We start from the raw sequence: 90820 nt of genomic DNA on the forward strand, positions 1-90820 counted from the left end.
CCAGCTCGCGCATCAGCGGGCCGCCGGCGCAGGCGGCGACCGGTATGTCCTCGCGCCGCATCAGGGTCAACAGGCCCAGCGCGTTATGCAGGGTTTTCTCCGGCGTCTGGTTGCCGGCGGAGGTGGTGATGGCTTTGACGTCCAGCTCCGGCGAACGCAGCGCCATGGCCAGCGCGATGGCGTCGTCGAGGCCGGGATCGCAATCGATGATAATAGGGCGGGGCATGTTCTTTCTCCTCTGTTTGTTATCCAGCGAGCATCGGATCAAAACCGGGGAGAAACAAGCGCTTTTAGTGCCGGGCGTTAGCGCGACGGGATAAGGCGTTCAGACACCGCAGAGTTCATGAGCGCTGCGTTTCCATTCTTCCACCTCGGTTGGGTGCAAGAAGGAGTAATAGACGGTAGTGCCGTCGGGCAAGATATTTTGCAGTGCCTGCATGCAGTTGGCCTCGCAGGGGCGCAGCTCGATATACACGTTGGTGATCGGCACCTGCTCCTTATCGGCGTCAAAGCGTTCGATGCGCCTTATCGCCGCAACCAGCGCGGCCATTTCGGCATGAAGCTTGACCCAGTTATGGGTGTAGATATCCGGCGGCATCTCCATTTTCATCTGGCTATTGCCAAAGGCATAGCGAGTGCTGCCGCGCAGCTGGTATTCGATGGTGGCGCAACAGGACTCCGGCCCGAAACCCGGTTTTTCAATCAGTTTCTTCTTGTCTTCCAACGTGCGTCGAACAATCGGATAACCGGATTTGATGTTGTACTCCGCTTGTACCAGTTGAATCATGCCAGCCTCTCTGGTGGGTGAGTTAATCATCAAAGGTAGGACAGCCTGCAGGATCGCGCGTTGTTTACGGTCATCGCGACGGGGGGTTTAAGATAAATCCTAACTTTGTTGAGGCGGCAATGAGGGGCATTCAGGCGCATGGGCGCCGAAAAACTAGCGCCCCTTGGGGCGCTTGGGTTTAGGAGACTGCGCGATCAGTGCAGGATCTTGGCCAGGAAGTCCTTGGCGCGATCGGATTCAGGGTTGTTGAAGAAATCGTCTTTGTTGCGGTCTTCGACGATTTTGCCTTCGTCCATAAAGATCACGCGATTCGCCACCTTGCGGGCGAAGCCCATTTCGTGGGTCACCACCATCATGGTCATGCCTTCGTTCGCCAGTTCGACCATCACGTCCAGCACTTCGTTGATCATTTCCGGATCGAGCGCCGAGGTCGGCTCATCGAACAGCATGGCGATCGGATCCATGCACAGCGCGCGGGCGATGGCGACGCGCTGCTGCTGGCCGCCGGACAACTGACCGGGGAATTTGTTGGCATGGGCGGTGAGGCCGACGCGCTCCAGCAGCTTCAGGCCCTTCTCGCGCGAGGCGGTCTTATCGCGCTTGAGCACTTTTACCTGCGCCAGCGTCAGGTTGTCGATGATGGACAGGTGCGGGAACAGTTCAAAGTGTTGGAACACCATGCCGACCTTGGCGCGCAGCTGCGCCAGGTTGGTTTTCTTGTCGTTAACCGGCGTGCCGTTCACCAGGATGCTTCCCTGCTGGATCGGCTCCAGGCCGTTGACGGTTTTGATCAGGGTTGACTTGCCGGAACCTGAAGGACCGCAGACGACGACCACTTCGCCTTTTTTCACTTCGGTGGTGCAATCGGTCAACACTTGAAAGTGACCGTACCACTTGGAAACATTTTTCAGGGATATCATCAAACAGTCCTTTTCTTCAAATAGCTTACCAGCGCCGAGGCGGCGAGGCTGATAACAAAATAGACAAAGCCGGCGAACAGGATCATTTCAACCTGGGTGCCGTCGCGTTCGCCGATGGTCGACGCGGTGCGGAAGAAGTCGGCCAGGCTCAGTACGTAAACCAGCGAGGTATCCTGGAACAGCACGATGCCCTGGGTCAGCAGCAGCGGCACCATGGCGCGGAACGCCTGCGGCAGGATCACCAGCCGCATGGATTGCCAGTGGGTCATGCCCAGCGCCAGCGCGGCGGAAGATTGGCCGCGCGAGATGCTGATAATGCCGGCGCGGATGATTTCCGAATAATAAGCCGCTTCAAACAGGGAAAAGGCTACCATAGCCGAGATCAGGCGAATATCGGTTTTCGGCGACAGCCCTAGAACCTGTTGTAATAAGCTTGGAACCACCAGATAGAACCACAGCAGCACCATCACCAGCGGCACCGAACGGAACAGGTTGACGTACAGGGTGGCGAACCAGCTGATCGGTTTGAACGGCGACAGGCGCATCACCGCCAGCACGGTGCCCCACAGGATGCCGACCACGACGGCGGTCACGGTGATCTTCAGCGTGATCACCATGCCCTGCAGCAGATAAGGGAAGCTTGGGACGATCGACGCCCAGTCAAATTCGTACATTATTTACTCCCCAGGTTGCCAGGCAACTGCACTTTCTTTTCGACCAGACGCATAAACAGCATGATAACGGCGTTGATGCCGATATAAGCCAGCGTGATGGCGGTAAAGGATTCATAGGCGTGTGCGGAGTAATCCAACAGCTTGCCGGCCTGCGCGGCCATGTCCACCAGCCCGATGGTGGAGGCGATGGCGGAGTTTTTGACCAGGTTGAGCATCTCCGAGGTCATCGGCGGCACGATCACCCGGTAGGCGTTCGGCAACAGCACGTAGCGGTAGGTTTGCGGCAGCGTCAGGCCCATCGCCAGCCCGGCGGCTTTCTGGCCGCGCGGCAGGGATTGAATGGCGGCGCGCACCTGCTCGCAAACGCGGGCGGCGGTAAACAGCCCCAGACAAAGCATGGAAGAGACGAAGAACTGCACGTTGGGATCCAGCTCGGTCTTGAACCAGGTGCCGATATTGACCGGCAGCAGCTCGGGGATCACCAGATACCAGGTAAAGAATTGCACGATCAGCGGCACGTTGCGGAACAGCTCGACGTAACAGGTGCCGAGAGTGGAAAGAAAGCGGTTGGGCACGGTACGCAAGATACCGAACAGCGAACCGACGAAGAAAGCGATAATCCATGCACAGACGGAGAGGGCCACCGTGACCTGAAAGCCGGACCAGATCCAGCCGAGGTAAGTGGTGTTCCCAAACGGGGCCTGCTGCAGGAAGATACCCCAGTTCCAATCTATTGACATAACAAACTCCGATAAACGGGCGCAGGGCGCCGAAGATTGATGACTTGATGAGCGCCGATCGCCGCGCGGCCAGTCTGGCTGGCTTGTTGTGTACGGATGTCGGTGGCGCGCCTTGGGGAAAATGAGGGAGGGGAACGGCCCCCCTCATTCCTGTCTGTCCCAGTCATCAACTGGGCCGGTTTGGCCTGGCGGCCACCCCGGCTTTTGTTCTATTTAGTTCAACGCTTTGTCGTTAGGCTCTTTGAACAGTTGCTTCATGTCGTCCGACAGTTCGAAGTTCATGTTGAGCTGTTTTGGTGGGATAGGCTGTTTGAACCATTTGTCAAACCACTTGGCCGCCTCACCGGAAGTTTGCGCCTGGGCGATGGTGTCATCGACCAGTTTTTTGAACTCAGGGTCGTCTTTACGCAGCATGCAGCCGTAGGCCTCTTTCGACTGCGGCGTGCCGATGATTTCCCACTGATCCGGTTTCTTGGCCTTGGCGCGCTCGCCCGCCAGCAGGGCGTCATCCATCATGAAGGCCACGGCGCGGCCGCTTTCCAGAGTGCGGAAGGAATCGCCGTGATCTTTGGCGCTGATGATGCGCATGTTCATCTTGCCGCTGTCGTTCAGCTTGTTCAGCAGCACTTCGGAGGTGGTGCCGGAGGTGACCACCACCGGTTTACCGGCCAGGTCTTTAAAGTCTTTGATGTCGGAGCCTTTTTTCACCAGCAAGCGGGTGCCGACCACGAAAATGGTGTCGGAGAAGGCGGCCTGTTTCTGGCGCTCGAGGTTATTGGTGGTGGAGCCGCACTCGAAATCATAGGTGCCGTTTTGCAACAGCGGGATGCGGTTCTGCGAGGTAATCGGCAGCATTTTCACCTGCAGATTCGGTGCATTCAGCTTTTTCTTAACGGCTTCAACGATTTGGTTGGAGTAGTCCTGAGAGTAGCCCACAACTTTTTGTTGGTTGTCGTAGTAGGAGAACGGCACTGACGATTCGCGGTGGCCGACAACGATCACGCCATTGTCTTTGATTTTCTTCAGCGTACCGGTCAGGTCTTCCGCATGCGCCACGCTACCTGCCATACCGAGCAGCAGTAACGATAACGCCAATTTACGCATTTGCATGGTCCAACTCCTTTGCTGTTGTGGTGGCTCTGACTAAAGAGCGTCAGGTTAAACCGACTATTTATTGCTCAAGTTATAAAGATAGTCTTAGAACGGATAGCCGTTAAAAAATAACCGATTGTGAATATCTTGAAACTAAAATGTTTCATTTTTTGAGACGCCGCGCGCACCAAATCAATGCAACAAAACGCTGACGCACTCGTGCGGTGCGCTCGACGCACCCAAAATGTGCGCAGGTGCGACAAAGCGTCAGCAAAAGTAAACCGGCGCGCGAGGTCGCCATAGATAAAAGCAAGGAGTGTGCCAGCCGCGTTGATTTAACGGCATTTTCTGACTGAAGTGGGGATATTGACGGGAAAGTGGGGCGCGGCGGGCGCGCCCCGACGGAGAGGATTATTTGCGGCGCAGGCCCAACATCAGCGCCCAGCCGCCCAGCAGCAGGGTAATCACCCACAGCGGCGTGGCGCCGAAGCGCGCATAAGGCGTGACGCCGGTGGTCGGCGTGACCTTCACTTCGAGCACCTGACGGGTGAACTGCGGGATCTCGGCGATCACCTCGCCGTTCGCGTCCACCGCGGCGGTGACGCCGTTATTGGTGCTGCGCAGCAGCGGCCGGCCGAGCTCCAGCGCCCGCATGCGCGCCATCTGGAAGTGTTGCCACGGGCCGATGGAGTGGCCGAACCAGGCATCGTTGGAGATGGTCAGCAGGAAGTTGGTGTCCGGGCGGAAGTTATCGCGCACCTGCTGGCCCAGCACGATTTCGTAGCAGATGGCCGCCGTCAGGTTGTACCCGCGCACGCTGAGCTGCGGCTGCACATAGTCGCCGCGGCTGAAGGAAGACATCGGCAGATCGAAGAACGGCGCCAGCGGCCGCAGCAGCGTCTCCAGCGGCACGAATTCGCCGAACGGCACCAGGTGGTGCTTGTTGTAGCGATTCTTGTCCGGGTAGCTGTACGGCGTCGGTTCGCCGAGCACGATGGCGCTGTTGTAGATCTGCTGGCCCTGTGGCGTGGCGCGCACGTCGACGATGCCGGTGATCAGGCTGCTGTTCTTCGCCCGCATCAGGTCGTCCATCATGGTCAGGAAGCCGTTCTGGTTGGCTTCATAATCCGGGATGGCGGACTCCGGCCAGATGACGATCGGCGCCTTGCCCACGTACGGACGGGTTTCATCCAGATAGGTTTGCAGCGTGCTGACCAGCGCTTTCGGATCCCATTTCATCGACTGGGCGATGTTGCCTTGCACCATGGCGACGTTCACCGCTTTCTCCGGCTGCGGGGTAAACCACTGCAGCTGGCGCAGCGGCCACGGTAACAGCAGCAGTGCGGCGGCGATGACCGCAGCCGACAGGCGGCGCTGATTGACGGCGTACACCAGCAGACCGGCGATGGCCATCAGCACAAAGGTGATGGCGTCGACGCCCAGCAGCGGCGCGATGCCCTTCAGCGGGCCGTTGATCTGGCTGTAGCCGAACTGCAGCCAGGGGAAGCCGGTCAACACCCAGCCGCGCAGGAATTCGGTCACCTGCCACAGCGCCGGCGCGGCGATGGCCAGCCGCCACCAGCGGGTGGCCGGGCACAGGCGCGTCAACAGCCCGGCGAACAGCCCGGTATACAGCGACAGGTAAGCGGCGAGCAGCACCACCAGGAAGACGTTGACGGCGAAAGGCATGCCGCCGAAATCGGCGATGCTGACATACACCCAGTTGATGCCGCTGCCGAACAGCCCGAAGCCCCAGACAAAGCCGAGCAGGGCGGACTGTTTGGCGGTGCGATTGAGGGTGACGGCCAGCAGGCCGAACAGGGAGACGATGGCCGCGGGCCAGAAGTCGTAGGGTGAGAACGCCAGCGTCCCGCCGGCACCTGACAACAGCGCCAGCAGGGCGCGAACCCGCTGGCGTTCAAGTAATGAGGCTTTAGCCATGTTGGATTTAATCTTCCAGTTTCGGTGGTGGAGAATCGTCCGGAATTTTTACATGAACCTGGATAATACGTCGACTGTCGGCCATGGCAACTTTAAATAGGTAACCTTCGATTTCAATGGTTTCCCCACGCGCCGGCAGGTGGCCGAAGGCCTGCATCACCAGACCGCCGATGGTATCGACCTCGTCGTCGCTGAAATGGGTGCCGAAGGCTTCGTTGAAGTCTTCGATTGGGGCCAGCGCGCGCACGGTGTACATGTGGCGGCTGAGCTGGCGGATATCCAGATCGTCTTCGTCGTCGTATTCGTCTTCGATCTCGCCGACGATCAGTTCCAGAATGTCTTCGATGGTGACCAGGCCGGACACGCCGCCGAATTCGTCAATGACAATCGCCATGTGATAGCGCTGGGAGCGGAACTCTTTCAGCATCCGGTCGACGCGCTTGCTTTCCGGCACCACCACCGCGGTGCGCAGCACCTTGTCGATGCTGAACGGCTCGGAGTCTGCGCGCATGAACGGCAGCAGATCCTTAGCCATCAGGATACCTTCGATGTGATCTTTGTCTTCGCTGATCACCGGGAAGCGCGAGTGGGCGGAGTCGATAATCACGTCCAGGCACTCTTCCAGCGTCTGGTTGCGCTTGAGCGTCACCATCTGGGAGCGGGGGATCATGATGTCGCGCACGCGCTGCTCGGCGATATCCATCACGCCTTCCAGCATGTCGCGGGTATCGGGATCGATCAGGTCGTTTTGTTCGGAATCACGGATCAGCTCGACCAGATCGCCACGGTTTTTGGGCTCGCCGTGGAACAGCTGGTTAAGGATAAGAGTAAAGAACCCCTTCTTGGGACTGGGGCTGTCATTGCTTTGTGAATGGTCGTCGCTCATGGCGTTTTCGTTACTGTCACTCATGTCAGAGTTAAGGGGCGTCAGCGACAGCCCCGCAGGGGGCTGTAGGGTAAACGGCTGACGTCAGACGGGGTCTTTTTCCGCCAGGTACGGATCAGGATAGCCCAGTCCGTGCATGATTTCGGTTTCCAAAGACTCCATTTCTTCGGCTTCATCGTCTTCGATGTGGTCATACCCTAGCAGATGAAGACTGCCGTGGACAACCATATGCGCCCAGTGGGCCTCCAGCGCCTTGCCTTGCTCAATCGCTTCCTGTTCAACCACCTGGCGGCAGATGATCAGATCGCCGAGCAGCGGCAGCTCGATGCCCGGCGGGGCCTCGAACGGGAAAGAGAGCACGTTGGTCGGCTTGTCTTTGCCGCGGTAGGTCAGGTTCAGCTCGTGGCTTTCCGCTTCGTCAACCAGACGCACGGTCACCTCGGCCTCTTCCTGAAATTGCGGCAGCACGCCTTCCAGCCAGCGCTGGAAGGTGGCCTCATCCGGCAGGCCGTCGCCGCTTTCACAGGCAATCTGCAGATCCAAAATCACCTGGCTCATGGTGTCTCCTGCTCGGAGGCGGCGAGCGCCTCGCGCTTACGTTGTTCGGCAATCGCGTCTTTGCGTTTCTGTTCAGCCGCTTCCCAGGCCTCATAGGCGATGACCACGCGGGCCACCACCGGGTGGCGCACCACGTCTTCGCTGTGGAAGAAGTTGAAGCTCAGTTCTTCCACGTCCGACAGCACTTCCACCGCGTGGCGCAGGCCGGATTTCTGGTTGCGCGGCAGGTCGATCTGGGTGACGTCGCCGGTGATGACCGCCTTCGAGTTGAAGCCGATGCGCGTCAGGAACATCTTCATCTGTTCGATGGTGGTGTTCTGGCTCTCATCCAGAATGATAAAGGCGTCGTTCAGCGTGCGGCCGCGCATATAGGCCAGCGGCGCGACTTCGATCACGTTGCGCTCGATGAGCTTCTCCACGCGCTCGAAGCCCAGCATTTCGAACAGAGCGTCGTACAGCGGGCGCAGATAGGGATCGACCTTCTGGCTCAGATCGCCCGGCAGGAAGCCCAGCTTTTCGCCGGCTTCGACCGCGGGGCGGGTCAACAGAATGCGGCGAATTTCCTGGCGCTCCAGCGCATCTACCGCGGCGGCGACCGCCAGGTAGGTCTTGCCGGTGCCCGCCGGGCCGATGCCGAAGGTGATGTCGTGATCGAGAATGTTGGCGATGTACTGCGCCTGGTTGGGCGTGCGCGGTTTCACCATGCCGCGCTTGGTTTTGATGGTGACCGCCTTGCCGTAATCCGGCACGCTGTCGGCTACCTGTTCCAGCACCCGGCTCTCTTTGATGGCCAGGTGGATTTGCTCCGGATCGATATCCGGGATCACGCCGCGAATCGGCGCGGTATCCACGTACAGATGGCGCAGGATATCGGCGGCGGCGGCCACGCACAGGTTTTTGCCGACCAGCTTGAAACGGTTGTCGCGGCGATTGATTTCGATGCCCAATCGGCGCTCGAGTTGTTTGATGTTGTCATCAAACGGGCCGCACAGGCTGAGCAAACGCTTGTTGTCTGCGGGCTCTAACAAAATTTCTTGTGTTGCGACGTTCAAACTATTCCTCTAGGTCACATCGGGCCTGGTTGATGTCACATAGCGCGTCCGGGACGCGCGCGTTCAGGGCGAGCCTGAATACTCTCTTTCTTGAATTATTCATGGTGCGCCGCAACGGCGCAAGTTTACCGCTGATCTATCTGTGCGCCGTCGGCGAAATTCAAGGGAAGATAAGGAAAAAACGCGGCGGGGCGCAAAGCCCGCCGCGTCATCACAGAACAAGGCCGCTGGGAATCAGTTCTTTTTCACGAACTCGGATTTCAGCTTCATCGGGCCGAAGCCATCGATTTTGCAGTCGATGTTGTGATCGCCTTCGACCAGGCGAATGTTTTTCACCTTGGTGCCGATCTTGAGCATCGAGGAGCTGCCTTTGACCTTCAGGTCTTTGATCACGGTGACCGCGTCGCCGTCCGCCAGCAGGTTGCCGTTGGCGTCTTTGACGATCAGCGCGTCCTGATCTTCCGCCGGGGCGCTGTCGCTCCACTCGTGGGCGCACTCAGGGCAGATGAACAGGGCATTGTCCTGGTAGGTGTATTCGGAGTTGCACTTCGGGCAGTGTGGGAGTTGCATGTTATGTCGCCTCTTCAACAATAAAAAAATAAAAAAGCAAATCACCGGGCGCGGACGCCCGGCGGAGAAACGGTAAGGAGTAGCGCGAATGGGCGGCGATAAGGCGGCCGCCGCGGCGTCAGGGCTGGTAAATGCCGACGCCCAGCGCGTTTTCTTTGCGGGTACGGGCGATCACCGACTGCGGGGATTCATGTACGCGCAGATCCATCTGCTGTTCGGTGCGCACCACTGCGCCACGCAGGGTGTTGGTCAGCACCTCGGTAATTTCCACGTCGACGAACTGGCCGATCATGTCGGGGGTGCCCTCGAAGTTTACCACACGGTTGCACTCCGTGCGCCCGGCCAGCTCCATCACGCTTTTGCGCGAGGTGCCCTCCACCAGAATGCGCTGGACGGTGCCGAGCATGCGGCGGCTGAACTGCAGCGCCTGCTGGTTGATGCGGTCCTGCAGAATATACAGCCGCTGTTTTTTCTCTTCTTCGCTGACGTCGTCGACCATGTCCGCCGCCGGGGTGCCCGGGCGCGACGAATAGATGAAGCTGAAGCTGACGTCGAAATTGACGTCGGCGATCAGGTTCATGGTCTGTTCGAAGTCGGCCTGGCTTTCGCCCGGGAAACCGACGATGAAATCGGAGCTGAGCTGGATGGCCGGCCGCGCCTTGCGCAGCTTGCGGATAATCGCCTTGTACTCCAGCGCGGTGTGCGCGCGTTTCATCATGGTCAGGATGCGATCCGAACCGCTCTGCACCGGCAGATGCAGGAAGCTGACCAGCTCCGGCGTGTCTTCGTACACCGCGATGATGTCATCGGTGAACTCGATAGGGTGGCTGGTGGTGAAGCGAATGCGATCGATGCCGTCGATGGCCGCCACCAGGCGCAGCAGTTCGGCGAACGAACAGATCTCGCCGTCATGCGTGGCGCCGCGGTAAGCATTGACGTTTTGGCCGAGCAGGTTGACCTCGCGCACGCCCTGCGCCGCCAGTTGGGCGATTTCGAACAGCACGTCGTCGCTCGGGCGGCTCACTTCCTCGCCGCGGGTGTAAGGCACCACGCAGAAGGTACAGTATTTGTTGCAGCCTTCCATGATCGACACGAATGCGGTCGGGCCTTCGGCGCGCGGTTCCGGCAGACGGTCGAATTTTTCGATCTCCGGGAAGCTGATGTCGACCACCGGGCTGCGGGTGCCCTGAACGTGATTGATCATTTCCGGCAGGCGGTGCAGGGTCTGCGGGCCGAATACCACGTCAACGCAGGGCGCGCGGCTGCGGATCAGTTCACCTTCTTGCGAGGCCACGCAACCGCCGACGCCGATGATCACCGACGGGTTCTTTTCTTTCAGCAAGCGCCAGCGCCCCAGCATGGCGAAAACTTTCTCCTGCGCCTTTTCACGGATCGAGCAGGTGTTCAGCAGCAGCACGTCCGCCTCTTCGGCGTTTTCGGTCCACTCGAAGCCGTGCGTGCTGTTCAACAGGTCGGCCATTTTCGATGAATCGTACTCATTCATCTGGCAGCCCCAGGTTTTGATATGTAGTTTTTTCGTCATTGACTTGCCATTACTCAGTGCGGAGCGAAAGTTGCGTTACGCGACATGCAGGGCGCGTATTGTAATCATTTGCCGCCGTTGTGACCAGCGCGGGGGAAAATGGCACGCAACCTGAAGCCGGAGCGAAAATCCGGTACACTGCGCAAAACGCCATACCGGGTGGGATGGCGAGCATTCACACAGAAAACATAGCCAATATGAAGACATCTCAAAATCGGTATGACGCGGTGGTGGTCGGCGGCGGCATGGTCGGCGCGGCGGCGGCCCTGGGGCTGGCGCAGGCGGGCTGGTCGGTGGCGTTGCTGGAACATCAGGCGCCGCAGGCGTTCGAGGCGCAAAGCCCGCCGGATCTGCGCATTTCCGCTATCGGCTGTACCTCGGTGGGGCTGCTGAAACAGCTCGGCGCCTGGCAGGCCGTGACGGCGATGCGCACGGCGCCGTATCGCCGGCTGGAAACCTGGGAATGGGCGTCGTCGCGCGTGGCGTTCGACGCGGTGTCCCTGGGGCTGCCGGAGCTGGGCTTTATGGTGGAAAACCGCATTCTGCAGCTGGCGCTGTGGCAGCAGTTCGCGCAGTGCGCCAATTTGACGCTGCTGTGCCCCGCCAGGCTGCAATCGCTGCAGCGGGCGGACAATGCCTGGCAGCTGACGCTGGACGGCGGTGAGACGCTGCAGACGCGTTTGGTTGTCGGCGCCGACGGCGCCAACTCGCAGGTGCGCAAGCTGGCGGCGATCGGCACCAACGGCTGGCAGTATCGTCAGGCGTGCATGTTGATCACCGTCGATACCGGCGCGCCGCAGCAGGATGTGACCTGGCAGCGCTTCTTCCCATCCGGGCCGCGTGCCTTCCTGCCGCTGTACGACAGCTGGGCGTCGCTGGTGTGGTATGACAGCCCGCAGCGCATTCGCCAGCTGCAGGCGATGCCGCCGGCGCAACTGGAGCGCGAGATCGCCGCCGCTTTCCCGGCGCGCCTGGGCCCGGTCAAGGTGCACGCCGCCGGTTCGTTCCCGCTGACGCGGCGTCATGCGCAGCGCTACGTGTTGCCGGGGCTGGCGCTGTTGGGCGATGCGGCGCATACCATCAACCCGCTGGCCGGGCAGGGCGTCAATCTGGGGTATCGCGACGTGGATGCCTTGCTGAACGTATTAAGCGATGCGCGGGAGCAGGGAGAGGACTGGAGCAGCGAGGCGGTACTGCTGCGCTATCAGCGCCGCCGCCGTACCGACAATCTGCTGATGCAGAGCGGCATGGATCTGTTCTATACCGCTTTCAGCAATAACCTGGTGCCGCTGAACGTGGCGCGCAATCTGGCGCTGATGGCCGCGCAGCGGGCGGGCAAGCTGAAAGAGCATGCGTTGAAATACGCGTTGGGATTGTAACCGACAGGGCTCGGCTGCGGCTGGGCTCGTTAGGATTGGCCGAGCGCCGAAAAGCAAAAAGCCCGCCGAAGCGGGCTTTTCTAAATATGGCTGGGGTGCCAGGATTCGAACCTGGGTATGCTGGTATCAGAAACCAGAGCCTTACCGCTTGGCGACACCCCAATTATGGTGGCTACGACGGGATTTGAACCTGTGACCCCATCATTATGAGTGATGTGCTCTAACCAGCTGAGCTACGTAGCCGATGGTGCTTTTTACTTCTTTGATTTGCAAGCAGTTTGTTATGGCTGGGGTACCTGGATTCGAACCAGGGAATGCCGGTATCAAAAACCGGTGCCTTACCGCTTGGCGATACCCCACCTGCAAACAAATCTTATGTTGAAACCCCATTCCCGAAAGAATATGGCTGGGGTACCTGGATTCGAACCAGGGAATGCCGGTATCAAAAACCGGTGCCTTACCGCTTGGCGATACCCCATCAACATACTGCGCCGACGATGAAGAGAAATGGTGCGGGAGGCGAGACTTGAACTCGCACACCTTGCGGCGCCAGAACCTAAATCTGGTGCGTCTACCAATTTCGCCACTCCCGCAAATGCAAAAAAGAGATGGTGGCTACGACGGGATTCGAACCTGTGACCCCATCATTATGAGTGATGTGCTCTAACCAGCTGAGCTACGTAGCCCTCTTTTTTTGCTTTGCCTTCATCGGCGTTGCGGGGCGCATTATGCGTATATGACCGATTTGCGTCAACAAGTTTTTTCCCGAAAAAGTGCTCGGAAGCGCCGTTTGTCTGGGTTGTGAACATTATGGCGATAAAATCGGCAATTCAGGCAGTTGGCGGGGGGAAAAGGCAACAAAAAGGCGGGCCAAAAGGCCCGCCCCGAGGGAAAGCGCCGCGCGATTATTTATAGGCGGCCTGGTGTACGCCGACGGCGCGGCCGGAAGGATCGTCCATCTTCTTGAACGATTCGTCCCATTCGATGGCCTTGGCGGACGAGCAGGCGACAGACGGGCCGCCCGGCACGCATTCGGCGGCGCTCGGCAGCGGGAACAGCTCCTCGAAGATTTCGCGGTACAGGTAGCCTTCTTTCGAAGTCGGCGTGTTGTACGGGAAGCGGAAACGCGCAGTTTCGAGCTGTTGATCGCTGATTTGCTGCGCAGCGACCTCTTTTAGCGTGTCGATCCAGCTGTAGCCGACGCCGTCGGAGAACTGCTCTTTCTGGCGCCAGGCCACGCTGGCCGGCAAATAGGACTCGAAACATTCGCGGACGATGTGTTTTTCCATTTTGCCGTTGCCGCACATTTTATCTTTCGGGTTGATGCGCATCGCCACGTCGAGGAATTTCTTGTCCAGGAACGGTACGCGGGCCTCAACGCCCCAGGCGGACATCGCCTTGTTGGCGCGCGCGCAGTCGAACATATGCAGCGCCAGCAGCTTGCGCACGGTCTCTTCGTGGAATTCGCGGGCGTCCGGCGCCTTATGGAAGTAGAGGTAGCCGCCGAACACTTCGTCCGCGCCTTCACCGGAGAGCACCATCTTGATGCCCATCGCCTTGATTTTACGCGACATCAGGTACATCGGCGTCGAGGCGCGGATGGTGGTGACGTCGTAGGTTTCGATGTGGTAAATCACGTCGCGGATGGCGTCCAGGCCTTCCTGCACGGTGAAGTGGATTTCATGGTGCACGGTGCCCAGATGGTTGGCCACCTCCTGCGCGGCGCGCAGATCCGGCGAGCCTTCCAGGCCGACGGCGAAGGAGTGCAGCTGTGGCCACCAGGCCTCGCTGCGTTCCTGATCTTCCACGCGGCGCGCGGCGTACTTCTTGGTGATCGCCGAGATGACCGAGGAATCCAGCCCGCCCGACAGCAGCACGCCGTAAGGCACGTCGGACATCAGGTGGCTTTTCACCGATTCTTCCAGCGCGGTGCGCAGGGCAGTGGCGTCGGTCACGTTGTCTTTGACGCTGTCGTAATCGAACCAGTCGCGGCGATAGTATTCGCGGATCTCACCGTCCTGGCTCCACAGGTAGCTGCCGGCCGGAAATTCCTTGATGGTGCGGCACACCGGCACCAGCGCTTTCATTTCCGAGGCGACGTACAGGTTGCCGTGCTCGTCGTGGCCCATGTACAGCGGGATGATGCCCAGATGATCGCGGCCGATCAGGTAGGCGTCTTTTTCGGTGTCGTACAGGGCGAAGGCGAACATGCCTTGCAGATCGTCAAGGAAGTCCGGGCCTTTCTCCTGATACAGCGCCAGAATCACTTCACAGTCGGAACCGGTCTGGAACGCGTAGCGGTCGCTCAGCTGTTGGCGCAGCGCCTGGTGGTTGTAAATTTCGCCGTTGACCGCCAAAACGTGGGTGTGCGCAGCGTTGTACAGCGGTTGAGCGCCGTTGTTGACGTCGACGATCGACAGGCGTTCGTGGGCCAAAATGGCTTTGTCGCTGGCGTAAACGCCGGACCAATCCGGGCCGCGGTGGCGCATCAGGCGCGACAGCTCCAGCGCTTTCTTACGCAGTTCAACGGGATCGGACTTCAGATCGAGCACACCGAAAATAGAACACATACAACTCTCCTAACGGGCTTTTATGACTGTGATGTTGTTTTTACTGTTATGGGCAGCATTGCCGATTCATCAGCGATAACGCGGTTTTGCTGCGCTGTGGTTATGAAAATGCGCCTAAAGCTGCATGAGATGCAAGCGTTTTAGCCATACGCTGAGAAATAGTTGTTTGCGTGGGCGCGGTTTTTGACGGATTTTCAGTTATCGGCGGGGAAAATTAGCGATTATGCAATTTTTAGCGTAATGACGGGATTGCCGGCCGGTTTGACCGGCAATCGATTAGCGATTAGGCGATGAGCTGCCACAGGGTGAAGGCGGCGTCCGGCGTCCAGCCGGCGTTGGAGGTGTGCGCCTGAATACAGGTGTATTTCTTGCCTTTATAACTCACCACGTCGCCGGCTTGGTAGCTGTGGTTGTTCTGCCACTCGGGCGCGCTCGGATCGGGCGGCGTGCCGTCGTTGGCGGTTTTGACCGCCAGCGCGCTGCTCGGCAGCGAGGTATTGCCCTGGCTGTCGGTTGCGGTAACGAAGTAGCTGTACTGGGTGGCCGGAGCCAGGCCGCTGTCGGCCAACGACAGGCCGGCAGTCTGGCCGATCGGGTTGCCGTTGCGGTAAACGGTGTAACTGGCGATCGGTAAGGCACCGGTGGCGGCGGCCCAGCTCAGCTTCAGCGAGGTGGCGCCCAACTCGGAGACCGTCAGCGCCGTCGGCGCATTAGGCTTTCCCGGCGGCGGGGTGACTCCGCCCTGAATCAGCGGCGCGTAGCGGGTTTTGAACTCCCAGCTGTAGGCCACGCCGGCTTTGCTCTTGCCGTTGTCCCAGTTGATTGACCAGGTCATCAGGCCCTTGATCGACAGGTTTTTGGCGTCGAGACGCGAGAAGGCGTTATACACCGCCTGTTTGTCGATCACGTAGCCGGTGGCGGCGGCATCGTTGTTGCTCGGCAGACCGATGACGAATTTTGCTGCAGGGATCTTTGCATAGCCGCGGGTGCCGGTGACCAGGCTTTCCGTCAGGTAGTAGAGGAAGTCCTCTTTCATGGCGTCGTTATTTTGCGTGATCCAGGCGTTGAGCTCGTCCACCCAAATACCGTCGCCACCCTGGTTATAATATTGCGGCGCGATAAAGTCATAATAGCCTTCGAGGGCGTTGATATAATCCAGGTAGGTGCCGTTGGTGCGTAAATATGGGAATTCCGGCGCCATGCTGATAATAAAGTTTTTCCCCTGCGCGGCGTAATGGTCTTTTACTTTTTTCAGCGCCGCAGGCAAGACGGTTTTATTATTGGCGGCGCCGATCGCCGCCTGTTCCAGATCGATATCCAGGCCGTCGAAGCCGTAGACTTCCACCAGGCGAATAATCTCGTCTTTCAGCCGGTCTTCGTCGCCGGTTTTCAGTTCGATGTGCGCGTCTGCGCCGCCGAGGGAGATCAGCACCGCGCGGCCCTGGCTGTTCAGCACGCCCACCTGGCGGCGGAACTCGGCGTCGGACAGGTTGTAAGGCTTGAAGGTCGGGATTCCCTGGCCTTTCATAAAGGCGACGGCCACCACGTTATATTCGGCGGGAATGTCGGTCAGGTTCATATTGGCGAACTGGCCTTGTTGATAACCGTCACTGGCGCCGGCGGCCCAGTTGTGCCAGAAACCCATCAGGATTTTTTTATTGGCGATAGTCGGCATAATGGCTGCGTCATCGGCGGCATTAATAATGTTATTTGTGCTCATGGTAGCCTCATTAATTAGGGTAAGGGATTTTCGCCTGCCGGCAATATCAGCTATTGGCGGGGCGTAAGGTTATAATGAGGGTTTTTAGCGCGGGCAGGCTGAAACCTTTTGCGGCCATGAACGAATTAAATTCAAACTGCGGCCAGGAAGAGGGAAATAATGGCGGCCGGGCAGCCGCCATAAATGCATCAGAAAATAGTGATATCGGCAACGGAAGGGTAGACGTAGCTCGGGCGGAAAGGCATGGTTTCGATGTCGCTCAGCGTGGAGACGCCGGACAGCACCAGCACGGTTTCCAGGCCGGCCTGGAAGCCCGCCAGAATGTCGGTGCGCAGGTTGTCGCCGACGATCACCGTCTCTTCCGAGTGCGCCTGCATTTTGTTCAATGCGGCGCGAATGATCCACGGGCTGGGCTTGCCGACGTAAAACGGCTTGCGGCCGGTGATCTTCTCGATGGGGGCGCACAGCGCGCCGCAGGCCGGCGAGAAGCCGTGGCCGTGGCTATCCGGGTTGGTGGCGATAAAGCGCGCGCCGTTACTGACGAAGTAGGCGGCCTTGTGCATCATGTCCCAGTTGTAAGAGCGGGTTTCCCCGACGATCACGAAATCCGGGTTGATGTCGGTGATGGTGAAACCGGCTTTGTACAGCTCATGGATCAGCGCGCCTTCGCCGACCACGTAGGCTTTTTTGCCTTCCTGGCGGCGCAGGAAATCGGCGGTGGCCATCGCCGAGGTATAGAACGCGCTCTCCGGCACTTCCAGCCCGGCGGCGGCGAAGCGGTTCGCCAGATCCTGCGCGGTCTGTGACGGGTAGTTGGTCAGCACCACCAGCGGCATGCCTTGTTCCTGGATGCGCGCCAGGAACAGATCGGCGCCGGGCACCGGCGTATTGTCATGCAGCAGCACGCCGTCGATATCGCATATAACGTTTTTGATTTTCATTTGTCGCTGTTTCTCATGATTACGGCAGGCAAGGGGTGACGATAACACACCTGCCAGAAGCGGCGGATCAGCTTTCCAGCAATCGCTGCAAGAGCACGCCGTTGAGCATCGCGCGTTTGGCCAGGGCGAAAGCGCCGATCGCCGAGCGATGATTGAGTTCGGAGGTCACCACCGGCAGATTCTTGCGGAAGTCCTTCAGCACCTGGGTATTGATGCAGCTCTGGATCGCCGGCAGTAGCACTTTGTCCGCTTCGGTGATCTCACCGGCGATCACCACCTTCTGCGGATTGAACAGGTTGATGGCGATGGCTACCGCCTTGCCCAGATAGCGGCCGACGTGTTCGATCACTTCGCTGGCCAGCAGATCGCCGCGGTTGGCGGCCTTGCAGATGGCGTTGATGCCGCAGTCTTCCAGCGTCAGTTTGCTCGGGTAGCCCTGGCTCAGCAGCTGGCGCACGCGCTGTTCGATCGCCGCGTTGGCGGCCACCGTTTCCAGGCAGCCGAAGTTGCCGCAGTGGCAGCGTTCGCCGAGCGGATCGATCTGGATATGGCCGATCTCGCCGACGTTGCCGTTGTTGCCGAGAAAAATCTGCCCGTTGACGATGATGCCGGCGCCGGTGCCGCGGTGCAGGCGCACCAGAATCGAGTCTTCGCAGTCGCGGGTGGCACCGAAGTAGTGCTCCGCCAGCGCCAGGCTGCGGATGTCGTGGCCGACGAAGCTGGTGACGTTGAAGCGCTGCTGCAGGTTGTCCACCAGCGCCCAGTTGCTGACGCTGATGTGCGGCATGTAGCGCACCACGCCCAGCGCCGGATCCACCAGGCCGGGCAAGATCACCGCGATGGCGATCAGCTCGCGCAGGCGGCGCTGATTCGCTTCGATGAATTGGGCGATGGCGGCGAACAGCGCATTCTCCAGCGTTTCCTGGGTGCGTTCCGGCAGCGGATAGTGTTCTTCGCCGAGCGATTTGCCGCTCATGTCATACAGGGTGATGGTGGCGTCGTGGCGGCCGAGACGCACCGCGACGGTATGGAAATGACGGGTTTCCGACACGATGGAGATCGCGCGGCGGCCGCCGGTGGAGGCTTGCTGATCGACTTCTTTGATCAGCCCGCGCTCCAGCAGCTGGCGAGTAATTTTGGTGACGCTGGCGGGGGCAAGCTGGCTGAGTTCGGCAATTTGAATGCGCGAGATCGGGCCCTGCTGGTCGATCAGGCGGTAAACTGCCGCGCCGTTAAGTTGTTTGACTAAGTCAACGTTCCCTATTTGTGCTTGTCCGCCGGTGCTCATCAATAATGTTACTCGCTGTTCATTGAATTAAACCTCGTTACCGTTAACGAGCGTTTTGGTGATTTTAAAATCACGGGTGAAGGCGGTCAGGTTAGCCACCTTGCCGGCTTCGATGGTGCCCAGACGGTGCTCGACGCCGATGGCGCGCGCCGGGTACAGCGTCGCCATGCGCAGCGCTTCGTCTAGCGCGATGCCGATATGTTCGACGCTGTTTTGCACCGCTTCGATCATGGTCAGCGCGGAACCGCTCAGGGTGCCGTTCTCATCCACGCACAGCCCATCCCGATAGTATATTGTTTTACCGGCGAAAATAAATTGGTCAATATCTGCACCTGCCGGTGCGGTCGCGTCGGTGACCAATACCAATTTATCACCTTTCAGGCGTTTGGCGTTACGGATACTCGCCCAGGCCACGTGATGGCCGTCGGCGATGATGCCGGTATAGACCTCCGGCGTGTCGAAGATCGCCCCCATCAGCCCCGGTTCGCGGCCGGTGATATACGGCATGGCGTTGTACAGGTGGGTGGCGAAGCTGATGCCGGCGGCGAAGCCGGTGCGCGCCTGATCGTAGGTGGCGTTCGAGTGGCCGGCGGAGACCACGATGCCGGCCTCGGTCAGCTGCTTGATAACGTGCGGCTCAACCATCTCCGGCGCCAGCGTCACCTTGGTGATCACGTCGGCGTTGGCGCACAGGTAATCGATCATGTCCTGCGTTGGCTTGCGAATGAACGCCGGGTTATGGGTGCCTTTTTTCACCGGGCTGAGGTACGGCCCTTCCAGGTGCAGGCCGAGCGCCTGGTTTTGGTGCTTTTTCAGATAGGCGCGCATCACCTCGACGCTGTGCTTCATGAATTCGTCGCTGCTGGTGATCAGCGTCGGCAGATAGCTGGTGCAGCCGGATTTCTCGTTGGCGCGCTGCATGATCTCCAGCGTTTCTTCCGAAATCGCTTCCAGCGAATCGTTGAACTGTACGCCGCCGCAGCCGTTCAGCTGCACGTCGATAAGCCCGGGGGCCAGGATGGCGCCACCCAGGTCGCGCGTTTCGATGCCGGCGGGCAATTCAGCCGCCGGGCAGACTCTCTCGATCAGCCCATCAGCGATAATGACTGCATGGTCATCAAGTACGTCGTGGCCGGTATAGATTCGGCCGTGGGTTAAAGCGAACATCGTAGCCCCCTGCAAAGATTAAAGACTTTTCACGCTTTCCGCTTCTAACTCGCGGAAATATTTGACGGTTTTGACTTTCAGTTCCATGGTGGCCGGTTCGTCGCACACCACCACCGCTTTGGCGTGCAACTGCAGGCAGCTGATGGTCCACATGTGGTTGATGTTGCCTTCCACCGCGGCCTCCAGCGCCTGCGCCTTGGCGTGGCCGGTCACCAGGATCATTACTTCTTCCGCGTCCAGCAGCGTACCCACGCCGACGGTCAGCGCATATTTCGGCACCAGGCTGACGTCGCCGCCGAAGAAGCGCGAGTTAGCGATGCGGGTGTCTTCGGTCAGCGTTTTGATGCGGGTGCGCGAAGCCAGGGACGAAGCCGGTTCGTTGAACGCGATATGGCCGTCGATGCCCACGCCGCCCATGAACAGGTTAATTTTGCCGTAAGACTTGATCTTCTCTTCGTACTGGCGGCACTCGGCGTCGACATCCGCGGCGTTGCCGTTCAGCAGGTTGATATTTTCACGAGGGATATCAACGTGGTCAAAGAAGTTGCGGTACATGAAGGTGTGGTAGCTTTCCGGGTGTTCCTGCGGCAGGCCAACGTACTCGTCCATGTTGAAAGTCACAACATGCTTAAAGCTTACTTCACCTGCTTTGTGCATCGCAATCAGATGTTTGTAGGCTTCCAGTGGCGTGCCGCCGGTAGGCAGGCCGAGGACAAACGGGCGCTCTGCGGTTGGCTTGAATGCGTTGATGCGTTGAACGATATGACGCGCGGCCCATTTGCCGACTTGTGCGGTATCTTTCAGTGGGATAAGTCTCATCTAACACCTCTTGGGATAAGTAAACTAAAGCTATACTGTACGGGCCTGCGGGAGTCCTAAGCGTAACCCAGCTTTATGATTCTCGCGTGAATCGTCCGTTCGGTTGATTTTTTGAATGATAAAATAAGTTTTGTGTGATGGCCAGCAATCCGGGAGGGAAAGACTACTTTTTGGTGATATTTATCACAAAAAGGGAGGTTTTAATTTGCGATACAAAATAAATTTTTTACACTCGGCATGAGTGATACGTGCCATGCGTTGTTTCTAAAAAGGTAGTGAGAGCTCCAAATAAACTACTAATAGGGTCCGTCCGCGGACAACATAGGGGGAAAAGGTGAACATTCTTAGTTATTTGCAAAAGGTGGGACGGGCGCTGATGGTGCCGGTCGCCACGCTGCCCGCCGCCGCCATCTTGATGGGCGTCGGGTACTGGATTGACCCTGTTGGTTGGGGCGGCGACAACGCGCTCGCCGCTTTCTTCATTAAATCCGGCTCCGCTATCATCGACAACATGTCGGTGTTGTTCGCTATCGGCGTGGCCTACGGCATGTCCAAAGACAAGGACGGCGCCGCCGCGTTAACCGGCTTCGTCGGCTTCCTGGTGCTGACCACCCTCTGTTCACCGGCCGCCGTGTCGATGATTCAGAAGATCCCGCTCGATCAGGTGCCTGCCGCGTTCGGCAAGATCCAGAACCAGTTCGTCGGTATTCTGGTGGGTATCATCTCCGCCGAAGTGTACAACCGCTTCAGCGGCGTCGAGCTGCCTAAGGCGCTGTCGTTCTTCAGCGGCCGCCGCCTGGTGCCGATCCTCATTTCCTTCCTGATGATCCTGGTCGCTTTCATTCTGATGTACATCTGGCCGGTGATCTTCAACGGTCTGGTGAACTTCGGTGAACACATTCAGAAAATGGGTTCGGTCGGCGCCGGCATTTACGCCTTCTTCAACCGTCTGCTGATCCCGGTCGGCCTGCACCACGCGCTGAACTCGGTATTCTGGTTCGACGTGGCCGGCATCAACGATATTCCTAACTTCCTCGGCGGCCAGCAGTCAATCGAAGCCGGTAAAGCGGTTGTTGGCATCACCGGCCGTTATCAGGCGGGCTTCTTCCCGATCATGATGTTCGGTCTGCCGGGGGCAGCGCTGGCCATCTATCACTGCGCGCGTCCTGAAAACAAAGCCAAAGTGGCGGGCATCATGCTGGCGGCCGCGTTCGCCGCCTTCTTTACCGGCATCACCGAACCGCTGGAGTTCTCCTTCATGTTCGTGGCGCCGGTGCTGTACGTGATCCACGCCGTGCTGACCGGTATCTCGGTGTTCATCGCCGCCAGCATGCACTGGATCGCCGGTTTCGGCTTCAGCGCCGGGCTGGTGGATATGGTGCTGTCGTCCCGCAACCCGCTGGCGACCCACTGGTACATGCTGATCCCGCAGGGCTTGGTGTTCTTCGTCATCTACTACGTGGTGTTCCGCTTCACCATCAAGAAATTCAGCCTGATGACCCCGGGCCGCGAACTGGCGGTTGCGGGTGACGAAACCGACGGTTATGACGTCAACGTCGACAGCAACGCCGGTAAAGACGAAAACGAAACCACCACGCTGGCCCGTCGCTACGTCGGCGCGATCGGCGGTTCCGACAACCTGACCGGCATCGATGCCTGCATCACCCGCCTGCGTCTGAACGTGAAAGACTCCGCGCTGGTGAACGACGCCTTGGCGAAACGCCTCGGCGCATCCGGCGTTATCCGCCTGAACAAGCAGAGCGTGCAAGTGATCGTCGGCACCCGTGCTGAACTTATCGCCAGCGCAATGCGCAACGTGATTGCAGCTGGCCCGGTAGCGGCTGCGGCGGCCCCGGCGGCGGCCCCTGCCGCGGAAGCCAAACCGCAGGCGGTGCCGAACGCGCCGAAAGCCGCGTTTGAAACGCTGGTGGCGCCGGTGACCGGTGAAGTCGTGGCGCTCGATCAGGTGCCGGACGAAGCTTTCGCCAGCAAGGCGGTAGGCGACGGCCTGGCGATTCGCCCGACCGACAACATCGTCGTGGCGCCGGCGGACGGCACCGTGGTGAAAATCTTCAATACCAACCACGCGTTCTGCCTGGAAACCGACAAGGGTGCCGAGATCGTGGTGCACATGGGGATCGACACCGTCGCGCTGGAAGGCCAGGGCTTCAAACGCCTGGTGGAAGAGGGCGCGGAAGTGAAAGCCGGTCAACCGATTCTGGAACTGGATCTGGATTATCTCAACGCCAACGCGCGTTCGATGATAAGCCCGGTGGTGGTCAGCAACTCTGACGACTACGCCGGCCTGGCGGCGCTGGCCAACGGCTCGGTGGTCGCCGGTCAGACCAAGCTATACGAGATCCAAAAGTAAGGCCGTTTTTACCTGAGTAGTACCGGGGGCCGGCCACGCATCATGGCGGAGTTTGCCCCGATTTGGCGGGAAGAGAGCGATCTCTTCCCGCTTTTTTTATCCCGTTTCGCCCCACGGCGGTGCGCTGCGCGCCGAGGGGGCAATGCGCCGCATTTTTCGTGCAACAAACGGTTGTTTCCAGACGTGGCTTGTTGGATCATAGGCGGTTATGTGTAGCGCTTTGCATTGAGGAACAGTGAAATGAGTGAGGCTGAAGCCCGCCCAACCAATTTTATCCGTCAGATCGTCGATGAAGATCTGGCGTCGGGGAAACACACGTCGGTACATACCCGCTTCCCGCCGGAGCCTAACGGCTATCTGCATATCGGCCACGCCAAGTCCATCTGCCTGAACTTCGGCATCGCCAAGGACTATCAGGGCCAGTGCAACCTGCGTTTCGATGACACCAACCCGGTGAAAGAAGACATCGAGTTCGTGGAGTCAATCAAGCACGACGTGGAGTGGCTGGGCTTTGAGTGGAGCGGCAACGTTCGTTACTCCTCAGACTATTTCGATCAGCTGCACCAGTATGCGGTCGAGCTGATCACCAAGGGGCTGGCCTACGTCGATGAGCTGTCGCCGGAGCAGATCCGTGAATATCGCGGCACCCTGACCGCGCCGGGCAAAGACAGCCCGTACCGCGATCGCAGCGTGGAAGAGAACCTGGCGCTGTTCGAGAAGATGCGCAACGGCGAGTTCGCCGAAGGCGCCGCCTGCCTGCGCGCCAAGATCGATATGGCTTCGCCGTTTATCGTGATGCGCGATCCGGTGCTGTACCGCATCAAGTTCGCCGAACACCACCAGACCGGCAATAAATGGTGCATCTACCCGATGTACGATTTCACCCACTGCATTTCCGATGCGCTGGAAGGGATCACCCATTCGCTGTGTACCCTGGAATTCCAGGATAACCGCCGTCTGTATGACTGGGTGTTGGATAACATCACCATTCCTTGCCACCCGCGTCAGTACGAGTTTTCGCGCCTCAACCTCGAATACGCCATCATGTCGAAGCGCAAGCTGCACCAGCTGGTGGCCGAGAAGATCGTCGAAGGCTGGGACGACCCGCGGATGCCAACCGTCTCCGGTCTGCGCCGCCGTGGTTATACCGCCGCCTCGATTCGCGAGTTCTGCCTGCGCATCGGCGTGACCAAGCAAGACAACAACGTCGAGATGGTGGCGCTGGAATCCTGCATCCGCGACGATCTGAACGAGAACGCCCCGCGCGCCATGGCGGTGCTGGATCCGGTGAAAATCGTCATCGAGAACATGGGCGATGCGGTGGAAATGGTCACCATGCCTAACCATCCGAACAAGCCGGAAATGGGCAGCCGCGACGTGCCGTTCAGCCGCGAGATCTATATCGATCGTGCCGACTTCCGCGAAGAAGCCAACAAGCAGTACAAGCGCTTGGTGCTGGGCAAGGAAGTGCGTCTGCGCAATGCGTACGTGATCAAGGCCGAGCGCGTCGAGAAGGACGAGGCGGGCGAGATCGTCACCATCTTCTGCAGCTACGATGCGGAAACGTTGAGCAAAGATCCTGCCGACGGCCGCAAGGTGAAGGGCGTGATCCACTGGGTGTCCGCGGCGCACGCGCTGCCAGCGGAAATTCGCCTGTACGATCGCCTGTTCAGCGTGCCTAACCCGGGCGCGGCGGAAGATTTCCTCTCCACCATCAACCCGGAATCGCTGGTGATCAAGCACGGCTTCGTCGAGCCGAGCCTGGCGGCCGCACAGCCGGAGAAAGCCTATCAGTTCGAGCGTGAAGGTTACTTCTGCGCCGACAGTCGCTATTCGTCGGCCGAGCATCTGGTGTTTAACCGCACCGTCGGCCTGCGCGACACCTGGGCGAAAATCGAGGGCTAATCTTATTAGCCTCGAAAATTAATGAATCAGCGCGGCTTAGGCCGCGCTTTTTTTTGCCTGTGGTTTCACCTGCGATCTATTCCTCTCTGATTTTAACCGGAGCGCGTTTAATTAATCACGGCGCATTAACCCATAAGCTTTCTGATATGGGCCTTGTTAGTCTTAATGTTTACTTATATATTCGTGATGCGAATTAATTTCATTTAGAGAGCGCTTTCAATTTTTATCGCCTGACTGACGGATTTAGTCAGGCTGAAACCATTAATCGTCTCTGGTTGACCTTGTATCTCAATTTATTCTGATTTAATTGAATTTTTTATTCGACACCTTCCATGATAACCGGCGTAACAAAATCTCACTGATATGTGCTCCTTGTCATACTTTGACAAATCTCCCGCATTTTTCATTTGATAATTCGCGTCGCGAAAAATAGTCTGTCTGTAGCAATTAGTGCTGTGGGAATAACATCTCGTCGGCAATATTTTTTACCCGTTCGGGTTTTTTATTGGCAGTCGTGCAGGGCAGTGGTGAACACAGGCGGCTGCAACTTTTAAGTTAAGTCAAAGAGGAATTTCAATATGGGTACGCACGGTGCTCAGCGTAAAACGCTGGCGCTCGCAGTCGCGGGCGCGCTGTTGGGAACAGGGTTTGCCATGGCGCCTGAGGCGAAAGCCGCAGGGTTTATCGATGATTCCACGCTGACCGGCGGCATCTATTACTGGCAACGTGAGCGCGACCGTAAAGATCTCAATCCGGACAGCAAGGATTACAACCAATATACCACCAACCTGTCGCACTCCACCGCCAACCTGAGCCTGGATTTCGCTTCGGGCTACGCCTGGGATATGTTCGGTCTGGACGTCGGTGCCTTCACCGCCATCGAGCTGGCGGAATCCAGCGCCAGCGGCCACCCGAACGAGATCGCGTTTTCCTCGAAAAACCGGACCTACGACGAAGACTATTCCGGTGACAAGGGCGGCATCAGCCTGTACAAAGCCGCCGCCAAATTCAAATACGGCCCGGTCTGGGCGCGCGCCGGCTATATTCAGCCGAGCGGCCAAACCCTGCTGGCGCCACACTGGAGCTTTATGCCGGGCACCTATCAGGGGGCCGAAGCCGGCGCCAAGTTCGACTACGGCGATGCCGGCGCGTTGAGCTTCTCCTACATGTGGGCCGACAAATACAAGGCACCGTGGCATATCGAGGTGGACGACTTCCGCCAGAACGACAGGAAAACCCGCGTCTCCTACCTGCACTCGCTGGGCGCCAAATACGATTTCAAAAACGATCTGGTGCTGGAAGCCGCCTTCGGCCAGGCGCAGGGATACGTGAATCAATACTTCACTAAAGCGTCTTACAAATTCGATCTGCTGGGCAACCCGCTGACCACCAGTTACCAGTTCTACGGTGCGGAAGACCGCATCAGCGACAAGAACGATCCAAACAGCATCTACGACGGCCTGGCCTGGCTGCAGGCGCTGACCTTCGGTTACACCACCGGGCAGTTCAACTGGCGTCTGGAAGGCACCATGGTCAAGGCGGAAGGCAACCAGGGCTTCTTCCTGCAGCGCATGACCCCAACCTACGCCTCATCCAACGGCCGCCTGGACGTGTGGTGGGACAACCGCTCCGACTTTAACGCCAACGGCGAGAAAGCGGTGTACGCCGGCGTGATGTATGACCTCAGCAACTGGAACCTGCCGGGCATGGCGGTCGGCGGCTCCTACGTTTACGCCTGGGACGCCAAGCCGAGCACCAACCCGATCTACGATCAGAGCCAGCGCCTGAAAGAGAGCGCCTGGAGCCTGGACGCGATGTACACCATCCAGGAAGGGCGCGCCAAGGGCACGCTGATCAAGCTGCACTACACCCAGTATGACAACCACACCAACATCCCGAGCTGGGGCGGCGGTTACGGCAACATCTTCCAGGACGAGAAAGACGTCAAGTTCATGGTCATCGCGCCATTCACCATCTTCTGATGCGTTCCCCGGCCTCACCGCCGGGGGCAAGTTAAGGGAATTCAACGATGAAAAAAATCATGCTGATGTTGGCGGCCGCCGCGGCCTTGAGCGCCTGCGCGCAACCCGCCGCGCCGCCGGAAGACGCCAAATTGAAGCAGGCTTACAGCGCCTGCATCAACACCGCCGAAGGTTCGCCGGAGCGTCTGCAGCCCTGCAAGGCGGTGCTGAACGTGCTGAAGCAAGAGAAGCAGCACCAGCAGTTCGCCGCGCAGGAAACGGTGCGGGTGATGGATTATCAGAACTGCATTATGGCGGTTCACAGCGGCAACGGTCAGGCTTACGACGCCAAGTGCGGCAAGCTGTGGCAAGAAATTCGCGATAACAATAATTAAGAAGGACAAGAACATGAACGCATTCAAACTGAGCGCATTAGCCGCTTTGACGGCAACGATGGGATTCCTGGGCGGCATGGGACACGCCATGGCCGATCAACAGCTGGTGGATCAACTGAGTCAGCTGAAGCTGAACGTGAAAATGCTGGATAACCGCGCCGGCGAAAACGGCGTGGATTGCGCGGCGCTGGGCGCCGACTGGGCCTCTTGCAACCGGGTGTTGTTCACCCTCAGCAACGACGGCCAGGCGATCGACGGCAAAGACTGGGTCATCTATTTCCACAGCCCGCGCCAGACCCTGCGGGTGGACAACGACCAGTTCAAGATAGCTCACCTCACCGGCGATCTGTACAAGCTGGAGCCGACCGCCAAATTCAGCGGGTTCCCGGCCGGTAAGGCGGTGGAAATTCCAGTGGTGGCCGAATACTGGCAGCTGTTCAGAAACGACTTCCTGCCGCGCTGGTATGCCACGTCCGGCGACGCCAAGCCGAAAATGCTGGCGAATACCGATACCGAAAATCTGGATCAGTTCGTGGCGCCGTTCACCGGCGACCAGTGGAAGCGCACCAAGGACGACAAAAACATTCTGATGACGCCGGCTTCGCGCTTTGTCAGCAATGCCGATCTGCAGACGCTGCCTGCCGGCGCGCTGCGCGGCCAGATCGTGCCGACGCCGATGCAGGTGAAAGTGCACGCGCAGGACGCCGATCTGCGTAACGGCGTGGCACCGGATCTGAGCACGCTGGTCAAGCCGGCGGCGGACGCCGTCAACCAGCGCTTTGCGCTGCTGGGCGTGCCGGTTCAGGCCAACGGCTATCCTATCAAGACCGACATTCAGCCGGGCAAGTTTAAAGGCGCGATGGCGGTGTCAGGCGCCTATGAGTTGAAAATCGGCAAGAAAGAGGCGCGAGTGATCGGTTTCGATCAGGCCGGGGTGTTCTACGGGCTGCAGTCGATCCTGTCGTTAGTGCCGAGCGACGGCAGCGGCAAGATCGCCACGCTGGACGCCAGCGATGCGCCGCGCTTCGAGTATCGCGGCATTTTCCTCGACGTGGCGCGCAACTTCCATAAGAAGGACGCGGTGCTGCGCCTGCTGGATCAGATGGCGGCCTACAAGCTCAACAAATTCCACTTCCACCTGAGCGATGACGAAGGCTGGCGCATCGAGATCCCCGGTTTGCCTGAGCTGACGGAAGTCGGCGGCCAGCGCTGCCACGATCTGAGCGAAACCACCTGCCTGCTGCCGCAGTACGGCCAGGGGCCGGACGTCTACGGCGGCTTCTTCAGCCGTCAGGACTATATCGACATCATCAAATACGCCCAGGCGCGCCAGATTGAAGTGATCCCGGAGATCGACATGCCGGCGCACGCCCGCGCCGCGGTGGTCTCGATGGAAGCGCGCTATAAAAAGCTGCATGCCGCCGGGAAAGAGCAGGAGGCCAACGAATTCCGCCTGGTGGATCCGACCGATACCTCCAACACCACCTCCGTGCAGTTCTTTAACCGCCAGAGCTACCTGAACCCGTGCCTGGACTCTTCCCAGCGCTTTGTCGACAAGGTGATCGGCGAAATTGCCCAGATGCATAAAGAAGCCGGCCAGCCGATCAAGACCTGGCACTTCGGCGGCGACGAAGCGAAAAATATTCGCCTGGGCGCCGGCTATACCGACAAGGCGAAACCGGAGCCGGGCAAAGGCATCATCGATCAGAGCAACGAAGACAAGCCGTGGGCCAAGTCGCAGGTGTGCCAGACGATGATCAAAGAAGGCAAGGTGGCCGACATGGAGCACCTGCCGAGCTACTTCGGCCAAGAGGTCAGCAAGCTGGTGAAGGCGCACGGCATCGACAGAATGCAGGCCTGGCAGGACGGCCTGAAAGACGCCGAGAGCGCGAAGGCGTTCGCCACCTCGCGCGTGGGCGTCAACTTCTGGGATACCCTGTACTGGGGCGGTTTCGATAGCGTCAACGACTGGGCCAACAAAGGGTATGAAGTGGTGGTTTCCAACCCGGACTATGTCTATATGGACTTCCCTTACGAGGTGAACCCGGACGAGCGCGGTTACTACTGGGGCACCCGCTTCAGCGACGAGCGCAAGGTGTTCAGCTTTGCGCCGGACAACATGCCGCAGAACGCGGAAACCTCGGTCGACCGCGACGGCAACCCCTTCAGCGCCAAGAGCGACAAGCCGTGGCCGGGCGCCTACGGGCTGTCCGCTCAGCTGTGGAGCGAAACCCAGCGCACCGATCCGCAGATGGAATACATGATCTTCCCACGCGCGCTGTCGGTGGCGGAACGCGCCTGGCACCGCGCCGGTTGGGAGCAGGACTATCGCGCCGGCCGCGAATACAAAGGCGGGGAAACCCACTTTGTCGATACCAAGGCGCTGGAGAAAGACTGGCTGCGCTTCGCCAATATTCTGGGCCAGCGTGAACTGGCCAAGCTGGACAAAGGCGGCGTCGCTTACCGTCTGCCGGTGCCGGGCGCGCGCGTAGCGGGCGGCAAGCTGGAGGCGAATATCGCGCTGCCGGGATTGGGCATCGAGTATTCCACCGACGGCGGCAAGCAGTGGCAGCGCTATGACGCCAAGGCCAAACCGGCGGTTTCCGGTGACGTTCAGGTGCGTTCGGTCAGCCCGGACGGTAAACGCTACAGCCGCGCCGAGAAGGTTTAAGCCCGGTGCAACGGTCTGCTGCCCTGGCGGCGGCCGTATAACAAAGGGGGAATGCGTTCGCCCGCGCGTGTCGGCGTAGGGCGGACGTTGTAGTGAGAGTAGTACGTGGAGTCGCTGTGCCGCTGCAATTGTGATATTTCATGACATGATTTTCCCCCGGCTTGTCCGGGGGTTTTTTTGCCCGTTGCACGGCGGGCATAAAAAAACCGCCTCGGCGTGAGGCGGTTTTTCATAGCCGGTCAGGCTTATTTCTTGTCGTGCAGCGTTTCGTCTTCGCGGCAGTCACCGGTTTCACAGTGGCCGTACAGGTACAGGCTGTGGTTGGTGAGCTTGATGCCGTGCTGCTTGGCGATATCACGCTGGCGCACTTCGATGGATTCGTCGCTGAATTCGATCACTTTGCCGCAGTCCAGGCAAATCAGGTGATCGTGGTGATGCTGTTGGGTCAGCTCGAACACGGACTTGCCGCCTTCGAAATTGTGACGTGTCACAATGCCCGCATCGTCAAACTGGTTCAGTACGCGATAAACCGTTGCCAGCCCGATCTCTTCGCCCATATCAATCAGTTTTTTGTACAAATCTTCCGCACTGACGTGATGGCATTCCGGATTTTGCAGTACTTCCAGGATTTTGAGTCGCGGAAGCGTGACTTTTAAGCCGGCCTTCTTCAATGCGATGTTGTTGTCGGTCATGCGAATTCAGTCCTGTTACTATGCTAATCAAGTTGAGGCGTACTCGCCTGTGGCATCGGTCGGCACAAAGAGTTAATGCGTCTCATTATAGAACCGGTTGTACTAAATAGAAACCGCCGGTTGTTAACAAAGATATAATTGCACTATTGCATGTTTTGCATGCAACGCCTTGATGGATGGGATAAACCGATATCTCAGTCTACCGTGACGGGGTGGGAAGTTACAAATCTGTAGCTTCTATCGCAGCAATCCCTGCTGCCGATGACGGCCCTGTGGGCACACTATGCACTTTACAGGGCCTTTGTTCAACCTTTCGCCAGTGCCGGGGCTTAGCCGACGATATCGGCCAGGCTCAGCTCTTCGACGATCTGTTTGACCCAGGCGTCCACGCGCTCGTTGGTCAGCTCCGGCTGGCGGTCTTCGTCGATCGCCAAACCGATGAAGTGATCGTCGTCCGCCAGGCCTTTGGAGGCCTCGAAGTGGTAGCCCTTGGTCGGCCAGTGGCCCACGATGGCCGCGCCGCGCGGTTCGATGATGTCGCGGATGGTGCCCATCGCGTCACAGAAGTATTCCGCGTAGTCTTCCTGGTCGCCGCAGCCGAACAGCGCCACCAGTTTGCCGTTGAAGTCGACTTCTTCCAGCGTCGGGAAGAAATCATCCCAGTCACACTGTGCTTCACCGTAGTACCAGGTCGGGATACCCAGCAGCAGGATATCGAACCCTTCCAGGTCTTCTTTGCTGCTTTTAGCGATGTCATGCACTTCAGAGACGTCGTCGCCAAACTGTTTCTGGAGAATTTTCTGGATCATTTTGGCAATGTTTTCGGTATTGCCAGTGTCGCTGCCAAAGAAAATGCCTACAGTAGCCATATCGCGTATAACCTTTAAATTCAAGTAATTGCATTACTCGACGCCGGCACTGCCGCCGCTGACGCCGATTAAAATGATGCCATGGCAAGAGCCTTTCGCCTCCGGGGCGGGCGCCGACAGGCGCAGTCTCTAGCCGGTAAATGCGTATCATGCCAGAAAGTGGCGCCGGGGTTTTATCGCATTTATGCGATGCCGGAGAATGAAGAAAAGCGTGGTCGATCCGGCGTTGTCCTTAACGCCGCGCCGCGCGTGCGGCCGAAGAGATCAATGTTCCGGCTGTTCTTCCGCCAGTTGCGCCAACAGCATCTGCTCGATGAGTTCGCTGCGGCTGATGTTGCGCTGTTCCGCCAGTTTGTTCAGGGCGTCCACCGCATCCGCGTTGATTTTCAGCTCTACGCGCCGCAATCCACGCACTTTATCGCGCCGTAACTGATTGCGCTTATTGATTCTAAGCTGTTCATCGCGGGAGAGCGGGTTGGTTTTCGGGCGCCCCGGACGGCGTTCATCTGCGAACAGATCCAGCGTCGTGCGATCCGTTTGTTCTTTTGCCATAGGTAGCGGTACTGCAAGGGAGTTTGCATCAAAAAGCGCTCGCACGCTTCCGGAGGCATCGGTTAACACACTTCGGGCCAATAAACCCTAACCCAAATTCACCCCCGAACCGGCGTTCGTGAACGCGCTGGCGCGGCGGCAAAATTATAGCGCGCCATATTACCCCAGCAGATGGAGCGGCGACAATGCCTAACTGCGGGCTAAACGCGCTAAGCCGTTATCTTTAGCGCGTTTTTTCGCCAGGAAAGCGTGTTTTTCAGGCTTCGTCGAGGAAACGGTGGATGGCGCGCAGCACCGCTTCCGGTTTTTCGGCGTGCACCCAATGGCCGGTGCCGGCGACGACGTGCGCGCGAGCCTGCGGGAACTGGCGGGCGATGTCCGCACGATAGCTGTCCTGCACATACGGCGACAGGCCGCCGCGAATGAACAGGGTCGGGTGCGGCCAGGCCGGGACTTCCTGCCAGCCGGTGATGTCTTCGTAGCGTGCGATCAGCACCGGCAGGTTGAAGCGCCATTCGCCGTTGTGGAAGGACTTCAGCAGGAACTGGATCACGCCTTCTTCCTGCAGGTAGTCGCGCATCAGCTCGGCGGCCGCCTGGCGCTGGGTGATGCCGGCGGCGCTGACGGCCTTCAGCGCGGCGAAGATCTCGTCGTGGCGGCGGGTCTGGTAATTCACCGGCGCGACGTCGATAACGATCAGCCTGGCGACGCGCTCGGGCGCGATGGCGGTCAGCGCCATCGCCGCTTTGCCGCCCATCGAATGGCCGATGACGATCGCTTTCTCCAGCTGCAGTTCGTCGAGCAGCGCCAGCAGATCCTGCGCCATGGCGGGGTAGTTCATGTCGTCGGCGCGCGGGGAGAGGCCGTGATTGCGCAGATCTACCTTGATCACCGTGTGCTGTTTATGCAGATCGCGTGCCAGCACGCCCAGGTTGTCCAGATTGCCGAACAGCCCGTGGATCAGCAGCACCGGCAGCGCGTCTGACTCGGCGGCCAGCAGTTGATAATGTAATTTCATGGCGAAGTTCATACTGAGAGAGATTCAGATTAGGGTATCATGATTGAATCGCACGATGAATCATGCGGAATTTTCGCGGCGCGGGCTTGGCAGTGCCGGCTATAGGTATTAGTCTGCATTTGCCGTCCGGAGGCACATTGTTGTGTTCGCCCCAGCGCTTTTAACCTTATAATCCCATGGCTTGAATGCAGGATCTGGCTTCAGGTTCTAAGTAGAAAAAACAGTATTGGATAAAGATGAAAACTATTGAAGTCGACGAAGAGCTTTACCGTTATATTGCCAGCCACACGCAACACATCGGTGAAAGCGCGTCCGATATTTTACGCCGCATGTTGAAATTCACCGCCGGGCAGCCGGTGCGCGCGTTGCCTGCCGCCAGTGCCCCGCAGTCCGTCGAGCTGGAAAAAGCGGCGCCGGCGCAGCGTCCGCGCGATCGCGTGCGCGCCATGCGTGAGCTGCTGTTATCGGATGAATACGCCGAGCAGAACAAAGCGGTCAACCGTTTCATGCTGGTGCTGTCCACGCTGTACACCCTCGATGCCGCCGGTTTCGCCGCCGCCACCGAGGCGTTGACCGGCCGTACCCGCACCTATTTCGCCGGCGATCAGCAGACCCTGCTGGCCAACGGCACGCATACCAAGCCGAAGCATGTACCGGGCACCCCTTACTGGGTGATCACCAATACCAATACCGGCCGCAAACGCAGCATGATCGAACACATCATGCAGGCGATGCAGTTCCCAGCGGAACTGATCGAGAAAGTTTGCGGTACCGTCTAATTTAGCGAACAGCCCGTCATGCTGGCCGTGCGCGACGTATTGCCCGGTCACCGACAGGGATGAGGGAGATATGTCGATGGCGAATAATCCACGTGCCGGGCAGCCCGCCCGCCAAAGCGATCTGATCAACGTAGCCCAGCTGACGTCGCAGTACTATGTGCTGCAACCTGAAGCCGGCAATGCCGCACACGCGGTGAAGTTTGGCACCTCCGGCCACCGCGGCAGCGCGCAGCGCCACAGCTTCAACGAAGCGCACATCCTCGCCATCGCTCAGGCGATCGCCGAAGTTCGTCATCAGCAGGGCACCACCGGCCCGTGCTACGTGGGCAAAGATACCCATGCGCTGTCTGAGCCGGCCTTCATTTCCGTGCTGGAAGTGCTGACCGCCAACGGCGTCGATGTGATCGTGCAGGAAAATAACGGTTTCACGCCAACGCCGGCGGTATCGCACGCCATTCTGTGCCACAACCGCCGCGGCGGCGCGCAGGCCGACGGCATCGTCATTACGCCGTCCCACAACCCGCCGGAAGACGGCGGCATCAAATACAATCCGCCGAACGGCGGCCCGGCTGACACCAACCTGACGTCGGTGATCGAGAAGCGCGCCAACGAACTGCTGGCGCAGCAGCTGAAAGGCGTTCAGCGCCAGTCGCTGGACAAGGCCTGGAACAGTGGCCACCTGCACGCCAAAGACCTGGTGCAGCCTTATGTCGAAGGCCTGGTTGAGGTGGTCGACATGCCGGCCATTCAACGCGCCGGCCTGAAGCTGGGCGTGGATCCGCTCGGCGGCTCCGGCATCGCCTATTGGCAGCGCGTGGCGGAACACTACAAGCTGGATCTGACGCTGGTGAACGATTCCATCGATCAGACCTTCCGCTTTATGCACCTGGATCACGACGGCATCATCCGCATGGACTGCTCGTCCGAGTCGGCGATGGCCGGCCTGCTGGCGCTGCGCGACAAATTCGATCTGGCGTTCGCCAACGATCCGGATTACGACCGCCACGGCATTGTCACGCCGAAAGGCCTGATGAACCCGAACCACTATCTGGCGGTAGCCATCAACTACCTGTTCCAACATCGCCCGCAGTGGGGCGCCGATGTCGCAGTCGGTAAAACGCTGGTGTCCAGCGCGATGATCGACCGCGTGGTGGCCGACCTGGGCCGCAAGCTGGTGGAAGTGCCGGTCGGTTTCAAATGGTTTGTGGACGGCCTGTTCGACGGCAGCCTGGGCTTCGGCGGCGAAGAGAGCGCCGGGGCTTCGTTCCTGCGCTTCAACGGCCAGCCGTGGTCGACGGACAAAGACGGCATCATCATGTGCCTGCTGGCGGCTGAAATCACCGCGGTAACCGGTGAGAACCCGCAGCATCACTATGACGATCTGGCCAAGCGTTTCGGTGCGCCGAGCTATAACCGCATCCAGGCGCCGGCAACCCATGCGCAGAAAGCGGCGCTGTCCAAGCTGTCGCCGGAGATGGTCAAGGCCAGTACGCTGGGCGGGGATCCGATCACCGCACGTTTGACCGCGGCGCCGGGTAACGGCGCCTCGATCGGCGGGCTGAAAGTGATGACCGACAACGGCTGGTTCGCGGCCCGTCCTTCCGGTACCGAAGAGGCTTACAAGATCTATTGCGAGAGCTTCCTCGGCGCGGAACACCGCGAGAAGATTGAGCATGAAGCGGTCGAAATCGTCAGCGAAGTGCTGGCTTCCGCCAAGTAATCACTTTCCCTGATTGATAAAAAGCGCTGTTTTTACAGCGCTTTTTTTATGCCTTCAATTTAGATATATCTTTTTATCGGTGCGCGCTTGCGCATTTAGATATATCGATCTAGATTAGCGTTATCGACGCTGTTTAGATATATCTAAACAACCTCGTATTGATGTTCACTGTTAAAGCGAGGTATCACCCTATGTTTCATCGATTAGGTTTACACCGGCATCACCATCATGAATGTGAAGAGGGCCGCCGTCATCGCGGCGGGCGCCATCATTTCGGCGGCGACGGCGAAGAGCACGGCCGGGGTGGGCGCGGCGGCCGGGGCGGGCGTCATCGTCTGTTCGAACACGGCGATCTGCGCCTGGTGCTGCTGGCGCTGGTGGCGCGCAAGCCCAGCCACGGCTATGAGCTGATCAAGGCGATCGAGGAAGCCTCTTCCGGCCTGTACGTGCCGAGCCCGGGGGTGATTTACCCCACGCTGACGCTGCTGGAAGAGCAGGATTTCCTTGAGCCGCTCACCACCGGCAACGGCCGCAAAAGCTACCGCATCACCGCGGCGGGCGAGGGCGAGCTGCAAAAGCATCAACAGGTGGTTGACGTCATTCTGGCGCGCCTGGCGGGCGCCGGCCGCGAGCATCATCGGCACGGCAACCTGGCGGAAGGCATCTACGACGCCATGAACCGCCTGCGCAGCCTGCTGCGCGGCAACGTGATGCGCGCCGATCTTACGCCGCAGCAGGTGGAGCGCATCAACGCCGCGTTGCTGACCGCCGTGGCGGCGATCGAAAGTGAAATGCATATTCAACCCACGCAGCAGGAGAAGAACTGATGCCCGGCCACCGTTTTACTATTACCGTTGAAGCCCTGAGCGATCGCCAGGGCAATCCCGTCGCGAAAGCGCCGCTGAGTTTTGAAGTGACCAACCACGACGATATTCTCGAGATCGTCGAGCGCATCCGGGCGCGTGACGATCTGAACTTCGGCCCCGAGCAGAGCGCGGCCTTCGCCGTAGGCTTGAAGCTGTTCTCCGAAGTGATGATCGAAAACCGCAAACACCCGGTGTTCGCTCCGCTGCGCGATGCGTTTAAGGAATTTATGGTCGGATTGAAGAAAGGCCCGGCGGCGTAAAGGCGCGGCACACCGCGCCCGCCGGGGTTAAGGCATGAAGCGGTAGCCGACGCCGGTTTCGGTCAGCAGGTGTTTGGGCCGGGCCGGATCGGCTTCCAGCTTCTGCCGCAGATGGCCCATGTAGATGCGCAGGTAGTGGCTGTGCTCCACGTAGTTCGGCCCCCAGACGTGGCTCAACAGCTGACGTTGGGTGATCACCTTGCCGGCGTTGGCCAGCAGTTCCGCCAGCAGGCGAAACTCGATCGGCGTCAGGTGCAAATCTTCGTCGTTGCGCAGCACCCGGCGATTCACCAGATCGACGGTGATCGCTGAAAAACTCACCAGCGGGCTTTCCTGCTGGCTGGCGGAGTGGCGGCGCAGCGCGACCCGCACCCGCGCCAGCAGCTCGCCGATGCCGAACGGCTTGCTGAGGTAGTCGTCGGCGCCGGCGTCCAGTGCGGCGATCTTGTCCTCCTCGGCGTTGCGTGCCGACAGCACGATCACCGGAATGGCGCTCCACTGCCGCAGATCGCGGATGTAACTCAGCCCGTCGCCATCCGGCAACCCCAAATCAAGGATGATCAGATCCGGTTTGCGCGTGCCGGCTTCAATCAGCCCGCGCTGCAGCGTTTCACTTTCAAACACCCGCAGGCCTTCGCTCTCCAGCGCGGTGCGCACGAAGCGGCGGATCTCTTTTTCATCTTCAACAATCAGAATGTTGGTTGGCGTTATGCTCACGTTTCCCCTGCGTTGATTACAGATCGAAGGCGTCACCGTCGATCTCGGGCGGTTTTTCCAGCGGCAGCACGAAGCGGAAGCTGGCGCCGCCGTTGGCGCCGTTTTCCGCCCAGATGCGGCCATCATGCACTTCAATAATGGCACGGCAAATCGCTAACCCCAAGCCGACGCCGGGGATCGCCGACTCTTTATTGCCGCGTGAAAACTTGTCGAAAATCAGCTGCAGCTGATCGGCGGGGATGCCGGGGCCGTTATCCCAGACCTCGACTTCCAGCCACTCGGGCAGCGTGCGGGCGCGAATGCCGATGGTGGCCTCGGCGCCGGCGTATTTATTGGCGTTTTCCAACAGGTTGGTGAACACCCGTTCCAGCAGGCTGCCGTCGCAGTTGACCAGGATCTGTTCCGGCGGCAGCTCGACCACGATCGGATGCTGGCTGAGCAGCGGCTCCAGCATGTGCAGCGAGGCGCCGACGATCTCTTCCAGCGACTGCCACTCTTTCCGCAGGCTGAAACCGCCGGACTGGATGCGCGCCATATCCAGCAGGTTGTTCACCAGCCGGGTGGTGCTCAGCACCTGCTGGCGGATCTGGCTGGCCTGGGTGGCGTGATTGGAGCCCTCGGCCGCCAGGTCCAGCGTGAGGATTTCCGCCTGGCCGAACAGCACGGTCAGCGGCGTGCGCAGATCGTGCGACAGCGCCGCCAGCAGCGAGTTGCGCAGCTGTTCGCGCTCGGCGTCCAGCTTGGCTTCTTCGGCGCTGCGCGCCAGGTGCAGCCGCTCCAGCGCGCTGGCGATCAGCACCGCGAAGGTCTGCAGCAGCCGCTGCTGTTCCGGCACCATCAGCTGGCGCAGGTTGTTGGGCTCGATCGCCAGCAGGCCGAAGGTCTGCTTGGGGGTATTGAGCGGCAGCAGCTGGTAAGGCACGCCGGGCAGGGTGTCGGTGCCGGCACCTGCCGGCAGGCCTTTGTCGAAGCTCCAGCGCGCGATGGCCTCGTCTACCGACAGCAGCCCGCCTTCCTCGCCAACCATCTGTTGCAGGCGGCCGTCTTCCTGCGGCAGCAGCAGCACGGTTTTCGCCTGGAAACTGCTGGAGAGGAAATGACGGCTGGTGTTGGCGATGTCGGCCACGGTCAGCGCGCGGCTCAGCCCGCGCGACATTTCGTACAGGTGACGCGCCCGCTGCTCGCGGTAGCGCGCCACCCGGGCCTGATAACGCACCCCGGCGGTCAGGTTGCCGATGATGATGCCGACGGCGAGCATCACGCCGAAGGTCAGCAGATACTGCATATCGCTGACGGCGAACGACCATTCGGGCTGGACGAAGAACAGATCGAAGCTGGCGACGTTGATCACCGCCGCCAGCACCGACGGCCAGCGGCCGAAGAACAGCGCGACGATCGCCACGCCGAGCAGATAGATCATCACCAGGTTGGCCTGATCGAAGCCCGGCAGCAGCCACTGCGAGAGCAGGGTGATCAGCGCGCACAGCGCCACCGCCACCGCGCAGCCGCGCAGCTGCATGCGCCATTTCTCATTGAAGCTGCGGCCGTCGTGCTCCTTGCCCGGCGGCGGCTGCGCGGCGTCGTTCTCCAGCGCCACGATCACCAGATCGAGATCCGGGCCCAGCCGGCCGAGGCGATCGGCGAAGCTGCCGCGCAGCTTCCAGCGCTGTTCGCTGCGGCGGCCGATGATGATTTTGCCGAGGTTATGCTCGCGGGCGTAGCGCAGCACCGCGCGCTCTTCGGACGGATCGGCCAGGGTGGCGGTTTCTGCCCCCAGCTCCTGCGCCAGCCGCAGCGCGCGCAGAATGGCGCGGCGCTGGTTTTCCGGCAGCCGGTGCAGCTTGGGGGTTTCCACATAGACCGCATGCCAGTGGCAGCCAAGCCGCGCCGCCAGTCGGGCGGCGATGCGCACCAGCTTTTCGTTGCCGCTGTTGTGGCCGACGCACAGCAGAATGCTGTCGCGGGTATGCCACACTTTCTCGCGCCCCTGGGTATCGCGAAACTCGCGCATCTGATCATCGACCCGATCGGCGGTGCGGCGCAGCGCCAGCTCGCGCAGGGCGATCAGGTTGCCTTTGCGAAAGAAGTGCTCGATGGCGCGCTCGGCCTGACCGGGAATATACACTTTGCCTTCGTGCAGCCGCCGGCGCAGATCGTCCGGCGGCAGATCGACCAGCACCACTTCGGCGGCTTCGTCAAACACGTGGTCGGGCACCGTTTCGCGCACCCGCACGCCGGTCACGCCGCCCACGACGTCGTTCAGGCTTTCCAGATGCTGCACGTTGACGGTAGTCAGCACGTCGATGCCGGCGTCCAGGAGCTCTTCCACATCCTGCCAGCGTTTGGGGTGGCGCGAACCCTGGGCGTTGCTGTGCGCCAGTTCGTCCATCAGCACCAGCGCCGGGTGGCGCGCCAGCGCAGCGTCGAGATCGAATTCATGCACCAGCCGGCCGCGATGCTGGATGCGTTTTTGTGGCAGCAGCGACAGGCCGTCGAGCAGGGCGGCGGTCTCGCTGCGGCCGTGGGTTTCCACCACGCCGACCAGCACGTCCAGCCCCTGAGCGCGCAAACGCTGGGCCTCCTGCAGCATGGCGTAGGTTTTGCCCACGCCGGCGCAGGCGCCGAAGAATACCTTCAACCGGCCGCGCGGTTTTTCATTGGCCAGCGCCAGCAGGCTATCGGGATCGGGGCGCTGCTGCTCTTCTTCGACCATGACAATTCCTTGTGTTACCAAGCAAAAAGGGGTTCGGCATGCCGAACCCTATCACTATGCTGAATACGGCGCGTTACTTCAACGCATCCAGCGCCAGGTTCAGCTTCAGCACGTTGACCACCGATTCCCCCATGAAGTTGGGCGTGGCCCGATCGGTATTGTCTTCGATCAGTTTGGCGACCTGTTCCGGCGGCAGATGACGCGCCGCCGCGACCCGCGCCAGCTGATATTGCGCGGCGGCGATCGAGATCTGCGGATCCAACCCGCTGCCGGAGGCGGTCAGCAGATCGACCGGGATCGGGCCGCTCATTGCCGGGTTGGCCTGGCGCAGCTGCGCTGCGCGTTCGGCGATAGCCTTATCCAGCGCCGGGTTGGTGGCCGCCAGGTTGCTGCCGGCGGAGGCCTGTGGATTATAGGCCGAATCGCCGGTGGCCGACGGGCGGCCCCAGAAATAGTCGGCGCGCGTAAAGTTCTGGCCGATCAGTGCTGAGCCCACCGCCTTGTCGCCTTGGTACAGCAGCGAGCCGTTGGCCGCGGCCGGAAACAGCAGCTGCGCCAGCCCGGTGGTCAGCAGCGGATAGGCGATGCCGGTGATCAGCGTCAGCAAAATCAGCATCACCAGCGCAGGTCGTAAATAAGTCATGTTCATTTCCCTCAATGGTTAACCGGCGACGTGCAGCGCGACCAGGATCAGGTCGATCAATTTGATGCCGACGAACGGCACCAGCAGACCGCCGACCCCGTACAGCCACAGGTTGCGGCGCAGCAGGGCCGCGGCGCTCATCGGTTTATAGCTTACCCCTTTCAGCGCCAGCGGGATCAGGAACACGATCACCAGGGCGTTGAAGATCACCGCCGACATGATGGCGGAGGCGGGGGAGTGCAGGTGCATCACGTTCAGCGCGTTCAGCTGCGGGTAGGTGGCCGCGAACGCCGCCGGAATGATGGCGAAGTACTTGGCCACGTCGTTGGCGATGCTGAAGGTGGTCAGCGAGCCGCGCGTCATCAGCATCTGTTTGCCGATGTGCACCACTTCGATCAGCTTGGTCGGGTTGGAATCCAGATCGACCATGTTGCCCGCCTCTTTGGCGGCCTGGGTGCCGGAGTTCATCGCCACCGCCACATCGGCCTGCGCCAGCGCCGGGGCGTCGTTGGTGCCGTCGCCGGTCATCGCCACCAAACGGCCTTCTCCCTGATACTGGCGGATCAGCGCCAGCTTGGCTTCCGGCGTGGCTTCCGACAGGAAATCGTCCACCCCGGCTTCGGCGGCGATCGCCGCCGCGGTCAGCGGGTTATCGCCGGTGATCATCACCGTTTTGATGCCCATCTTGCGCAGTTCATTGAAGCGTTCCTTGATGCCGCCCTTGACGATATCCTTCAGCGCCACCACGCCCAGCACCCGGGCGCCTTCCGCCACCACCAGCGGCGTGCCGCCGGTGCGCGCCACGCTTTCCACCAGATCGTCCACCGCCCGCGGGAAGTGGCCCTGATTGGTTTCGACGTGGCGGCGAATGGCGTCCACCGCGCCTTTGCGGATCATGCGCTCCTGCACGTTGACGCCGCTCATGCGGGTCTGGGCGGAGAAGGGCACGAAGGTGGCGTTCAGCGCCTGCAGATCGCGTTCGCGCAGGTTGAAGCGCTGTTTGGCCAGCACCACGATGCTGCGGCCTTCCGGCGTTTCGTCCGCCAGCGAGGCCAGCTGCGCGGCGTCCGCCAGCTCTTGCTCTTTCACGCCCGGCGCCGGCAGGAACTCCGAAGCCTGGCGGTTGCCCAGCGTGATGGTGCCGGTTTTATCCAGCAGCAGCACGTCCACGTCGCCGGCGGCTTCCACCGCGCGGCCGCTGGTGGCGATCACGTTGGCGCCGAGCATGCGGCTCATCCCGGCCACGCCGATGGCGGACAGCAGGCCGCCGATAGTGGTGGGGATCAGGCAGACCAGCAGCGCGACCAGCACGGTGATGGTGACCACGCTGCCGCTGCCGGCCGCTTCCACGCTGTATTGCGAGAACGGGAACAGGGTGGCGGTGGCCAGGACGAACACGATGGTCAGCGCCACCAGCAGGATGGTCAGTGCGATCTCGTTCGGCGTTTTGCGGCGTTTGGCGCCTTCCACCATGGCGATCATGCGATCGAGGAAGGTTTCCCCCGGGTTGACGCTGCACTGCACCACCAGCCAGTCGGACAGCACGCGGGTGCCGCCGGTGACCGAGGAGAAGTCGCCGCCGGACTCGCGGATCACCGGCGCGGATTCGCCGGTGATGGCGCTTTCATCCACCGAGGCGCCGCCTTCCAGCACTTCGCCGTCGCACGGGATGGTATCGCCTGCTTCCACCAGCACGATATCGCCTTTGCGCAGGCTTTCGGCAGCCACTTTCTCCGTGGCGCCGTCGCGGCGCGGGCCGGCCAGCTTTTTCGCCCAGCTGGTTTTCTTGGTGCCCTTCAGGCTTTCCGCCTGGGCCTTGCTGCGCCCTTCGGCCAGCGCCTCAGCGAAGTTGGCGAACAGCACGGTGAACCACAGCCACAGGGCGACGCAGCCGGTGAAGGCGGCGGCGCCGTCGGTTTGGCCGGTGAGGATCGCCAGCCAGATGGCGGTGGTCAGAATGCTGCCGATATACACCACGAACATCACCGGGTTGCGCCATTGAACGCGAGGGTCCAGTTTTTTTACCGCATCGATCAGCGCGGTGCGCACCAGAGCCGGTTCAAACAGCGCGCGTTGTTTGCGAGTCATCTCTTATTCTCTCTCTGTGACGTCGATTAGTTTGCCAACCAAAGCTGCAAATGCTCGGCCACCGGGCCCAGCGCCAGCGCCGGCACGAAGGTCAGCGCGCCCACCAGCAGCACGGTGCCGATCAGCAGGCCGATAAACAGCGGCCCATAGGTCGGCAGGGTGCCGTTGCCCGCCGGCTGGCGCTGCTTGGCGCTCAGCGAGCCGGCAATCGCCAGCACCGGCAGGATCACCCCGAAGCGGCCGACGAACATGGCGAAGGCCAGCAGCAGGTTGTAGAACGGCGTATTGACGCTCAACCCGGCGAAGGCGCTGCCGTTGTTGTTGGCGGCGGAGGACAGGGCGTACAGCACTTCGCTGAAGCCGTGGGCGCCCGGGTTGAGGATGCCGGCGCGGCCTGCGTCGGTGCCGATGGCCAGCGCGCTGCCCAGCAGCACCAGCGTCGGCGTGACCAGGATCGCCAGCGCGGTCATCTTCATGTCGTAAACGTCGATCTTCTTGCCCAGATATTCCGGGGTGCGGCCGATCATCAGACCGGCGATAAACACCGTCAGCAGCACGAACAGCAGCATGCCGTACAGGCCGGAGCCGACGCCGCCGAACACCACTTCGCCGATCTGCATCAGCCACATCGGCACCATGCCGCCCAGCGCGGTGAAGGAGTCGTGCATGGCGTTGACCGCCCCGCAGGACGCGGCGGTGGTGACTACCGAGAACAGGCTGGTGGCGAGAATGCCGAAGCGCGACTCTTTGCCTTCCATATTGATGTTGCTGTCGGCGCCCAGCGCGCTCAGGTGCGGGTTGCCTGCCAGCTCGGCGACCATCACCGCCACCACCGCCGCCACGAAGATCAGCGCCATCGCCCAGATCAGCGCATGGCCCTGGCGGTTTTCACCGGCCAACTGGCCGAAGGAGAAGCACAGCGCGCAGGGGATCAGGAAGATGGCCAGCATCTGCACGAAGTTGGTCAGCACGGTTGGGTTCTCGAACGGGTGCGCCGAGTTGGCGCCGAAGAAGCCGCCGCCGTTGGTGCCGAGCATCTTGATCGCTTCCTGCGAGGCCACCGGCCCCATCGGCAGCGTCTGCTGCGCGCCTTCGAGCGTGGTGACGTGCAGGTAAGGCAGGAAGTTTTGCAGCGTGCCCTGGCTGACGAAGAACAGGGCGATCAGCAGCGCGATCGGCAGCAGCACATACAGCGTGATGCGGAACAGATCGGCCCAGGCGTTGCCGACGGTCTTGCCGGCGCGGCGGGTAAAGGCGCGGATCAGCGCAAAGGCCACGGCGATGCCGGTGGCGGCGGAGACGAAGTTCTGCACCGCCAGCCCGGCCATCTGGCTTAAATAGCTGAGGGCGCTTTCGCCGCTGTAGGCTTGCCAGTTGGTGTTGGTGACGAAGCTGACGGCGGTGTTGAGCGCCAGATCCCAGGAGAGGCCCGGGAAGCCTTGCGGGTTGAGCGGCAGCGAACCTTGCGTCATCAGCAGGGCGAACAGCAGCGCCAGGCCGAGCAGGTTGAACGCCAGTATTGCCAGCGCGTACTGCCACCAGTTCATCTCGGTGACGCGGATGCCGCAGGCGCGCCAGACGCCGGCTTCCACCCCGCGCAGCGCAGGCAGCGGCTCACCTTCGATCAGGCGCGCCATAAAGCCGCCCAGCGGCCGGGCCAGCAGCAGAAGCACCAGCAGGAAGCTGGCGATCAGTAAAAAGGCTGAAGCCGCCATCAGAAATCCTCCGCGTTAAACAGGGCGTAGACCAGATAGGCCAACAGCAGCAGAACCAACAGCGCACCACCAATAACGCTGAAACTCACGGGACACCTCCAGAGGTGTTGTTTTTGATAGAAGCAGTGTAGGGAGAGGGGTAGAAAGAAGATGAAAAAATCGCGCGGGCGGGTGTAAAAAAAGTATAAAAATGGCTGAAATTTCAGCGAAAATTTAGCATTTCAATCATCAGGCCGGTGGCGAGATTGTCCCTGATGGGGGAGGGAGAACAGGCGTAAGCGGGAAATAATGAACCAGATAATAACCACAATGTAACTCATGGTAAGTTAAAAATTAACCTTGCTGTAACAAAATTACGGATCGCGGCGGCGATTAGCGATTTTTTGTGCGATTTAGTGGTCGGATGAGTAGTAAACTTTCATCAAGTGCGCTAAAATTTTGTCCAGTTACCAAATTACCGATTGTTCATTTGATACGCCGACGCCGTTTTCCCTGACAAATCAACGGCAGGCGTTTTTAAGGAGGTTCGCATGTCTACGACCTATCACGCTTATTCACTGCATCGGATTCTCCTGCGCCGCAGCGCAGTAGTTATCGCGGGCATTTTGGCCCTGCCGGTGATGCTGTTCCGCAGCGATCGCGGGCGTTTTTACAGCTACCTGCACCGCGTCTGGTCAAAAACCAGCGATAAGCCCGTCTGGCTGCAGCAGGCGGAACTGGCGTCCTGCGATTTCTACTGAGCCACTGCCGATTCACGAAAACCCTCGCCCTGCGGCGAGGGTTTTTTTATGCCTATAGTCGGCCCTATCAAGCGCAAGGTCGTATTCGGCAAGCCATTCTTCTACACTTTCCTCATCGGTCAACAACACGGGAGAGCGGTATGAGCGACAAGATCCCTATCGGCATCAGCGCCTGTTTACTGGGCGACGCGGTGCGTTTCGACGGCGGCCACAAACGGCTGGCCTTTGCGGTGGAACAGTTGGCGCCCTATGTGCGCTTTGAGCCCGTTTGCCCGGAAATGGCGATCGGCCTGCCTACGCCACGCCCGGCGCTGCGCTTGGTGAAGCAGGCGCAGCCGTGGCCGGCGATGCGCTACAGCAACGACGCCGGCGTGGATCTGACCGAGGAGATGCGCGGCTTCTCCGCGCAGCGCGTGGCGGCCTTGCAGCATCTGTGCGGCTATATCGTTTGCGCCAAGTCACCGAGCTGCGGCCTGGAGCGGGTGCGGGTCTACAGCGAAAACGGCAAGGACTCGCGTAAAAACGGCGTCGGGCTGTTTACCGCCGAACTGCTGCGCCAGATGCCGTGGCTGCCGGTGGAAGAAGACGGACGATTGCAGGATGCGGCACTGCGGGAAAACTTTATCGAGCGGGTGTACGCGCTGTACGAGTTGAACATGCTGTGGCGCCAGGGGCTGACCCGCGGCGGGCTGATCGCGTTTCACAGCCGCTACAAGCTGTCGCTGCTGGCGCATTCGCAGCCGGCGTATCGCGAATTGGGGCGCTTCGTCGCCGATATTCACCGCTGGGATTCGCTGGAGGCCTTCGCCGTGGAATATCGCAGCCGCCTGATGGCGCTATTGGCGCACAAGGCAACGCGGCGCAACCACACCAACGTGTTGATGCACGTGCAGGGCTACTTCCGCCGTCAGCTCAGTACGGCGCAGCGCCAGGAGCTGGCGCACCTTATCGACCGCTACCGGCAGGGCATGCAGCCGCTGTTGGCGCCGATCGCGCTGCTCAAGCATTACATGGCGGAATACCCCGATCGCTATCTGGCGGAACAACGCTATTTCGAACCTTATCCGGAGGCGCTGCGTTTGCGTTACGGCCATTGATTGACAAGGAGTTTTATGACCACGCATCTGGTCTGGTTGCGTAACGATCTGCGTATCACCGACAACAAAGCGCTGCACGCCGCCTGCAGCGATCCCGAAGCCCGGGTGCTGGCGGTGTTTATCGCCACGCCGCAGCAGTGGCGGCAACATGAGATGGCGCCGCGGCAGGCGGCGCTGATCCACGCCAGCCTGCGGGCGGTGCAGCAGGCGCTGGCGCACAAGGGCATTGCGCTGCATTGCCATTCCTGTGCGGACTTTGCCGCGTCGATCGACTGGCTGGCGGACTATTGCGAGCGAGAGCAGGTGGATGCGCTGTTTTACAATCGCCAGTACGAACTGAACGAACGGCGGCGCGATGCGCGGCTGGAACAGCGGTTGAGTGGCCGGGTGAGGTGTCACGGTTTCGATGACAGCCTGCTGCTGCCGCCGGGCAGCGTACTCACCGGCGGCGGCGAGATGTACAAGGTCTATACGCCGTTTCGCAACGCTTTTCTTCAACGCCTGACCGAGTCCGACGTGAGCTGCCTGCCGGCGCCGAAGATCCGCGCCGGTGGTGCGTTACCTATGCCTGAAGCGCCGGCGGCGTTCGATTACCCTATGGCGGAGACTGGGGATGGCTATCCCGCCGGTGAGGAGGCCGCGTTGCAGCGGCTGCGCGCCTTTTGCCGCGAGCAGGTGCAGGATTACCTCCGGCAGCGCGATCTGCCGGCCCTCGCCGGCACCAGCAGCCTGTCGCCCTATCTGGCGATCGGCGCGCTGTCGCCACGCCAGTGCTTCAACCGCCTGCGCGCCGAATGCCCGCAGCTGCTGGAAGATCGCGAAAGCGGTGCCTTCGCCTGGCTCAACGAGCTGATTTGGCGTGAGTTCTATCGCCATCTGCTGGTGGCCTATCCCGATCTGTGCCGCCATCGGCCGTTTATTGCCTGGACGGACAAGGTGCGCTGGTGCGATGACGCGGCGAAGCTGCACGCCTGGCAGCGGGGCGAGACAGGCTACCCGATCGTCGATGCCGCTATGCGCCAGCTGAACGCCACCGGCTGGATGCACAACCGGCTGCGCATGATCAGCGCCAGTTTTCTGGTGAAGGATCTGTTGATCGACTGGCGCGCCGGGGAGCGCTATTTCATGTCGCAACTGCTGGATGGGGATCTGGCGGCCAATAACGGCGGCTGGCAGTGGGCGGCATCCACCGGCACCGACGCCGCGCCGTATTTCCGCATCTTCAACCCGACGACTCAGGGTGAACGTTTTGATCCACAAGGCACTTTTATCCGTAAATGGTTGCCGGAACTGGCGGATGTGCCCGACAATGACATCCATCATCCCCATCGCTGGGCGGAAAAGCAGCGATGCACGCTGAACTACCCGCTGCCGATCGTCGATCATAAGCAAGCCCGGCTGGAGACGCTGGCGGCGTTCGAGGCGGCAAAACGGGGAGAGTCTTGAGGCAACTGCAAGGAGCGACGCAATGATGAAAAAGGTGCTGGCCCTGTGCCTGAGCGGCTATTCCGCGCTGGCGATCGCCGGCTTTGACGTGGTGGCGCTCGGCGTCGACGGCGGCGTCAGCGACGGCAACCTGACCTCCTACCTGATCCGCAGCGACAATCAGCCGCGGTATGTGGCGCTGGACGCCGGTTCGCTGCTGCCGGGCATCGCCAAAGGGCTGGAGAAGGGCAGCTTCCCGCAGGTGACGCCCGAGCTGGCCGCGCCTTACACGCCGCAGGGCTATGTGTTCCGGCAGTTGATCGGCAGCTACTTTATCAGCCACGGCCACCTGGACCACGTGGCGGGGCTGATCCTCGGCTCACCTGAGGACAATAAAAAAACCGTTTACGCCCAGGCGGACACCGTACTGACCCTGCGTAATCACTACTTCAACTGGAAGGCGTGGCCGAACTTTACCGACGCCGGCAACGGCTCGCGGCTGGGCACCTACCGGCTGCAAACGGTGCGGCCGCAGCAGCGGTTTACCCTCGGCCTGACCGGATTGACCGGCGTGATGTACCTGCTCAGCCACGATCGCTATCCTTCGTCGATGCTGCTGATTTCCAACGGCAACGAGTTCTTCGCCTACTTCGGCGATACCGGGTCGGATAAGGTGGAGCAGTCGCGCGATCTCGATACCGTCTGGCGCGCGCTGGGGCCGCTTGTTGAGCAGAAGAAGCTCAAGGGCATGATTATCGAAACCTCTTACCCTAATGGGGTGGAGGACAAACATCTGTATGGCCATTTGACGCCGGCCTGGCTGCTGAAGGAGCTGAAGAACCTGACGCAGTACAGCGGCGGCGAAGGCTCGCTGAACGGTTTGCCGGTGGTGATCAGCCACATCAAGCCCAGCCTGAAGCAGGGCGAAGACACGCGCGCCGCCATTGCGCAACAGCTGGCGCAGGGCAACGATCTGGGGGTGAAATTTATCCTGATGGCGCAGGGCGACCGGCAGACATTTTGACTATGAAGAGAGAAGAGAATGCGTAACCTCGATCTGGAACAACTGATCAACACGGAACTGAACGCCGCGGCGTTTCAGGACTACGCCCCCAACGGATTGCAGGTAGAAGGCCGCCCGCACGTGCAGCGCATCGTGACCGGCGTCACCGCCTGTCAGGCGCTGCTGGACGCCGCGGTGGCGCATCAGGCCGACGCGATTATCGTGCACCACGGCTATTTCTGGAAAAACGAGGCGCCGGCGGTGCGCGGCATGAAGCGCAACCGCCTGAAAACGCTGCTGACCCACGATATCAACCTGTACGGCTACCACCTGCCGCTGGACGCGCATCCGGTGCTGGGCAACAACGCGCAGCTGGCGCAGGCGCTGGGCATTCGGGTGATTGGCGACGTCGAGCCGCTGGTGCCGCACGGCGAATTTGAACAGCCGCTGACCGGCGAAGCGCTGCAGCAGCGTATCGAAAGCCGGCTGGGGCGCGCGGTGCTGCACTGCGGCGATAACGCGCCTGAGCACATTCGCCGGGTGGCCTGGTGCACCGGCGGCGGCCAGGGCTTTATCGACAGCGCGGCGCGCTTCGGCGTCGATGCGTTCATCAGCGGTGAAGTGTCTGAGCAGACCATTCACAGCGCGCGCGAAATGGGCGTGCATTTCTTCGCCGCCGGCCACCACGCCACCGAGCGCGGCGGCGTGAAGGCGCTGGGCGACTGGCTGGCGCAGCACCACGGCTTTGATGTGACCTTTATCGACATCCCGAATCCCGCCTGATTTTTTTCTTCCCCGGATCCAGCCCGGCCTGTGCGCCGGCTGAATCCTTCTATCGCGCTATTTCCTTATTTTCCCTATGGTTGCGTTCTATTGACAGCCGGGGCCGCGTCACGCATAACTGGTGTGTTTTTCATCGCGATAATAATAAGGAGAATAAGGGTGCAACAAGCACGTTATTACCTGTTGGGTGAAAGAGCGGTAGTGCTTGAACTGTCGCCGCCGGTGACCTTACCGAGCCAGCAGCGCATCTGGGCGCTGGCGGAAAAGCTGAATCACCACCCCGACGTGCGGGAAGTGGTGCCGGGGATGAACAACCTGACGCTGTTGCTGCATACGCCGCAGGCCGACGCCGAAGCGATGCTCGCGCTGCTGCAGCAAGGTTGGGAAAGCAAAGAGAGCCTGACGCCGGAATCGCGCCAGGTGGATATTCCGGTGGTCTACGGCGGGGAGCAAGGCCCCGATCTGGATGAAGTGGCGCGCCATACCGGCATGACGCCGCGGCAGGTGGTGGAATGCCACGCGGCGGCGGCCTACGTGGTCTATTTCCTCGGCTTTCAGCCGGGCTTCTCCTATTTGGGCGGCATGCCGGAACAACTGGCGACGCCGCGCCGCGCTGAGCCGCGTCTGGCGGTGGCGGCCGGTTCCGTTGGCATCGGCGGCGGCCAGACCGGTATCTATCCGCTGGTGACGCCCGGCGGCTGGCAGCTGATCGGCCGCACGCCGCTGGCGCTGTTCAATCCGCATGAAATGCCGCCGACGCTGCTGCGCCCGGGCGATAACGTGCGCTTCGTGCCGCAGAAGGAGGGCGTATGCTGATTATTCTGCGTGCCGGCATCTATACCACGGTGCAGGATTTGGGCCGCGAGGGATTCCGCCGCCTGGGCATCAGCACCGGCGGGGCGCTGGATCAACCGGCGCTGAAGATCGCCAACATGCTGGTGGGCAATGCGCCGGAGGCCGCCGGGCTGGAGATCACCCTCGGCCAGTTCAGCGCCGAGTTTACCCGCCCTGGCTGGATCGCCTTGACCGGCGCCGGCTGCGACGCGCAGCTGGACGGCAAGCCGCTGTGGACCGGCTGGCGCTACCCGGTGAAAAAGGGGCAGCGGCTGGTGCTGGGCACGCCGAAACGTGGCATGCGCAGCTACCTGGCGATCTCGGGCGGCATCGCCGTGCCGGAAATGCTGGGCTCGTGCAGCACCGACATGAAAGCCGCCTTTGGCGGCCACGAAGGCCGTAATCTGAAGGACGGCGATCGGCTGCCGCTGGGCAAATCCACCGTGCTGCCGCAACACCGCTGCGGCGTGAAGCAACTGCTGTTCACCAACCGCATCCGCGCGCTGCCGGGGCCGGAGTACGCTGAATTCAGCGAAGAGGCGCAGGACACGTTCTGGCGCACCGCCTGGCAGCTCAGCCCGCAGAGCAACCGCATGGGCTACCGCCTGCACGGCGGCACGCCGCTGGAACGCACCACCGACCGCGAGATGCTGTCGCACGGCCTGCTGCCCGGCGTGGTGCAGGTGCCGCACAACGGCCAGCCGATCGTGCTGATGGCCGATGCGCAAACTACCGGCGGTTACCCGCGTATCGCCTGCGTGATCGAGGCCGATCTCTACCACTTGGCGCAGATCCGTCTCGGCGAACCGATCCACTTCGTTCTCTGCTCACTGACGGAGGCGCAGCGCGCCAAAGCCGAGCAGGATCTCTTCCTTCGACAGATTGCCTGGGGGTTACATGATCGTTGATTTGAACGCCGATCTCGGCGAAGGCTGCGCCAACGACCAGGCGCTGTTGCAACTGGTGAGCTCGGCCAACATCGCCTGCGGCTTCCACGCCGGCGATGCGCAGACCATGCGTCAGTCGGTGCGCTGGGCATTGCAGTACGGCGTGGCGATCGGCGCCCACCCGAGTTTTCCCGATCGGGAGAACTTCGGCCGCACCCGCATGCAGCTGCCGCCGGAAACGGTGTACGCGCAGGTGGTGTATCAGCTCGGGGCGCTGGCGGCCATCGCCCGCGCCGAGGGCGGGGTGATGGTGCACGTTAAGCCGCACGGCATGCTGTACAACCAGGCGGCGGTTGAGCCGGCGCTGGCGGAAGCGATCGCCCGGGCGGTGCAGGCGGTCGATCCGGCGCTGCGGCTGGTGGGGCTGGCCGGCAGCGAGCTGATTCGCGCCGGGGAACAACTCGGTCTGACCACCCGACAGGAGGTGTTCGCCGATCGCGGCTATCAGGCTGACGGCACGCTGGTGCCGCGCGGTTTGCCGGGGGCGCTGATTGAGGATGACGAACAGGCGCTGGCGCAAACGCTGGAGATGGTGCGCCATCACCGGGTGCGCAGCGTGGATGGCGTCTGGACTGCCGTTCAGGCGGAAACCGTCTGCCTGCACGGGGACGGCGAGCATGCGCTGGCGTATGCGCGCAAGCTGCGGGACAGTTTTGTTCAGCAGGGCATCCGCGTCAGCGCGGAGCAGTAAAGCAATAAAGCAAGACACAACATCACAAGCAAAAAACTATTAGAAAATATCGAGGGAAGACTATGGAACAGGCCGTGAATCTCTGGCCACTGATTGGCATCGCCGCCATCGTGGTCGGGTTTGTATTGCGTTTCAACCCGGTGCTGGTGGTGATCGCCGCCGGCATCATCACCGGTTTGGCGGCGCTGATGCCGCTGGACGTCATTCTGGAAAAGCTCGGCGAGGGCTTTCTCAACACCCGCAACCTGCCGCTGATCCTGCTGTTGCCGCTGGCGGTGATCGGCCTGCTGGAGCGCCACGGGCTGAAAGAACGGGCGCAGGCGTGGATCGCCAGGATCAAAAGCGCCACCGCCGGCCGTCTGCTGATCGTCTACCTGTTCGTGCGCGAGATTACCGCGGCGATGGGGCTGACCAGCCTGGGCGGGCATCCGCAGATGGTGCGGCCGCTGCTGGCGCCGATGGCAGAAGGGGCAACGGAAAACCGCTACGGCGAGCTGCCGGAGCGCACGCGCCACCGTTTGCGCGCCATGTCGGCCGCGACCGACAACGTCGGGCTGTTCTTCGGCGAGGATATCTTCGTCGCCTTCGGCGCGATCATCTTCATGCACAACTTTATGCTGGAGTCCGGCGGCATTCAGACCGAGCCGCTGCATATCGCGCTGTGGGGCATTCCGACCGCGATTTTCGCTTTCCTGATCCACGCGTTCCGGCTGTATCGGATGGATAAGCAGCTGAGCGCAGAGCTGGCGCAGCTGAATCAGGCGGCGCTGCAGGCGAAGGGGGAGGCACGATGAACTTCCAGCAACAATATCTCTACTGGCTGGCCGGCGCGGTGCTGCTGATTGTGGCGGTGATGTCCTTCCGCGATCGCGCCAACCCGCGCCGCATCACCACCGGGCTGTTTTGGGGGCTGTACGGCCTGGTGTTCCTGGTCGGCGACTGGACTTACCGCCTGCTGGGCGACGTGCTGGGCGAGGGCAGCAACGAAAAACGCATGCTGCATATCATCGTTGGCGTGGTGGTGGTGGTGATGGCCCTGATCGCCGGCTTTGGCGGTGTGCGCCTCGGCAGCTATCACCAGCGGGCGCCGCAGGAGCGCGAGGCCAGCGCCAAGCGCCTGGGCAACAAGCTGTTTATCCCCGCTCTGGCGATCCCGGTGGTGACGGTGATCGGCGTGCTGCTGTTCAACAACGTGCCGGCGTTGCAAAGCGCAGTATTCGGCAGCGGCAACCATGCGACGCTGATCACCCTGTTCTCAATGACCGTCGGCTGCCTGATTGGCCTGGCGATCGCGGTGAAAATGACCCACGAGAAGGCGCTGCAGCCGGTGCAGGAAGCGCGGCGCTTGCTGGATTCGATCGGCTGGGCGTTCATTCTGCCGCAGATCCTCGCCACGCTGGGGCTGCTGTTTACCGTCGCCGGCGTCGGCACCGCGATCTCGCATTTGACCCAGGAGTATCTGGCGGTCGATAACCGCTTTATCGCCGTGGCGGTCTACGCTATCGGTATGGCGGTGCTGACCATGGTGATGGGCAACGCCTTCGCCGCCTTCCCGATCGTTACCGCCGGCATCGGCATTCCGATCCTGGTGTTGCAGCACGGCGGCAACCCGGCGGTGATGGCGGCGATCGGCATGTTCTCCGGCTATTGCGGCACCCTGATGACGCCGATGGCGGCGAACTTCAACATCGTGCCGGCGGCGCTGCTGGAGCTACCGGACAAGAATGCGGTGATCAAGGCGCAGGTGCCGACCGGCGTGCTGCTGCTGTTGGTTAACGTGTTCCTGCTGTATTTCCTGATGTTCCTGTAGGAGTAAGGATGCAAAAAGTATTGATTACCGGCTTTGAGCCGTTTGGCGGCGAGCGCCTCAACCCCTCCTGGGAAGTGGTGAAGCAGCTCAATGATATGGAGCTGGTCGGCACGCGCATCGTGGCGCGCCAACTGCCGTGCGTGTTCGGCGCGGCGTTGGACGCGCTCAATGCGGCGATCGACGAGGTGCAGCCGGTGATGGTGCTGGCTATCGGCCAGGCCGGCGGCCGTACCGACATCACGATTGAACGGGTGGCGATCAACGTCGACGATGCGCGTATCCCCGACAATCAGGGGCAACAGCCGGTGGACGAGCCGATCGTCGCCGGCGGCCCGGCGGCCTATTTCAGTACCTTGCCGATTAAAGCGATGGTCAGTTCGATGCGTGAGGCCGGCATTCCGGCCGCCGTTTCGCAGACCGCCGGCACCTATGTGTGCAACCATGTCATGTATGGCCTGCTGCACCGTTTGAGCGGCCAGCGCGAGGTGAAGGGCGGCTTTATCCATATCCCGTACCTGCCGGAGCAGGCGGCGGCGCACCCGGGTGCGCCGAGCATGGCGGCCTCGACGGTGCTGTTTGCATTGGAGCTGGCCGTTTCCATCGCTTTGCAGGTGGAACACGATCTGAAAGTGGTGGGCGGCGCGACGCATTAATCATGTCATCCCCGGCGCATCGGGCTGCGCCGGGTCTACGCAAGGAGTGGTCTATGCCGGAAGGACCGGAGATTCGCCGGGCGGCGGACAAACTGGCGGCGGCGGTGATCGATCAGCCGCTGACCGCCGTCGATTTCGCTTTTCCCCAGTTGAAACACTATCGCCAGCGTCTGCTCGGCGAGCGCATCGTCGCCATCGAGCCGCGCGGCAAGGCGCTGCTGACCCATTTCTCCAATGGGTTGACGATGTACAGCCACAACCAGCTGTATGGCGTGTGGAAAGTGGCGGCGGCCGGGGAGACGCCGGAGACCAGGCGCGATCTGCGGGTGCGGCTGGAAACCGCCCGCAGCGCGATATTGCTCTACAGCGCTTCCGACATTACCGTCGGGCCGCGCGAGGAAATAGAGCAGCACCCGTTTTTGCAACGCATCGGCCCCGACGTGTTGGACATGTCGTTGACGGTGGAAGATGTGGCGGAGCGGTTGCTGACGCCGCGTTTTCGCCGCAGGCAGCTGGGCGGCATGCTGCTCGACCAGGCGTTTCTCGCCGGATTGGGCAATTATCTGCGCGCCGAAATCCTGTGGCAGGCCGAACTGGCGCCGCAGCACAAACCGCAGGATCTGCCGCCGGAGGCGCTGCGCCACCTGGCGGAAGCATTGCTGGCGGTGCCGCGCCTTTCCTACCAGACGCGCGGGCAGGCGGATGACAACCGGCATCACGGCGCGCTGTTTCGCTTTAAGGTGTTTCATCGCAGCGGCGAGCCCTGCGAACGCTGCGGTGGGATGATCATGCGTACCGATCTGTCGTCGCGGCCGTTTTATTGGTGCCCGGGCTGCCAGAAATAGCTAAAAAAACGCCGCCCGAAGGGGCGGCGCTGTGCGGTTTCAGCCGGGAAAGCGGCTTACTTGTTTTTCAGCTGGGATTTGAAATCGCGTTCGGCATAGCCGGTGTACAGCTGACGCGGACGGGCAATTTTGATGCCTTCGTCGTGCATTTCGTTCCAGTGGGCGATCCAGCCGATGGTGCGCGCAATGGCGAAGATTACGGTGAACATGGAAGAAGGAATGCCCATCGCCTTCAGGATGATGCCGGAGTAGAAGTCGACGTTCGGGTACAGTTTCTTCTCGATGAAGTACGGGTCGTTCAGCGCGATGTGTTCCAGCTCCATCGCGACCTGCAGCAGGTTGTCGTCCTTCTTGTTCAGCTCTTTCAGCACTTCGTGACAGGTCTCGCGCATCACGGTGGCGCGCGGATCGTAGTTCTTGTACACGCGGTGGCCGAAGCCCATCAGGCGGAAGGAGTCGTTCTTGTCCTTGGCGCGCTTGATGAATTCCGGAATGTGCTCGACGGTCTTGATCTCTTCCAGCATTTTCAGCGCCGCTTCGTTGGCGCCGCCGTGTGCCGGCCCCCACAGGGAGGCGATGCCGGCCGCGATGCAGGCGAACGGGTTGGCGCCGGAAGAGCCGGCGGTGCGCACGGTAGAGGTAGAGGCGTTCTGCTCATGGTCGGCGTGCAGGATCAGGATGCGATCCATGGCGCGTTCCAGCACCGGGTTCACCACGTACTCTTCGCACGGGGTGGCGAACATCATGTGCAGGAAGTTGCCGGCATAGGACAGATCGTTGCGCGGGTAAACGAACGGCTGGCCCAGGGAGTATTTGTAGCACATCGCCGCCACGGTCGGCATTTTGGACAGCAGGCGGAACGCGGTGATTTCACGGTGACGCTCGTTGTTGACGTCCAGCGCATCGTGGTAGAACGCCGCCAGCGCGCCGGTCACGCCGCACAGCACCGCCATCGGGTGCGAGTCGCGACGGAAGCCACGGAACAGATGGGTGATCTGGTCGTGGATCATGGTGTGGCGGGTGACGGTGGTTTTGAAGGTCTCGAACTCTTCCGGCGTTGGGGTCTCGCCGTACAGCAGGATGTAGCACACTTCCAGGTAGGAAGATTCTTTCGCCAGCTGCTCGATAGGGAAGCCGCGGTGCAGCAGCACGCCTTTGTCGCCGTCGATGAAGGTAATCTTGGATTCGCAAGAAGCGGTGGAGGTAAAGCCGGGATCAAATGTGAAATAACCTTTGGAACCCAGAGCGCGGACATCGAGGACATCGGGGCCCAGTGTCGGTGTCAATACGCCCAGTTCGATCGGAGCTTCGCTGTCGTTAATGGTTAGCGTCGCTTTCTTATCAGTCATTTACTGTCTCCTTAGCGCCTTATTTTAAAAACCACTAACAACTGAAATACCTTAAATCTCTGCAGGTTGCCCGCAAAAAAATGGTGCGGACGCTAACTCTGTGAGCGACTGCGCAACTGTGCGCGGGTAGGGTACAGAGTGCTGACCAGGCGAACGAGACGGGTGACCAGTTGTTAACGATTCATAGTAATTCGTTATAGTCTGTTAATCTTACCTATGAGCTGTTCGAAGAGATGTGAACCTATCCCAATAATCTGTTTTTATTTGCTTTATTTGCTTTTTGACGCCGGCAAAATCGAGCGGGAAACAACGGCTATTGGGATAGGTTCGTCAAATACACTGTTGCACAACTCGAACCCGGGGGGAAGTGTATCTGCTGACCCATAGCGCATCATAGGACCGTTTGTGCCCCTATATGTAATGGAAATGTTGATCTCTTGTCAAATCAGATAATTATTTTTGCACTAATTGTGAAATCCGTGATCTGAATCACTGTTCGGGGGAAATGTTATCAAAGCGGTTGTATGAGAATTGTAATCAGAATGTGATCCTCCTATACTGCCGCCAGGTCTCCGGATTACCCTGAAGTAGGAGCACCCAGCGTTATAAATGCGCGCCGTTTGAGCACAGAGGATGTTGATGTTTGAGCGCGTGACGTGTAAGGGTTTTAGGCTCTTAACGCTGTCTGATCCCCGCCCAGGCCCGGAGGAAGGAAAATAATAAGAGCTGTGTGGGCAAATACGTGAAAAAACAACGACCTGTCAACTTGGATCTGCAAACGATCCGGTTCCCCGTAACTGCGATAGCGTCTATCTTACACCGAGTCTCTGGCGTAATTACCTTCGTTGCCGTGGGTATCCTCCTCTGGCTGCTGGGCCTGTCACTCTCTTCCCAAGAGGGGTTCCTGCAGGCGGCCGCCATCATGAATAGCTTCATCGTCAAATTCATATTCTGGGGCATCCTCACGGCGCTGGCCTATCACATTTGCGGTGGCATCCGTCACTTGTTAATGGATTTTGGCTACATCGAAGAGAGTTTGGCCGCCGGTACCCGTTCCGCCCAGGTGGCGATCGGCCTGACCGTCGTGCTGTCAGTTCTGGCTGGAGTCCTCGTATGGTAAACAACGTTTCTGCATTAGGGCGCAACGGCGTGCACGATTGGCTGCTGCTGCGCGCTTCCGCTATCATCATCACCCTGTACGTCCTGTATATCCTGGGCTTCTTCGTCACGGCTCCGGAACTCACTTATGACATCTGGCGCGGTTTCTTCGCCACTTCCATTACGAAAGTGTTCACTCTGCTGACCTTGCTGTCGATTCTGGTGCACGCCTGGATCGGGCTGTGGCAGGTGCTGACGGACTACGTCAAGCCGCTGGCGGTTCGCCTGGTGTTGCAGCTGGCTGTCGTGGTCGCGTTGCTGGTCTATTTACTGTACGGAACAATCGTAGTGTGGGGTGCTTAAATGAAACTGCCAGTCAGAGAGTTTGATGCCGTCGTAATCGGCGCCGGCGGTGCGGGCATGCGTGCCGCGCTGCAAATTTCCCAAGCGGGCTCGACCTGTGCCCTGCTGTCCAAAGTTTTCCCGACCCGTTCCCATACCGTGTCCGCACAGGGCGGCATCACCGTCGCGCTCGGCAACAGCCACGAGGACAACTGGGAATGGCATATGTACGACACGGTGAAAGGTTCCGACTATATCGGTGACCAGGACGCCATCGAATATATGTGTAAAACCGGCCCGGAAGCGATTCTGGAGCTGGAACACATGGGCCTGCCGTTCTCTCGTCTGGACGACGGCCGCATCTATCAGCGCCCGTTCGGCGGCCAGTCGCTGAACTTCGGCGGCGAGCAGGCGGCGCGTACCGCAGCCGCAGCCGACCGTACCGGCCACGCGCTGCTGCACACCCTGTACCAACAGAACCTGAAAAACCACACCACCATCTTCTCCGAGTGGTATGCGCTCGATCTGGTGAAAAACCAGGACGGCGCGGTGGTCGGCACCACGGCTATCTGCATCGAAACCGGTGAAGTGGTTTACTTCAAAGCCAAGGCCACCGTGCTGGCGACCGGCGGCGCAGGCCGTATTTACCAGTCCACCACCAACGCCCACATCAACACCGGCGACGGTGTCGGCATGGCGCTGCGCGCCGGCGTGCCGGTGCAGGACATGGAAATGTGGCAGTTCCACCCGACCGGCATCGCCGGCGCGGGCGTGCTGGTGACCGAAGGCTGCCGCGGCGAAGGCGGTTACCTGCTGAACAAACACGGCGAGCGCTTCATGGAGCGTTATGCGCCGAACGCCAAAGATCTGGCGGGCCGCGACGTGGTTGCCCGTTCGATCATGATCGAAATCCGCGAAGGCCGCGGCTGCGACGGTCCTTGGGGCCCGCACGCCAAGCTGAAGCTGGATCACCTGGGTAAAGAGGTGCTGGAATCCCGTCTGCCGGGCATTCTGGAACTGTCCCGCACCTTCGCGCACGTCGATCCGGTGAAAGAGCCGATCCCGGTTATCCCAACCTGTCACTATATGATGGGCGGCATTCCGACCAAGGTGACCGGCCAGGCGTTGACCGTGAACGAGAAAGGCGAAGACGTGGTGATCCCGGGGCTGTTCGCGGTGGGCGAAATTGCCTGCGTATCGGTGCACGGCGCCAACCGCTTGGGCGGCAACTCGCTGCTCGACCTGGTGGTGTTCGGCCGTTCCGCCGGCATGCACCTGCAGGAATCGCTGGAAGAGCAGGGCGTGAGCCGTGACGCCAGCGACTCCGACGTGGAAGCCTCGCTGGATCGTCTGAACCGTTGGAACAACACCCGTTCCGGCGAAGACCCGGTCGAAATTCGCAAGGCGCTGCAGTCTTGCATGCAGCACAACTTCTCGGTATTCCGCGAAGGCGATGCGATGGCCAAGGGCCTGGAAGAACTGAAAGTGATCCGTGAACGTCTGAAGAACGCACGCCTGGACGATACCTCCAGCGAGTTCAACACCCAGCGCATCGAGTGCCTGGAGTTGGATAACCTGATGGAGACCGCGTATTCCACCGCCGTGTCGGCCAACTTCCGTACCGAGAGCCGCGGCGCGCACAGCCGCTTCGACTACCCGGAACGCGATGACGCCAACTGGCTGTGCCATTCGCTGTATCTGCCGCAATCGGAAAGCATGACGCGTCGTGAAGTGAACATGCAACCGAAGCTGCGCCCGGCATTCCCGCCGAAAGTGCGTTCTTACTAATTGCGGAGATCGACAGATGAAACTCGAATTTTCCATTTATCGCTACAACCCGGATGTCGATGACGCGCCGCACATGCAGGATTACACCCTGGAAGCGGAAGAAGGTCGCGACATGATGCTGCTGGATGCGTTGATCCAGCTGAAAGAAAAAGACCCGACCCTGTCGTTCCGTCGCTCATGCCGCGAAGGCGTGTGCGGTTCCGACGGCCTGAACATGAACGGTAAAAACGGCCTGGCGTGCATCACCCCGATTTCGTCGCTGCGCAAAGGTAACGGCAAGATCGTGATCCGTCCGCTGCCGGGCCTGCCGGTGGTGCGCGATCTGGTGGTGGATATGGGCCAGTTCTATACCCAGTATGAAAAGATCAAGCCATACCTGCTGAACGACGGCAAGAACCCGCCGGCGCGCGAGCACCTGCAGTCGCCGGAGCAGCGCGCCAAGCTGGACGGTCTGTACGAGTGTATTCTGTGCGCCTGCTGTTCGACCTCCTGCCCATCGTTCTGGTGGAACCCGGACAAGTTCATCGGCCCAGCCGGTCTGTTGGCGGCGTATCGCTTCCTGATCGACAGCCGTGACACGGAAACGCAAGAACGTTTAGATGATCTGGACGACGCTTTTAGTGTTTTCCGCTGCCATAGCATTATGAATTGTGTCAGTGTATGTCCTAAAGGCTTGAACCCGACGCGTGCGATCGGGCATATCAAGTCCATGCTGCTGCAACGCGGCGCATAAACGGAATGAGATGCTGCGCCGGGCTCTTTTCCGGCGCACATCCCATAGGGGAGGGAACCTCTAAAAACTGACCCGCGGCTGCGGCGCTATGCAGCCTGGTTCTTCCGCCGGTTTTTAGAGGTTCCTTGTAAGGGACCGCAAGGTCCATAACAGAACGTATCGGGCCGTCATGGCCGCAAGTACGTCGAGTGAACCGTTTTACGGCAAACCGTATTCATCACGGTAATTATGTTAACCACGGCGAAAACTAAAGCTTCAAAGCTTAAGGGATCATGATGCAGAACGGCGCAATGAAGGCCTGGCTGGATTCCTCCTATCTGGCGGGCGCGAACCAGTCTTACATAGAGCAGCTCTATGAAGACTTCTTAACCGATCCGGGTTCCGTTGAAGATAGCTGGCGTTCCATTTTTCAACAGCTACCAACCGCGGGTGTCAAACCCGATCAGCTTCACTCTCAAACGCGCGATTACTTCCGCCGCCTGGCGAAAGACTCCGCGCGCTACAATACCACCATCACCGATCCGGAAACCGACGCCAAACAGGTCAAGGTACTGCAGCTGATCAACGCCTTCCGCTTCCGCGGGCATCAGCATGCCAACCTCGATCCGCTCGGCCTGTGGCAGCGCGAGCAAGTTCCTGACCTTGATCCCGCTTACCACAACCTGACCGAAGCCGATTTCCAGGAAACCTTCAACGTGGGCTCTTTCGCCATCGGCAAAGAAACCATGAAGCTGGGCGATCTGTACGCCGCGCTGAAGCAGACCTATTGCGGCTCGATCGGCGCTGAGTACATGCACATCACCAACACCGAAGAGAAACGCTGGATCCAACAGCGCATCGAGTCGGTGGTGGGGCGCGCCAGCTTTACCGCCGACGAAAAACGCCGTTTCCTGAACGAGCTGACCGCGGCGGAAGGCCTGGAACGTTACCTGGGCGCCAAATTCCCGGGCGCCAAACGCTTCTCGCTGGAAGGCGGCGACGCGCTGGTGCCGATGCTGAAAGAGATGGTGCGCCACGCCGGTAAGAACGGCACGCGCGAAGTGGTGTTGGGCATGGCCCACCGCGGCCGTCTGAACGTGCTGATCAACGTGCTGGGCAAAAAGCCGGCCGATCTGTTCGACGAATTCGCCGGCAAGCATAAAGAACACCTCGGCACCGGTGACGTGAAATACCACCAGGGCTTCTCTTCCGACGTGGAAACCGAAGGCGGCATGGTTCACCTGGCGCTGGCGTTCAACCCGTCGCACCTGGAGATCGTCAGCCCGGTGGTCATGGGCTCGGTTCGCGCCCGTCGCGATCGCTTGGACGAAGCGCGCAGCAACATGGTGCTGCCGATCACCATCCACGGCGACGCCGCCATTACCGGCCAGGGCGTGGTTCAGGAAACCCTGAACATGTCTCAGGCTCGCGGCTACGAAGTGGGCGGCACCGTGCGTATCGTCATCAACAACCAGGTTGGTTTCACCACCTCCAACCCGCTGGATGCGCGCTCTACCGAATACTGCACCGACATCGCCAAAATGGTTCAGTCGCCGATCTTCCACGTTAACGCGGACGATCCGGAGGCCGTGGCCTTCGTCACCCGCCTGGCGTTGGATTTCCGTAACACCTTTAAGCGTGACGTGATGATCGATCTGGTCTGCTACCGTCGCCATGGGCACAACGAGGCCGACGAGCCGAGCGCCACCCAGCCGGTGATGTATCAGAAGATCAAGAAACACCCTACGCCGCGCAAAATCTACGCTGACGTTCTGACCGAGCAGAACGTGGCCAGCCTGGAAGATGCCACGGAAATGGTCAACCTGTACCGCGACGCGCTCGACCGCGGCGATTGTGTGGTTGAAGAATGGCGTCCGATGAACCTGCACTCCTTCACCTGGTCACCGTACCTGAACCACGAATGGGACGAAGAGTACCCGAGCAAGGTTGAGATGAAGCGCCTGCAGGAGCTGGCACGTCGCATCAGCACCGTGCCGGAAGCGATCGAAATGCAGTCGCGCGTGGCGAAAATCTACGCTGACCGCGCCGAGATGGCGGCGGGCAACAAGCCGTTCGACTGGGGCGCCGCCGAAACGCTGGCCTACGCCACCATGGCGGATGAAGGCATTCCAATCCGCATCTCCGGCGAAGACGCCGGCCGCGGCACCTTCTTCCACCGTCACGCGGTGGTGCACAACCAGAAAAACGGTTCGGTCTACGTTCCGCTGGCGAATATCCACAGCGGCCAGGGCGAATTCAAGGTCTGGGACTCCGTGCTGTCTGAAGAAGCGGTGCTGGCGTTCGAATACGGTTACGCCACGGCGGAACCGCGCACGCTGACCATCTGGGAAGCGCAGTTCGGCGACTTCGCCAACGGCGCGCAGGTCGTTATCGACCAGTTCATCAGCTCCGGCGAGCAAAAATGGGGCCGTATGTGCGGCCTGGTGATGCTGCTGCCGCACGGCTATGAAGGCCAGGGCCCAGAGCACTCTTCCGCGCGTCTGGAACGCTATCTGCAGCTGTGTGCAGAGCAGAACATGCAGGTGTGCGTCCCGTCCACGCCGGCGCAGGTTTACCATATGCTGCGCCGTCAGGCGCTGCGCGGTATGCGCCGTCCGCTGGTGGTGATGTCGCCGAAGTCGCTGCTGCGTCACCCGCTGGCGATTTCTTCGCTGGACGAACTGGCCAACGGCACCTTCCTGCCGGCGATCGGCGAGATCGACGACTTGGATCCGAAAGCGGTCAAGCGCGTCGTGCTGTGCTCCGGCAAGGTCTACTATGACCTGCTGGAACAGCGTCGCAAGAACGAGCAGAAAGACGTGGCCATCGTGCGTATCGAGCAGCTGTATCCGTTCCCGCATCAGGCCGTGCAGGCCGTGCTGGAGCAATACTCGCACGTGCATGATTTCGTCTGGTGTCAGGAAGAGCCGCTGAACCAGGGCGCCTGGTACTGCAGCCAACACAACTTCCGTGAAGTGGTGCCGTTCGGGGCTTCTTTACGTTACGCAGGACGTCCGGCCTCCGCTTCTCCGGCGGTGGGCTATATGTCCGTACACCAGAAGCAGCAGCAGGCTCTGGTGAACGACGCGCTGAATATTGACTAATGTTCGCTCGCTTGCCGGCCGAGGGGCCGGCAAGCAGATGATAAAAAACTTAAGGGAAAGCTAAATGAGTAGCGTAGATATTCTGGTTCCTGACCTTCCTGAATCGGTTGCCGATGCGACCGTAGCCACCTGGCACAAAAAACCGGGCGACAGCGTGCAGCGTGATGAAGTCCTGGTTGAAATCGAAACCGACAAAGTGGTGTTGGAAGTGCCGGCCAGTGAAGCGGGCATTCTCGATGCTATCGTGGAAGAAGAGGGCGCGACCGTACTGTCTCGCCAGCTGCTCGGCCGCATCCGTCCGGGCGACAGCTCCGGCAAGCCGACCGCTGAGAAGAGCCAGGAGAAAGAAGCCACGCCTGCACAGCGCGCTACCGCGAGCCTGGAAGAAGAAAGCAATGACGCGCTCAGCCCGGCGATTCGCCGCCTGATCGCCGAACACGATCTCGATGCCGGCGCCATCAAAGGCACCGGTGTGGGTGGCCGCATCACGCGTGAAGACGTGGAAGCGCACCTGGCCAAAGGCGGCGCCGCCGCCAAACCGGCCGCCGCTGCTGAAGCCGCGCCGCAGCCTGCTCTGGCCGGCCGCAGCGAAAAACGCGTGCCGATGACTCGCCTGCGCAAACGCGTCGCCGAGCGTCTGCTGGAAGCGAAGAACAGCACCGCGATGCTGACCACCTTCAACGAAATCAACATGCAGCCGATCATGGATCTGCGCAAGCAGTACGGCGAAGCCTTCGAGAAGCGCCACGGCGTGCGTCTGGGCTTCATGTCCTTCTACATCAAGGCGGTGGTTGAGGCACTGAAGCGCTTCCCGGAAGTGAACGCGTCGATCGACGGTTCTGACGTGGTTTACCACAACTACTTCGACATCAGCATCGCGGTTTCGACCCCGCGCGGCCTGGTGACGCCGGTACTGCGCGATGTGGACGCCATGAGCATGGCTGACATTGAGAAGAAAATCAAAGAGCTGGCCGTTAAGGGCCGCGACGGCAAACTGACCGTGGAAGAGCTGACCGGCGGTAACTTCACCATTACCAACGGCGGCGTATTCGGCTCCCTGATGTCTACCCCGATCATCAACCCGCCGCAGAGCGCCATCCTGGGCATGCACGCCATTAAAGATCGCCCAATGGCGGTCAATGGTCAGGTGGTGATCCAGCCGATGATGTATCTGGCGCTGTCTTATGACCACCGCCTGATCGACGGTAAAGAATCCGTCGGTTATCTGGTGACGGTCAAAGAGATGCTGGAAGATCCGGCTCGTCTGCTGCTGGACGTCTAGTAACCCTTGCCGGGCGCGGCATGCCGCGCCCGCACTCTGTGCTATGTGGCCGGAAAACCATGCGGTTTACCGCGTAATAATGGTCCGGCTAAAAACCTTCAGAACTGAATGGATAGAACATCATGAATTTACACGAATATCAGGCAAAACAGCTGTTTGCTCGGTATGGCATGCCGGCACCAACCGGTTACGCCTGTACCACTCCGCGTGAAGCAGAAGAAGCCGCATCCAAAATCGGCTCCGGCCCGTGGGTGGTGAAATGTCAGGTTCATGCTGGCGGCCGCGGTAAAGCGGGCGGCGTTAAAGTCGTCAACAGCAAAGAAGATATCCGCGCTTTCGCGGAAGCCTGGTTGGGCAAGCGTCTGGTGACTTACCAGACTGACGCGCTGGGCCAGCCGGTTAACCAGATCTTGGTTGAAGCGGCGACCGACATCGATAAAGAACTGTACCTGGGCGCCGTCGTAGACCGCGCGACCCGTCGCATCGTGTTCATGGCGTCTACCGAAGGCGGCGTGGAAATCGAGAAGGTGGCGGAAGAAACCCCAGAACTGATCCACAAAATGACCATCGATCCGCTGGCGGGTCCACAGCCTTATCAGGGCCGTGAGCTGGCCTTCAAACTGGGCCTGACCGGTAAGCAAGTCAGCCAGTTCGCCAAGATCTTCATGGGCCTGGCGACGCTGTTCCTGGAGCGCGATCTGGCGATGGTTGAGATCAACCCGCTGGTGATCACCAAGCAGGGCGATCTGGTGTGCCTGGACGGCAAACTGGGCGCCGACGGCAACGCCCTGTTCCGCCAGCCGGAACTGCGTGAAATGCGTGACCCTTCCCAGGAAGACGAGCGTGAATCCCGTGCGGCTCAGTGGGAGCTGAACTACGTTGCCCTCGACGGCAACATCGGCTGCATGGTTAACGGCGCCGGTCTGGCGATGGGCACCATGGACATCGTTAAACTGCACGGCGGCGAACCGGCCAACTTCCTGGACGTTGGCGGCGGCGCGACCAAAGAGCGCGTGACCGAAGCGTTCAAAATCATCCTGTCCGACGACAAGGTGAAAGCGGTTCTGGTTAACATCTTCGGTGGTATCGTACGTTGCGATCTGATCGCCGACGGCATCATCGGCGCAGTGGCCGAAGTGGGCGTTAACGTCCCGGTGGTGGTGCGCTTGGAAGGGAACAACGCCGAACTGGGCGCCAAGAAACTGGCGGACAGCGGCCTGAATATCATTGCTGCGACCAGCCTGACTGATGCGGCTCAGCAAGTTGTTGCAGCAGTGGAGGGTAAATAATGTCCATTTTAATCGATAAGAACACCAAAGTAATTTGCCAGGGCTTCACCGGTAGCCAGGGGACTTTCCACTCCGAACAAGCTATCGCTTACGGCACCAAAATGGTTGGCGGCGTAACCCCGGGCAAAGGCGGCACCCAGCACCTGGGCCTGCCGGTGTTCAACACCGTGCGCGAAGCGGTTGAAGCGACCGGCGCCACTGCCTCTGTGATCTACGTTCCAGCGCCGTTCTGCAAAGACTCCATCCTGGAAGCGATCGACGCCGGCATCAAACTGATCATCACCATCACCGAAGGCATCCCGACCCTGGACATGCTGACCGTGAAAGTGAAGCTGGACGAAGCCGGCGTGCGCATGATCGGGCCGAACTGCCCAGGCGTGATCACCCCGGGCGAGTGCAAAATCGGCATCATGCCTGGCCACATCCACCTGCCGGGCAAAGTGGGCATCGTTTCCCGCTCCGGTACCCTGACCTATGAAGCGGTGAAACAAACCACCGATGCCGGTCTGGGCCAGTCCACCTGCGTGGGCATCGGCGGCGACCCGATCCCGGGCTCCAACTTCATCGATATCCTGAAGATGTTCCAGCAGGATCCGCAGACCGAAGCGATCGTGATGATCGGTGAGATCGGCGGCAGCGCTGAAGAAGAAGCGGCAGCTTACATCAAAGAACACGTCACCAAACCGGTTGTCGGCTACATCGCCGGCGTAACCGCGCCGAAAGGCAAGCGCATGGGCCACGCGGGCGCCATCATCGCAGGCGGCAAAGGCACGGCGGACGAGAAGTTTGCTGCGCTGGAAGCGGCGGGCGTGAAAACCGTTCGCAGTCTGGCGGACATCGGCGACGCGGTAAAAGCGGTGCTGAAGCGCTAAGCATTTAGTACGAAATAACACTATCTCGATATGTTTGGCCACCCATAGGGTGGCCTTTTTTATGGGCGACGATCAGAAGTCGTTGAGCGCCTTGATCAGCGCGATCCGATCCTGCAGGCGACGCTGTTGCACCGGATCCACGGCGGCTTGGCGCTGTTGCTCCAGCGAGGTGAGGGCGGCGCGGTAATCGTCGGCGTTGCGGAACAGCGCGTTTTTGACATTGATCGACGCGACGTTGGTGTAGCGGCCGTCGTCGGTGGTTGGTACCTGAATAACGCCCTCATTGAGCAGCCGTTTGACGATCGCCCGCTGCGGTTCGTAACCCTCCATGCCGACCAGCTTCCAGCGCTGCGGCGGCACGCCCTGATACTGGCCGTGTTTCACTTCCGTCAGGTAGCGCAGGGTCAGGTGGCGAATGGTGCCTTCTTCTTCACCGTATTGCGCTTTGCTGTCGAACAGCACCGGGAAGGATTGCCCCTCCAGCGCGCCACCCTTTTGCGTCAGGTGGCCCATGCGGTAACTGTTCATGCCCAGACGGATCGGCATATCGTCGGTGACCGGCGTGCCGTTCGTCAGGCGCAGATCGACGATGCGCGAGCCGGCGGGTTGGCGCAGGTCGATGGTGTAAGTGACGCCGTCGAAGAAATCGTTGGTGGAATATTTGGACGATCGCCGCGCCGGGTTAAAGCTGTAGGTGACGTCGCCCGGCTGCAGCTGATTGAAATAGTCGGCGGACCACTCCATGTAGCGTTTAAGCGCTTTGCCGTTGAGCTGATACACGGTGATCTCACCGCCGGCGTATTGGTAGTTAAAGGCGATATCCTTGGCCTTGATGTCGCCGACGTCCAGTTTGGCGCGATCGTTGTCGATCTGCAGGGCGATCACCTGCGCCAGCGGCGCATAGTGGCGGGCGGCCTGCTGGAACAGCGCGCTGATGCCGGTATCCTGCACGTGCACCTGGGGAATGCCGCGGAATTCGTCGGCGGGCACCAGATCGCTGCCGCTCAGCTTCGCCACGACCCGGTTGGCATTGGCGCGCAAAATGTCATGGTACGGCTGGTAGAGCGCCTGCATGGCGCTGTCCGGCGTCATCCCCTTGATGGGGTAGGTGTAGCTGTTTTTGTCGATCAGCGTGAATTTGCCGTCGCGGCGTTCAAACTGCAGATCGATGCGCGACAGCGCGCGGCCGTATTTATCCGGTTCGGTGATGATGACGCCGTTAACCACCGCTTTGTCGATCTTCACATGCATATGGCCGGCGACGATCGCCGCCAGCTCCGGGTTGGCGTTGGCGATGTCGGCCACGCCGGTGCCGGGGCGCTGGTTCTCATTGTCGATGCCCATATGCGCCACCAGCACGATGGCGTCGACCTGGCCGTCGATTTGCCTGATGACCTGCTTCACCGCCTGCACCGGATCGGTGAAGTTCAGCCCTTTGATGCGATCGGTGCCCTTGGCGAATTCCGCGGTCATCGGCGTGTCCATGCCGATAATGCCGATCTTCACGCCCTGGCGTTCGACGATGGTGTAGGCCGGCAGATAGGGCTTGCCGTTGTCCCAGACGATATTGCCCGCCAGCGCCGCGCCCTTGAACTGCTTGAGCGGCGTAGCCAGCACCGGCAGGCCGAAGTCGAACTCGTGGTTGCCCATCACCCAGACGTCATAATTGAGCGCGTTGAGGCCCAGCATCATCGGGCTGACGGCCTCATGCTTGAAGGTTTCGACGAAGTTGCCCTGAATGGTGTCGCCGGCGTCCACCAGGATCAGGTTGGGCTGCTCAGCGCGCACCTTTTTCACCTGAGTGGCTATCTGGCTCAGGCTGCCCGCCAGATTCTCCGTGTCGCTGGCGTAGTCCCAGGGCACGAAGGTGCCGTGCAGATCGGAGGTGCCCAGCAGGGTGATATTTACCGTTTCGGCGGCCATGGCGTTTCCCGAGAGTCCCAAGACAGAGGCAAAGATGATTTTTTTCATAAGTTATTGTCACTCAATGCAATTTTAACATAAGTGGTCATTCTGCTACAAAATCGCAACCTTTACGATCCCATCGCGAGAAATAGACTAATATTGGAGAGAGATTTGTTGTTTTGTGACTGCTATCACTGTCACGGCTTATTGGAAATAAAAGGTTAATTATGTCGCATAATAAGCGCGTAATAATACAATGGCGGCTCTTTTAAATTACATTTATTTAACACAAAAATATCATTAAAAAACAATTAAACCATTGCGCAACATGACCCTAAGAAAATTATGCGAAATGTGCTGATGAATATGGAAATAAGATGCGGATAGGCTTAAATTGTCTCAGATCAAATTAGCCCGAAGTACCTCTTTCGGCTAAGATTTGACCTGTAACCAAAAGTCTAACCCACGTCACGTAAAAACCTATTTATTGTGTGGGATTGGGCGAGTATCATCCATGTTGTGATTATGGATGGTTGATCTTGTTGCATTTGTTACCCGTTGTCGGTTTTCAGTGGCGTGCTTGTCGACGGCCCGAGGGGCTATTGGCCGAGTGTGCGGTTGAAAGCGGAGAAGCTGGATCAAATTTGTTGTGTTTAAGGGCATTCACTGCGGGGCGTTACTGGCGGCTTTGAAAGAGGCGTGCCGATAACCGCGTGTCGGAGTCTTCCTGCGAGGAGCAAGGAGTCAAGATGTTTGATATTGTCGAACTGTCGCGCTTACAGTTTGCTTTAACGGCGATGTACCATTTCTTATTTGTCCCATTAACGCTCGGTATGGCGTTCTTGCTGGCAATTATGGAAACGGTATATGTCCTGTCTGGCAAACAAATCTATAAAGACATGACCAAATTCTGGGGAAAGTTATTTGCGATTAACTTTGCTCTGGGTGTGGCCACCGGTTTGACCATGGAGTTCCAGTTCGGGACTAACTGGTCGTATTTCTCTCACTACGTCGGCGATATCTTCGGGGCCCCACTGGCTATCGAAGGTCTGATGGCGTTCTTCCTTGAATCGACGCTGGTCGGCCTGTTCTTCTTCGGCTGGGATCGTCTGAGCAAGGTGCAGCACATGGCGGTAACCTGGTTCGTGGCCCTCGGCTCCAACCTGTCCGCGCTGTGGATCCTGGTCGCCAACGGCTGGATGCAGAACCCGATCGCGTCGGATTTCAACTTCGAAACCATGCGCATGGAGATGGTCAGCTTCTCCGAACTGGTGCTTAACCCGGTTGCGCAGGTGAAATTCGTTCACACCGTGGCTTCCGGCTACACCTGCGGCGCGATGTTCGTTCTGGGCATCAGCTCCTACTACCTGCTGAAAGGCCGCGACATCGCCTTCGCCAAGCGCTCCTTCGCCATCGCTGCCAGCTTCGGTATGGCTGCCATTCTGTCCGTTATCGTTCTGGGTGATGAATCCGGCTACGAAATGGGCGACGTGCAGAAAACCAAACTGGCCGCTATCGAAGCGGAATGGGACACCCAGCCGGCGCCGGCGTCCTTCACCCTGTTCGGCATTCCCGATCAGGACAAGATGGAAAACTCCTTCTCTATTCAGATCCCGTATGCGCTTGGCCTGATCGCCACCCGTTCCACGGACACTCAGGTCACCGGCCTGAAAGATCTGATGGCGCAGCATGAAGTGCGCATCCGCAACGGGATGAAAGCCTACCAGCTGCTGGAAGAGCTGCGCGGCGGCAACACCGATCCTGCGGTGCGTGCCGAATTCAACAAAACCAAGCAAGACCTGGGCTACGGCATGCTGCTGAAGCGCTATACCCCGAACGTCACCGACGCGACGGAAGCGCAGATCCAGCTGGCGACCAAGGACTCCATTCCGCGCGTGGCGCCGCTGTACTTCGCCTTCCGCATCATGGTGGCCTGTGGCGTGATCATGCTGTTGATCATCGGCCTGTCGTTCTGGAACGTGATCCGCGGCCGCATCGGCCAGAAAAAATGGCTGCACCGCGCGGCGCTGTACGGTTTGCCGCTGCCTTGGATCGCGATCGAGTCCGGCTGGTTCGTGGCGGAATACGGCCGTCAACCGTGGGCGATTGGTGAGGTGCTGCCGACGGCGGTCGCCAACTCTTCACTGACCGCGGGCGACATTCTGTTCTCGATGGGGCTGATCTGCGGCTTGTACACCCTGTTCCTGGTGGCTGAATTGTACCTGATGTTCAAGTTTGCGCGTCTGGGTCCAAGCAGCCTGAAAACCGGCCGCTATCACTTTGAACAACCGACTGCCGCCGTGCAGGAAGCGCGCTAAACAGGAGTCCACGTATGTTTGACTATGAAGTACTGCGATTTATTTGGTGGGTCCTGGTTGGCGTACTGCTGATCGGCTTCGCCGTCACCGACGGTTTCGACATGGGCGTCGGCATTCTGGTGCGCATCATCGGGAAAACCGATACCGAGCGCCGGGTGATGATCAACTCCATCGCCCCGCACTGGGACGGTAACCAGGTGTGGCTGATCACCGCCGGCGGCGCGCTGTTCGCCGCCTGGCCGATGGTCTACGCAGCGGCCTTCTCCGGCTTCTACGTCGCCATGATCCTGGTGCTGGCCGCCTTGTTCTTCCGCCCGGTCGGTTTCGATTACCGTTCCAAGCTGGAGAGCAGCCGCTGGCGCAACATGTGGGACTGGGGCATCTTCATCGGCTCCTTCGTGCCTGCCGTGGTCTTCGGCGTGGCGTTCGGCAACCTGCTGCAGGGCGTGCCGTTCCACATGGACGAGTACATGCGCCTGTTCTACACCGGCAACTTCTTCCAACTGCTGAATCCGTTCGGTCTGTTGGCGGGCGTGGTCAGCCTGACCATGCTGGTCACCCAGGGGGCGACCTACCTGCAAATGCGCACCACCGGCGAGATCCACCTGCGTTCACGCGCCGCGGCGCAGATCGCGACGCTGATCATGGCGGTGTGCTTCCTGCTGGCGGGCGTATGGCTGGTGAAAGGCATCGACGGCTTCGTCGTGACGTCGGCGCTGGACACCCTGGCGGAATCCAACCCGATGCGTAAAGAAGTGGCGCATCAGGCTGGCGCCTGGCTGATCAACTTCAACAAGTATCCGCTGCTGTGGGCGTTGCCTGCGCTGGGCGTGGTGCTGCCGTTGTTCACCATCCTGTTCTCGCGTCTGGAGAAAGGCGCGCTGGCGTTCGTCACCTCGTCGCTGACCATCGCCTGCGTCATCCTCACCGCCGGGGTCACCATGTTCCCGTTCGTGATGCCGTCCAGCACCGTGCCTAACGTCAGCCTGACCATGTGGGACGCGACGTCGAGCCTGTTGACGCTGAAAGTGATGACCGTCGTGGCGGCAATCTTCGTGCCTATCGTTTTGGCGTACACCAGCTGGTCGTACTACAAAATGTTCGGTCGCCTCGACAAGAACTACATCGAAAACAACAAGCATTCGCTGTACTAAGGATAAGGAGCTAAACCATGTGGTATTTTGCCTGGATTCTCGGAACGCTTCTTGCCTGCGCCTTCGGCATCATCACGGCGCTGGCGCTTGAGCAGAGCGAAGCAACCAAAGCTCAGCAAGACGGTAAGTGATGAGCTCGTCCGTGATTGACAAGCTGTACGCTGTCACCGACAAGGGCCCGATCCGGGCCCTTTCCCTGGTGCTGGCGTTGATTTTGGCGGGGTGCGTGTTCTGGGATCCGACGCGTTTCGCCGCCAAAACCAGCTCGCTGGAGATTTGGGAAGGGCTGTTGCTGATTTGGGCGGTGTGCGCCGGGGTGATCCACGGTTTCGGATTCCGCCCGCAGCGCAGCGTCTGGCGCGCTTTTTTTGCGCCGCTTCCCGCAATTGTGATCTTGTGCGCAGGATTACTTTACGTTTCTTTATAATCTCCCCGATGTCCCCATGTTATGGGCTCTCACGGCCCATAATTATTTTCATTCCCATCTTGTAACCCATTCCCAACCCGATCCGTCTTGCGTATAGTAGCAGCGTTAAATTGCATTGCTGGGAAGTAGAGTGAGTAATACGTTGTTTCGATGGCCGGTTCGCGTTTACTACGAGGATACCGATGCCAGTGGTGTGGTCTATCACGCCCGCTACGTCGCCTTTTTTGAAAGAGCGCGCACAGAGATGCTGCGTCAGCACAACTTTCATCAACAGCAGCTGCTCAGTGAACAAGTCGCTTTTGTCGTCCGGCGCATGACGGTGGATTATCTGGCTCCGGCTCGTCTCGACGAGCAACTGGAGGTACAGAGCGAAATCACCTGTCTGCGCGGGGCTTCTCTCACGTTTGCTCAACGCATTGTCAATTCTGACGGGGCCCTACTGAGCCAGGCAGATGTCCTGATTGCCTGTATTGATCCACACCAAATGAAGCCGAGAGCGCTTCCTAAGTCTATTGTCGCGGAGTTTAAGCAGTGACTGACATGAACATCCTAGATTTATTCTTGAAGGCGAGCCTGCTGGTTAAGCTTATCATGTTGATTTTGATATGCTTCTCGGTAGCCTCCTGGGCGATCATCATTCAGCGCACCCGCATCCTCAATGCGGCGACGCGTGACGCCGAAGCCTTTGAAGACAAATTCTGGTCCGGTATCGAGCTTTCCCGTCTGTACCAGGAAAGTCAGGCGCGTCGCGATAGCCTGACCGGCTCCGAGCAGATCTTCCATTCCGGCTTCAAAGAGTTCGCCCGCCTGCACCGTGCCAACAACCATGCGCCGGAGTCGGTGATCGAAGGGGCGTCGCGCGCGATGCGCATTTCGATGAATCGCGAGCTGGAAACGCTGGAAACCCATATTCCGTTCCTCGGCACCGTCGGTTCGATCAGCCCGTACATCGGCCTGTTCGGCACCGTGTGGGGGATCATGCACGCCTTTATCGCGCTGGGCGCGGTGAAGCAAGCCACGCTGCAGATGGTGGCGCCGGGTATCGCCGAAGCGCTGATCGCCACCGCGATCGGTCTGTTCGCCGCCATCCCGGCGGTCATGGCCTACAACCGTCTCAACCAGCGCGTCAACAAGCTTGAGCAGAATTACGACAACTTTATGGAAGAGTTCACCGCTATTCTGCATCGTCAGGCCTTCTCCAGCGACAGCAAATAAGTAGGAGGTAGCATGGCGAGAGTACGTGGACGTAGTCGGCGCGAGCTGAAGTCCGAAATTAACATCGTTCCGCTGCTCGACGTGTTGCTGGTGCTGCTGCTGATCTTTATGGCAACCGCGCCAATCATCACGCAGAGCGTGGAGGTTGACCTGCCGGACGCCACCGATTCCAAAACGGTGTCCAGCGATGACAATCCGCCGGTGATCCTCGAGGTTTCTGGCGTAGGTCAATACACCCTGGTGGTGGATCACAACCGTATGGAGCTGTTGCCGCCTGAGCAAGTCGCGGCCGAAGCCAAGTCGCGTTTGGCGGCTAACCCGAAAACGGTCTTTTTGATCGGCGGTGCGAAGGAAGTCCCTTACGATGAGATTATCAAGGCATTGAATATTCTCCATCAGGCGGGCGTGGCTTCCGTAGGGCTGATGACCCAGCCAATCTGACCGTAAGGCGAACGGCAACCCGGTTCCTGCGCTGCGGCCCAGGAACCCCGTATAAGCAACACCAGTTTTTGGGAATCTATTTTGGTAAAGGCAACTGAGCAAAACGATAAGCTGAACCGCGCCGTTATTGTTTCGGTCGTTCTGCACTTCATACTGATTGCCCTGCTGATTTGGGGATCGCTGCAGGAAAATGTCGACATGGGCGCCGGCGGTGGCGGTGATGGCACCGTGGTGGGCGCGGTGATGGTCGATCCCGGCGCGGTGGTGGAGCAGTACAATCGCCAGCAGCAGCAGAGCAACGATGCGCAGCGTGCCGAAAAGCAGCGCCAGAAAAAGGCGGAGCAACAGGCCGAAGAGCTTCAGCAGAAGCAGGCGGAGCAACAGCAGCGCCTGAAAGAGCTGGAGAAAGAGCGTTTGGCGGCGCAGGAGAAAGCCGCGCAGGACGCCAAAGCGCAGGCTGAGCAACAGCAGAAGGCGGCGGAGCAGCAGAAACAGGCCGCCGAGCAGCAAAAAGCGGCGGAAGCCGCCGCAGCCAAGGCCAAAGAGCAACAGAAGGTCGCCGAGGCCGCCGCCGCGAAGGCGAAGGCTGAAGCGGACAAGATAGCCAAAGCGCAGGCGGACGCGCAGAAGAAAGCCGAGGCGGAAGCCAAGAAAGAAGCGGCCGCCGCTGCCGCCGCCAAGAAACAGGCGGAAGAGGCGAAGAAAGCCGCGGCCGCCGCCGCAGAGCAAAAAGCCGCAGAAGCTGCGGAGAAGAAAGCGGCCGCTGAAGCCGAGAAAAAAGCCGCAGCGGAAGCCGAGAAGAAAGCTGCGGCCGAGAAAGCCGCTGCCGCCAAGAAAGCCGCCGCGGACGCCAAGAAGAAGGCCGCCGCTGAGGCTGCGAAGCAATCGGAGGAAGTCAACGATCTGTTTGGTGGCCTGGCGGACGGCAAGAACGCGCCGAAAGGCGGCGGTGCCAAATCGAAGGGCGACGGTAAACCGGCCGGGCAGGGCAATGCCAAAACGGCTGGGGCCAGCGGGGCGGATATCAGCGGTTATATGGGGCAAATTCAGGGGGCGATTCAGAGCAAGTTCTATGACGCCAGCTCGTTCGCCGGCAAAACCTGCGATCTGCGTATCAAGCTGGCGCCGGACGGCCTGCTGATAAGCGTACAAGCGGCGGGCGGCGATCCGGCGCTGTGTCAGGCCGCGGTGTCTGCCGCCAAGTTGGCGCATATACCGAAGCCGCCGAGCGATGCCGTTTATCAGCACTTTAAGAATTCTATCCTTGAATTCAAACCGAAATAACGGTTGATTGACTGAGTGATATCACAGGGATGTACTAAGGTAACCAACAGGGATTATGTAGTTTTACGTAAGTTGGTTTGTTAAAATTCTGCTAATTTATCGCAGGCATCCCGCCTGGATAAGGGAGATGAGATGAAGCAGGCATTTCGAGTAGCGCTAGGTTTTTTAATTCTGTGGGCGTCCGTGCTGCACGCGGAAGTTCGCATTGAAATCACCCAAGGGGTCGACTCCGCTCGTCCGATTGGCGTGGTGCCGTTTAAATGGGCGGGCCCAGGCACGCCGCCGGAAGATATTGGCAAGATTGTCGGCGCGGATCTGCGCAACAGCGGTAAATTCAACCCGATCGACGTGGCGCGCATGCCGCAGCAACCGACCTCCGCGTCTGAAGTGACCCCGGCGGCCTGGACTGCGCTGGGCATCGACGCCGTGGTTGTCGGCCAGGTTCAACCTGGCGCCGACGGCAGCTACCTGATCTCCTACCAACTGGTGGACACCTCGGGTTCGCCGGGCACCGTATTGGCGCAGAACCAGTATAAAGTGACCAAACAGTGGTTGCGTTATTCTGCCCATACCGCCAGCGACGAAGTGTTCGAGAAGCTGACCGGCATCAAGGGCGCGTTCCGTACCCGTATCGCCTACGTCGTGCAGACCAACGGCGGGAAATTCCCGTATGAGCTGCGCGTAGCGGATTACGACGGTTACAACCAGTTTACGGTGCACCGTTCGCCTGAGCCGCTGATGTCCCCGGCCTGGTCGCCGGACGGCAGCAAACTGGCTTACGTGACCTTTGAGAGCGGCCGTTCCGCGCTGGTGGTGCAGACCCTGGCTAACGGCGCCATCCGCCAGATCGCCTCGTTCCCGCGCCACAACGGTGCGCCGGCGTTCTCGCCGGACGGCAGCAAACTGGCCTTCGCGCTGTCCAAGAGCGGCAGCCTGAACCTGTACGTGATGAACCTCGGCTCCGGCCAGATCACGCAGCTGACCGATGGCCGCAACAACAACACCGAACCGACCTGGTTCCCGGATGGCCAGTCTCTGGCGTTTACCTCCGACCAGGGCGGGCGTCCGCAGATTTATAAAATCAGCGCCAGCGGCGGTGCCGCACAGCGCCTGACGTGGGAAGGCTCTCAGAACCAGGATTCTGAAGTCAGCTCCGACGGTAAATTCCTGGTGATGGTCAGCACCAACAGTGGTGCGCAACACATCGCCAAACAAGATCTTGGATCGGGCGCCGTTCAGGTTTTGACCGGTACCTTCCTCGATGAAACGCCTAGTATTGCGCCAAACGGCACCATGGTGATCTATAGCTCGACGCAAGGTATGGGCTCCGTGCTGCAGTTGGTGTCAACTGATGGGCGTTTCAAAGCGCGTCTTCCGGCAACTGATGGACAGGTCAAATTCCCTGCCTGGTCGCCGTATCTGTGATGCATGTGTAAATATGTATGGCAAACTATAAAAGGATCAAAGAAATGCAACTGAACAAAGTGCTGAAAGGGCTTCTGCTGGCACTGCCAGTTCTGGCTGTAGCAGCTTGTAGTTCTAACAAAAGCGCAAACAACGACCAATCTGGTATGGGCGCTGGCACTGGTATGGAAAACGGCAGCAGCAACCTGTCTTCCGAAGAACAAGCTCGTCTGCAGATGCAAGAACTGCAGAAGAACAACATCGTTTACTTCGGCCTGGACAAGTATGACGTAAGCTCCGAATTCGCTCAGATGCTGGACGCGCACGCTGCATTCCTGCGTAACAACCCGTCTTACAAAGTGACCGTTGAAGGCCACGCTGACGAACGCGGCACGCCGGAATACAACATCGCTCTGGGTGAGCGCCGTGCTAACGCCGTTAAAATGTACCTGCAGGGTAAAGGCGTTTCCGCTGACCAGATCTCTATCGTTTCTTACGGTAAAGAAAAACCAGCAGTACTGGGCCACGACGAAGCGGCTTATGCTAAAAACCGTCGTGCCGTTCTGGTTTACTAAGAGAATCGCATGAACAGTAACTTCAGACGTCACCTGTTGAGTCTGTCGTTACTGGTTGGCGTAGCGGCCCCCTGGGCCGCTACTGCCCAAGCGCCAATCAGTAATGTCGGCTCCGGCTCGGTCGAAGACCGCGTCACCTCGCTTGAGCGCATCAGCAATGCTCAAGGCCAGCTTTTAAATCAACTCCAGCAACAACTCTCTGATAACCAACGCGACATTGATTCTCTCCGTGGGCAAATCCAGGAAAGCCAGTATCAGTTGAATCAGGTGGTTGAACGCCAGAAGCAAATCTATCAACAGATGGATAGCCTCAGCCAGGGCGGCGCTCAGAGTGCCTCTGCGGCCGCGGGCGCTGCCGGCGGGGCAGCCGCAGGCGCATCTTCCGATGCGGGCGGCAGCGCTTCCGCAGCCGCCTCCGCCACGCCGAGCGGCGGTGATGAGAACAGCGACTACAACGCCGCTGTTTCTCTGGCACTGGAAAAAAAACAGTATGACCAGGCGATTTCCGCCTTTCAGTCCTTCGTAAAACAGTACCCGAAGTCTACTTACCAGCCCAACGCCAACTATTGGCTGGGCCAGTTGTTCTACAACAAGGGTAAAAAAGACGACGCGGCCTACTATTTTGCGGTGGTGGTGAAGAATTACGCTAAATCACCGAAGGCGCCGGACGCCATGTACAAGGTGGGTATCATCATGCAGGAGAAAGGGCAGGCCGATAAAGCCAAAGCCGTGTTCCAGCAGGTGATTAAACAGTACCCAACCAGTGCGGCGGCCAAACAGGCGAAAAGTCGCGTAGGCGGTTAACAGTCAGAAAAATGAGCCCAGAAGTTAGTCGATTTGACCGATTTCTGGGCTCATTCGCGTGAAGAACAAGCAGTTGAACGCATCGGTAAAAAATTTAGGTTGCGCTGCCAAGATAAATTAGTAATATATGCCGCCGTTGCCAAGACATCTTGCAAGATGTTAAAGCGGCAGGGAAATTGGGTCGTTAGCTCAGTTGGTAGAGCAGTTGACTTTTAATCAATTGGTCGCAGGTTCGAATCCTGCACGACCCACCAATTTCTGAAGTAGCAGTAACCACAACAGTGGGTGATTAGCTCAGTTGGTAGAGCATCTCCTTTACACGGAGGGGGTCGGCGGTTCGAGCCCGTCATCACCCACCACTGTTATGGGTCGTTAGCTCAGTTGGTAGAGCAGTTGACTTTTAATCAATTGGTCGCAGGTTCGAATCCTGCACGACCCACCATTCTTTAAGAAAGAATGACAGCTTCAGAATCGGTTTGATGTGGCAAAGTAAAGGTCCGAGTCGAGTACCCGTCGAGTTGTCCTGAACATCCCCATCCTTGTTTTCCGCGAGTTGGTTTCAGTAACCCATTCGCCATCAGCAGTAAACCACATCAGTGGGTCGTTAGCTCAGTTGGTAGAGCAGTTGACTTTTAATCAATTGGTCGCAGGTTCGAATCCTGCACGACCCACCACTCTTTAATAGAGCAAGGTGTTAAATCGTCAGGATGAGAACCGTAAGGTTCGAGTCTCGCAAAGCGAGACAACATCACTCCGGTGATGGCCCGAAGGGCGAGGCCAAAGGCCGAGTTATCCTGCACGACCCACCACTCTTTGAGAGTGAAAAATAGCAGTACCACAGCAGTGGGTGATTAGCTCAGTTGGTAGAGCATCTCCTTTACACGGAGGGGGTCGGCGGTTCGAGCCCGTCATCACCCACCACACTGCGGGTCGTTAGCTCAGTTGGTAGAGCAGTTGACTTTTAATCAATTGGTCGCAGGTTCGAATCCTGCACGACCCACCAATTCAGAAAAAGCGCCTTTTGGCGCTTTTTTCGCATCTGCGCCACCAGATTCTGCTTTACCCTCTTGCCAACAGAGTTCACCGAGTCGTGCGGGTGAGAGCCTGCGCTCAGGTTCGAGTATCGCGCAGCGATACGACAACGCGCAGCGTTGCCCGCAGGGTGAGGCCACAGGCCGAATCAATCCTGCACGACCCACCCATTCAGAGAAAAGCGCCTTTTGGCGCTTTTTTCGCATCTGCAGCACCGTAATCTACATTCGTGCTTTCTCGTTTCAACATTGCACCGATCATCATCCCGCTGTTCTCTGAACGGGCTATACGGTCTCGTCAGGCCATTATCCGCTGTGAACTGCACGGCCAGCGTCCGTATTTTTAATTCATTAAACAATGGATGCGCAAATATGAAAATATCAGCGGACTTTTCGCGCAAATTTAGGTATTTTGTTTAGTATATAAAACGAAGGGCGTTGCGGCAGGCGATATTCACGCGGCAGGCGCCCAGCCTAGCATGAGATTGCAGCGATGAGTGAAATGTTTGATGTCAATGCGGCGGTGTATCCCTTCCCGCCTAAACCGGTACCGCTGGACGTAGCCGAAAAAGCCTTTTATCGCGAGAAGATCAAAACCCTGCTCAAGCAGCGCAATGCGGTGATGGTCGCACACTATTATACCGATCCGGAAATCCAGGCGCTGGCGGAAGAAACCGGCGGCTGCGTGGCGGATTCGCTGGAAATGGCGCGCTTCGGCAGCGCCCATCCGGCTTCCACGCTGCTGGTGGCCGGCGTGCGTTTCATGGGGGAAACCGCCAAGATCCTCAGCCCGGAAAAACAGGTGCTGATGCCGACGCTGTTTGCCGAATGTTCGCTGGATCTGGGCTGCCCGGAAGAGGAGTTTCATGCGTTTTGCGACAGCCATCCCGATCGTACCGTGGTGGTCTATGCGAACACCTCGGCGGCGGTCAAAGCGCGCGCTGACTGGGTGGTCACTTCCAGCATCGCCGTCGAGCTGATCGAACACCTGGACAGCCTGGGCGAGAAGATCATCTGGGCGCCGGATCGCCATCTCGGCAGCTACGTGCAGAAGCAGACCGGCGCCGACGTGCTGTGTTGGCAAGGCGCCTGCATTGTCCATGACGAGTTCAAGACTCAGGCGCTGCGGCGCATGAAGGCGCTCTATCCGCAGGCGGCCATTCTGGTGCATCCCGAATCGCCACAGGCGGTGGTTGAATTGGCGGATGCGGTGGGATCGACCAGCCAACTGATTCAGGCGGCGAAAACATTGCCGCATCAACAGCTGATCGTCGCCACCGATCGCGGTATCTTTTACAAGATGCAGCAGGCCTGTCCGGACAAGGAGCTGTTCGAAGCGCCGACCGCCGGAGAAGGGGCGACCTGCCGCAGCTGCGCGCATTGCCCGTGGATGGCGATGAATGGCCTGAAGGCGATTGCCGAAGGGCTGGAGCAGGGGGGCGCGCAGCATGAGATCCACGTGGACGCCGCGCTGCGTGAAAAGGCGCTGGTGCCGCTGAACCGCATGCTGGATTTCGCCGCTCAGCTTAAAATGCAGGTTAAAGGCAACGCTTAACCGTTTAAAAGGATGACCTCATGAGCTTCTTCAGTACCAGCAATATTCTGGTGCACATTCCGCTTGGCGCGGGCGGTTACGATCTGTCGTGGATCGAAGCCATCGGCACGCTGTTCGGGTTGCTGTGCATCTGGTACGCCAGCAAGGAAAAAATCATCAACTACCTGTTCGGCCTGATCAACGTCACGCTGTTCGCGGTGATTTTCTTCCAGATCCAGCTGTACGCCAGCCTGCTGCTGCAGCTGTTTTTCTTCGGCGCCAACATTTACGGTTGGTATGCCTGGAGCCGCCAGACCCAGGATAATCAGGCTGAGCTGCAGATCCGCTGGCTGCCGCTGCCGAAAGCGTTGGCCTGGGCGGCGGTCTGCATCATCGGCATCGGCCTGATGACCTTCAATATCGACCGCGTGTTCGCCTGGTTGACGCAGATCGCGGTGGCGGTGATGCAAGGGCTGGGGCTGAACGTGCAGATGCCTGAGCTGCAGCCGGACGCGTTCCCGTTCTGGGATTCGGCGATGATGGTGCTCTCCATCGTGGCGATGATTCTGATGACGCGCAAGTACGTGGAAAACTGGCTGCTGTGGGTGGTTATCGATGTCATCAGCGTGGCGATCTTCGCCTACCAGGGGGTGTACGCGATGGCGCTGGAGTATGTCATTCTGACGCTGATTGCCCTGAACGGCTCCTGGCTATGGATCAAGAGCGCCGGGCGCAATGGTTCCAACCCGCTCTCTTCCGCACCTTAACAACGCAGAGGGCGCCGTGATGGCGCCCTCTTGGCTTAGTGGCGATGTCCCAGATGGGAGTGGGCTTCGGCATGTGAGTGTTCACTCGGCTCCGGCGCCCGGTTGATACCGCAGTCCGGTGTCTCGCAGTGCCGGTACTCCATCTGAATGGTCACGTGGCCAATCTTGTAGTGTTCCAACAGATAAGCCTGAATGCGTTGCAACAGCCCATCGTGGTCATGCGGCGGGATCACCTGCGCATGCAGCGTCATCAGCTTCTGTTCGCCGATCTGCCAGACGTGCACGTGATGGATGTTGCGCACTTCCGGGATATTCAGGCACAGGTCTTTTTGCAGCTTGGCGATATCGACCTCCTGCGGCGTGCCTTCCAGCAGCTCGTGGAAACTCTCCTTCAGCAGCCGCCAGGCGCTGCGCAGCACCAGACAGGAGACGAGCACCGACAGGATCGGGTCAATCGGCGTCCAGCCGGTGGCAAGAATGACGATGGCGGCGACGATGGCGCCCACCGAGCCGAGTAGATCGCCCAGCACATGCAGCGCGGCGGCGCGCACGTTGATATTTTTCTCTTCGCTGCCGCGATGCAGCAACCAGAAGGCGAACAGGTTCGCCAGCAGCCCCGCTACGGCGATGATCAGCATCGGGGTACCCATCACCGGCTGCGGCTCGAAGAAACGCCGTATCGCCTCCCACAGGATGAATACCACGATCACCAGCAGCGCCGCGGCGTTGAGGAAGGCCGCCAGGGTGGTCAGGCGCAGGTAGCCGAAGGTGTGGCGCGCGTTGGGCTTGCGCTGGGAGAAGTGCACCGCCATCAGCGCCACCAGCAGCGCGGCTGCATCGGTCAGCATGTGGCCGGCGTCGGCCAACAGCGCCAACGAGCCGGACAACAGGCCGCCGACCACCTCGGCCACCATAAAGACGGCGGTGACTAAAAAAGCGGTCAGTAGGCGTTTACTATTACTGTCTTTCGGCAGGTGTACGTGTGGAGTGTCCGACATTATTCATCCTTATGCATAGCCAAAGTGGGGGCGGCGGCGAGCAGAGCGTCCAGCTCCGGCACTATCTGCGCCACTAACGCCTTTAATTTAGTATAAGCGGCGGCGGCAAGCGCGCCCCGACGTGCGGTTTCCACCAGCTGCTGGCACAGCTGCGCGGCTTCCGGCAGTTGCAGCATCAGCAGGCTGCCCTTGATGCGGTGCGCCGCCTGCTCCAGGCGCGGCCAGTCGTTCGCGGCGACGGCGTCCGCGAGCCGCTGCCGGTCTTGCCGCAGCGTATCGCCGAGCGTCTGCGCCAGCCGCTGCAGCATGGCGCGATCGCCACCCGCCATTTCGACCAGCGTTTGCCGCAGGTCAGTAAGGACTGACTTTGCTTCCTGCACCTGCGGTTGCTGAGCCAACACCTGGCCGATCGCCGCCAGTGAAATCGGTTTGGTCAGGAAGTGGTCGATCGCCACCAGCCCCGGAGGAATGCGGGTAAACTCCTGCACGTCTGCCGAACAGAGCACGATGCGGCAAGGCGGGCGTTGCAGCCGCTGTTCGTCGCGGCGGATCAGCCTGGCCAGCGTCAGGCCGTCCGGGCGCGGCATGTTATAGTCGATAAACAGCAGATCGAACGGTTGCCGGCGTTGGGCCTTCAACAGCGCATAGCCTTGTTCGAAGCGGGCGGGTTGCAGCCCGAAGTGGCGCAGCTGGCGTTCCATCAGCAACAGATTGGTGGGGTGATCGTCGATCAGCGCAGTACGCAAGGCGGAAGACGGCAGAGCAAAGGGGCTTTCCTCCGGGGCGGCAACCGGCGCCGCGCCGCTCAGCTCGACCGGTATCGCGACCTCGACGCGGGTGCCGACGCCCGGCTGCGAGTGCAGCTCGATGCGGCCGCCCATCTGTTCGACGATCTCTTTGCAGATCGACAGCCCCAAACCGGTACCCTGCACCGAGATGCGTTGCGCGCCGCGCGCGCGGTAAAACGGTTGGAACAGTTTGTCTATTTCATCGGCGGCGATACCGCAGCCGCTGTCGTTCACCGTCAGATGCAATTCCCCCTGCCGCTCATCCTGCGCGCGCCAGCCGATCTCGACCTGAATGGCGCCGCGCGGCGTAAACTTTATCGCGTTGTTTATCAGGTTGTTAGCTACCTGAAGTAAACGCTCACCATCAATCACTACCGCCTCCGGCAATGCCGGATCCGCCACCACGCTCAGCGTCAACGGCCGCTCGCCGATCAGCGGCCGGTAGAGGGCGTCGATGCGCGCTACCCAGGGGCGCAGCACCACCGGTTTCGGTGCCAGCGTCAGCGAGCCGGTTTCCAACCGCGCGTGATCCTGCAGGTCGTTGAGCAGGTTGAGCAGCGATGAGGCCGAGCTGTATATCACCGGCAGGCCTTCCGGCGCGGGTTGGCGTTTGAGCTCCAGTTCCAGCAGGCCGAGGATGGCGTGCATCGGCGTGCGCAGCTCATGGCTGACGGTGGCGAGGAATTTGCTCTTCATGCGGTTTTCCGCCTCTGCGCGGCGGCGCGCGTGCTCGAGTTCTTCGCGTTCGCGTTTTTCACGGCGCTGCAGCATGAAACGGCGCAGCGTCAGCGCCAGCAGCAGCACGGTGGCGGCGGCCAGCAGCGCCAGCAACCAGGTGGTCTGCGGCGGCATGCGGTTGTCATTCACCGCGTCGATCAGGTTGCTGCGGTCGACGATCCACTCGTCGCGCAGCGATTGCAGGGTGTCCGCCGGGATCTGCATCAGGTTCTTATCGAGGATCGCCAACAGAAGAGGTTGATCGCGGCGCACGCCGAAGGCCACTGGGTAGGGGATGTTGTTGGCGGCAAAGGCCAGCTTGATGGCGCCGGAATAGCGCGACAGCGCCAAAAAGTTGGCGGAGATGACGTTATCCACCAGCGCATCCAGCTGGCCGTTGGCCAGCGCGTCGTACATCGACTTGCTGTCGGCGAAGCTGATGGTTTGCTCCTGTTCCGGCACCAGCCCCTGCGCCAAATCGCCCTGCAGCACGCCGATGCGCTTGCCGGCCAAATCGCTCCAGGTGGAAATGCCGTCGGCGTGCTGGCCGACGTAAACCCCCCACAGCGAACGGTGGATCGGCATGCTGGCGCCGTAGCGCGCCTTGACGCCGCGCGCCAGCGGCAGGGCGGCGCGGAAGCTGGCCTGGCCGGACTGCACCAGCAGATCGGCCTGCTCGGCGTTGCGCGCCCACAGCGGCGCGAAACGCAGCCCGGTGTTTTGCGCGATGATGTTGAGAATGTCGATGGCGTAGCCGCGCGGCTGGCCGTCGGAGCCGCGGTAGGCGAACGGGAAGTTGTTCTCGATGGCGGCGTAGTAAACCACGCGGTGGCTCGCCACCCAATTCTTCTCCATCGTCGTCAGATCGGCATTGCCGGTATCGAGATAGCTGGGGATCTTCTTGCTCCAGCGGCCCTGCAGGGCGTTCATCAGCTCCATCGGCGCGTCGGCGATGGCGGTGTCCAGCGTGTCTATCAGCCGCGAGTCGTCGGCGGCGAACACGAAGGACAGGTTGCCCAGGTTCTCGTTGCTTTCAATCTGATAGAGCTGGCCGAGCTGCAGCTGATCGATGATAAAGCTGGCGCTGGCCTCGTCGGCGATAAAGTAGTCGCTGCTGCCGTTGAGCAGCGAGTAGACCGCCTGCAGATTGTTGTCGTAGCGCTGGATCTGCGACGCGACCGCCTGCAGAGCGCCGCCGGACTGCATGTCGGTCAGCGCGCCGATCGCGACGCGGGCGTTGGCGGAGTTGAGCATCACCGGCCGATCGTTGCTGCGATCGCGCAATACGCGCAGGTTGCTGACGTAATAGGGCTGAGAGATCGCCAGGCCGTGCAGCGCCTCACTCTGCGGGATGCCGTACAGCAGATCGATCTTGCCGTCGTGCAGCGCCTGCTCCAGCTGCGTCAGATCGGCAAAGCCGTAAATGGCGAAGCGAATGCCGGTCACCTGCTGGATATAGCCGAGGTAGTCGGCATTCAGCCCATACAGATCGTCATCCACGATGATGTTGTACGGGCTGGTGTTCTCACTGACGATGCCGACGCGCAGCGTACGGTCGCGCCAGGGGTTTTTCTCGCCGACGATCAGCATATTCTCGGGGGTATTCAGATTGCTGACCAGCTGATAGCGCACCGGCTCCGCCGCCTGCGCCAGACCGCACCACAGGAGCAGCAGCAGCAGGGCGCGGCGCATCATGGCGCCAGCTCTTTAAACACCGCCACCAGCTCCAGCAGGTTGCCGGCGCCGGTTTTGCGCTGGATGTTCTTCTTGTGGGTGCTGACGGTCTTGTTGCTGATGTGCAGCCGATCGGCAATCTGCAGGTTGGACAGCCCCTGGCTCAACAAGCCCAGTACCTCGAGCTCTTTGGGGGTGAGCAGCCCGCCGTCCGCCGTCGGCGGCTCTTCGGCCAGCGCGGCGGCGGGGAAGCGGGTTTCACCGTCCAGCACCTGCTCGATCGCCTGCAACAACTCTGCCAACGAGCTGCCTTTGTTGACGAAACCGTTGGCGCCGGCGGCATGCGCCATGCGCGCATAGACCTCGGCTTCCTGCGCGGTATAGATCAGGATCGGCTGCTGCGGGTAGCGGCGGCGGATTTTTTTCAACAGCTGCAGCCCGTCGACCTGCGGCAGGCCGATATCCAGGATCACCAGGCCGAAAGCAGCCTCGGCCAGCAGGGCCAGCGCCTGGACGTCGTCCTGCGCCGCCTGGAGGCGGTAGGGGCGGGATGATTTCATTAGCGCCGCTTCCAGTGCGACATGAACCACCGGGTGGTCATCAACTAATAACAGAGAGGGCATGTTCAACTCGGGTCGATTTATATTCCGATCGCTAGCATAGCGAAAAAGGAGGCTCTGCGCTCCCCTGATGAAACAGCACAATCTGCTGTTAATTTGGCGGTTCCAGCGGCGGGGGGCAAAGGTGATTTACAGCGCCATTCCCACAGGCTAGATTGTTGGGATCTACACTGTTACGCACTGCGAAATACCCCTCGATACCGAATGGAAAAGCTATGAATTACCAAAACGACGATTTACGCATTAATGATATTAAGGAACTCCTGCCGCCGGTGGCTTTGCTGGAGAAATTCCCGGCCACTGAACGCGCGGCAAAGACGGTGTCCCAGGCCCGCAGCGCAATTCACAATATCCTCCGCGGCAGCGACGATCGCCTGCTGGTGGTGATTGGACCTTGCTCTATCCACGATACGAAAGCCGCCAAAGAGTACGCGGGGCGCCTGCTGGCGCTGCGTGAAGAACTGAGCGGCGAGCTGGAAGTGGTCATGCGCGTATACTTCGAAAAACCGCGCACCACCGTGGGCTGGAAAGGCCTGATCAACGATCCGCAGATGGACAACAGTTTCAACATCAACGACGGTCTGCGCCTGGCGCGCAAGCTGCTGGTGGAGATCAACGACAGCGGCCTGCCGGCCGCCGGCGAATTCCTCGACATGATCACGCCGCAGTACCTGGCGGATCTGATGAGCTGGGGCGCCATCGGCGCGCGCACCACGGAATCGCAGGTGCACCGCGAGCTGGCCTCCGGCCTTTCCTGCCCGGTGGGCTTCAAGAACGGCACCGACGGCACCATCAAGGTGGCGATCGACGCCATCAACGCCGCTGGCGCGCCGCACTGCTTCCTGTCGGTGACCAAATGGGGCCACTCGGCGATCGTTAACACCAGCGGCAACGGCGATTGCCACATTATCCTGCGCGGCGGCAAAGAGCCGAACTACAGCGCGGCGCACGTGAAGGACGTCAAAGCCGGCCTGAGCAAAGCCGGGCTGCCGGCGCAGGTGATGATCGACTTCAGCCATGCCAACAGCAGCAAACAGTTCAAAAAGCAGATGGACGTGAGCGCTGACGTTTGCGGGCAGATTAGCGGCGGTGAAAAAGCGATCATCGGCGTGATGATCGAAAGCCACCTGGTGGAAGGCAACCAGAACCTCGAAAGCGGCGAACCGCTGGTTTACGGCAAGAGCGTGACCGACGGCTGCATCGGCTGGCAGGATACCGAAACCGTGCTGCGCGATCTGGCGGCGGCGGTGAAAGCGCGCCGCGGATAATCGTAAAAAATGAAACGGGCTCGGCAGCGGGCCCTTGTTTTATCCTTGTCATTGTACTTCTCTCTCCCGCTAATTTAAGGCTTACACTTAATAGGCCAATGAAATCATTAAGCGGCCACCTTCGCATTATTCCTATTTAATAAAAGAATAATTGTCACTGCTCGCGGCATTGTGCTTATATAAGACGCTTTTTTATTCCGCAAACCCCGCATGACGAATAAGCGGGGAGTGGTATGACCTATTACTTTCAGGACGAAAGAATTATGACAAGCAATACCTCGCAGCCGCTGGGGCTGCACCGGATTAAATTCCATGGGAAAGGTGGCGAGTACTTCGCGATTTGGTTGGTCAACGCATTATTGACCATCGTGACGCTGGGCATCTATTCCGCCTGGGCGACGGTGCGCCGCCGCCGCTATTTTTACGGCAACACGGAATTGGACGGCGATCGTTTCGATTACCATGCGCAACCGCTGCAAATTCTGAAAGGGCGGCTGTTGGTGATCGGCGGCCTCATCGTATTTTATATCCTGTTGGCGGTAACGCCACTGCTGGGGCTGCTGGCTTTACTGGTGTTGCTTGCCCTGCTGCCGTGGATCGTTATCCGCAGCTGGCGCTACAATGCGATTATGTCGAGCTATCGCGGCGTGCGTTTTAATTATGTTTGCCGCACCGGGCGCGCTTATTGGGCGTTACTGTTCTGCCCGCTATTGCTGATTATCGGGCTTTATGTCGCCTTAATCATTTTGCTCAGCATTGGCAGCGGTTTTGACAGCATCAACGCCATCGGCCTGATGTTGGTGTTGACGCTGCTGTTGGCCGTGCCGGCATTCGCCGCCGTCAACGGTATTATTAGCGCGCTGCAGCACGATCTGTACGTTAATAACCTGTTTTTCGGGAATACGCCGTTTATTGCCGAGCTGAAAAAGTCGGCCTTTATCAAATTTTCCTTGATCGGCCTGCTCATTTTCCTGCCGTTTATGTTGGCGGCGCTGGTGTGTATGGGGTCGTTCATTCTGTCGCTGTACCAAATGGTATTGATGGGCATGCTGACGGATGAAACCGCCGATTTGCTGGTGCTGGAAAATATTGGCAGCCTGCTGCTGATGATGGTGGTGCTGCTGATTGGCGCCTTGATCGCCGGCAGCTATCAGGTCGTCGCCCAACGCAACTATCTGTTTAACCAGGCGACGCTGAACGGCAACGTTAAACTGCACTCTTCCATGCAAACGCTGCCGTATATGGGGCTGTTGATCACCAATACCCTGATCACCCTGTTCTCGCTCGGTTTCGCCGTGCCGGTGGCGGAAGTGCGCCACGCCCGTTATCTGGCGGAGTGCACGGCGGTTGAAGGCGATCTGGCGTTGCTGGACATCGCGGCGCATCAGGAAACCGCCAACAGCGCGGTGGCCGAAGAAGCGGTGCAGGCGCTGGATCTGGGCGGCAGCTTCTGAGGCGCCGATGATCCTCGAGGGCGCCTATCAGTTGCCGGGGCGGGCCGCACGTGAGGCGGCTCGCCTGCTGGTGAACGAAAGCGGCGAGGGTGTGACGCTGCAGCGGCAGGATGAGCAACGTTACATCCCCTTGGCGGACATCACCGTCTCTGCGGCGCTGGGCAATATTCCGCTGACGCTGACCTTTAAGGACGGCGCGCGCTTTGTGCCGGATGACGATGCGGCCTTCCGCCGCTGGTTCTATCAGCGCCGTTCGCCGGGCTGGGTGCATCGCCTGGAGCGCCACAAACGCGGCGTCGCCGTGGCGCTGCTGATGACGTTGCTGGCGGTCGTGGCCTACGTTAACGTCGTGCTGCCGTGGGCGAGCAGCGAGATCGCCATGCGCATCCCTACCTCGGTGGAACAGACGCTGGGCGAACATACGCAGACGTTTTTGAGCCAAAGCGGCTTTGAACCCTCCGCATTGCCGGCCGAGCGGCAGCAGGCGTTGCAGCAGCTGTTCCGGCAGGTGATGCCGGCCGAGATGCGCCAGGAGCGTACGCCGCTGTCGTTGAAGCTGATGGCGGCGCCCGGTGCGCCGAACGCCTTTATGTTGCCGGACGGCACGCTGGTGCTCAGCGATGGGCTGGTCGCCCTGTCGAAAAACGACGATGCTCTGGCGGCGGTGATGCTGCATGAGATGGGGCATCACGCTTATCGCCATCCGATGCGCATGCTGGTGCGTTCGTCACTGGTGGCGTTGACGCTGATGTGGATGACCGGCGACGTCAGCGGCATCGGCGACACGCTGCTGCAGTCTGCGTCCTTCGTGAATGAGATGCAGTTTTCCCGCGGCATGGAGCGCGAGGCGGATGCGTTCGCGATAGCGGAAATGCAGCGCCAGGGGCGTTCGCTGGCGCAAATGGCGGCGATCTACCGCGCGTTGGCGCAGGCGCCTGAGCGCGAAACGGCCGACGGCTGGGCGCTGCCGGCCTGGCTCAGCACCCATCCGGCGATGCAGGAACGGCTGGACGCGGTGAATGAGGCGATGGCGCAGCAGTAATAAAAAAGCCCCCGGTTTTCACCGGGGGCTTTTTCGTTGTAAGCCTTAAACCACCTCCTAAGGAGGTGGTGATTGAACCTGTGAGGCTCTAGCCTGAAGGAAACCCATGCCGGAATATTCCAGCTTACTCACCACAAGTAAGAAGGAAATCACC

79 protein-coding genes, 12 tRNA genes and 2 other RNA genes are annotated in these 90820 nt (G+C 59.9%); 54 read left to right on the forward strand and 39 right to left on the reverse strand.

Annotation, left to right across the window (positions count from 1 at the left end; genetic code table 11):
• The 12 genes from ACJ8IN_RS21705 to miaB form a co-directional block, all read right to left on the reverse strand.
• Nucleotides 1–226, reverse strand: a 226-nt coding sequence (locus ACJ8IN_RS21705) for a nucleoside hydrolase (RefSeq protein ID WP_442519523.1), incomplete at its 3' end; no start/stop codon positions are given.
• Between the two features lie 99 nt (nt 227–325).
• Entirely contained in the window at nt 326–787 is a 462-nt protein-coding gene (locus ACJ8IN_RS21710; protein WP_038877460.1) for a hypothetical protein, read from the reverse strand.
• Between the two features lie 194 nt (nt 788–981).
• Nucleotides 982–1707, reverse strand: coding sequence for an amino acid ABC transporter ATP-binding protein (locus ACJ8IN_RS21715; RefSeq protein WP_033637437.1), 726 nt, complete (start codon nt 1705–1707; stop codon nt 982–984).
• Nucleotides 1707–2381, reverse strand: a complete 675-nt coding sequence (gene gltK / locus ACJ8IN_RS21720) for a glutamate/aspartate ABC transporter permease GltK (protein ID WP_033637438.1) — start codon at nt 2379–2381, stop codon at nt 1707–1709. The genes ACJ8IN_RS21715 and gltK overlap by 1 nt, the downstream gene beginning before the upstream one ends.
• The gene (locus ACJ8IN_RS21725) at nt 2381–3121 is read right to left on the reverse strand and encodes an amino acid ABC transporter permease (protein ID WP_033647195.1); all 741 of its coding nucleotides are present in this window, start codon (nt 3119–3121) and stop codon (nt 2381–2383) included. The genes gltK and ACJ8IN_RS21725 overlap by 1 nt, the downstream gene beginning before the upstream one ends.
• A gap of 213 nt (nt 3122–3334) precedes the next feature.
• Nucleotides 3335–4231 carry an amino acid ABC transporter substrate-binding protein gene (locus ACJ8IN_RS21730; RefSeq protein WP_033637439.1) on the reverse strand — a complete coding sequence of 299 codons (897 nt, stop codon included), beginning with the start codon at nt 4229–4231 and terminating at the stop codon, nt 3335–3337.
• A gap of 393 nt (nt 4232–4624) precedes the next feature.
• Nucleotides 4625–6154 (reverse strand): apolipoprotein N-acyltransferase, encoded by a 1530-nt coding sequence (gene lnt / locus ACJ8IN_RS21735; protein ID WP_033647194.1) that lies wholly within the window; start codon nt 6152–6154, stop codon nt 4625–4627.
• 7 nt (nt 6155–6161) lie between these two features.
• Nucleotides 6162–7040 (reverse strand): CNNM family magnesium/cobalt transport protein CorC, encoded by an 879-nt coding sequence (corC, locus tag ACJ8IN_RS21740; protein WP_004939973.1) that lies wholly within the window; start codon nt 7038–7040, stop codon nt 6162–6164.
• 84 nt (nt 7041–7124) lie between these two features.
• Complete coding sequence (gene ybeY, locus ACJ8IN_RS21745) at nt 7125–7598, reverse strand: rRNA maturation RNase YbeY (RefSeq protein ID WP_033637441.1); 474 nt, start codon at nt 7596–7598, stop codon at nt 7125–7127.
• Nucleotides 7595–8650 (reverse strand): PhoH family protein, encoded by a 1056-nt coding sequence (locus tag ACJ8IN_RS21750; RefSeq protein WP_033637443.1) that lies wholly within the window; start codon nt 8648–8650, stop codon nt 7595–7597. The genes ybeY and ACJ8IN_RS21750 overlap by 4 nt, the downstream gene beginning before the upstream one ends.
• Before the next feature lie 234 nt (nt 8651–8884).
• Nucleotides 8885–9220, reverse strand: coding sequence for a zinc ribbon domain-containing protein YjdM (locus tag ACJ8IN_RS21755; protein ID WP_004939967.1), 336 nt, complete (start codon nt 9218–9220; stop codon nt 8885–8887).
• Between the two features lie 118 nt (nt 9221–9338).
• Nucleotides 9339–10763: a tRNA (N6-isopentenyl adenosine(37)-C2)-methylthiotransferase MiaB gene (gene miaB, locus ACJ8IN_RS21760; RefSeq protein ID WP_038877474.1), complete on the reverse strand. Its 1425-nt coding sequence runs from the start codon at nt 10761–10763 to the stop codon at nt 9339–9341.
• 197 nt (nt 10764–10960) lie between these two features.
• Between miaB and ubiF the strand changes: the two genes are divergently transcribed.
• On the forward strand, nt 10961–12142 hold the full coding sequence (gene ubiF, locus ACJ8IN_RS21765) for a 3-demethoxyubiquinol 3-hydroxylase (protein WP_308325519.1): 1182 nt from the start codon (nt 10961–10963) through the stop codon (nt 12140–12142).
• A gap of 87 nt (nt 12143–12229) precedes the next feature.
• Here the strand turns inward: ubiF and ACJ8IN_RS21770 are convergent.
• The 12 genes from ACJ8IN_RS21770 to nagB form a co-directional block, all read right to left on the reverse strand.
• A tRNA-Gln gene (locus tag ACJ8IN_RS21770) sits at nt 12230–12304 on the reverse strand.
• Between the two features lie 4 nt (nt 12305–12308).
• Nucleotides 12309–12385, reverse strand: a tRNA-Met gene (locus tag ACJ8IN_RS21775).
• Between the two features lie 41 nt (nt 12386–12426).
• Nucleotides 12427–12501: transfer RNA gene (locus tag ACJ8IN_RS21780), tRNA-Gln, on the reverse strand.
• 44 nt (nt 12502–12545) lie between these two features.
• Nucleotides 12546–12620, reverse strand: a tRNA-Gln gene (locus tag ACJ8IN_RS21785).
• Nucleotides 12621–12650: 30 nt separating this feature from the next.
• Nucleotides 12651–12735, reverse strand: a tRNA-Leu gene (locus tag ACJ8IN_RS21790).
• Nucleotides 12736–12751: 16 nt separating this feature from the next.
• Nucleotides 12752–12828, reverse strand: a tRNA-Met gene (locus tag ACJ8IN_RS21795).
• 219 nt (nt 12829–13047) lie between these two features.
• Complete coding sequence (gene asnB / locus ACJ8IN_RS21800; protein ID WP_033637446.1) at nt 13048–14712, reverse strand: asparagine synthase B; 1665 nt, start codon at nt 14710–14712, stop codon at nt 13048–13050.
• Between the two features lie 283 nt (nt 14713–14995).
• Nucleotides 14996–16432, reverse strand: a complete 1437-nt coding sequence (locus ACJ8IN_RS21805; protein ID WP_047568895.1) for a carbohydrate-binding protein — start codon at nt 16430–16432, stop codon at nt 14996–14998.
• A gap of 188 nt (nt 16433–16620) precedes the next feature.
• Nucleotides 16621–17373: an HAD-IIA family hydrolase gene (locus tag ACJ8IN_RS21810; protein ID WP_004939957.1), complete on the reverse strand. Its 753-nt coding sequence runs from the start codon at nt 17371–17373 to the stop codon at nt 16621–16623.
• Between the two features lie 67 nt (nt 17374–17440).
• Complete coding sequence (nagC, locus tag ACJ8IN_RS21815) at nt 17441–18661, reverse strand: DNA-binding transcriptional regulator NagC (protein ID WP_033637448.1); 1221 nt, start codon at nt 18659–18661, stop codon at nt 17441–17443.
• Nucleotides 18662–18688: 27 nt separating this feature from the next.
• Nucleotides 18689–19828, reverse strand: coding sequence for an N-acetylglucosamine-6-phosphate deacetylase (nagA, locus tag ACJ8IN_RS21820; protein WP_033647188.1), 1140 nt, complete (start codon nt 19826–19828; stop codon nt 18689–18691).
• 18 nt (nt 19829–19846) lie between these two features.
• Nucleotides 19847–20647, reverse strand: a complete 801-nt coding sequence (nagB, locus tag ACJ8IN_RS21825) for a glucosamine-6-phosphate deaminase (RefSeq protein ID WP_004939952.1) — start codon at nt 20645–20647, stop codon at nt 19847–19849.
• A gap of 334 nt (nt 20648–20981) precedes the next feature.
• Here nagB and nagE point away from each other — a divergent pair, with 334 nt between their 5' ends.
• The 5 genes from nagE (at nt 20982) to ACJ8IN_RS21850 (ending at nt 29950) form a co-directional block, all read left to right on the forward strand.
• Complete coding sequence (nagE, locus tag ACJ8IN_RS21830) at nt 20982–23018, forward strand: N-acetylglucosamine-specific PTS transporter subunit IIBC (protein WP_308325520.1); 2037 nt, start codon at nt 20982–20984, stop codon at nt 23016–23018.
• 240 nt (nt 23019–23258) lie between these two features.
• Nucleotides 23259–24923, forward strand: coding sequence for a glutamine--tRNA ligase (glnS, locus tag ACJ8IN_RS21835; RefSeq protein ID WP_060421789.1), 1665 nt, complete (start codon nt 23259–23261; stop codon nt 24921–24923).
• Nucleotides 24924–25501: 578 nt separating this feature from the next.
• The gene (chiP, locus tag ACJ8IN_RS21840) at nt 25502–26905 is read left to right on the forward strand and encodes a chitoporin ChiP (protein ID WP_033655304.1); all 1404 of its coding nucleotides are present in this window, start codon (nt 25502–25504) and stop codon (nt 26903–26905) included.
• Nucleotides 26906–26952: 47 nt separating this feature from the next.
• The gene (gene chiQ / locus ACJ8IN_RS21845; protein WP_004939944.1) at nt 26953–27279 is read left to right on the forward strand and encodes a ChiQ/YbfN family lipoprotein; all 327 of its coding nucleotides are present in this window, start codon (nt 26953–26955) and stop codon (nt 27277–27279) included.
• A 13-nt stretch (nt 27280–27292) separates the two neighbouring features.
• On the forward strand, nt 27293–29950 hold the full coding sequence (locus ACJ8IN_RS21850) for a beta-N-acetylhexosaminidase (RefSeq protein ID WP_060421787.1): 2658 nt from the start codon (nt 27293–27295) through the stop codon (nt 29948–29950).
• A 245-nt stretch (nt 29951–30195) separates the two neighbouring features.
• Here ACJ8IN_RS21850 and fur read toward each other — a convergent pair whose 3' ends face one another.
• The 4 genes from fur to ybfF form a co-directional block, all read right to left on the reverse strand.
• The gene (gene fur / locus ACJ8IN_RS21855; protein WP_019454058.1) at nt 30196–30642 is read right to left on the reverse strand and encodes a ferric iron uptake transcriptional regulator; all 447 of its coding nucleotides are present in this window, start codon (nt 30640–30642) and stop codon (nt 30196–30198) included.
• 329 nt (nt 30643–30971) lie between these two features.
• Entirely contained in the window at nt 30972–31511 is a 540-nt protein-coding gene (fldA, locus tag ACJ8IN_RS21860) for a flavodoxin FldA (protein ID WP_025301862.1), read from the reverse strand.
• Between the two features lie 264 nt (nt 31512–31775).
• A complete protein-coding gene (gene ybfE, locus ACJ8IN_RS21865) occupies nt 31776–32063 on the reverse strand; it encodes a LexA regulated protein (RefSeq protein WP_004939936.1) in 288 nt (95 codons plus the stop codon).
• Between the two features lie 256 nt (nt 32064–32319).
• Nucleotides 32320–33093 (reverse strand): esterase, encoded by a 774-nt coding sequence (gene ybfF / locus ACJ8IN_RS21870; protein WP_077791435.1) that lies wholly within the window; start codon nt 33091–33093, stop codon nt 32320–32322.
• 224 nt (nt 33094–33317) lie between these two features.
• Between ybfF and seqA the strand changes: the two genes are divergently transcribed.
• From seqA to ACJ8IN_RS21890, 4 genes are all read left to right on the forward strand, one after another.
• Nucleotides 33318–33860, forward strand: coding sequence for a replication initiation negative regulator SeqA (gene seqA, locus ACJ8IN_RS21875; RefSeq protein WP_033637454.1), 543 nt, complete (start codon nt 33318–33320; stop codon nt 33858–33860).
• Between the two features lie 76 nt (nt 33861–33936).
• Entirely contained in the window at nt 33937–35580 is a 1644-nt protein-coding gene (gene pgm / locus ACJ8IN_RS21880; protein ID WP_033638690.1) for a phosphoglucomutase (alpha-D-glucose-1,6-bisphosphate-dependent), read from the forward strand.
• A 191-nt stretch (nt 35581–35771) separates the two neighbouring features.
• Nucleotides 35772–36407, forward strand: a complete 636-nt coding sequence (locus ACJ8IN_RS21885; RefSeq protein ID WP_041033880.1) for a PadR family transcriptional regulator — start codon at nt 35772–35774, stop codon at nt 36405–36407.
• Nucleotides 36407–36706, forward strand: coding sequence for a DUF3861 domain-containing protein (locus tag ACJ8IN_RS21890; protein WP_033637457.1), 300 nt, complete (start codon nt 36407–36409; stop codon nt 36704–36706). Before ACJ8IN_RS21885 ends, ACJ8IN_RS21890 begins: the two co-directional genes overlap by 1 nt.
• A gap of 27 nt (nt 36707–36733) precedes the next feature.
• Here the strand turns inward: ACJ8IN_RS21890 and kdpE are convergent, their stop codons facing one another.
• The 6 genes from kdpE to ACJ8IN_RS21920 all read right to left on the reverse strand — a co-directional run bounded on the left by kdpE (nt 36734) and on the right by ACJ8IN_RS21920 (nt 44671).
• On the reverse strand, nt 36734–37423 hold the full coding sequence (gene kdpE / locus ACJ8IN_RS21895) for a two-component system response regulator KdpE (RefSeq protein WP_033637458.1): 690 nt from the start codon (nt 37421–37423) through the stop codon (nt 36734–36736).
• A gap of 16 nt (nt 37424–37439) precedes the next feature.
• Nucleotides 37440–40136 carry a two-component system sensor histidine kinase KdpD gene (gene kdpD, locus ACJ8IN_RS21900; RefSeq protein ID WP_033637459.1) on the reverse strand — a complete coding sequence of 899 codons (2697 nt, stop codon included), beginning with the start codon at nt 40134–40136 and terminating at the stop codon, nt 37440–37442.
• A gap of 73 nt (nt 40137–40209) precedes the next feature.
• The gene (gene kdpC, locus ACJ8IN_RS21905) at nt 40210–40779 is read right to left on the reverse strand and encodes a potassium-transporting ATPase subunit KdpC (RefSeq protein WP_033638691.1); all 570 of its coding nucleotides are present in this window, start codon (nt 40777–40779) and stop codon (nt 40210–40212) included.
• An 18-nt stretch (nt 40780–40797) separates the two neighbouring features.
• Nucleotides 40798–42867, reverse strand: coding sequence for a potassium-transporting ATPase subunit KdpB (gene kdpB, locus ACJ8IN_RS21910; RefSeq protein WP_308325521.1), 2070 nt, complete (start codon nt 42865–42867; stop codon nt 40798–40800).
• A gap of 26 nt (nt 42868–42893) precedes the next feature.
• A complete protein-coding gene (gene kdpA, locus ACJ8IN_RS21915; RefSeq protein WP_033647171.1) occupies nt 42894–44582 on the reverse strand; it encodes a potassium-transporting ATPase subunit KdpA in 1689 nt (562 codons plus the stop codon).
• Nucleotides 44582–44671: a K(+)-transporting ATPase subunit F gene (locus tag ACJ8IN_RS21920; protein ID WP_016928742.1), complete on the reverse strand. Its 90-nt coding sequence runs from the start codon at nt 44669–44671 to the stop codon at nt 44582–44584. Before ACJ8IN_RS21920 ends, kdpA begins: the two co-directional genes overlap by 1 nt.
• A gap of 441 nt (nt 44672–45112) precedes the next feature.
• On the opposite strand from ACJ8IN_RS21920, the gene ACJ8IN_RS21925 reads away from it, so the two are divergent.
• From ACJ8IN_RS21925 to nei, 12 genes are all read left to right on the forward strand, one after another.
• Nucleotides 45113–45322 carry a YbfA family protein gene (locus ACJ8IN_RS21925; RefSeq protein ID WP_004939916.1) on the forward strand — a complete coding sequence of 70 codons (210 nt, stop codon included), beginning with the start codon at nt 45113–45115 and terminating at the stop codon, nt 45320–45322.
• Nucleotides 45323–45462: 140 nt separating this feature from the next.
• A complete protein-coding gene (locus ACJ8IN_RS21930; protein WP_033647169.1) occupies nt 45463–46419 on the forward strand; it encodes a YbgA family protein in 957 nt (318 codons plus the stop codon).
• Between the two features lie 15 nt (nt 46420–46434).
• Nucleotides 46435–47865 carry a deoxyribodipyrimidine photo-lyase gene (phrB, locus tag ACJ8IN_RS21935; RefSeq protein ID WP_308325522.1) on the forward strand — a complete coding sequence of 477 codons (1431 nt, stop codon included), beginning with the start codon at nt 46435–46437 and terminating at the stop codon, nt 47863–47865.
• A gap of 22 nt (nt 47866–47887) precedes the next feature.
• Nucleotides 47888–48868 (forward strand): MBL fold metallo-hydrolase, encoded by a 981-nt coding sequence (locus ACJ8IN_RS21940; protein ID WP_308325523.1) that lies wholly within the window; start codon nt 47888–47890, stop codon nt 48866–48868.
• 18 nt (nt 48869–48886) lie between these two features.
• Nucleotides 48887–49630 carry a type 2 GTP cyclohydrolase I gene (locus tag ACJ8IN_RS21945; protein WP_025301873.1) on the forward strand — a complete coding sequence of 248 codons (744 nt, stop codon included), beginning with the start codon at nt 48887–48889 and terminating at the stop codon, nt 49628–49630.
• 159 nt (nt 49631–49789) lie between these two features.
• Entirely contained in the window at nt 49790–50446 is a 657-nt protein-coding gene (gene pxpB, locus ACJ8IN_RS21950; protein WP_004939909.1) for a 5-oxoprolinase subunit PxpB, read from the forward strand.
• Nucleotides 50440–51372 (forward strand): 5-oxoprolinase subunit PxpC, encoded by a 933-nt coding sequence (gene pxpC / locus ACJ8IN_RS21955; RefSeq protein ID WP_308325524.1) that lies wholly within the window; start codon nt 50440–50442, stop codon nt 51370–51372. Before pxpB ends, pxpC begins: the two co-directional genes overlap by 7 nt.
• Nucleotides 51362–52102 (forward strand): 5-oxoprolinase subunit PxpA, encoded by a 741-nt coding sequence (pxpA, locus tag ACJ8IN_RS21960; protein ID WP_033647161.1) that lies wholly within the window; start codon nt 51362–51364, stop codon nt 52100–52102. Before pxpC ends, pxpA begins: the two co-directional genes overlap by 11 nt.
• 62 nt (nt 52103–52164) lie before the next feature.
• A complete protein-coding gene (locus ACJ8IN_RS21965; protein ID WP_015376970.1) occupies nt 52165–52896 on the forward strand; it encodes a DUF969 domain-containing protein in 732 nt (243 codons plus the stop codon).
• Nucleotides 52893–53912, forward strand: a complete 1020-nt coding sequence (locus tag ACJ8IN_RS21970; RefSeq protein ID WP_094860042.1) for a DUF979 domain-containing protein — start codon at nt 52893–52895, stop codon at nt 53910–53912. The genes ACJ8IN_RS21965 and ACJ8IN_RS21970 overlap by 4 nt, the downstream gene beginning before the upstream one ends.
• 8 nt (nt 53913–53920) lie before the next feature.
• Nucleotides 53921–54565, forward strand: coding sequence for a pyroglutamyl-peptidase I (gene pcp, locus ACJ8IN_RS21975; protein ID WP_033655163.1), 645 nt, complete (start codon nt 53921–53923; stop codon nt 54563–54565).
• A gap of 53 nt (nt 54566–54618) precedes the next feature.
• On the forward strand, nt 54619–55410 hold the full coding sequence (nei, locus tag ACJ8IN_RS21980) for an endonuclease VIII (RefSeq protein ID WP_308325525.1): 792 nt from the start codon (nt 54619–54621) through the stop codon (nt 55408–55410).
• Between the two features lie 56 nt (nt 55411–55466).
• Here the strand turns inward: nei and ACJ8IN_RS21985 are convergent, their stop codons facing one another.
• The gene (locus ACJ8IN_RS21985; protein WP_016928730.1) at nt 55467–56759 is read right to left on the reverse strand and encodes a citrate synthase; all 1293 of its coding nucleotides are present in this window, start codon (nt 56757–56759) and stop codon (nt 55467–55469) included.
• A gap of 730 nt (nt 56760–57489) precedes the next feature.
• Here ACJ8IN_RS21985 and sdhC point away from each other — a divergent pair.
• The 8 genes from sdhC (at nt 57490) to sucD (ending at nt 67246) form a co-directional block, all read left to right on the forward strand.
• Nucleotides 57490–57879, forward strand: a complete 390-nt coding sequence (gene sdhC / locus ACJ8IN_RS21990) for a succinate dehydrogenase cytochrome b556 subunit (RefSeq protein WP_004939893.1) — start codon at nt 57490–57492, stop codon at nt 57877–57879.
• A complete protein-coding gene (sdhD, locus tag ACJ8IN_RS21995; protein WP_004939891.1) occupies nt 57873–58220 on the forward strand; it encodes a succinate dehydrogenase membrane anchor subunit in 348 nt (115 codons plus the stop codon). The genes sdhC and sdhD overlap by 7 nt, the downstream gene beginning before the upstream one ends.
• A complete protein-coding gene (gene sdhA / locus ACJ8IN_RS22000; protein ID WP_015376974.1) occupies nt 58221–59987 on the forward strand; it encodes a succinate dehydrogenase flavoprotein subunit in 1767 nt (588 codons plus the stop codon).
• Nucleotides 59988–60003: 16 nt separating this feature from the next.
• Nucleotides 60004–60720 (forward strand): succinate dehydrogenase iron-sulfur subunit, encoded by a 717-nt coding sequence (locus ACJ8IN_RS22005; protein WP_004939885.1) that lies wholly within the window; start codon nt 60004–60006, stop codon nt 60718–60720.
• 275 nt (nt 60721–60995) lie between these two features.
• A complete protein-coding gene (gene sucA, locus ACJ8IN_RS22010) occupies nt 60996–63803 on the forward strand; it encodes a 2-oxoglutarate dehydrogenase E1 component (protein ID WP_060422263.1) in 2808 nt (935 codons plus the stop codon).
• Nucleotides 63804–63867: 64 nt separating this feature from the next.
• Nucleotides 63868–65085 carry a 2-oxoglutarate dehydrogenase complex dihydrolipoyllysine-residue succinyltransferase gene (gene odhB / locus ACJ8IN_RS22015; protein WP_033637469.1) on the forward strand — a complete coding sequence of 406 codons (1218 nt, stop codon included), beginning with the start codon at nt 63868–63870 and terminating at the stop codon, nt 65083–65085.
• 122 nt (nt 65086–65207) lie between these two features.
• Entirely contained in the window at nt 65208–66374 is a 1167-nt protein-coding gene (gene sucC / locus ACJ8IN_RS22020; RefSeq protein WP_015376978.1) for an ADP-forming succinate--CoA ligase subunit beta, read from the forward strand.
• Nucleotides 66374–67246 carry a succinate--CoA ligase subunit alpha gene (sucD, locus tag ACJ8IN_RS22025; RefSeq protein WP_004939878.1) on the forward strand — a complete coding sequence of 291 codons (873 nt, stop codon included), beginning with the start codon at nt 66374–66376 and terminating at the stop codon, nt 67244–67246. The genes sucC and sucD overlap by 1 nt, the downstream gene beginning before the upstream one ends.
• Before the next feature lie 72 nt (nt 67247–67318).
• Here sucD and ACJ8IN_RS22030 read toward each other — a convergent pair whose 3' ends face one another.
• Complete coding sequence (locus tag ACJ8IN_RS22030) at nt 67319–69217, reverse strand: bifunctional metallophosphatase/5'-nucleotidase (RefSeq protein ID WP_060421769.1); 1899 nt, start codon at nt 69215–69217, stop codon at nt 67319–67321.
• Nucleotides 69218–69900: 683 nt separating this feature from the next.
• Here ACJ8IN_RS22030 and cydA point away from each other — a divergent pair.
• The 21 genes from cydA (at nt 69901) to pnuC (ending at nt 82105) form a co-directional block, all read left to right on the forward strand.
• Nucleotides 69901–71469, forward strand: a complete 1569-nt coding sequence (gene cydA / locus ACJ8IN_RS22035) for a cytochrome ubiquinol oxidase subunit I (RefSeq protein ID WP_019454034.1) — start codon at nt 69901–69903, stop codon at nt 71467–71469.
• 14 nt (nt 71470–71483) lie between these two features.
• Complete coding sequence (gene cydB, locus ACJ8IN_RS22040) at nt 71484–72623, forward strand: cytochrome d ubiquinol oxidase subunit II (RefSeq protein WP_019454033.1); 1140 nt, start codon at nt 71484–71486, stop codon at nt 72621–72623.
• 17 nt (nt 72624–72640) lie between these two features.
• Complete coding sequence (cydX, locus tag ACJ8IN_RS22045; RefSeq protein WP_004939868.1) at nt 72641–72754, forward strand: cytochrome bd-I oxidase subunit CydX; 114 nt, start codon at nt 72641–72643, stop codon at nt 72752–72754.
• The gene (gene ybgE / locus ACJ8IN_RS22050; RefSeq protein WP_019454032.1) at nt 72754–73050 is read left to right on the forward strand and encodes a cyd operon protein YbgE; all 297 of its coding nucleotides are present in this window, start codon (nt 72754–72756) and stop codon (nt 73048–73050) included. The genes cydX and ybgE overlap by 1 nt, the downstream gene beginning before the upstream one ends.
• Before the next feature lie 130 nt (nt 73051–73180).
• Complete coding sequence (ybgC, locus tag ACJ8IN_RS22055) at nt 73181–73585, forward strand: tol-pal system-associated acyl-CoA thioesterase (RefSeq protein ID WP_025160034.1); 405 nt, start codon at nt 73181–73183, stop codon at nt 73583–73585.
• Nucleotides 73582–74265: a Tol-Pal system protein TolQ gene (tolQ, locus tag ACJ8IN_RS22060; protein WP_004939862.1), complete on the forward strand. Its 684-nt coding sequence runs from the start codon at nt 73582–73584 to the stop codon at nt 74263–74265. The genes ybgC and tolQ overlap by 4 nt, the downstream gene beginning before the upstream one ends.
• A gap of 12 nt (nt 74266–74277) precedes the next feature.
• A complete protein-coding gene (gene tolR / locus ACJ8IN_RS22065) occupies nt 74278–74706 on the forward strand; it encodes a colicin uptake protein TolR (protein WP_004939859.1) in 429 nt (142 codons plus the stop codon).
• Between the two features lie 81 nt (nt 74707–74787).
• Nucleotides 74788–75990: a cell envelope integrity protein TolA gene (gene tolA, locus ACJ8IN_RS22070; protein WP_033647156.1), complete on the forward strand. Its 1203-nt coding sequence runs from the start codon at nt 74788–74790 to the stop codon at nt 75988–75990.
• Nucleotides 75991–76122: 132 nt separating this feature from the next.
• The gene (tolB, locus tag ACJ8IN_RS22075) at nt 76123–77415 is read left to right on the forward strand and encodes a Tol-Pal system beta propeller repeat protein TolB (protein WP_004939856.1); all 1293 of its coding nucleotides are present in this window, start codon (nt 76123–76125) and stop codon (nt 77413–77415) included.
• A gap of 44 nt (nt 77416–77459) precedes the next feature.
• On the forward strand, nt 77460–77969 hold the full coding sequence (gene pal, locus ACJ8IN_RS22080) for a peptidoglycan-associated lipoprotein Pal (protein WP_025160033.1): 510 nt from the start codon (nt 77460–77462) through the stop codon (nt 77967–77969).
• A gap of 9 nt (nt 77970–77978) precedes the next feature.
• On the forward strand, nt 77979–78773 hold the full coding sequence (cpoB, locus tag ACJ8IN_RS22085) for a cell division protein CpoB (RefSeq protein ID WP_033637474.1): 795 nt from the start codon (nt 77979–77981) through the stop codon (nt 78771–78773).
• 178 nt (nt 78774–78951) lie between these two features.
• A tRNA-Lys gene (locus ACJ8IN_RS22090) sits at nt 78952–79027 on the forward strand.
• 29 nt (nt 79028–79056) lie between these two features.
• Nucleotides 79057–79132, forward strand: a tRNA-Val gene (locus ACJ8IN_RS22095).
• Between the two features lie 7 nt (nt 79133–79139).
• Nucleotides 79140–79215, forward strand: a tRNA-Lys gene (locus ACJ8IN_RS22100).
• Nucleotides 79216–79371: 156 nt separating this feature from the next.
• Nucleotides 79372–79447: transfer RNA gene (locus tag ACJ8IN_RS22105), tRNA-Lys, on the forward strand.
• A 13-nt stretch (nt 79448–79460) separates the two neighbouring features.
• A non-coding RNA gene (locus ACJ8IN_RS22110) (RtT sRNA) lies at nt 79461–79582 on the forward strand.
• A 36-nt stretch (nt 79583–79618) separates the two neighbouring features.
• Nucleotides 79619–79694: transfer RNA gene (locus ACJ8IN_RS22115), tRNA-Val, on the forward strand.
• A 6-nt stretch (nt 79695–79700) separates the two neighbouring features.
• A tRNA-Lys gene (locus tag ACJ8IN_RS22120) sits at nt 79701–79776 on the forward strand.
• A 73-nt stretch (nt 79777–79849) separates the two neighbouring features.
• Nucleotides 79850–79974, forward strand: a non-coding RNA gene (locus tag ACJ8IN_RS22125) — RtT sRNA.
• A gap of 323 nt (nt 79975–80297) precedes the next feature.
• Entirely contained in the window at nt 80298–81359 is a 1062-nt protein-coding gene (gene nadA / locus ACJ8IN_RS22130) for a quinolinate synthase NadA (RefSeq protein WP_015376982.1), read from the forward strand.
• 20 nt (nt 81360–81379) lie between these two features.
• Nucleotides 81380–82105, forward strand: a complete 726-nt coding sequence (gene pnuC, locus ACJ8IN_RS22135) for a nicotinamide riboside transporter PnuC (RefSeq protein WP_047568862.1) — start codon at nt 81380–81382, stop codon at nt 82103–82105.
• Nucleotides 82106–82140: 35 nt separating this feature from the next.
• On the opposite strand, the gene zitB is transcribed toward pnuC, so the two are convergent.
• From zitB to ACJ8IN_RS22150, 3 genes are read right to left on the reverse strand one after another with little or no spacing between them, the layout of a single operon-like run.
• Entirely contained in the window at nt 82141–83103 is a 963-nt protein-coding gene (gene zitB, locus ACJ8IN_RS22140; RefSeq protein WP_033637476.1) for a CDF family zinc transporter ZitB, read from the reverse strand.
• Complete coding sequence (locus ACJ8IN_RS22145) at nt 83103–86303, reverse strand: ATP-binding protein (RefSeq protein WP_060421760.1); 3201 nt, start codon at nt 86301–86303, stop codon at nt 83103–83105. The genes zitB and ACJ8IN_RS22145 overlap by 1 nt, the downstream gene beginning before the upstream one ends.
• Complete coding sequence (locus tag ACJ8IN_RS22150; protein WP_060421757.1) at nt 86300–86905, reverse strand: response regulator; 606 nt, start codon at nt 86903–86905, stop codon at nt 86300–86302. Before ACJ8IN_RS22150 ends, ACJ8IN_RS22145 begins: the two co-directional genes overlap by 4 nt.
• Before the next feature lie 212 nt (nt 86906–87117).
• On the opposite strand from ACJ8IN_RS22150, the gene aroG reads away from it, so the two are divergent.
• The 3 genes from aroG to ACJ8IN_RS22165 all read left to right on the forward strand — a co-directional run bounded on the left by aroG (nt 87118) and on the right by ACJ8IN_RS22165 (nt 90666).
• Entirely contained in the window at nt 87118–88170 is a 1053-nt protein-coding gene (gene aroG, locus ACJ8IN_RS22155; RefSeq protein ID WP_033637478.1) for a 3-deoxy-7-phosphoheptulonate synthase AroG, read from the forward strand.
• Nucleotides 88171–88433: 263 nt separating this feature from the next.
• A complete protein-coding gene (locus ACJ8IN_RS22160) occupies nt 88434–89624 on the forward strand; it encodes a YjgN family protein (RefSeq protein ID WP_047571676.1) in 1191 nt (396 codons plus the stop codon).
• Nucleotides 89625–89631: 7 nt separating this feature from the next.
• Nucleotides 89632–90666, forward strand: a complete 1035-nt coding sequence (locus tag ACJ8IN_RS22165; protein ID WP_033647148.1) for a M48 family metallopeptidase — start codon at nt 89632–89634, stop codon at nt 90664–90666.
• The last annotated feature ends 154 nt before the right edge of the window (nt 90667–90820 follow it).

The sequence above is a fragment of the Serratia sp. CY31944 genome (assembly GCF_052169175.1).
Classification (GTDB): domain Bacteria; phylum Pseudomonadota; class Gammaproteobacteria; order Enterobacterales; family Enterobacteriaceae; genus Serratia; species Serratia sarumanii.

Coding starts and splice junctions, on each gene's coding strand:
- cydX (WP_004939868.1), top strand. CDS start 72,641: ATGTGGTATTTTGCCTGGATTCTCGGAACGCTTCTTGCCTGCGCCTTC.
- odhB (WP_033637469.1), top strand. CDS start 63,868: ATGAGTAGCGTAGATATTCTGGTTCCTGACCTTCCTGAATCGGTTGCC.
- ACJ8IN_RS21965 (WP_015376970.1), top strand. CDS start 52,165: ATGGAACAGGCCGTGAATCTCTGGCCACTGATTGGCATCGCCGCCATC.
- ybfF (WP_077791435.1), bottom strand. CDS start 33,093: ATGAACTTCGCCATGAAATTACATTATCAACTGCTGGCCGCCGAGTCA.
- aroG (WP_033637478.1), top strand. CDS start 87,118: ATGAATTACCAAAACGACGATTTACGCATTAATGATATTAAGGAACTC.
- ACJ8IN_RS21890 (WP_033637457.1), top strand. CDS start 36,407: ATGCCCGGCCACCGTTTTACTATTACCGTTGAAGCCCTGAGCGATCGC.
- pxpC (WP_308325524.1), top strand. CDS start 50,440: ATGCTGATTATTCTGCGTGCCGGCATCTATACCACGGTGCAGGATTTG.
- chiP (WP_033655304.1), top strand. CDS start 25,502: ATGGGTACGCACGGTGCTCAGCGTAAAACGCTGGCGCTCGCAGTCGCG.
- ACJ8IN_RS21725 (WP_033647195.1), bottom strand. CDS start 3,121: ATGTCAATAGATTGGAACTGGGGTATCTTCCTGCAGCAGGCCCCGTTT.
- gltK (WP_033637438.1), bottom strand. CDS start 2,381: ATGTACGAATTTGACTGGGCGTCGATCGTCCCAAGCTTCCCTTATCTG.
- corC (WP_004939973.1), bottom strand. CDS start 7,040: ATGAGCGACGACCATTCACAAAGCAATGACAGCCCCAGTCCCAAGAAG.
- pxpA (WP_033647161.1), top strand. CDS start 51,362: ATGATCGTTGATTTGAACGCCGATCTCGGCGAAGGCTGCGCCAACGAC.
- sucC (WP_015376978.1), top strand. CDS start 65,208: ATGAATTTACACGAATATCAGGCAAAACAGCTGTTTGCTCGGTATGGC.
- glnS (WP_060421789.1), top strand. CDS start 23,259: ATGAGTGAGGCTGAAGCCCGCCCAACCAATTTTATCCGTCAGATCGTC.
- ACJ8IN_RS21970 (WP_094860042.1), top strand. CDS start 52,893: ATGAACTTCCAGCAACAATATCTCTACTGGCTGGCCGGCGCGGTGCTG.
- ACJ8IN_RS22165 (WP_033647148.1), top strand. CDS start 89,632: ATGATCCTCGAGGGCGCCTATCAGTTGCCGGGGCGGGCCGCACGTGAG.
- ybfE (WP_004939936.1), bottom strand. CDS start 32,063: ATGGCAAAAGAACAAACGGATCGCACGACGCTGGATCTGTTCGCAGAT.
- ACJ8IN_RS21930 (WP_033647169.1), top strand. CDS start 45,463: ATGAGCGACAAGATCCCTATCGGCATCAGCGCCTGTTTACTGGGCGAC.
- lnt (WP_033647194.1), bottom strand. CDS start 6,154: ATGGCTAAAGCCTCATTACTTGAACGCCAGCGGGTTCGCGCCCTGCTG.
- sucD (WP_004939878.1), top strand. CDS start 66,374: ATGTCCATTTTAATCGATAAGAACACCAAAGTAATTTGCCAGGGCTTC.
- cpoB (WP_033637474.1), top strand. CDS start 77,979: ATGAACAGTAACTTCAGACGTCACCTGTTGAGTCTGTCGTTACTGGTT.
- ACJ8IN_RS22145 (WP_060421760.1), bottom strand. CDS start 86,303: ATGATGCGCCGCGCCCTGCTGCTGCTGCTCCTGTGGTGCGGTCTGGCG.
- sdhD (WP_004939891.1), top strand. CDS start 57,873: ATGGTAAACAACGTTTCTGCATTAGGGCGCAACGGCGTGCACGATTGG.
- pnuC (WP_047568862.1), top strand. CDS start 81,380: ATGAGCTTCTTCAGTACCAGCAATATTCTGGTGCACATTCCGCTTGGC.
- ACJ8IN_RS22005 (WP_004939885.1), top strand. CDS start 60,004: ATGAAACTCGAATTTTCCATTTATCGCTACAACCCGGATGTCGATGAC.
- nei (WP_308325525.1), top strand. CDS start 54,619: ATGCCGGAAGGACCGGAGATTCGCCGGGCGGCGGACAAACTGGCGGCG.
- cydA (WP_019454034.1), top strand. CDS start 69,901: ATGTTTGATATTGTCGAACTGTCGCGCTTACAGTTTGCTTTAACGGCG.
- ybeY (WP_033637441.1), bottom strand. CDS start 7,598: ATGAGCCAGGTGATTTTGGATCTGCAGATTGCCTGTGAAAGCGGCGAC.
- tolB (WP_004939856.1), top strand. CDS start 76,123: ATGAAGCAGGCATTTCGAGTAGCGCTAGGTTTTTTAATTCTGTGGGCG.
- ACJ8IN_RS22150 (WP_060421757.1), bottom strand. CDS start 86,905: ATGCCCTCTCTGTTATTAGTTGATGACCACCCGGTGGTTCATGTCGCA.
- nagA (WP_033647188.1), bottom strand. CDS start 19,828: ATGTTCGCTTTAACCCACGGCCGAATCTATACCGGCCACGACGTACTT.
- miaB (WP_038877474.1), bottom strand. CDS start 10,763: ATGACGAAAAAACTACATATCAAAACCTGGGGCTGCCAGATGAATGAG.
- ACJ8IN_RS21885 (WP_041033880.1), top strand. CDS start 35,772: ATGTTTCATCGATTAGGTTTACACCGGCATCACCATCATGAATGTGAA.
- ACJ8IN_RS21755 (WP_004939967.1), bottom strand. CDS start 9,220: ATGCAACTCCCACACTGCCCGAAGTGCAACTCCGAATACACCTACCAG.
- ACJ8IN_RS22030 (WP_060421769.1), bottom strand. CDS start 69,217: ATGAAAAAAATCATCTTTGCCTCTGTCTTGGGACTCTCGGGAAACGCC.
- fldA (WP_025301862.1), bottom strand. CDS start 31,511: ATGGCTACTGTAGGCATTTTCTTTGGCAGCGACACTGGCAATACCGAA.
- kdpB (WP_308325521.1), bottom strand. CDS start 42,867: ATGACTCGCAAACAACGCGCGCTGTTTGAACCGGCTCTGGTGCGCACC.
- ybgE (WP_019454032.1), top strand. CDS start 72,754: ATGAGCTCGTCCGTGATTGACAAGCTGTACGCTGTCACCGACAAGGGC.
- pcp (WP_033655163.1), top strand. CDS start 53,921: ATGCAAAAAGTATTGATTACCGGCTTTGAGCCGTTTGGCGGCGAGCGC.
- fur (WP_019454058.1), bottom strand. CDS start 30,642: ATGACCGACAACAACATCGCATTGAAGAAGGCCGGCTTAAAAGTCACG.
- cydB (WP_019454033.1), top strand. CDS start 71,484: ATGTTTGACTATGAAGTACTGCGATTTATTTGGTGGGTCCTGGTTGGC.
- asnB (WP_033637446.1), bottom strand. CDS start 14,712: ATGTGTTCTATTTTCGGTGTGCTCGATCTGAAGTCCGATCCCGTTGAA.
- kdpA (WP_033647171.1), bottom strand. CDS start 44,582: ATGGCGGCTTCAGCCTTTTTACTGATCGCCAGCTTCCTGCTGGTGCTT.
- ACJ8IN_RS21850 (WP_060421787.1), top strand. CDS start 27,293: ATGAACGCATTCAAACTGAGCGCATTAGCCGCTTTGACGGCAACGATG.
- ubiF (WP_308325519.1), top strand. CDS start 10,961: ATGAAGACATCTCAAAATCGGTATGACGCGGTGGTGGTCGGCGGCGGC.
- ACJ8IN_RS22160 (WP_047571676.1), top strand. CDS start 88,434: ATGACAAGCAATACCTCGCAGCCGCTGGGGCTGCACCGGATTAAATTC.
- nadA (WP_015376982.1), top strand. CDS start 80,298: ATGAGTGAAATGTTTGATGTCAATGCGGCGGTGTATCCCTTCCCGCCT.
- ACJ8IN_RS21810 (WP_004939957.1), bottom strand. CDS start 17,373: ATGAAAATCAAAAACGTTATATGCGATATCGACGGCGTGCTGCTGCAT.
- ACJ8IN_RS21715 (WP_033637437.1), bottom strand. CDS start 1,707: ATGATATCCCTGAAAAATGTTTCCAAGTGGTACGGTCACTTTCAAGTG.
- ACJ8IN_RS21730 (WP_033637439.1), bottom strand. CDS start 4,231: ATGCAAATGCGTAAATTGGCGTTATCGTTACTGCTGCTCGGTATGGCA.
- chiQ (WP_004939944.1), top strand. CDS start 26,953: ATGAAAAAAATCATGCTGATGTTGGCGGCCGCCGCGGCCTTGAGCGCC.
- pgm (WP_033638690.1), top strand. CDS start 33,937: ATGGCGAATAATCCACGTGCCGGGCAGCCCGCCCGCCAAAGCGATCTG.
- ACJ8IN_RS21925 (WP_004939916.1), top strand. CDS start 45,113: ATGTCTACGACCTATCACGCTTATTCACTGCATCGGATTCTCCTGCGC.
- kdpC (WP_033638691.1), bottom strand. CDS start 40,779: ATGACTTATTTACGACCTGCGCTGGTGATGCTGATTTTGCTGACGCTG.
- nagC (WP_033637448.1), bottom strand. CDS start 18,661: ATGAGCACCGGCGGACAAGCACAAATAGGGAACGTTGACTTAGTCAAA.
- zitB (WP_033637476.1), bottom strand. CDS start 83,103: ATGTCGGACACTCCACACGTACACCTGCCGAAAGACAGTAATAGTAAA.
- nagB (WP_004939952.1), bottom strand. CDS start 20,647: ATGAGACTTATCCCACTGAAAGATACCGCACAAGTCGGCAAATGGGCC.
- sucA (WP_060422263.1), top strand. CDS start 60,996: ATGCAGAACGGCGCAATGAAGGCCTGGCTGGATTCCTCCTATCTGGCG.
- tolR (WP_004939859.1), top strand. CDS start 74,278: ATGGCGAGAGTACGTGGACGTAGTCGGCGCGAGCTGAAGTCCGAAATT.
- phrB (WP_308325522.1), top strand. CDS start 46,435: ATGACCACGCATCTGGTCTGGTTGCGTAACGATCTGCGTATCACCGAC.
- ACJ8IN_RS21945 (WP_025301873.1), top strand. CDS start 48,887: ATGCGTAACCTCGATCTGGAACAACTGATCAACACGGAACTGAACGCC.
- ACJ8IN_RS21805 (WP_047568895.1), bottom strand. CDS start 16,432: ATGAGCACAAATAACATTATTAATGCCGCCGATGACGCAGCCATTATG.
- ACJ8IN_RS21985 (WP_016928730.1), bottom strand. CDS start 56,759: ATGACTGATAAGAAAGCGACGCTAACCATTAACGACAGCGAAGCTCCG.
- pal (WP_025160033.1), top strand. CDS start 77,460: ATGCAACTGAACAAAGTGCTGAAAGGGCTTCTGCTGGCACTGCCAGTT.
- seqA (WP_033637454.1), top strand. CDS start 33,318: ATGAAAACTATTGAAGTCGACGAAGAGCTTTACCGTTATATTGCCAGC.
- ACJ8IN_RS21940 (WP_308325523.1), top strand. CDS start 47,888: ATGATGAAAAAGGTGCTGGCCCTGTGCCTGAGCGGCTATTCCGCGCTG.
- sdhA (WP_015376974.1), top strand. CDS start 58,221: ATGAAACTGCCAGTCAGAGAGTTTGATGCCGTCGTAATCGGCGCCGGC.
- ACJ8IN_RS21710 (WP_038877460.1), bottom strand. CDS start 787: ATGATTCAACTGGTACAAGCGGAGTACAACATCAAATCCGGTTATCCG.
- kdpD (WP_033637459.1), bottom strand. CDS start 40,136: ATGGTCGAAGAAGAGCAGCAGCGCCCCGATCCCGATAGCCTGCTGGCG.